General features: G+C 68.5%; 102 protein-coding genes, 7 tRNA genes, 1 other RNA gene and 1 pseudogene (2 of these 111 cut by a window edge). 71 read left to right on the top strand and 40 right to left on the bottom strand.

All coding sequences use genetic code 11. The features are described 5' to 3' along the window. From clpX to LA521A_RS12515, 7 genes are all read left to right on the top strand, one after another. Nucleotides 1-515, top strand: partial view of an ATP-dependent Clp protease ATP-binding subunit ClpX gene (gene clpX, locus LA521A_RS12545; RefSeq protein WP_281779222.1) — the 3' end only. The gene continues 775 nt to the left of window position 1, outside the view; only the last 515 of its 1290 coding nucleotides appear in the window; the start codon falls outside the window, past its left edge; it ends in the stop codon at nt 513-515. 206 nt (nt 516-721) lie between these two features. Then, entirely contained in the window at nt 722-3160 is a 2439-nt protein-coding gene (lon, locus tag LA521A_RS12540) for an endopeptidase La (RefSeq protein WP_281779221.1), read from the top strand. Nucleotides 3161-3378: 218 nt separating this feature from the next. Beyond that, nucleotides 3379-3651, top strand: coding sequence for a non-specific DNA-binding protein Hbs (locus LA521A_RS12535; RefSeq protein WP_115842926.1), 273 nt, complete (start codon nt 3379-3381; stop codon nt 3649-3651). A gap of 73 nt (nt 3652-3724) precedes the next feature. Then, nucleotides 3725-3799: transfer RNA gene (locus tag LA521A_RS12530), tRNA-Val, on the top strand. A gap of 42 nt (nt 3800-3841) precedes the next feature. Further along, nucleotides 3842-3918 (top strand) — tRNA-Asp (locus tag LA521A_RS12525). Between the two features lie 112 nt (nt 3919-4030). Next, nucleotides 4031-4107: transfer RNA gene (locus LA521A_RS12520), tRNA-Asp, on the top strand. Nucleotides 4108-4298: 191 nt separating this feature from the next. Beyond that, nucleotides 4299-6278: a peptidyl-prolyl cis-trans isomerase gene (locus LA521A_RS12515; RefSeq protein WP_281779220.1), complete on the top strand. Its 1980-nt coding sequence runs from the start codon at nt 4299-4301 to the stop codon at nt 6276-6278. Nucleotides 6279-6516: 238 nt separating this feature from the next. Here LA521A_RS12515 and LA521A_RS12510 read toward each other — a convergent pair whose 3' ends face one another. The 3 genes from LA521A_RS12510 to gloB all read right to left on the bottom strand — a co-directional run bounded on the left by LA521A_RS12510 (nt 6517) and on the right by gloB (nt 9476). Next, the gene (locus LA521A_RS12510) at nt 6517-7311 is read right to left on the bottom strand and encodes an enoyl-ACP reductase FabI (RefSeq protein ID WP_281779219.1); all 795 of its coding nucleotides are present in this window, start codon (nt 7309-7311) and stop codon (nt 6517-6519) included. Nucleotides 7312-7434: 123 nt separating this feature from the next. Further along, nucleotides 7435-8712: a lytic transglycosylase domain-containing protein gene (locus LA521A_RS12505; protein ID WP_281779218.1), complete on the bottom strand. Its 1278-nt coding sequence runs from the start codon at nt 8710-8712 to the stop codon at nt 7435-7437. Next, complete coding sequence (gene gloB, locus LA521A_RS12500; protein ID WP_281779217.1) at nt 8709-9476, bottom strand: hydroxyacylglutathione hydrolase; 768 nt, start codon at nt 9474-9476, stop codon at nt 8709-8711. Before gloB ends, LA521A_RS12505 begins: the two co-directional genes overlap by 4 nt. 125 nt (nt 9477-9601) lie before the next feature. On the opposite strand from gloB, the gene LA521A_RS12495 reads away from it, so the two are divergent. From LA521A_RS12495 to dnaQ, 3 genes are read left to right on the top strand one after another with little or no spacing between them, the layout of a single operon-like run. Then, the gene (locus tag LA521A_RS12495) at nt 9602-10273 is read left to right on the top strand and encodes a class I SAM-dependent methyltransferase (protein ID WP_281779216.1); all 672 of its coding nucleotides are present in this window, start codon (nt 9602-9604) and stop codon (nt 10271-10273) included. Next, nucleotides 10270-10758 (top strand): ribonuclease HI, encoded by a 489-nt coding sequence (gene rnhA, locus LA521A_RS12490; protein WP_281779215.1) that lies wholly within the window; start codon nt 10270-10272, stop codon nt 10756-10758. The genes LA521A_RS12495 and rnhA overlap by 4 nt, the downstream gene beginning before the upstream one ends. A 32-nt stretch (nt 10759-10790) precedes the next feature. Next, nucleotides 10791-11537 carry a DNA polymerase III subunit epsilon gene (dnaQ, locus tag LA521A_RS12485; RefSeq protein ID WP_281779214.1) on the top strand — a complete coding sequence of 249 codons (747 nt, stop codon included), beginning with the start codon at nt 10791-10793 and terminating at the stop codon, nt 11535-11537. Nucleotides 11538-11636: 99 nt separating this feature from the next. Here dnaQ and LA521A_RS12480 read toward each other — a convergent pair whose 3' ends face one another. After that, the gene (locus LA521A_RS12480) at nt 11637-12341 is read right to left on the bottom strand and encodes a PP2C family protein-serine/threonine phosphatase (RefSeq protein ID WP_281779213.1); all 705 of its coding nucleotides are present in this window, start codon (nt 12339-12341) and stop codon (nt 11637-11639) included. A 199-nt stretch (nt 12342-12540) separates the two neighbouring features. Between LA521A_RS12480 and LA521A_RS12475 the strand changes: the two genes are divergently transcribed. After that, a tRNA-Ser gene (locus tag LA521A_RS12475) sits at nt 12541-12631 on the top strand. Between the two features lie 112 nt (nt 12632-12743). After that, nucleotides 12744-13151, top strand: a complete 408-nt coding sequence (locus LA521A_RS12470) for a DUF6165 family protein (protein ID WP_281779212.1) — start codon at nt 12744-12746, stop codon at nt 13149-13151. Between the two features lie 72 nt (nt 13152-13223). Here the strand turns inward: LA521A_RS12470 and LA521A_RS12465 are convergent, their stop codons facing one another. Continuing rightward, a complete protein-coding gene (locus LA521A_RS12465) occupies nt 13224-13574 on the bottom strand; it encodes a hypothetical protein (RefSeq protein WP_281779211.1) in 351 nt (116 codons plus the stop codon). Continuing rightward, complete coding sequence (locus LA521A_RS12460; RefSeq protein WP_281779210.1) at nt 13574-14677, bottom strand: glycosyltransferase family 9 protein; 1104 nt, start codon at nt 14675-14677, stop codon at nt 13574-13576. The genes LA521A_RS12465 and LA521A_RS12460 overlap by 1 nt, the downstream gene beginning before the upstream one ends. A gap of 22 nt (nt 14678-14699) precedes the next feature. On the opposite strand from LA521A_RS12460, the gene LA521A_RS12455 reads away from it, so the two are divergent. The 7 genes from LA521A_RS12455 to LA521A_RS12425 all read left to right on the top strand — a co-directional run bounded on the left by LA521A_RS12455 (nt 14700) and on the right by LA521A_RS12425 (nt 19598). Continuing rightward, nucleotides 14700-15449, top strand: coding sequence for a 3-deoxy-D-manno-octulosonic acid kinase (locus LA521A_RS12455; RefSeq protein WP_281779209.1), 750 nt, complete (start codon nt 14700-14702; stop codon nt 15447-15449). 1 nt (nt 15450) lies between these two features. Then, entirely contained in the window at nt 15451-16209 is a 759-nt protein-coding gene (locus LA521A_RS12450) for an MBL fold metallo-hydrolase (protein ID WP_281779208.1), read from the top strand. Continuing rightward, nucleotides 16206-17240: a GTP 3',8-cyclase MoaA gene (gene moaA / locus LA521A_RS12445; RefSeq protein WP_281779207.1), complete on the top strand. Its 1035-nt coding sequence runs from the start codon at nt 16206-16208 to the stop codon at nt 17238-17240. Before LA521A_RS12450 ends, moaA begins: the two co-directional genes overlap by 4 nt. Before the next feature lie 119 nt (nt 17241-17359). After that, on the top strand, nt 17360-17848 hold the full coding sequence (gene moaC / locus LA521A_RS12440) for a cyclic pyranopterin monophosphate synthase MoaC (RefSeq protein ID WP_281779206.1): 489 nt from the start codon (nt 17360-17362) through the stop codon (nt 17846-17848). After that, on the top strand, nt 17845-18087 hold the full coding sequence (locus LA521A_RS12435) for a MoaD/ThiS family protein (RefSeq protein ID WP_281779205.1): 243 nt from the start codon (nt 17845-17847) through the stop codon (nt 18085-18087). The genes moaC and LA521A_RS12435 overlap by 4 nt, the downstream gene beginning before the upstream one ends. A gap of 62 nt (nt 18088-18149) precedes the next feature. Beyond that, the gene (locus LA521A_RS12430; protein WP_281779204.1) at nt 18150-18575 is read left to right on the top strand and encodes a molybdenum cofactor biosynthesis protein MoaE; all 426 of its coding nucleotides are present in this window, start codon (nt 18150-18152) and stop codon (nt 18573-18575) included. Nucleotides 18576-18590: 15 nt separating this feature from the next. Continuing rightward, nucleotides 18591-19598 carry a YVTN family beta-propeller repeat protein gene (locus LA521A_RS12425; protein ID WP_281779203.1) on the top strand — a complete coding sequence of 336 codons (1008 nt, stop codon included), beginning with the start codon at nt 18591-18593 and terminating at the stop codon, nt 19596-19598. A gap of 499 nt (nt 19599-20097) precedes the next feature. Here the strand turns inward: LA521A_RS12425 and ffs are convergent. Beyond that, nucleotides 20098-20194, bottom strand: an RNA gene (ffs, locus tag LA521A_RS12420) — signal recognition particle sRNA small type. 56 nt (nt 20195-20250) lie between these two features. Next, nucleotides 20251-20343: transfer RNA gene (locus tag LA521A_RS12415), tRNA-Ser, on the bottom strand. Between the two features lie 145 nt (nt 20344-20488). Here LA521A_RS12415 and dnaX point away from each other — a divergent pair. The 4 genes from dnaX (at nt 20489) to LA521A_RS12395 (ending at nt 23855) form a co-directional block, all read left to right on the top strand. Then, nucleotides 20489-22396, top strand: a complete 1908-nt coding sequence (dnaX, locus tag LA521A_RS12410; protein ID WP_281779202.1) for a DNA polymerase III subunit gamma/tau — start codon at nt 20489-20491, stop codon at nt 22394-22396. A gap of 57 nt (nt 22397-22453) precedes the next feature. Next, nucleotides 22454-22774 carry a YbaB/EbfC family nucleoid-associated protein gene (locus LA521A_RS12405; protein ID WP_281779201.1) on the top strand — a complete coding sequence of 107 codons (321 nt, stop codon included), beginning with the start codon at nt 22454-22456 and terminating at the stop codon, nt 22772-22774. Nucleotides 22775-22847: 73 nt separating this feature from the next. Beyond that, nucleotides 22848-23447 (top strand): recombination mediator RecR, encoded by a 600-nt coding sequence (recR, locus tag LA521A_RS12400; protein WP_281779200.1) that lies wholly within the window; start codon nt 22848-22850, stop codon nt 23445-23447. 57 nt (nt 23448-23504) lie between these two features. Continuing rightward, nucleotides 23505-23855 carry a histidine triad nucleotide-binding protein gene (locus LA521A_RS12395; protein WP_281779199.1) on the top strand — a complete coding sequence of 117 codons (351 nt, stop codon included), beginning with the start codon at nt 23505-23507 and terminating at the stop codon, nt 23853-23855. A gap of 87 nt (nt 23856-23942) precedes the next feature. Here the strand turns inward: LA521A_RS12395 and LA521A_RS12390 are convergent, their stop codons facing one another. Genes LA521A_RS12390 through LA521A_RS12375 form a run of 4 tightly spaced genes read right to left on the bottom strand, consistent with a single transcriptional unit; the run spans nt 23943 to nt 28325 of the window. Beyond that, the gene (locus tag LA521A_RS12390) at nt 23943-24428 is read right to left on the bottom strand and encodes a Slp family lipoprotein (RefSeq protein WP_281779198.1); all 486 of its coding nucleotides are present in this window, start codon (nt 24426-24428) and stop codon (nt 23943-23945) included. Beyond that, nucleotides 24425-26395: a transglutaminase TgpA family protein gene (locus LA521A_RS12385; RefSeq protein WP_281779197.1), complete on the bottom strand. Its 1971-nt coding sequence runs from the start codon at nt 26393-26395 to the stop codon at nt 24425-24427. Before LA521A_RS12385 ends, LA521A_RS12390 begins: the two co-directional genes overlap by 4 nt. Continuing rightward, on the bottom strand, nt 26388-27338 hold the full coding sequence (locus LA521A_RS12380) for a DUF58 domain-containing protein (RefSeq protein WP_425494599.1): 951 nt from the start codon (nt 27336-27338) through the stop codon (nt 26388-26390). Before LA521A_RS12380 ends, LA521A_RS12385 begins: the two co-directional genes overlap by 8 nt. Before the next feature lie 33 nt (nt 27339-27371). Next, a complete protein-coding gene (locus LA521A_RS12375; RefSeq protein ID WP_281779196.1) occupies nt 27372-28325 on the bottom strand; it encodes an AAA family ATPase in 954 nt (317 codons plus the stop codon). A 142-nt stretch (nt 28326-28467) separates the two neighbouring features. Here LA521A_RS12375 and LA521A_RS12370 point away from each other — a divergent pair, with 142 nt between their 5' ends. Next, nucleotides 28468-30312, top strand: a complete 1845-nt coding sequence (locus LA521A_RS12370) for an ArnT family glycosyltransferase (protein ID WP_281779195.1) — start codon at nt 28468-28470, stop codon at nt 30310-30312. A 3-nt stretch (nt 30313-30315) separates the two neighbouring features. Here LA521A_RS12370 and LA521A_RS12365 read toward each other — a convergent pair whose 3' ends face one another. Then, entirely contained in the window at nt 30316-30900 is a 585-nt protein-coding gene (locus tag LA521A_RS12365; RefSeq protein WP_281779194.1) for a Maf family protein, read from the bottom strand. After that, nucleotides 30897-31256 carry a hypothetical protein gene (locus LA521A_RS12360; protein ID WP_281779193.1) on the bottom strand — a complete coding sequence of 120 codons (360 nt, stop codon included), beginning with the start codon at nt 31254-31256 and terminating at the stop codon, nt 30897-30899. Before LA521A_RS12360 ends, LA521A_RS12365 begins: the two co-directional genes overlap by 4 nt. Before the next feature lie 149 nt (nt 31257-31405). On the opposite strand from LA521A_RS12360, the gene LA521A_RS12355 reads away from it, so the two are divergent. From LA521A_RS12355 to LA521A_RS12290, 14 genes are all read left to right on the top strand, one after another. Further along, nucleotides 31406-31924: a YceD family protein gene (locus LA521A_RS12355; RefSeq protein ID WP_281779192.1), complete on the top strand. Its 519-nt coding sequence runs from the start codon at nt 31406-31408 to the stop codon at nt 31922-31924. A gap of 18 nt (nt 31925-31942) precedes the next feature. Next, nucleotides 31943-32137, top strand: coding sequence for a 50S ribosomal protein L32 (gene rpmF / locus LA521A_RS12350; protein WP_115842959.1), 195 nt, complete (start codon nt 31943-31945; stop codon nt 32135-32137). Nucleotides 32138-32344: 207 nt separating this feature from the next. Then, nucleotides 32345-33325, top strand: coding sequence for a beta-ketoacyl-ACP synthase III (locus LA521A_RS12345; RefSeq protein WP_281779191.1), 981 nt, complete (start codon nt 32345-32347; stop codon nt 33323-33325). Between the two features lie 550 nt (nt 33326-33875). Then, nucleotides 33876-34760: an ACP S-malonyltransferase gene (gene fabD / locus LA521A_RS12340; RefSeq protein ID WP_425494598.1), complete on the top strand. Its 885-nt coding sequence runs from the start codon at nt 33876-33878 to the stop codon at nt 34758-34760. Between the two features lie 94 nt (nt 34761-34854). After that, nucleotides 34855-35598 (top strand): 3-oxoacyl-ACP reductase FabG, encoded by a 744-nt coding sequence (fabG, locus tag LA521A_RS12335; RefSeq protein WP_281779189.1) that lies wholly within the window; start codon nt 34855-34857, stop codon nt 35596-35598. Between the two features lie 130 nt (nt 35599-35728). Then, nucleotides 35729-35968 carry an acyl carrier protein gene (acpP, locus tag LA521A_RS12330; protein WP_031373652.1) on the top strand — a complete coding sequence of 80 codons (240 nt, stop codon included), beginning with the start codon at nt 35729-35731 and terminating at the stop codon, nt 35966-35968. 165 nt (nt 35969-36133) lie between these two features. Then, nucleotides 36134-37375 carry a beta-ketoacyl-ACP synthase II gene (fabF, locus tag LA521A_RS12325; RefSeq protein WP_281779188.1) on the top strand — a complete coding sequence of 414 codons (1242 nt, stop codon included), beginning with the start codon at nt 36134-36136 and terminating at the stop codon, nt 37373-37375. A gap of 327 nt (nt 37376-37702) precedes the next feature. Continuing rightward, nucleotides 37703-39070, top strand: coding sequence for an aminodeoxychorismate synthase component I (locus LA521A_RS12320; protein WP_281779187.1), 1368 nt, complete (start codon nt 37703-37705; stop codon nt 39068-39070). Further along, nucleotides 39067-39882, top strand: a complete 816-nt coding sequence (gene pabC, locus LA521A_RS12315) for an aminodeoxychorismate lyase (RefSeq protein WP_281779186.1) — start codon at nt 39067-39069, stop codon at nt 39880-39882. The genes LA521A_RS12320 and pabC overlap by 4 nt, the downstream gene beginning before the upstream one ends. Next, nucleotides 39879-40958, top strand: a complete 1080-nt coding sequence (gene mltG, locus LA521A_RS12310) for an endolytic transglycosylase MltG (RefSeq protein WP_281779185.1) — start codon at nt 39879-39881, stop codon at nt 40956-40958. Before pabC ends, mltG begins: the two co-directional genes overlap by 4 nt. Continuing rightward, the gene (tmk, locus tag LA521A_RS12305; protein ID WP_281779184.1) at nt 40955-41593 is read left to right on the top strand and encodes a dTMP kinase; all 639 of its coding nucleotides are present in this window, start codon (nt 40955-40957) and stop codon (nt 41591-41593) included. Before mltG ends, tmk begins: the two co-directional genes overlap by 4 nt. Next, nucleotides 41590-42570, top strand: a complete 981-nt coding sequence (locus tag LA521A_RS12300) for a DNA polymerase III subunit delta' (protein WP_281779183.1) — start codon at nt 41590-41592, stop codon at nt 42568-42570. Before tmk ends, LA521A_RS12300 begins: the two co-directional genes overlap by 4 nt. After that, complete coding sequence (locus tag LA521A_RS12295; RefSeq protein WP_115842968.1) at nt 42567-42932, top strand: PilZ domain-containing protein; 366 nt, start codon at nt 42567-42569, stop codon at nt 42930-42932. Before LA521A_RS12300 ends, LA521A_RS12295 begins: the two co-directional genes overlap by 4 nt. Nucleotides 42933-42934: 2 nt before the next feature. Continuing rightward, nucleotides 42935-43264 carry a low molecular weight protein tyrosine phosphatase family protein gene (locus LA521A_RS12290; RefSeq protein ID WP_281779182.1) on the top strand — a complete coding sequence of 110 codons (330 nt, stop codon included), beginning with the start codon at nt 42935-42937 and terminating at the stop codon, nt 43262-43264. 36 nt (nt 43265-43300) lie between these two features. On the opposite strand, the gene LA521A_RS12285 is transcribed toward LA521A_RS12290, so the two are convergent. After that, the gene (locus LA521A_RS12285; protein ID WP_281779181.1) at nt 43301-45385 is read right to left on the bottom strand and encodes a 3-hydroxyacyl-CoA dehydrogenase NAD-binding domain-containing protein; all 2085 of its coding nucleotides are present in this window, start codon (nt 45383-45385) and stop codon (nt 43301-43303) included. A gap of 260 nt (nt 45386-45645) precedes the next feature. Here LA521A_RS12285 and rpoE point away from each other — a divergent pair, with 260 nt between their 5' ends. The 9 genes from rpoE to recO all read left to right on the top strand — a co-directional run bounded on the left by rpoE (nt 45646) and on the right by recO (nt 54667). Further along, the gene (rpoE, locus tag LA521A_RS12280) at nt 45646-46266 is read left to right on the top strand and encodes an RNA polymerase sigma factor RpoE (protein ID WP_115842971.1); all 621 of its coding nucleotides are present in this window, start codon (nt 45646-45648) and stop codon (nt 46264-46266) included. Further along, nucleotides 46263-47201, top strand: a complete 939-nt coding sequence (locus LA521A_RS12275; RefSeq protein ID WP_281779180.1) for a sigma-E factor negative regulatory protein — start codon at nt 46263-46265, stop codon at nt 47199-47201. Before rpoE ends, LA521A_RS12275 begins: the two co-directional genes overlap by 4 nt. Nucleotides 47202-47305: 104 nt before the next feature. Continuing rightward, entirely contained in the window at nt 47306-48850 is a 1545-nt protein-coding gene (locus LA521A_RS12270) for a DegQ family serine endoprotease (protein WP_425494514.1), read from the top strand. A 135-nt stretch (nt 48851-48985) separates the two neighbouring features. Beyond that, nucleotides 48986-50776 carry a translation elongation factor 4 gene (lepA, locus tag LA521A_RS12265; RefSeq protein ID WP_281779179.1) on the top strand — a complete coding sequence of 597 codons (1791 nt, stop codon included), beginning with the start codon at nt 48986-48988 and terminating at the stop codon, nt 50774-50776. 219 nt (nt 50777-50995) lie between these two features. Continuing rightward, nucleotides 50996-51781 carry a signal peptidase I gene (gene lepB, locus LA521A_RS12260; protein WP_281779178.1) on the top strand — a complete coding sequence of 262 codons (786 nt, stop codon included), beginning with the start codon at nt 50996-50998 and terminating at the stop codon, nt 51779-51781. Nucleotides 51782-51848: 67 nt separating this feature from the next. Next, nucleotides 51849-52229 (top strand): DUF4845 domain-containing protein, encoded by a 381-nt coding sequence (locus tag LA521A_RS12255; protein WP_281779177.1) that lies wholly within the window; start codon nt 51849-51851, stop codon nt 52227-52229. Further along, entirely contained in the window at nt 52222-52881 is a 660-nt protein-coding gene (rnc, locus tag LA521A_RS12250; RefSeq protein WP_281779176.1) for a ribonuclease III, read from the top strand. Before LA521A_RS12255 ends, rnc begins: the two co-directional genes overlap by 8 nt. Before the next feature lie 49 nt (nt 52882-52930). Beyond that, a complete protein-coding gene (era, locus tag LA521A_RS12245) occupies nt 52931-53827 on the top strand; it encodes a GTPase Era (RefSeq protein ID WP_281779175.1) in 897 nt (298 codons plus the stop codon). Nucleotides 53828-53917: 90 nt separating this feature from the next. Then, nucleotides 53918-54667 carry a DNA repair protein RecO gene (gene recO, locus LA521A_RS12240; RefSeq protein ID WP_281779174.1) on the top strand — a complete coding sequence of 250 codons (750 nt, stop codon included), beginning with the start codon at nt 53918-53920 and terminating at the stop codon, nt 54665-54667. On the opposite strand, the gene LA521A_RS12235 is transcribed toward recO, so the two are convergent. Continuing rightward, nucleotides 54649-55425 (bottom strand): response regulator, encoded by a 777-nt coding sequence (locus tag LA521A_RS12235; RefSeq protein ID WP_281779173.1) that lies wholly within the window; start codon nt 55423-55425, stop codon nt 54649-54651. The genes recO and LA521A_RS12235 overlap by 19 nt on opposite strands. Nucleotides 55426-55452: 27 nt before the next feature. Here LA521A_RS12235 and LA521A_RS12230 point away from each other — a divergent pair, with 27 nt between their 5' ends. From LA521A_RS12230 to LA521A_RS12180, 11 genes are all read left to right on the top strand, one after another. Beyond that, nucleotides 55453-57489, top strand: coding sequence for a translocation/assembly module TamB domain-containing protein (locus LA521A_RS12230; RefSeq protein ID WP_281779172.1), 2037 nt, complete (start codon nt 55453-55455; stop codon nt 57487-57489). A gap of 93 nt (nt 57490-57582) precedes the next feature. Continuing rightward, the gene (locus LA521A_RS12225) at nt 57583-58203 is read left to right on the top strand and encodes a DUF1318 domain-containing protein (protein ID WP_281779171.1); all 621 of its coding nucleotides are present in this window, start codon (nt 57583-57585) and stop codon (nt 58201-58203) included. 229 nt (nt 58204-58432) lie between these two features. Next, nucleotides 58433-59779 (top strand): 23S rRNA (uracil(1939)-C(5))-methyltransferase RlmD, encoded by a 1347-nt coding sequence (rlmD, locus tag LA521A_RS12220; RefSeq protein ID WP_281779170.1) that lies wholly within the window; start codon nt 58433-58435, stop codon nt 59777-59779. A 123-nt stretch (nt 59780-59902) separates the two neighbouring features. Continuing rightward, a complete protein-coding gene (locus tag LA521A_RS12215) occupies nt 59903-60418 on the top strand; it encodes a CYTH domain-containing protein (protein WP_281779169.1) in 516 nt (171 codons plus the stop codon). A 66-nt stretch (nt 60419-60484) separates the two neighbouring features. Continuing rightward, a complete protein-coding gene (locus LA521A_RS12210) occupies nt 60485-61177 on the top strand; it encodes a DsbA family oxidoreductase (RefSeq protein WP_281782088.1) in 693 nt (230 codons plus the stop codon). 106 nt (nt 61178-61283) lie between these two features. Further along, nucleotides 61284-62279 carry a beta-N-acetylhexosaminidase gene (nagZ, locus tag LA521A_RS12205; protein ID WP_281779168.1) on the top strand — a complete coding sequence of 332 codons (996 nt, stop codon included), beginning with the start codon at nt 61284-61286 and terminating at the stop codon, nt 62277-62279. Further along, nucleotides 62279-62848 carry a hypoxanthine-guanine phosphoribosyltransferase gene (locus LA521A_RS12200; protein WP_281779167.1) on the top strand — a complete coding sequence of 190 codons (570 nt, stop codon included), beginning with the start codon at nt 62279-62281 and terminating at the stop codon, nt 62846-62848. The genes nagZ and LA521A_RS12200 overlap by 1 nt, the downstream gene beginning before the upstream one ends. 3 nt (nt 62849-62851) lie before the next feature. After that, nucleotides 62852-63619 (top strand): S-methyl-5'-thioinosine phosphorylase, encoded by a 768-nt coding sequence (locus LA521A_RS12195; RefSeq protein WP_281779166.1) that lies wholly within the window; start codon nt 62852-62854, stop codon nt 63617-63619. A gap of 96 nt (nt 63620-63715) precedes the next feature. Next, nucleotides 63716-63922 carry a cold-shock protein gene (locus LA521A_RS12190; protein ID WP_115842987.1) on the top strand — a complete coding sequence of 69 codons (207 nt, stop codon included), beginning with the start codon at nt 63716-63718 and terminating at the stop codon, nt 63920-63922. A gap of 97 nt (nt 63923-64019) precedes the next feature. Next, complete coding sequence (locus LA521A_RS12185; RefSeq protein ID WP_281779165.1) at nt 64020-65291, top strand: FAD-dependent oxidoreductase; 1272 nt, start codon at nt 64020-64022, stop codon at nt 65289-65291. Between the two features lie 70 nt (nt 65292-65361). Further along, the gene (locus LA521A_RS12180; RefSeq protein WP_281779164.1) at nt 65362-67002 is read left to right on the top strand and encodes an acyl-CoA dehydrogenase family protein; all 1641 of its coding nucleotides are present in this window, start codon (nt 65362-65364) and stop codon (nt 67000-67002) included. A 92-nt stretch (nt 67003-67094) separates the two neighbouring features. Here the strand turns inward: LA521A_RS12180 and LA521A_RS12175 are convergent, their stop codons facing one another. The 4 genes from LA521A_RS12175 to LA521A_RS12160 form a co-directional block, all read right to left on the bottom strand. After that, complete coding sequence (locus LA521A_RS12175; protein ID WP_281779163.1) at nt 67095-68855, bottom strand: ABC transporter transmembrane domain-containing protein; 1761 nt, start codon at nt 68853-68855, stop codon at nt 67095-67097. A gap of 99 nt (nt 68856-68954) precedes the next feature. Next, nucleotides 68955-69539 (bottom strand): IMPACT family protein, encoded by a 585-nt coding sequence (locus tag LA521A_RS12170; RefSeq protein ID WP_281779162.1) that lies wholly within the window; start codon nt 69537-69539, stop codon nt 68955-68957. Beyond that, nucleotides 69536-70564, bottom strand: a complete 1029-nt coding sequence (locus LA521A_RS12165; RefSeq protein ID WP_281779161.1) for a hypothetical protein — start codon at nt 70562-70564, stop codon at nt 69536-69538. Before LA521A_RS12165 ends, LA521A_RS12170 begins: the two co-directional genes overlap by 4 nt. Then, entirely contained in the window at nt 70561-71115 is a 555-nt protein-coding gene (locus LA521A_RS12160; RefSeq protein WP_281782087.1) for an RNA polymerase sigma factor, read from the bottom strand. Before LA521A_RS12160 ends, LA521A_RS12165 begins: the two co-directional genes overlap by 4 nt. 208 nt (nt 71116-71323) lie before the next feature. On the opposite strand from LA521A_RS12160, the gene LA521A_RS12155 reads away from it, so the two are divergent. Further along, a complete protein-coding gene (locus LA521A_RS12155; RefSeq protein WP_281779160.1) occupies nt 71324-74206 on the top strand; it encodes a sensor domain-containing phosphodiesterase in 2883 nt (960 codons plus the stop codon). Between the two features lie 21 nt (nt 74207-74227). Here LA521A_RS12155 and LA521A_RS12150 read toward each other — a convergent pair whose 3' ends face one another. From LA521A_RS12150 to xseA, 3 genes are all read right to left on the bottom strand, one after another. Further along, nucleotides 74228-75955: a vWA domain-containing protein gene (locus LA521A_RS12150; RefSeq protein WP_281779159.1), complete on the bottom strand. Its 1728-nt coding sequence runs from the start codon at nt 75953-75955 to the stop codon at nt 74228-74230. A gap of 76 nt (nt 75956-76031) precedes the next feature. Continuing rightward, nucleotides 76032-77504, bottom strand: a complete 1473-nt coding sequence (locus tag LA521A_RS12145) for an aldehyde dehydrogenase family protein (RefSeq protein WP_281779158.1) — start codon at nt 77502-77504, stop codon at nt 76032-76034. 60 nt (nt 77505-77564) lie between these two features. Then, a complete protein-coding gene (gene xseA / locus LA521A_RS12140; RefSeq protein ID WP_281779157.1) occupies nt 77565-78941 on the bottom strand; it encodes an exodeoxyribonuclease VII large subunit in 1377 nt (458 codons plus the stop codon). Between the two features lie 111 nt (nt 78942-79052). On the opposite strand from xseA, the gene ispG reads away from it, so the two are divergent. Then, a complete protein-coding gene (gene ispG, locus LA521A_RS12135) occupies nt 79053-80327 on the top strand; it encodes a flavodoxin-dependent (E)-4-hydroxy-3-methylbut-2-enyl-diphosphate synthase (RefSeq protein ID WP_281779156.1) in 1275 nt (424 codons plus the stop codon). Further along, entirely contained in the window at nt 80317-81036 is a 720-nt protein-coding gene (locus tag LA521A_RS12130; RefSeq protein ID WP_425494513.1) for a phosphatase PAP2 family protein, read from the top strand. Before ispG ends, LA521A_RS12130 begins: the two co-directional genes overlap by 11 nt. Nucleotides 81037-81045: 9 nt before the next feature. Here LA521A_RS12130 and LA521A_RS12125 read toward each other — a convergent pair whose 3' ends face one another. The 10 genes from LA521A_RS12125 to LA521A_RS12080 all read right to left on the bottom strand — a co-directional run bounded on the left by LA521A_RS12125 (nt 81046) and on the right by LA521A_RS12080 (nt 91640). Continuing rightward, complete coding sequence (locus tag LA521A_RS12125) at nt 81046-81915, bottom strand: DMT family transporter (RefSeq protein ID WP_281782085.1); 870 nt, start codon at nt 81913-81915, stop codon at nt 81046-81048. Nucleotides 81916-81969: 54 nt separating this feature from the next. Beyond that, nucleotides 81970-83010: a UDP-N-acetylmuramate dehydrogenase gene (murB, locus tag LA521A_RS12120; RefSeq protein ID WP_281779155.1), complete on the bottom strand. Its 1041-nt coding sequence runs from the start codon at nt 83008-83010 to the stop codon at nt 81970-81972. Nucleotides 83011-83029: 19 nt separating this feature from the next. Beyond that, the gene (locus LA521A_RS12115; protein WP_281779154.1) at nt 83030-84088 is read right to left on the bottom strand and encodes a quinone-dependent dihydroorotate dehydrogenase; all 1059 of its coding nucleotides are present in this window, start codon (nt 84086-84088) and stop codon (nt 83030-83032) included. A gap of 101 nt (nt 84089-84189) precedes the next feature. Beyond that, complete coding sequence (gene amaB / locus LA521A_RS12110) at nt 84190-85722, bottom strand: L-piperidine-6-carboxylate dehydrogenase (protein ID WP_281779153.1); 1533 nt, start codon at nt 85720-85722, stop codon at nt 84190-84192. A gap of 100 nt (nt 85723-85822) precedes the next feature. After that, a tRNA-Arg gene (locus LA521A_RS12105) sits at nt 85823-85899 on the bottom strand. A gap of 178 nt (nt 85900-86077) precedes the next feature. After that, a complete protein-coding gene (locus LA521A_RS12100) occupies nt 86078-87337 on the bottom strand; it encodes a dicarboxylate/amino acid:cation symporter (RefSeq protein WP_281779152.1) in 1260 nt (419 codons plus the stop codon). Nucleotides 87338-87416: 79 nt separating this feature from the next. Further along, nucleotides 87417-88202: a L,D-transpeptidase family protein gene (locus tag LA521A_RS12095; protein WP_281779151.1), complete on the bottom strand. Its 786-nt coding sequence runs from the start codon at nt 88200-88202 to the stop codon at nt 87417-87419. A gap of 12 nt (nt 88203-88214) precedes the next feature. After that, nucleotides 88215-89066: a MurR/RpiR family transcriptional regulator gene (locus tag LA521A_RS12090; protein WP_281779150.1), complete on the bottom strand. Its 852-nt coding sequence runs from the start codon at nt 89064-89066 to the stop codon at nt 88215-88217. Between the two features lie 21 nt (nt 89067-89087). Then, nucleotides 89088-90185, bottom strand: a complete 1098-nt coding sequence (locus tag LA521A_RS12085; protein WP_281779149.1) for a dipeptide epimerase — start codon at nt 90183-90185, stop codon at nt 89088-89090. Between the two features lie 54 nt (nt 90186-90239). After that, on the bottom strand, nt 90240-91640 hold the full coding sequence (locus LA521A_RS12080; RefSeq protein ID WP_281779148.1) for a C40 family peptidase: 1401 nt from the start codon (nt 91638-91640) through the stop codon (nt 90240-90242). Nucleotides 91641-91952: 312 nt separating this feature from the next. Here LA521A_RS12080 and LA521A_RS12075 point away from each other — a divergent pair, with 312 nt between their 5' ends. The 5 genes from LA521A_RS12075 (at nt 91953) to LA521A_RS12055 (ending at nt 99936) form a co-directional block, all read left to right on the top strand. Beyond that, nucleotides 91953-93422: a transglutaminase-like domain-containing protein gene (locus LA521A_RS12075; RefSeq protein ID WP_425494512.1), complete on the top strand. Its 1470-nt coding sequence runs from the start codon at nt 91953-91955 to the stop codon at nt 93420-93422. A gap of 36 nt (nt 93423-93458) precedes the next feature. Next, nucleotides 93459-96365 carry a TonB-dependent receptor gene (locus LA521A_RS12070; protein WP_281779147.1) on the top strand — a complete coding sequence of 969 codons (2907 nt, stop codon included), beginning with the start codon at nt 93459-93461 and terminating at the stop codon, nt 96363-96365. Between the two features lie 70 nt (nt 96366-96435). Next, on the top strand, nt 96436-97677 hold the full coding sequence (lysA, locus tag LA521A_RS12065; RefSeq protein WP_281779146.1) for a diaminopimelate decarboxylase: 1242 nt from the start codon (nt 96436-96438) through the stop codon (nt 97675-97677). Then, on the top strand, nt 97667-99226 hold the full coding sequence (locus LA521A_RS12060; RefSeq protein ID WP_281779145.1) for a serine hydrolase: 1560 nt from the start codon (nt 97667-97669) through the stop codon (nt 99224-99226). The genes lysA and LA521A_RS12060 overlap by 11 nt, the downstream gene beginning before the upstream one ends. Next, nucleotides 99226-99936 carry a M15 family metallopeptidase gene (locus LA521A_RS12055; RefSeq protein ID WP_281779144.1) on the top strand — a complete coding sequence of 237 codons (711 nt, stop codon included), beginning with the start codon at nt 99226-99228 and terminating at the stop codon, nt 99934-99936. Before LA521A_RS12060 ends, LA521A_RS12055 begins: the two co-directional genes overlap by 1 nt. A gap of 22 nt (nt 99937-99958) precedes the next feature. Here the strand turns inward: LA521A_RS12055 and LA521A_RS12050 are convergent, their stop codons facing one another. Beyond that, nucleotides 99959-101020, bottom strand: coding sequence for a serine hydrolase domain-containing protein (locus tag LA521A_RS12050; RefSeq protein ID WP_425494511.1), 1062 nt, complete (start codon nt 101018-101020; stop codon nt 99959-99961). A 130-nt stretch (nt 101021-101150) separates the two neighbouring features. Between LA521A_RS12050 and LA521A_RS12045 the strand changes: the two genes are divergently transcribed. Beyond that, nucleotides 101151-101600, top strand: a complete 450-nt coding sequence (locus tag LA521A_RS12045) for a hypothetical protein (protein ID WP_281779142.1) — start codon at nt 101151-101153, stop codon at nt 101598-101600. 88 nt (nt 101601-101688) lie between these two features. Here LA521A_RS12045 and LA521A_RS12040 read toward each other — a convergent pair. Next, a tRNA-Ala gene (locus LA521A_RS12040) sits at nt 101689-101764 on the bottom strand. Between the two features lie 171 nt (nt 101765-101935). Here LA521A_RS12040 and ppk2 point away from each other — a divergent pair. After that, a pseudogene (gene ppk2, locus LA521A_RS12035) lies at nt 101936-102654 on the top strand (polyphosphate kinase 2); the annotation flags it as partial. Between the two features lie 185 nt (nt 102655-102839). Here ppk2 and rnd read toward each other — a convergent pair. After that, nucleotides 102840-103940 carry a ribonuclease D gene (rnd, locus tag LA521A_RS12030; RefSeq protein WP_281779140.1) on the bottom strand — a complete coding sequence of 367 codons (1101 nt, stop codon included), beginning with the start codon at nt 103938-103940 and terminating at the stop codon, nt 102840-102842. Between the two features lie 165 nt (nt 103941-104105). On the opposite strand from rnd, the gene LA521A_RS12025 reads away from it, so the two are divergent. Both LA521A_RS12025 and LA521A_RS12020 read left to right on the top strand, forming a co-directional pair. After that, complete coding sequence (locus LA521A_RS12025; RefSeq protein ID WP_281779139.1) at nt 104106-105935, top strand: formylglycine-generating enzyme family protein; 1830 nt, start codon at nt 104106-104108, stop codon at nt 105933-105935. A 58-nt stretch (nt 105936-105993) separates the two neighbouring features. Beyond that, nucleotides 105994-106935: a M48 family metallopeptidase gene (locus LA521A_RS12020; protein ID WP_281779138.1), complete on the top strand. Its 942-nt coding sequence runs from the start codon at nt 105994-105996 to the stop codon at nt 106933-106935. Between the two features lie 343 nt (nt 106936-107278). Here the strand turns inward: LA521A_RS12020 and phaR are convergent, their stop codons facing one another. The 3 genes from phaR to gluQRS form a co-directional block, all read right to left on the bottom strand. Beyond that, the gene (gene phaR / locus LA521A_RS12015; RefSeq protein ID WP_281779137.1) at nt 107279-107773 is read right to left on the bottom strand and encodes a polyhydroxyalkanoate synthesis repressor PhaR; all 495 of its coding nucleotides are present in this window, start codon (nt 107771-107773) and stop codon (nt 107279-107281) included. A 174-nt stretch (nt 107774-107947) separates the two neighbouring features. Beyond that, the gene (gene phbB / locus LA521A_RS12010) at nt 107948-108688 is read right to left on the bottom strand and encodes an acetoacetyl-CoA reductase (protein ID WP_281779136.1); all 741 of its coding nucleotides are present in this window, start codon (nt 108686-108688) and stop codon (nt 107948-107950) included. Nucleotides 108689-108769: 81 nt separating this feature from the next. Then, entirely contained in the window at nt 108770-109663 is an 894-nt protein-coding gene (gene gluQRS / locus LA521A_RS12005; RefSeq protein WP_281779135.1) for a tRNA glutamyl-Q(34) synthetase GluQRS, read from the bottom strand. Between the two features lie 107 nt (nt 109664-109770). Between gluQRS and htpX the strand changes: the two genes are divergently transcribed. After that, nucleotides 109771-110667 (top strand): protease HtpX, encoded by an 897-nt coding sequence (htpX, locus tag LA521A_RS12000; RefSeq protein ID WP_281779134.1) that lies wholly within the window; start codon nt 109771-109773, stop codon nt 110665-110667. A 221-nt stretch (nt 110668-110888) separates the two neighbouring features. Here the strand turns inward: htpX and LA521A_RS11995 are convergent, their stop codons facing one another. Continuing rightward, a protein-coding gene (locus LA521A_RS11995) for an EAL domain-containing response regulator (protein WP_281779133.1) crosses the window boundary here: on the bottom strand, nt 110889-112677 show its 3' portion. The gene runs 284 nt beyond the window's last position; 1789 of the gene's 2073 nt are visible here — the last part of the coding sequence; its start codon lies beyond the right edge, outside the window; its stop codon occupies nt 110889-110891.

Here is a 112677-nt window from a genome sequence, read left to right as displayed (position 1 = left end):
AGATCATCCAGCAGCGCAGCACCGAGGCCGGCGGCATCGGCTTCGGCGCCAAGGTGAAGAGCAGCGAGCGCAAGAACGACGTCGGCAAGCTGCTGGCGGACGTGGAACCGGAAGACCTGATCAAGTTCGGCCTGATCCCCGAGTTCGTCGGCCGCCTGCCGGTCGTCGCGACGCTGGAGGAGCTGGACGAGCCGGCGCTGGTCAAGATCCTGACCGAGCCGAAGAACGCCATCACCAAGCAGTTCAAGAAGCTGTTCGAGATGGAGAACGTCGAGCTGGAATTCCGCCCCGACGCCCTGTCGGCGATCGCCCGCAAGGCGCTCAAGCGCAAGACCGGTGCCCGCGGCCTGCGGACCATCGTCGAGTCGGTCCTGCTGGACACCATGTACGAGCTGCCGTCGCTGGAGAACGTCTCCAAGGTGGTCGTGGACGAGTCGGTCATCGATCACAAGACCGAGCCGTACCTGATCTACCAGACGCCGCCGGCCGCCCCCAAGGTCGCGTCCGCCGACTGACGGCGACGTGACCGGCGTCCCGCCTCCGACATCTCGGAGGCCCGGCTAAACGCCTGATTCACAACGGATAAATGCCCCCGGCCCGCAGCATAGCCTGCGGGCCGCTTGCATCCGTTCGCGCCGGACCCCATAACCGTCGCCATGGGCGAAGCCAGCCCACGAAGTCCCCGGGCGCTCACGCCCGCACCCGCTTTCCGGAGTCCCCCATGGCCGTATCAACCGCGCACGAGACGCTCACCCTCCCGGTCCTGCCGCTGCGCGACGTCGTCGTGTTTCCGCACATGGTGATCCCGCTGTTCGTCGGCCGGGACAAGTCGATCCACGCACTCGATCTCGCGATGGAAAGCGACAAGCGCATCCTGCTGGTCGCGCAGAAGTCCGCTGAGACCGACGACCCGGGCGCCGAGGATCTCTACCAGGTCGGCACGCTCGCACAGGTCCTGCAACTGCTGAAGCTGCCCGACGGCACCATCAAGGTGCTGGTCGAGGGCGTGTCGCGCGTGAACGTCCATGACGTCACCGAGCGCGGCGGCGCCCTGAGCGGGCAGGCGGAAGTCGTGGAGCCTGAGAGCGACCGCGAGGAGCGCGAGATCGAGGCCATCGCCCGCTCGCTGATGGGCCTGTTCGAGCAGTACGTCAAGACCAACCGCAAGCTGCCGCCGGAGCTGATGCAGACGCTGTCCGGCATCGACGAGCCCGGCCGCCTGGCCGACACGATCGCCGCGCACCTGGGCGTGCGCATCGGCGACAAGCAGAAGCTGCTGGAGACGCACGGCGTTGGTACGCGCCTGGAGCTGCTGGTCGGCCTGGTCGACGGCGAGATCGACGTGCAGCAGCTGGAGAAGCGCATCCGCGGCCGCGTGAAGTCGCAGATGGAGAAGAGCCAGCGCGAGTACTACCTCAACGAGCAGATGAAGGCGATCCAGAAGGAGCTCGGCGAGATCGACGATGCGCCCAACGACATCGACGAGCTCACGCGCAAGATCGCCGAGGCCGGCATGCCCAAGCCGGTGGAAACCAAGGCCAAGGCCGAACTCAACAAGCTCAAGCAGATGTCGCCGATGTCGGCCGAGGCTGCCGTCGTGCGCAATTACCTCGACTGGCTGCTGGGCGTGCCGTGGAAGAAGCGCACCAAGGTGCGCAAGGACCTCAAGACCGCGCAGGACGTGCTCGATGCCGACCATTTCGGCCTGGAAAAGGTCAAGGAACGCATCCTCGAATACCTCGCCGTGCAGTCGCGCGTGAAGCAGATGAAGGGACCCATCCTGTGCCTGGTCGGACCGCCGGGCGTGGGCAAGACCTCGCTCGGCCAGTCGATCGCGAAGGCGACGAACCGCAAGTTCGTGCGCATGTCGCTCGGCGGCGTGCGCGACGAAGCCGAGATCCGCGGCCATCGCCGCACTTATGTCGGTTCGATGCCGGGCCGCATCGTGCAGAACCTCAACAAGGTCGGCAGCAAGAACCCGCTGTTCGTGCTCGACGAGATCGACAAGATGTCGATGGACTTCCGCGGCGATCCGTCCTCGGCGCTGCTGGAGGTGCTCGATCCCGAGCAGAACAACGCGTTCAACGATCACTATCTGGAGGTCGACCTCGACCTGTCGGAAGTGATGTTCGTCGCCACCTCCAACTCGCTCAACATCCCCGGCCCGTTGCTGGACCGCATGGAAGTGATCCGCATCCCGGGTTACACCGAGGAGGAGAAGCTCAACATCGCGATGCGCTACCTGCTGCCCAAGCAGATCAAGGGCAACGGCCTGAAGCCTGAAGAGCTCAAGGTCGCCGAGAGCGCGGTGCGCGACATCGTGCGTTTCTACACGCGCGAGTCGGGCGTGCGTTCGCTCGAACGCGAGATCGCCAAGATCTGCCGCAAGGTGGTGAAGGAGATCGCGCTGGCCGGGCCGTCGAAGAAGGGCGCGAAGAAGAACGTCGTCAACGTGACGTCCAAGAACCTCGACAAGTACCTTGGCGTGCGCCGTTACGATTTCGGCCGTGCGGAAGAGCAGAACGAGGTCGGCCTGGTCACGGGCCTGGCGTGGACGGAAGTCGGCGGCGATTTGCTGCAGATCGAATCCACGCTCGTGCCGGGCAAGGGCCAGCTGCTGCTGACCGGCCAACTGGGCGACGTGATGAAGGAATCGGCTTCGGCCGCGCTGTCGGTCGTGCGTGCGCGCACGGAGCAGCTCGGCATTGATCTGGACTTCCTGCAGAAGCACGACGTGCACGTGCACGTGCCCGAAGGCGCCACGCCGAAGGACGGTCCGAGCGCCGGCATCGCGATGGCGACCGCGCTGGTGTCGATGCTTACGCGCAATCCGGTCAAGGCTGATGTTGCGATGACGGGCGAGATCACGTTGCGCGGCCGCGTGCTGCCCATTGGCGGCTTGAAGGAAAAGCTGCTGGCCGCGCTGCGCGGTGGCATCCGCACCGTGATCATCCCGGAAGAGAACCGCAAGGATCTTGCCGATCTGCCGAAGACGGTCACGCAGGGACTGAAGATCCTCCCGGTGAAGTGGATCGACGAAGTGCTCGGCATCGCGCTGGAACGCGCGCCCACGCCGACGCCCGCCTCGGCGTCCGGCGAGGGCGAAGTCGCGGTGCGCGATGGGTCGAAGTCGATCGCGCAAACCGACGTCAAGCATTGAGGCAAACCGCCTGTCGGATGTTGTTCAAAACCGCTGGAAGCCGCGCCACGCCTAGCTTTCAGGCTTGCGACGCAAAAATGCCGCTGGTATAACGGCTGCGGACCGCGCAGGCCATTGCAACGCAATGGCTGCGCGGCGAAGAACGATCGGGGGAATCGCCTTCGATTCCATGCTTGTTTCGAACATGCGGCGCTCGTCCGCACAGGGAGTCAGAACGAATGAACAAGGCTGAGTTTGTCGGCGCCGTCGCCGAGGCTGCCGAGCTGTCCAAGACCGACGCCGCGAACGCCGTCGACGCCATGATCAACGTGGTCACCAAGGCGCTGAAGAAGGGCGACACCGTAACGCTGGTCGGTTTCGGCACGTTCCAGGTTCGCAAGCGCGCCGCACGCCAGGGCCGCAATCCGAAGACGGGCGAGACCATCAAGATCAAGGCGTCGAAGAATCCTTCGTTCAAGGCTGGCAAGGCGCTGAAGGATGCCGTAAACTAATCAACTCGCCGCCGATGTCTGAACGAATCGGTTCGCACCGCCGGGGTTTCGACCCGCAGGCAGCAGTGCAGACGGGTGCTTAGCTCAGCGGTAGAGCGTCTCCTTTACACGGAGAGGGTCGGGGGTTCGAAACCCTCAGCACCCACCATCAAGCATCCAGCGGTGGTAGTACCAAGGTTTTGAAGCATGCGGAGTGGTAGTTCAGTCGGTTAGAATGCTGGCCTGTCACGCCGGAGGTCGCGGGTTCGAGTCCCGTCCACTCCGCCAGTCTTCACAAGGGCGCCGGAAACGGCGCCTTTGTTTTATAATTAGTGAGGGGATCGAAAACGCGGTTCAACGCGCCGGTCCCGGGCTTCAAGGCCCGAAAGTTCAAAAAAGCGGAGTGGTAGTTCAGTCGGTTAGAATGCTGGCCTGTCACGCCGGAGGTCGCGGGTTCGAGTCCCGTCCACTCCGCCAGTTTTGATGCGAAAGGCGCCGGAAACGGCGCCTTTTGTTTTTCCGGCGATCGGCAGGAAAAGGTCGCCTCCGGTGCCGCATCCCGGCCTGAGGCTACTTTCGATCGGGCGCCCGATCGCCTTCGAATTTCCTGCCTCACGCCGCCATGACGGCGCTAAACTGTCCGGCTTACGACTGAACGCGTCCCGGACATGCTGCAGAAACTTCGCGACAAGACCTCGGGCTGGATCGCCACGGTGATCCTGGGCCTGTTGATCATCCCCTTCGCCTTCGTCGGCATCGAGCAGTACCTCGGGCAGCGCACGGACAATTCCGTCGCGCGCATCGACGCTCCGCCGACCTGGTGGCCGTCGGCGCCGTCGTGGTGGCCGGTGTCGGTGTTCTGGACGCACGAGAAGATCACCTCGGACGAATTCCGCGGTCGCTTCGAACAGGAGCGCATGCAGCGCCGCGCGCAGCAGGGCGAAGCGTTCGACGCGCGTGCGTTCGAAAGCGTCGAGAACAAGCGCGCGATCCTGGAAACGCTGATCGACGCCCGCGTGCAAGAGGTCGCCGCGCAGCGCAACGGCCTGGTCGTCAGCGATGCGATGGTGCAGAAGGCGATCATGGACGTGCCGGGCTTCCAGGTGGACGGCAAGTTCAACTACGACCGTTACAAGCTCGCGCTCGCCTCGCTGACGCCGCCGCAGGACGAGCGCCAGTTCGAAGCGACCGTGCGCCAGGACCTGCAGCGCTCGATGCTCGCGATGGGCGTGGGCAACAGCAACTTCGTCACCAGCGCCGAGATGGATCGACTGATCCGCCTGATGGGCGAACGCCGTGACGTGTCGCTCGTCCTGCTGCCGCCGCCTGCGCCGGACACCGCGCCGGTCAGCGCTGCCGAAATCCAGCAGTGGTACGACGCGCATGCCGCGCAGTTCCGCGCGCCGGAGACGGTCGAGATCGAGTTCGTCGAAGTCGATGCCAGCAAGTTGCCGCCGCCGCCGGCCGCCGACGAGGCGACGCTGCGCCATCGCTACGACCAGGAAAAGGCGCGCTTCGTCGAAGCCGAGCAGCGCCTGGCCTCGCACATCCTCGTCCGCGTGGACGAGAAGGCCGACGCCGCCACGCAGAAAGCGGCCGAGGACAAGGCCAAGCGTCTGGCCGAGCAGGCCAAGGCGCCCGGCGCGGACTTCGCCGCACTAGCGCGCGCCAACAGCGACGACACCGGTTCGCAGGTGGCAGGCGGCGACCTGGGTTGGGTGGCGAAGGGCATGATGGTCGGGCCGTTCGAGAACGCGTTGTTCGCGATGAAGGCGGGCGAGATCAGCGGCCCGGTGAAGAGCGAGTTCGGCTGGCACGTGATCCAGCTGCGCGAGGTGCAGACCGGTTCGCAGCAGACTTTCGAGCAGGTGCGCGACCAGTTGGCGCGTGAGCAGGCCGACGTCGATCGCGAGCGCACGGTGAGCGATTTCACCAGCCGACTGGTCGACCTGACGCTGAAGAATCCCTCGTCGCTCGCGCCCGCCGCGCGCGACATGAACCTGCCGCTGCAGAAGCTCGGTCCGTTCGCGCGCACCAACGCGCAGGGCATCGCTGCCAACCCGGCGCTGCAGCGCGTCGCGTTCTCGGAAGAGGCGATCCAGAGCGGCCAGATCAGCGATCCGATCGAACTCGCGCCGGGCCACAGCGTGCTGATCCGCGTCACCGCGCACACGCCGGAACAGGCGCAGCCGCTGGCGAAGGTGCGCGAGGCGGTCATCGCCGCGGTGCGCGCCGATCGCGCCACCAAGGCCGCGCGCAAGGAAGCCGAGGCGCTGGCCGCGCGCGTGAACAAGGGCGAGACGCTGGACGCCATCGCGGCGTCGAAGCAGCTCCCGCCGCCGCAGGTCCTGCCGGGCGTGCCGCGCGGCGCGCCGGTGCCGGAAGCGTCGGTGTCCGACGCGATCTTCGCCGTGCCGGCGCCGGTCGCAGGCAAGCAGTCGGCCGGTCATGCCGTGCTGTCGAACGGCGCGATCGCGTTGTTCGCGGTCAGCCAGGTCACGCCGGGCGATCTCGCGTCGATTCCGGCCGAGCAGCGCGAAATGCTCCAGCAGCAGATCGCGCAGGTGGGCGGTGGCGACGACGTGCGCGCGCTGGTCGATTCGCTGCGCAAGCGCGTGAAGGTGCAGGTCGTCGAGCAGAATCTCTGACGATCGCACAGCGAAGGAGCAACGCTTATGTCGCGTTGCTCCTGACGAAAAAAGCCCGGCGTGTGCCGGGCTTTTTTTTATGGCGAGAGCAGACCGGCGCGTTGGTGACTTCGGTGACGGTGGCCCCGGGTGCGCTTCGCTTACCCGGGCTACAACGGCGTGGTGTGGCGATGCACCCAGCATGAAAAAGCCCGGCGATTGCCGGGCCTTATCAACGCGCTGGACGCTTACTGGGGCGTCAGTCGCCGTGGATCCCCGTCATGCCGAGGATGTTGTAGCCGGCGTCGACGTAGGTCACTTCGCCCGTCACGCCGGCGGCGAGATCCGAACACAGGAACGCGGCGACGTTGCCCACGTCCTCGATCGTCACCGTGCGGCGCAGCGGAGCGTTCTCCTCGACGTGGCCAAGGATCTTGCGGAAGCCGGCGATGCCCGCCGCGGCCAGCGTCTTGATCGGGCCGGCAGAGATCGCGTTGACGCGCGTGCCTTCCGGGCCGAGGTTCAGCGCGAGGTAGCGTACCGAGGCTTCCAGGCTCGCCTTCGCCACGCCCATCAGGTTGTAGTTGGCGAGCGCGCGCTCGGCGCCGAGGTAGCTGAGCGTGACGATCGAACCGTTGCGGCCCTTCATCATCGGGCGCGCGGCCTTGGCGAGCGCCGACAGCGAGTAGGCCGACACATCGTGCGCGATCGCGAAGTTCTCGCGCGTCATGCCGTCCAGGAACTCACCGGCGATCGCTTCGCGCGGCGCGAAGGCGATGGCGTGCACGAGGATGTCGAAGCCGTCGTTCCAGCGCTGGCCAAGCTGTTCGAAGCATGCTGCGATCTGCGCATCGTCGCTCACGTCCAGCGGGATCACGATGTCGCTGCCGTACTCCGACGCCGCCGACTGCACGCGCGATTTCAGCTTCTCGTTCTGGTAGGTGAACGCCAGTTCCGCGCCCTCGCGGTGCATGGCCTCGGCGATGCCGCTGGCGATCGAGCGCTCGCTGGCGATGCCGGTGATCAGTGCACGCTTGCCTTGCAGAAAACCCATGAGCCGATTCCTTCTGTGATGCCGATACGGTGGGGACGACCGTCGTGCGGCCGCGCAATGACGCAGTTTAGCCGCAGGCGCCGCGTGGTGCCGCGATGCGCCGGCGTATGTAACGGCCCGTCGTCAGGGCGAGCCGGCCGCAGCCGGCAGCGCGGCGGACGAGCCGTCGAGCGCATCGATCAGCAACGATTGCCCGGGCTTGAGCACGGCTTTCAGCGCCAGTCCGTTGCGGCGCATCAGCTCGCCAACGGTGATGCGGTAACGCTGCGCGATGGTCCACGCGCTTTCGCCCTTCGCCACGGTGTGGCGGCGTGCGGCGGATGCGGGGGCGTTCGATTGCGATGCGACCGGCGAGGTTTCGGACGTCGAGACGGAGCTCGCGACATCGGCAGGGATCTGCGTGTCTTCCTGCTTCGAGGAACCATCGGCGATACGCACCTGCGCATCGTCGGCTACCGCCAGCAAGCGCGCGGTCGAACCTCCTGACGCGATACCGATGCGACCGTCCGCGTACGCCGGATTCCAGCGCTGTAACTGCGTCGCGCTCTGGCCGGTACGCGCGGCCCACTGGTCCAAGCGTTTCACGTCGTTCGGCACCGCCACCGCCTGCAGGCGGGGGACGTCGCGATCGAGCGCCGCCATCCATTCGTCGCGGTCGTCGGCCTGTTCGATCAGGCACGACAGCGCATGCAGCTTGCGCACGTAGGCGACGGTGATGTCGGGCAGGCCGACGAGTTTGTCGAGCTGCACGTCGCGCATGGTCTGGCCGCTGCGCTTGAGCGCGCCGAGCACGCGGTACTCGCCGGCGTTGTAGGCCATCACGGCCAGGCGCCAGTCGCCGCCGAACATGCCGTGCAGCGTTTTCAGATAGCGCACGGCCGCCTGCGTGGAGTCGACCGGCGACAGGCGGCCGTCGTAGCCCTTGCGGATCGGCACGCCGTGGTTGCGCGCGGTGATCGCGATCATCTGCCACAGCCCGGCCGGGCCGGCGGCGCTGCGCGCACCGGGGCGGTAGCCGCTTTCCACGAACGGAATCAGCGCGAACTCGGTCGGCACGTCGCTCTCGCGCAGCGCATCGACGACGTAGCCGAACAGCGGCAGGACATCGTCGTCCTCCGCGGCGAGCCGGCGCGGCACGTGGGCGAAATGCTGGCGCCAGCGGGCGGAGGTCGCGTCAGCATCGCATTCGGGTTCGGCGAGGCCTTCCCGGAAGCTGCGGTAGATCTCCAGCCCGTTGCGGGTGCGCGCGTCGGCCGGGGCCTTGGCTTCCTCCTGCGCGGCTTCCACGGCGACCGGGGGCTGCGGTGCGCCGGGGCCCTCCTGTGCGAACACGGGCAGGGCGGTGAGGGCGGCCAGGCAGCACAGGCCCAGCCGGCGGCGCCATCGCTTGGCGCCGGTCATGCGGTGAATCCGTCCTTCCAGCGCCGCAAGGCGGCGAATGCGTCCACGTCGTTGGCCGGGGCACGGCCGGTCTCGCGCGCCACGCTGGCGCGCACCTCGGGGCTGTCCACGCGCAGGAAGGGATTGGCGGCCCGTTCGTCGGCCAGGGTGCTGGGAAGGGTGGGTCGTCCGGTCGCGCGCATGGCCGTGGCCTCCTCGAGTCGGCGCTGGAGCGCCGGGTTGCCGGGTTCTACCACGCGGGCGAAGGCCGCGTTTGCGAGCGTGTACTCATGTCCGCAACACACCCGCGTCTCGGGGGGCAGGGCGGCCATTCGGGAGAGCGAGGCATGCATCTGCTCCGCCGTGCCCTCGAACATCCGCCCGCAGCCCAGGCTGAACAGCGTATCGCCGCAGAACAGCAACCCCTGCCCGTGGTAAGCCACGTGGCTGCGCGTGTGGCCCGGCACGGCCAACACGTCGAACCGCCAGCCGGCGACGTCGATGGCCTCGCCGTCCTGCACGCGGCGATAGCCGGCCGGAATGCGGTCGTCGTCCGGCGCGAACACCGGCAGGCCCGGCCAGCGTTCCAGCAGCGCGGGCACGCCGCCGATGTGGTCGCCATGGTGGTGGGTGAGCAGGACACCGGCCGGCTGCAGGCCGGCTTCGGCCGCCGCGAACACCGGGCCGGGCTCGCTCGGGTCGACGAAGACCGCGCGGGCGCCGTCGTCATCGGCGAGGGCCCAGATGTAGTTGTCGCTCAGGGCGGGCAGGGGAGTCAGTTGCATCGGGATATCCGGGATTGCGCCCGATCGGCCGGTCGTGCCGCACAATCGGGAGGTCGGCGCCGTGGCGCGCCGGGAGAAAAACCGGCCCGACCATGCCCGCCGCCCACCCGCCCCGTCAATCGGAGATGTCTGGATCTGCGCTCGGCTGGTTCGCCAGCGAGGCCGGCCAGGGGCTGCTCGCGGTCGAAGAGGCCGCGATGCTTCGCGTGCTCGCCGGCTGCCCGGCAGCCCCGTGGGCGTGGCTCGGCGTGGACGGCGCACCGGCCCCGGAAGTGGGCGGCCGCGGGCTGCTGCTGCGCCGCTTCGGCCTCGGGTTCCATGGCGCGGTGCGGTGCCGGCTACCGCTGCCCGTCGCGAGCGAAGCGCTCGGCGCGGTGCTGCTGCAGCACGCCCTCGACGATGAAGTGCCCATCGATCCGCTGCTCGACGAATGCGCGCGCGTGCTCGCGCCCGGCGGCACGCTGTGGCTGGCAGTACTCAATCCGTGGACGCCGTACCGCGTGCGCTGGGCGCGCACCGGACTTCGCGCGCGCGATCCCGGCGTCTGGCAGTCGGCGCTGCGGCGTGCGGGCTTCGCCGCGGACACCGTGAGCCTGCAGTGGCTCGGGCCGCATTGGCGCGTGGCGCATGGCGAAGTGGGCGTCGGCGCGTCCGATCGACTGCGCGCCGGCGTCGCGCTCACGGTCAACAAGCGCGTGCATGCGCTGATCCCGCCCAAGCCATTGCGCGGGTTGCGGTGGCAGGCCGGCACGCGATCCCACCTCGTGCGACAAGAGCCGGCGATAATGGAGCCATGAATTCGCCCGATCCCGCGTTGCCCGTTCCCGCCCCGAAACACATCGAAGCCCACACCGACGGCGCCTGCCTCGGCAATCCCGGTCCCGGCGGCTGGGCCGCGCTGCTGCGCTACCGCGGCCACGAGCGCGAGCTCGCCGGCGGCGAGGCCGACACCACCAACAACCGCATGGAATTGATGGGCGCGATCATGGCCCTGGAATCGCTGAGCGAACCGTGCAGCGTCCTGCTCCACACGGACTCGCAATACGTGCGCAAGGGCATCACCGAGTGGATCAACAACTGGGTGCGCCGCGGCTGGAAGACCGCCGCCGGCGAGCCGGTGAAGAACCGCGACCTGTGGGAACGGCTGCATGCCGCATCGTTGCGCCACCGCATCGAATGGAAGTGGGTGAAGGGCCATTCCGGCGATCCGGACAACGAACGCGTCGACGTCCTCGCCCGCACCCAGGCGCAGCGGCTGCGTTCCGCCGCCGGCGTGCGCTGATCTCCCCGGACGAACATGTGAGAATGCAGCCGATGCGGCAGATCATCCTCGACACCGAAACCACTGGCCTGAGCTGGGAACGCGGCAACCGCGTGGTCGAAATCGGCTGCGTGGAGTACATCGAGCGCCGCCCGAGCGGCCGCACGTTCCATGTCTACCTCAAGCCGGACTGCGATTTCGAGCAGGGCGCGCAGGAAGTCACCGGCCTCACGCTGGAATTCCTCGCCGACAAGCCGGAGTTCGCGCAGGTGGCCGAGGAGTTCCTCGCCTTCATCGACGACGCCGAGCTGATCATCCACAACGCGGCGTTCGACCTGGGCTTCCTCGACAACGAACTGCGCCGACTGGGCGAACAGTACGGCCGCATCACCGACCGTTGCCGCGTCGAGGACACGCTGCTGCTCGCGCGCCAGCGCTTCCCGGGCCAGCGCAACTCGCTCGACGCGCTGTGCAAGCGGCTGGGCGTGGACAACTCGCACCGCCAACTGCACGGCGCGCTGCTCGACGCGCAGATCCTCGGCGACGTGTACCTGGCGCTGACCTCGGGCCAGGAGGAGATCGGCTTCGCGGTCGAAGCGGCGGCGAGCGCGGTCGACACCTCGCAGTTCCGCATCGATCCCAATGTCGCCCGCCCGCGGGTGCAGGTCGCGGCGGAGGAACTGGCCGCGCACGAAGCGCGCCTGGAAAAGCTGCGCAAGAAGGCCGGAAAGGTCGTCTGGGACCAGTTCACCGTGGTCGAGGCGGTCGCCGAATCGGAGCCGGAGCTGGCGACGGCGTAACCGCTGACGGCGTGGCTCGCGCCGTCATCCCGGCGAAAGCCGTAACCGTGCGGATCTCGTGACGCGCTCGAACGTCAGGGTCTGAGCGCGTAGTTGCGCTCAGTGATGCCGCACCAGGATCACGGTGACGTTGTCCGAACCGCCGCCATCCAGCGCCGCGGCGACCAGCGTGTCCACGCATTCCTGCGCGCTGCAGTCCGACTGCGCCAGCACGCGCGCGATGCCGCGATCGTCCACCTCCTCCGTCAACCCGTCGCTGCACAGCAGCAGCTGCATGCCGGGCTTGAGCTCGCCGGTCATGGTTTCGACGTTGAGGTTGCGTGGGTCGGTAACGCCCAGCGCCTGCGTGACGACGTTGCGGTGCGGGTGGCTGCGCGCCTGTTCCTGCGTGATGGCGCCGTTGGCGATCAGCTCCTGCACGTAGCTGTGGTCCTGCGACAACTGCGCTAGGTTGCCTTCGCGCCACAGGTAGACGCGGCTGTCGCCCACCCAGGCCACCTCGAAGCGACTGCCGGTGATGCGGGCGGCGACCACGGTCGTCCCCATCGGCAGCGCGTCGTTGCGGCGCTTGGAGGTGCGGATGATTTCCTCGTCGGCGATGCGGATCGCCTGCGCGAGCGGCGTGCCGTCGCGGATCTCCCGCACGATCGTCTCGCGGGCCAGCGCGCTGGCGACCTCGCCATATTCGTGACCGCCCATGCCGTCGGCCACCAGCCACAGGCCGAGCTCGCCGTCACCGTAGTAGGTGTCCTCGTTGAGCTCGCGGCGCAGGCCGACGTGCGTAAGGTGTCCGAATTCGATCATGCGTCCGTTGATTCGGTCGTCGGGTCTTTCAGGCGGTAACGGAATGATCGGGGCGCGGCGGCCGGGTGGCAAGGAGCGCGGTTAAGGTTGCCGTTGCGGCGGGAATTCGCAAAGCGCCGGGGACGCGGAACGGACGCGGATGCGCGGACCGCTTGCCGGAACCGCGGCGCGCCCGTAGAATTGCCGGCTCACTGCACCCGGAGAGGTGGCAGAGTGGTTGAATGTACCTGACTCGAAATCAGGCGTACGTTTATAGCGTACCGAGGGTTCGAATCCCTCCCTCTCCGCCAGATACGAAGACGACGCCCCCGCAAGGGGGCGTTTTCTTTTGTGCGCCATGGACGAAGGCGAGCCCGGCGAGAGGGCGGCTACACTGTAGTCCCCTGAATGAACGGCCTCGTCATGTCCGAAATCCTCGTCCCGGTCTCCTTTGGCGAACTGCTCGACAAGATCGCGATCCTGCAGATCAAGTCCGAGCGCATGATCGATCCGGCCAAGCTCGAGAACGTCCGCAACGAGCTGTCCGCGCTGGAGAAGACGTGGATGGCGCACCCCGCTGCCGGCAAGGACATCGCCCGCCTGCGCGCGGACCTGAAGGCCGTCAACGAGCGGCTGTGGGTCATCGAGGACGACATCCGCATCAAGGAGAAGGCGCAGGCCTTCGACGAGGAGTTCGTCCGTCTGGCCCGCAGCGTCTACTTCGAGAACGACGAGCGCGCGCGCATCAAGAAGGACATCAACCTCGCGCTGGGCTCGGCCTACGTCGAAGAGAAGTCGTACCAGGACTACAAGACGGGCAACACGCCGTAAGACCCGCTAAGCGCGGACCTGTCGATCATCCTCGTCCCGGCCTCCGCCGGGATGACGGACACCCGGGTGCCATCACCGCGTCAGCGCATACACCGCCACGCCGAACGCCAGCACCGCCGCGGTCGCCGCAACGCCCGTCACCCACTGCATCACGTGCAGGCGCCGCTCGTGTTCGACCTGCTGGCGCCGAAGATCGACCAGCGTCGCTTCCAGCTGCGCCGATGCCGCCTTCAGCGCCGACAGCGTCTGCTCCATTTCGCCGGCCAGCGTCTTGATGGCCTGGTCGTTGTGGTCGACCGCGTCCTGCAGTTCGCGGATCTGCTGCGGAATCTGCGACGGCTCGCGGCTGCGGGTGAACATGGGGCGCGCGGCGCGGATGAGCTCCGGCAGCAGCGGCGCGACGACGGTGAACCAGGCGGCCATCACGGTGTCTCCTGCAACGAGGCGTGCGGGTGGTCGGCGCGATAGCGCTCGAACGCGGCGATCGCGTCGTCGACGGTAATCAGGTCCATCACGCCGGCATGCTCGATCTTCGTGCCCCAGCGCAGTTCGGACGCGGGTTTCCCCAGGTATTTGCGCGCGGCGTCGTCGTAACGGTCGACGCAGTAGCGGCGATCGCTGTACGGGCCGCTGCGCGCGGGATTGCTCGCCGCGTGCAGGCCGAGCACCTTCGTGCCCATTGCATTGGCGATGTGCATCGGGCCGGAGTCGGGCGTCATCACCAGCTGGCCGCGTTCCAGCAATGCCGGCAGTTGCTTGAGCGTGTCCTTGCCGATCAGGTCCAGCGCCGGATGCGTCATCGAGGCGAGGATCGCGTCGCCCGTCGCACGTTCCAATTCGCTGCGCCCGCCGCACAACACGACGCGCCAGCCGCGCCCGGCCGCGTGGTCGGCGACCGCCGCGAGCCGGTCGGCCGGCCAGTTGCGCAGTTCGTGGCTCGAACACGGCGAAACCAGCAAAGTCGGCACATCGTCCTGCGGCCACTGCGCGCGCGCCCATTCGCGGGCGTCGTCGGGCACGGGAAGATCCCACACGACGCGCTCCTGTCGTAGGCCGAGCGGTTCGCAGAAACTGCCGATGGCGTCGAGCACGTGGATGCCCGGGCGATCGGGAATGCGTTCGTTGATGAACACCCCGTGCAGGTCCTTCGAGCGTGAGCGGTCGTAACCCACGCGACGGCGTGCGGGAATGAAGGCAGACAGCAGGTTCGCGCGCGCTGCGACCTGCAGTTGCAGCAGGACGTCGAAGCGCTGCGCGGCGCCGAGGCGCAGGCGCAGTTCGCCGCGCAGTGCCCGCATGCCGGCCAGGCCGGTCTTCTTGTCGTACTCGATGAACTCAACGCCGGGCAGTCCGGCGAGAAGGCGGTGCTCGCCCTTGCCGATCACCCACGTCAGCCGGACCTGTGGCCAGGCGGACTGCAGCGTGCGCACCAGCGGCACGACATGGGTCGCATCGCCGAGGGCGGACAGGCGCAGCAGGCAGATCGAGGCGGGCGCGGAAGGCGCGCTGGAGGAGGCAGCGGACACGTGAATTGCTAGACTCCGGGCAATGACGGGGTTCGATGCTGCCGAAGAGTTGACGCCGTTCCGCGACGACAGCGGGTACGGAGCCATTCTGTTCGACCGTAACCGGGTGCGGCAAGCAAGCCCGGACTGGTTCATGCCCTCGTTCTGGCAGCAGCGCGCGCGTCCGGTCGAAAGCGGCGGACGCGGCGGCGCCTGGTTCGTCGATGCGCCGTTCGGCCCGGCCCTGCTGCGTCGCTACCTGCGCGGCGGCATGGTCGCGAAAGTGAGTCGCGACCGTTACTGGTGGCACGGCGCGGCCAGCACGCGCAGCTTCGCCGAGTTCCGACTGACCCGCGCGATGGCCGAAAAGGGCGTGCCCGTGCCGCGACCCATCGCCGCCTGCTACCGGCGCGACGGCCTGTTCTACCGTGCCGCGATCCTGCTGGAGCGCCTGGACGACGTGCGCTCGCTCGCTGACCGCGCCGCGGTCGCAGGCGACGGCGCGCCCTGGGAAGAAGCCGGCCGGCTCATCGCGCGGGCTCATCGCGCGGGGCTGGACCACGCCGACCTCAACGCCCACAACCTGTTGTTCACCACCACCGGGCGAGGCTGGATCATCGACCTCGACCGCGGTCGCGTCCGCATCCCCGCCACCGGCTGGCGCGAGCGCAACCTCGCGCGGCTCAAGCGCTCGCTGCTGAAGCTGCGCGGGAAGCGCAACGTCGAGGACGTCGAAAAGGACTATGCCCGTCTGCGCGCGGCGTACGATCGGGCCTGGGAGCGAGGCTACTGACATGGCGTGGCAACTGCGTCTGCATGGCGTCGGCAATGCGTCGGCGGTCGAACTCGGTTCGGCGATGGCGACCATCGAGCGCGATGGCGCGCCGTGGCTGACCATCGACTGCGGCGGCGAAGGCCTCACCGCCTACCAGGCGTACTACGGCGACATGCCGCGCGCGCTGTTCGTGACGCACACGCACCTGGACCACGTCGCGGGTTTCGAGCGCCTGTTCGTCTCCAGCTATTTCGACGAAGCCCGCCGCGGACGCGTGCGCCTGTACGTGCCGGCGCCGGTCGTCCCGCTGCTGCACCAGCGCGTGGGCGATTACCCCAATGCATTGGCAGAGGGCGGCGTGAACTTCTGGGATGCATTTCAGGTGATCCCGGTCGGCGGTTCGTTCTGGCACGACGGCGTACGTCTGGAAGTCTTCCCCACGCGCCATCACTGGCCCGAGACCGCCTTCGGCCTGCGCCTGCACGGCAGCATGGTCTGGACAGGCGACACGCGGCCGATCCCGGAAATGCTTGCGCGTTACGCCGATGCCGGCGAACTCGTCGCCCACGATTGCGCGCTGCACGGCAACCCGTCGCATAGCGGCATCGAGGACCTGGAACGCGAGTACTCCGGCGCGCTGCTCAAGCGCTGCCTGCTGTACCACTACGGCAATCGCGAGGAAGGCGAGATCCTCGCCGCGCGCGGTTATCGCGTGGCGCATCCCGGGCAGCTCGTCGCGCTCGATGAACCCTCGTCGGTGCGCGCGGAACCGGCATGAACGCCGCCTCCAGCCCGATGCCGTCCCTGCCCACGTTCCCGCTGGACGTGCGCGGACGGCCGCTGCGCGATCTGCGTTTGTCGGTGATCGAAGCGTGCAACTTCCGTTGCCCGTACTGCATGCCGGCCGATCGCGTGCCCGACGATTACGGCTTCGACTCGGCCACGCGCCTGTCGTTCGATGAAATCGAAACGCTGGTGCGCGGCTTCGCGCAACTGGGCGTGCACAAGCTGCGCCTCACCGGCGGCGAACCGCTGCTGCGCAAGAACCTGCCGGTGCTGATCCAGCGATTGGCGCGCATCCCCGGCCTGGACGACATCGCGCTGACGACCAACGGCTCGCTGCTCGCTGGGCAGGCGCGCGCGCTGCGCGAAGCCGGGCTGGGACGCATCACCGTCAGCCTGGACGCGATGGATCCCGTGCGTTATCGCGAGATGACCGGCGGACGGGGCGAGATCGCCGACGCGCTGGCCGGGATCGAAGCCGCAGGCGCTGCCGGTTTCGAGTCGATCAAGATCAACTGCGTCGTCGAGCGCGGCATCAACGACGACCAGGTGCTGCCGCTAGTGTCGCACTTCCGCGGCACCGGCCACGTGGTGCGTTTCATCGAATTCATGGACGTGGGCACCTGCAACGACTGGTCGCGCGACCGCGTCGTCCCGTCGGCCGAACTGCGCGATCGCATCGCCGCCCGCTGGCCGCTGCGCGCGCTGGAGGCGAATTACCGCGGCGAAGTGGCCTCGCGTTACGCGTTCGAAGACGGGCAGGGCGAAGTGGGCTTCGTCAGTTCGGTGAGCGCGCCGTTCTGCGGCGACTGCCATCGCGCGCGCGTTTCCGCCGACGGGCGTCTGTACACCTGCCTCTTCGCGGGCGACGGGCAGGACCTGCGGCCCGCGCTGTCGCAGGGCGTGGATGCGCTGCGCGAACGCGTCGCGAACGTGTGGACCCGCCGTGGGGATCGATACAGCGAAATGCGCGGTGGTGCGGGTGCTTCGCGCCGGCATGTCGAGATGTTCCTCATCGGAGGGTGAGCGAACGCCCGGCCACGCAGGGGCGGGCAGGGCGTTCCGGGGCGGGGACGCCACCCCTTCGAGGTCGTTGGTGACGGCGCCGGCGTGCATCCCGCAGCTCCGGCCGCCACAATGCCCGCATGAAGAAGTCCGCGAAAACCCTCACGCACATCGACCCCAAGGGGCGCCCCGCGATGGTCGATGTCTCCGCGAAAGCGACCACGCAGCGCGAAGCGCACGCGCAATGCCGCGTCCGCTTTCCAGCCGATGTCGCGCGCCAGTTACGCGCGAGCGGACTGAAGAGCGCGAAGGGCGGCATCGTCGAGACGGCGATCGTCGCCGGCACCATGGCGGTGAAGCGCACGCACGAGCTGATTCCGTTCTGCCATCCGCTGCCCATCGACGGCTGCCGCATCGCGATCGACTGGGACGGCGACGCGTCGCTGCGCATCGAGTGCGCGGTGAAGACGACGCATCGCACGGGCGTGGAAATGGAAGCGCTGACCGGCGCCACCGTCGCGGCGCTCACCGTCTACGACATGTGCAAGGCGTTGTCGCACCGGATCGTGCTGGGGCCGGCGAAACTGCTGGGCAAGCGCGGCGGCAAGCACGATTTCGGAGCGATGTGATGGCGACGGTGACGGTGCTGTATTTCGCAAGCCTGCGCGATGCGGCCGGCGTGGGGAGCGAGCGCGTCGAGTTCGATGGCGACCTGCGCGCGCTGTACGCCACGCTGCGCGAACGGCATGGTTTCGCGCTGCCGGTCGAACGCCTGCGCGTCGCGGTCGATGGCGCGTTCGCACGATGGAACGACACGGCGCGCGACGGAAGCGAGATCGCTTTCATCCCGCCGGTGAGTGGCGGATAACGCGCGCATTCGCGTGATCGCACGACACGCCTTTGTGCACACCCTGGTGCCAGAATCCCGACATGATCCGTTTTTCCCTTGCCCAAACCCCCATCGACACGGCGACGCTGCGCGCCGAACTGCTCGACGATCGCGTCGGCGGCTACGCCAGCTTCGAAGGCTGGGTGCGCAACCACAACGAAGGGCGCGACGTACTGGGCCTTCGGTACGAAGCGTACGAATCGCTCGCGCAGGCCGAAGGCGAGAAGGTGCTCGACGAGGCGTGCGCGAAGTTCGACATCCTCGACGTGCGCTGCGTGCATCGCGTCGGCGACCTCGTCATCGGCGAGATGGCCGTCTGGGTGGGCGTGAGCGCCGCCCATCGCGATGCCGCCTTCGCCGCCTGCCGCTACGTCATCGACGAGGTGAAGGCCCGCGTGCCGATCTGGAAGCACGAGCGTTACGCCGAAGGCGATGCCGGCTGGCTCCATCCCGATTCGAAGCCCTGAACCCCGGAGAGTCCCGTGACCCGCGATCTCGTGCTGCCATTGTCCCTCGCCGCGATGTTCGCGATGACGCCCGCACTCGCTGGCGACCTGCTGGTCGGCAACAAATCGGCCGACACCGTGTGGCGTCTGTCGACGAAGGACGGCTCGCGCGTGGGCGAATTTGCGACCGGGCGAGGGCCGCACGAGATCGTCGTGAGCCGCGACAACCGCTTCGCGCTCGTCAGCAACTACGGCGGGGCGACGCCGGGCCACAGCATCACCGTGCTGCAGTTCGACAAGCCTGATGGCACGCGCACGATCGATCTGGGCGACAACGCAAAGCCCCACGGCATGCGCCTGCTGCCCGACGGCCGACGCGCCGTGGTGACCACGGAAGCCTCGCGCAAATTGCTGCTGGTCGACGTGGCGAACGGCCGCGTGGAGCAGGCGATCAACCTCGGCGACGGCCGCGGCCACATGGTCGCGGTGTCGGGCGATGGAAAGACCGCATTCGTCACCAAGATCGACGCCGGCACCGTGAGCCGCGTCGACCTGTCCACACGCGCGAAGACGCATGAGGTCGCAGCCGGTGCGGGCGCGGAAGGCGTCGCCGTGCATCCCACGACCGGCGAGGTGTGGGTGAGCAACCGCGAGGCCGGCACGGTGACCGTGCACGATCCGAAGACGCTGGCGATCAAGCACACGATCGGCAGCGACGGCTTCCCGATCCGCGTCGTCTTCGCCGCGGATGGCCGCCATGCGCTGGTGACGAACGCGCGCGCGGCGACGCTCTCGGTGATCGACACCGCCAAACACGCAGTCGCGCACACCGTCGCGCTATCGCGTCCGGGTGTGGAGTATCGCGAAACGATGCTGGGCCGTGCGGCCTTGCCGATCGGCGTCATCGCCGATCCGACGCAGCCGCGCGTGTATGCCGCCATCAGCGGCGGCGACGAGATCGCGGTGATCGACACGACGCAGTGGAAGGTGATCGACCACTGGAAGACCGGGCGCGAACCGGACGCGCTGGGGATCGTGGAGTAGCGATTCGCGCGCTCGCCGCGTGTGTCGTCGCGCAGATCAAAGTGGGTTCCAGCTTTCGCTGGAATGACGATGTGTTTGGTGACCGCATTGGCTGAGGCGCGTACTGGCGCGAGGCGTCCTAGGCGTGATCAGCCTGGATCCCGGCCTTCGCCGGGATGACGTCTCCATGGAGTCGCCGCGCGGCCTTCTGAAGCCATAGCCCGTTGGTAAAGGGCGCGCGGCAGCGCGTCAAAGTGGGTTCCAGCTTTCGCTGGAATGACGATGAGGTGGATGACCCCTGAGGGGAGTGCCCGTGCGTGGTGGGCCTGGGTCCCGGCCTGCGCCGGGATGACGGTGCAGCTACTCGCACGCGTGCTGTGTGGGACAGCAGTTACCCGTCTGGAGCCACAGCCCCTTGGTAAGGGGCGCGCGGCAGCGCGGGATCGGGAGCACATAGCCGGGGCCCGAGATTTGCTGCGCAAATCTTGGATTGAAGATGCGAAGCATCGAAGTGGCGATGACCCCGCCGGCTGACCTCGGCACCCGCATCAGTCGATACCGTTGCTGCCTTCCGGCCCTGGCGGGGTTTTCGACCTAGCGTCGCGAGGGGCCGACGGGGCCACCATAGAGACTTGCATCAAAAGCCCCGCCGTCAGCGGGGCCTTTTCGAATCTGGCGGAGAGAGGGGGATTCGAACCCCCGAAGCGCGGTTTAGACGCTTACACACTTTCCAGGCGTGCTCCTTCAACCACTCGGACACCTCTCCGTTTTTTCCGGGAGGGGCCTGAACGCGGCGCTTGGCCAGCTCAGGGTGCACTCCAGGGCCGTGAATTCTAGCCGCCAGGCCCGGTATGGACAAGCGACGCCGTCGCGGTCGCAGCCGGCGCGATGCGGCGTGGCAGAATGAGGGCATGTCCTATCTTGTCCTCGCCCGTAAGTGGCGTCCGAAGCGCTTCGCCGAGCTGGTCGGGCAGGAGCACGTGGTCCGCGCGCTCAGCAACGCGCTCGACACGGGCCGCGTCCACCACGCCTTCCTGTTCACCGGAACGCGCGGCGTCGGCAAGACCACCATCGCCCGCATCTTCGCCAAGTCGCTCAACTGCGAGCGCGGCACCTCGGCCGAACCCTGCGGTGAATGCGCGGCCTGTCGCGACATCGACGCCGGCCGGTTCATCGACCTGCTCGAGATCGACGCCGCCAGCAACACCGGCGTGGACGACGTCCGCGAGGTCATCGACAACGCGCAGTACATGCCCAGCCGCGGTCGGGTGAAGGTCTACCTGATCGACGAAGTGCACATGCTGTCCAAGTCGGCGTTCAACGCGCTGCTGAAGACGCTGGAAGAGCCGCCGGGCCACGTGAAGTTCCTGCTGGCGACGACCGATCCGCAGAAGCTGCCCGTGACCGTGCTGTCGCGCTGCCTGCAGTTCAACCTGAAGCGGCTGGACGAGCAGCAGATCAACGGGCAGATGACGCGGATCCTCGAAGCCGAGGGCATTCCCGCCGAGCCCGGCGCGATCCGCCAGCTGGCCAAGGCCGCCGATGGCAGCCTGCGCGACGGCCTGTCGCTGCTCGACCAGGCCATCGCCTATACGGGTGCGAGCGCGGGCGCCGACGGCGGTGTGCTGGCCGACGCCGGCGTCGCGGCAATGCTCGGCACGGTCGATCGCACGCGCGTGGGCGCGCTGCTGGGCGCGCTGGCCGAAGGCGACGGCGAACGGCTGCTGGCCGAAGTCGGCACGCTGGCCGAGTTCTCGCCCGAATGGGGCGGCGTGCTGGACGCCTTCAGCGACGCGTTGCATCGCGTGCAGGTGCGCCAGCTCGTGCCGGGCGCCGAAGTCGAGGCCGATGGCGTGGACGTCGACGCGCTCGCCGCGAAGCTGCGCCCGGAAGTGGTACAGCTGTGGTACCAGATGGCGCTCAACGGCCGTCGCGACCTCGCACTGGCGCCGAGCCCGCGCGCCGGGTTCGAGATGAGCCTGCTGCGCATGCTCGCGTTCCGCCCGGCCGACGGCGACGGCGCACGCGCCGCGACGCCGCCGTCCGGCGCAAATCGCGAGCCGGTGCGCAGCGCCGCGTCCGCCGCACCCGCTGCGTCGGCCCCGACCCCGCGCATGCCGCCGCCGAATCCGTTTACCGATGCGACGCCGGCACGACCGGCGCCGCCGCGTGAGGCGCCGCCCGTGCGCGAGGCCGCGCCGCCGCCGCGTCCGACACAGGCCGCCCCGTCGATCGACGACACGCCGCCGTGGGCGATCGAAGCCCCGGCCAAGCCGGCCGAGCCCGTCCGGGCGCCTGCGCCGGCAGCCGCGCCTGTTGTCCCGGTCCAGGGCGCCGCGCCGGTTCAAAGCGCGCCCGTTCACAGCGCGCCGAGCCAGGACGCCGCGCCGGCCCCGCGCCCCGGCTTCGTCCACGACGCGGGCATCGCCGATGCGGACGCCTGGCATTCGCTGGTCGCCAATTCGACCCTGCGCGGCCCGGCGCGCGTGCTCGCCGAGCACGCCGGTTTCGTCGGCTACGCCGATGGCGTGCTGAGCCTGTCCCTCACGCCGGCCGATGATCTGCTTCGCAGCAATGCGATGACGGTGAACGCCGTTGCCGAAGCGCTCGCGCCGGCGCTCGGCGTGACGCCGCAGATCCGCTTTACGGAGAGCGCGCAGCCGGCCGAATCGCTGCGCGAACGCAACGAACGCGCGCGCGACGAACGCCAGGCCAATGCCGAAACCGCCTTCATGAACGATCCCGACGTGCAGCGGCTGATCTCGCAGTACGGCGCCAAGGTCGTGCCGGATTCGATCCGTCCGTACGACGAGAATTGACCCCGTCGCGCTCGCACGAGCGCGGCACAACGCCCCCACTGGAACACGAGAACGAACATGCGTGGAAACATCGCCCAACTGATGCAGCAGGCGCAGAAAATGCAGGAAAACGTCCAGCGCGCCCAGGAAGAACTCGGCAAGCTGGAAGTCACCGGCAATGCCGGCGGCGGCATGGTCAGCGTGACCATCACCGGTCGCATGGAATGCCGCAAGGTGCGCATCGATCCGAGCGTGATGACCGACCCCGAGATGGCCGAGGACCTGATCGCCGCCGCCTTCAACGACGCCGTCAACAAGGTCAATGCCGAATCGCAGGCGAAGATGTCCGCCGCCACCGCCGGCATGCCGATGCCGCCAGGCATGAAGATGCCGTTCTGACGACACGCGTCGCCGCCGCGCCGGCCCGCTCCGGCGTGGCCGTGCATCGCAACGCCGGCGACGCGCCAACCGCATGACCTCCTCCCTGCTTGAACAACTGATCGACGCCCTGCGCGTGCTGCCGGGCGTCGGTCAGAAATCCGCACAGCGCATGGCCTACCACCTGCTCGAACGCGAGCGCGCGGGCGGCCAGCGGCTGTCGGTCGCGCTCGCCGAAGCGGTGGAAAAGATCGGGCATTGCGCGCGCTGTCGCGACTTCAGCGAAACACCGGTGTGCGCCACCTGCGCCAGCGCATCGCGCGACGCGCACCAGCTGTGCGCGGTGGAATCCCCGGCGGACCGGCTCGCGATCGAACAGGCCACGGGTTATCGCGGCCTCTACTTCGTGCTGCAGGGGCGCCTGTCGCCGCTGGATGGCATCGGCCCGCGCGAACTCGGCCTGGATACGCTCGCCGCGCGGCTGGCTGAGGGCGAAGTGCAGGAGCTGATCATCGCCACCAATCCCACCGTGGAAGGCGAGGCGACGGCGCATTACCTCGCCCAGCTCGCGCGCCAGCACGGCGTGCGGCCGAGCCGACTCGCGCACGGCGTCCCGCTCGGCGGCGAACTGGAATACGTGGATCGCGGCACGCTGTCGCACGCGTTCGGCAGCCGCACCGAGGTGTCGGAGTAGGGCGCGTTCGCGGCGATTGCGGCATCATCGCGATTCGCCCCGCAACGAGCGCGCCCCATGTCCGAGACCATCTTCCACAAGATCATCCGCCGCGAGATCCCGGCCGACGTCGTCTACGAGGACGACCACCTCATCGCGTTCCGCGACATCGCGCCGCAAGCGCCGGTGCACGTGCTGTTCGTGCCGAAGACCGACATCGCCACGCTCAACGACCTGAAGCAAGACCAGGCGGCGATCGTCGGACGCCTTGCGCACGCGGCGGCCGAATACGCCAAGCGCGAAGGATTTGCCGAAGACGGCTACCGCATCGTCATGAACTGCAACGGCAACGGCGGGCAGACGGTGTTCCAGATCCACCTGCACCTGCTCGCGGGCGCCCAGCTGGGACGCTTCGGCACGCCGCGCTGAGTCGATGTCGATCGCGATCGACGAACATGAAAAGGCCCGCATCCGCGGGCCTTCTCATGTTCAATGCTCGAAATCACGAATCACGAATCACCACCAACCCCACCACGGCCACGGCGCCGGGTACTGCACCACGTCCACGGTTTCGCGTACGGGCCACAGGTAGACGACGTCGGCATCCACGCGCGGGAAGCGGTAGTCGTATTCGCCGATGCGACGGTTCTCGTATCCGGCAATGCGGCCGATGAAAGTCACTTCGCGGTTCTTCTCGAACACCGCCGGATCGTAGAAGCCGGTGCGGCAGGCCAGGAAGCGGCCCCCCGTGTCGTCGCTGCCCCAGTACGGGCGCGCCGACTCGTTGAGGTTGGTGGAGATCATCTCGAAGCAGGTGCGATTGGGCTGCGGCTCGACGCTGACGATGCGGCCGCCCCAGCGCACCGTTGCGCCGGTGGAGTCGGACGCCGCTGCCTCGCGCGGGGTGATCGGGTTGTACGCGCCTTGCAGCGGTTGGGGCGCCGATGCGCACGCGCTCAAGAGCGCAGCGCCGAGGGCGAGCAGGGCGAGACGGACGTTCATCGGCGTTCTCCTGGAGAAGTCGCGGGCGGGCGATGCGCGCGCAGCGCCTTGACCAAGGCGCGGGCCGAGCGTCCCCCCGTTTGGGCATCAGCGTACCGCCAATCGCTGAAACGTTGGCTGAGCATCCCCAGCTCCGCGGCCAGGTCCGGCCGGGCGGCGGCGACGCGCGACACCCAGCCCGATGCGGTTTCGCTGGGCGCGCGCTCCAGTCCGAACCGCCCATAGCGGCGCGCCAGGCGATGCCACGCGCGAAGGACCGGGTCGCGTTCGCGCTCGCTTCGACGGCTGAACCAGACCATCCACAACAGGCCGATCGCCATTGCCCCGACGAGCATCGCGATGAGGGTGCGCGGGTCCAGGCGATCCACGCCCAGCGGGCTGAGCAGGCGCTCCTGGCGCTGGGCATCGAAGGAGACGACGAAGTCGTTCCAGCCGCGGCGCACCCAGTCGGTGACATCGAACAGCGAGCGCACGCCCTGCAGGCCCGTGGCGCCGAAGTCGCCCGTCTGCAGCGTGTCGTAGATGCGCTCCGGCGCGACGGCGGCGGTCGGGTCCACGCGCACCCAGCCGCGTCCGCGCAACCACACTTCGGCCCAGGCGTGCGCGTCGGAGCGCCGCACCAGCCAATAGTCGCCGAGCGGGTTGCGGTAGCCGCCGGCGTATCCCGTCACCACGCGGGACGGAATCCCGGCCGCGCGCATCAGCACGACGAACGACGAGCTGAAGTGTTCGCAGAAACCGGCTTTCTGGTCGAACAGGAATTCGTCCACGCTGTGGCGGCCGAGCAGCGGCGTTTCGAGCGTGTAGGCGAAATCGCGGCGGATCCATTGCAGGGCGCGGTCGACGATCGCCGCGTCGTTCCTGGCACCGGCTTCCGCGCGCCACTGGCGGGCGAGGGCGACGGTGCGCGGGTTGAAACCCTCCGGCAGCCCCAGCGCATAGCGGCGCGCGGCGGGCGACAGGTCGGCTTCGTAACGCGCGGGCGGAGCCGATTGCATGCGCCATCGGCTGATCGCGGTCAGCGGCCGGAACGTCTGCAGCGCGTGGTCGGGATTGAGGTAGGTGCCGCGCGGCTCTTCCAGCGGCAGATCGAGCGCGACCAGCATGCGTGAGTCGGTCGCCTCGACCTCCATCTCGTAATCCCAGCGCACGGCGCCCGGCTCGACGAGCGTATGCGCCTGGCCCGGGCGCCAGCGCGGTTGCGTCCAGGTGCGGCCGTCGAATTCCCAGAACACCGGTCCGCGCCAGTACATCTGCGAGGTGGGCGGCGTCGCGCCGAAGAAACGCACGCGCAGCGCCGGCGTGTCGTCGGCCATCAGGTCGAGCCAGTCGCCCGGACTCATGCTGTCCGACAGTCCCGTGCGCGCCATCGCACGCTCGGGAATGCCCCACATCGGCGAGGCCACGCGCGGAAACAGCCAGAATGCGGCCAGCGCGATCGGCAGCCCGACGGCGACGAGGCGTCCCACGCCGGTCAGGCGCTTGCGCGGCCCGACGGGTTTGACGTCGCCGGATTCCAGCTCCGCCATGCGTTGCAACGTCGCCAGCACCAGCAGGACGGCGGTGAGGCCGAGCGTCAGCGACAGCGGCCCCTGGTCGAGCAGGAACGTCGCGAACGGCGCGAACAGCGCGAAGCCCATCAGGCTGCGGCCATCGCGCAGGGTGAAGGTTTCCGAGGGCTTGATCGCGAGCATCGCCGCGAGCAGCGCGCAGCCGGTGTCGCGACCGATCGCGAACCGGCTCAACACGAGCACGAGTGCGATCAGCGCGAGCGAAATCAGCAGGCGCAGCAGGCCCGGCATCGGCCGGCGCCAGGAGAGCGCGGTGACGCCGATCGCGCTGGCCGCGATGCCAGCGGCGAGCTGCGGCGGCAATTGCAGCAGCAGGGGCAGCAGGCAGGCGCCGGTGCTCCACAGCGTCCAGCGGCGGGTGCGGTCGTCAAGCTGCAACGGGGCGCGTTTAGACATGCGGCATCAGCGCGAGCGCGCGCAGGCAGGCGTGGCGGTGCAGCGGACCGCGATCGGGCCCCAGCGGCGCCTGTCCGGGAAGGCGCAATCTGAAGCGGCGGCCTTCGCGTTCGGCTTCGTCGACCCAGCGTGCAAGTCGGGCGATGCGTCCCTCGTACGGAATGCCGGCCGTGGCCTGCCAGTCGAGCACGATTTCCGACCCCAGCGGCTGTTCGAATTCGCGCACGATCAGCGCGTCGCGGCGCGCGGACGACTTCCAGGCGATGGCGCGCGGCGCATCGCCCGCGCGGTAGCCACGCAGGTGGTGCACATCGTCGCCGGCAGGATGCAGCCGCGCCTGCGCACTCTCGCCATGGCCGCCGGGCAGCGGCGGTCCGTGCGGCTCGGGCGTGGGGTACACCAGCAGCGGCGTTTCGGGCCACACGTACGCCCATGCGCGCGCGAGGCCGAGCGGGCGCGTGGTCGACAGTCGCAGCTTGGGCACGTCGAACCATCCGCGCGTCTGCGTCGGCAACAGCAGTTGCGCGTCGCCGACGCCCTTGTCGAGATTGAGCACGGACGGCTCGGCGTCGAAGGTGCCGTCATCGTCCAGGCGCAACCCGCGACGCGTGCGGCCGGGATCGGCGCGTGCGTGCAGCCGAAGTTCGAGCGGCATGCCGGCGGCGACGGGCTCGGCGTCGGCGGCGATGAGCTGCAGGTCGGACAACTGCATCTGCGCCGCGACCAGGCTCGCCAGTCCCGCGCCGCCCAGGAGCAGGCCCAGCAGCAACGCGGGATTGTTGTTGTAGTTGAGCGCGCCCAGCAGCATCGTCAGCAGCGCGAACGCGTAGAACAGGCCGAATCGCGTGGGCAGCACGTAGATGCGGCGCCGGTGAAGGCGCGCGGGCAGCGGCTCGGGATCGCGCGGACGCGTGAACACCATCGCGATGGCATGGGCGCGCAGGTACAGGCGCCGTGCAGCGGCGACCGGCATGGATCAGTCCACCGGCACCGCGTGCAGGATCGCCTTCGCAAGCGCCGCGTCCTTGCCCGCATCGACCTCGGCCACCAGTCGATGCGCCGCAACGGCGGGGAACAGCGCCTGAACGTCTTCCGGGAGCACGTGCGCGCGACCGAGCAGCAACGCGTACGCACGCGCAGCGCGCAACAGCGCGAGCCCCGCGCGCGGCGACAGGCCCACGCGTACGCCCGGGTGCCGGCGGCTGCGCGCCAGCAGCGCCTGCACGTAGGCGATCAGCGCCTCGCTCGCGTGGACGTCCAGCACCGCCTGGCGCGCGGCGAGCACGTCGGGCGCACTCAACTGCGGCGTCGCGCGTGCGATGAGGTCGCGACGATCCGTGCCGGCGAGCAGGTCGCGCTCGGCCGCCTCGCCGGGATAGCCCAGGCTCAGGCGCAGCAGGAAGCGGTCGAGCTGCGAATCGGGCAGCGGATACGTGCCCGACAGGTCCACCGGGTTCTGCGTCGCGATCACGAAGAACGGCTCCGGCAGCCGGTGCGTCGTGCCGTCGACGGTGACCTGGTATTCGGCCATCGCTTCCAGCAGCGCGCTCTGCGTGCGCGGCGGCGCGCGGTTGATCTCGTCGGCGAGCAGCACCTGCGTGAACACGGGGCCGGCGTGGAACTGGAACTGCCGCGTCTGGGGATCGAACACCGACACGCCGACGACGTCGGCCGGCAGCAGGTCGGAAGTGAACTGCACGCGCTGGAAGTCCAGGCCGAGCGTGGCGGCAAGCGCATGCGCCAGCGTCGTCTTGCCCAGGCCCGGCAGGTCCTCGATCAGCACGTGGCCGCCGGCAAGCAGCGCGACGAACGCCATGCGCACTTCCTGCTGCTTGCCCAGCACCAGGGCATTGACCTGTGTCTGCGCGCGGTCGAGGGATGCGCGAAGGCCATCGGTTAGCATGGCCGCCGTCGAAAGGGATACCGCCATCGTGCGTGTCTCCTGGAATGTTTCAGTGGTGCGCCGCGCGGGTCGGCGAATCGCCGACGGACCTCCCCCTCCGCGAGGCTGCCGGCGCGTCGATCCTGCCGGGGCCACCCATCTTTCCCGAGTGTAGCGAGGTCACGAACGGATGCGGGATGCAGTGCAGGCGCGACGTGCCTTTTGGGTGCTCTGGGTCTCGGTTCTGGCGATCAAGCTGCTCATCGCCGCGCGCCTGCCGCTGTTCGTGGACGAAGCTTTCTACTGGCAGGAAGGCCGGCATCCGGCCGCGGCCTATTCGGATCTTCCCGGCCTGACCGCCTGGCTGACGCGTCTTGGCGTTTCGCTGGGCGAGGGGATGTTCGCACTGCGTTTGCCGTTCCTGCTCATTGGCGCCGCGGTGCCGTGGCTGATGGTGCACGTGACCGCACGCGAGTTCGGCGCGAAGGCCGGCTGGCAGGCCGGCCTGCTCGCGCTGCTGCTGCCGCTCGCGGGCGGACTCGGCCTGATGGCGCTTCCCGACGCCGCGATGGCGCTGGCGACGCTGCTGTGCCTGGACGCGGGTGCGCGCCTGCTGCGGCAGGTCGATGCGCCGACCGCGCTCGAACTCGCCTTCGGCCTCGCGCTGGGTGCGCTGTGCCATTACCGCTTCATCGCGGTGATCGTCGTGGGGTTCGTCGCGTTGCTGATGCTGCCCGAAGGCCGCCGCGCGCTGCGCGACATCCGCGTGATGGTCGCCATCGCGTTCGGTGCGTCCGCATGGGCGCCGCTGGTGGCGTGGAATCTGGACAACGCCGACGCGGGATTGCGCTTCCAGCTGGTCGATCGCCACCCGTGGTCCTTCCATGTCGACGGCATCCTCTTCATCGGCATCCAGGCGTTGCTGGCCACGCCGCTGCTGTTCGCGGCGATGGCGGTCGCGGCCCGCCGCAGCCTCACGTGCGGATCGACCGTGTCGCGTTACTTCGCGCTGCTCGGTTCGGGCGTGGTGGTGGGGTTCTTCGCGCTGGGCTTCTTCGCCGACACCGAACGCGTCAGTTTCCACTGGCCCTTGCCGGGCTACCTCGCGCTGCTGCCGTTGGTGCCGGCGGTGCTCGCGACGTGGCCGCGCGCATGGCGGCTGGCGACACTGTGGCTGGCGGGCATCGGCCTGGTGGCGAACCTGGGGTACTACGTCGCCGTGTCGAACGCGAAGTGGCGCGAAGCGAGCGCGGCGGAGAAGTGGTATCCGGCCAACTTCGCCGGGTGGGGAACGCTGGCCGACGCGGTGCGCGCGCGGCTCGACGCGATGCCCGAAGGCACGCGCGTGGTCGCCGACAACTTCAAGATCGGGGCCGAACTCGGCTTCGCGCTCGGCGACCCGCGCATCCCGGTGCTCGACCACCCGATCAACCTCAAGCACGGCCGTGCGCCGCAGCTGCGTCTATGGGATCTGCAGACCGCCGGACGCAGCGAGTGGGGTAGCGCGCCGGTGCTGCTGGTCGTCGGCGCCACCGAGGTGAAGTACCGCGACCTGCTCGATCGCTATCACGTGCTGTGCGACATGGTCGGGCCGCTGCCGCCGCCGGAAGTGCTCAACATCGACCACGGGCGCCAGCGCTTCCTGCTCTTCGCACTGACGGGCGACGCGACGTCCGGTCCGTGCACGACGCCGTCGATGGCATGGGTCGACGCGCCCGTCGCCGACGCGCGCGTCGGGCGTCGATTCGACGTACGCGGCTGGGCGTTCAAGGATGGCGTCGGGCTGTCGGGCGTCGAGGTCACGCTGGACGGCAAGGTCGTCGGTCGCGCGGATTACGGCCGCGACTTCCCCGGCTTGCAGCGCGTCTGGCCCGTGTCGAGCGATCCGCAGCATCCGCGCGTGGGCTTCGATGCCCACGTGGATCTGGGCGATCGCGACATCGCACCGGGCCGGCACTGGCTGGGGCTGCGCCTGACGGGCCGGGATGGGAGCGTCGAAACCTTGGCCGAGCAGCCGATCGAACTGACGCAATGACGCTCAGGGCAGGCGGAAGCCAGCCTCGCGCAGCAGCGTCGCCGTGGCGATCAGCGGCAGGCCGACGAGCGCGGTTGGGTCGCGGTTCTCGATCGCCTCGAACAGCGCGATTCCCAGCCCTTCGGACTTGAAACTGCCCGCGCAGTCGTAGGGCTGCTCGGCGTGCAGGTAGCGGTCGATCTCCTCGTCCCCCAGCACCCGGAGCCGGACAACGGTGCGGTCCATGGCCTCGAACACCGGCCCGCCATCGCGCATCACGCACAGCCCGGTGTGGAACCGCACCGCCTGGCCGGACATCGACGCCAGCTGCGCCTTGGCGGCGTCGTGAGCGCCGGGCTTGCCGAGGGCGCGGCCACCGCATTCGGCGACCTGATCGGAGCCGATCACCCAAGCGCCCGGATGCCGCGCCGCCACGTCGGCCGCCTTCGCCCGGGCGAGGCGACGGGCCAGCGCCTCGGGCGCTTCGTCGGGAAGAGGGGTCTCGTCCGTGCCGGGGCGCTCGGTATCGAACGGCAGGCGCAGACGGCCCAGGAGCTCGCGCCGATAGATCGAAGTCGACGCCAGGATCAGCCGTTGCGGCGCGTTCATGCGGCCGGTGCGCGGGCCTGCGCGATCCGCGACAATTGCTGGTCGATCCGGCCGCGGGCGGCGTCGATGGAGCTGCGCACCTCGTCGAGCTGGGCGAGGCTGGCGTCCGGGCCGTGGTCCCGCAGCCAAAGCCGCTGGCGGAGCATCTCGCGCATCGCCTCGCCGACCGGGTCGTCGCCGTCCCCGCCGGTGACCGCTTCGATTTCGGCCCGCGCCACGCGCAGCTGGGCTTCCAGTGCGTCGGCGGCATCCAGGACGTCGCGCATCGCGCGATCGCGCCGGCTGGGTCGGGAGCGGGAATACGCCAGTACCGCGATCACCAGGGCGGACAGCAGCAGGAGCAGGGCGATGGTCACGGTCGTGCGCTGGAGTCGGAAGGCCTCCAGTGTGAAGGCCCTCCCGGCGGCCGGCAAATGCGCCGGCGCGGAACCGTGAACTGGCCCCGCTTGCCCCGTCGGGTTCAGGTTTGACACGAACCGGGGCGATCTCTAACATTCCGCAGCTTATGTCAGCGGACCTGCCCGAGATTCTTGATGCTTGGCGCATGGTGGCGGCGCGGCGCGGCGTGGAAGGCCGCGTGCCGTTGTCGGCGCTGACGCGGCTGCGGGACAGCCTGGTCGACACCCAGGGCGAGGTGCGATTCGCGCTCGATTTCGATCGCGACTCGCTGAAGGTGCCTTATGTCGAACTGCGTATCGATGCCGAGCTGCCGCTGACCTGTCAGCGCAGCCTGCAGCGATTCCTGTTGCCGGTGAACATCGTGCAGCGGCTCGGCCTCATTCGCGACGAAGCGGACGAAGCTGCGCTGCCGCCCGGATACGAGCCGCTGCTGGTGCCCGAAAACGGCCAGCTGCGGACCGTCGAACTGGTCGAGGACGAACTCATCCTCGCCGTTCCGGTCGTGCCGATCATGCCCGGCACGGAAGCGGTGGAAGGCGACTGGCCCGCACCTGAAGCAGGTCCGGAGCCGGAGCGCGCGAATCCATTCGCTGCGTTGTCGGCATTGAAGAAACATTCGAACTAGTTTTTTTGGAGCAAGACCATGGCTGTCCAGAAGTCCCGCGTTTCCCCGTCCAAGCGTGGCATGCGTCGTTCGCACGACGCGCTGTCCGCCAAGCAGCTGGCCACCGACCCGACCACGGGCGAGACCCACCTGCGTCACCACGTCACCGCCGACGGCTACTACCGCGGCAAGAAGGTGATCGACACCAAGTCCAAGGTTGCGGACGAAGAGTAATCTCTTCGCCCACCGCCGCCCGCGCCCGTCGCCTGACGTGCGCGGACGCCGCCGGGCCGCTGTCCGCCGCCGCAAGGCCCCGCGACGCAGCGTGGCCCGTGGTGGCGACCCCGATTCGAGGGTAGCGGCGGTACGCTTCCGTCGGCTCCGCCGACGGTTCCCGGCAAGTGCCCGACAGGGCCATCACGGCTGTGCAGCGGAGTGGCGATGACGCAACAGATTTATTCCCGCATCGCGGGAACCGGCAGCTACCTTCCCGAGAAGGTGCTGACCAACGACGACCTCGCGAAGATCGTCGATACCAGCGACGAATGGATCGCGGCCCGTACGGGTATCCGCGAGCGCCACATCGCCGCTGAAGGCGAGACCACGAGCGATCTGGCGTACCACGCTTCCGTCCGCGCGCTGGAAGCCGCCGGCATCGACGCGACGGAACTCGATCTGATCGTCGTCGGCACCACCACGCCTGACCTCATCTTTCCCTCGACCGCGTGCCTGCTCCAGCATCGGCTCGGCGCCAACGGCTGCCCCGCGTTCGACGTCAACGCCGCCTGCACGGGCTTCGTCTACGCGCTGACGGTGGCCGACAAGTTCATCCGTTCGGGCGCGGCCAAGACCGTGCTCGTCGTCGGCGCGGAAACGCTCACGCGCATGCTCGACTGGAGCGATCGCTCCACCTGCGTGCTGTTCGGCGACGGCGCCGGCGCGGTCGTGCTCAAGGCCGATACCGAAACCGGCATCCTCAGCACCCACATGCACGCCGATGGCGGCAAGAAGGAACTGCTGTGGAATCCGGTCGGCGTGTCGATCGGTTTCAAGCCGGAAGAACACAACGCCGGCGTGCGCGTGCTGATGACCGGCAACGAAGTCTTCAAGCATGCGGTGAAGGCGCTGGATTCGGTGGTCGAGGAAACGCTCGAGGCCAACGGCCTGGATCGTCACGACATCGACTGGCTGATCCCGCACCAGGCCAACCTGCGCATCATCGAAGCCACGGCCAAGCGCCTGGACATGCCGATGGATCGCGTCGTCGTCACCGTGGACAAGCACGGCAATACCTCGTCCGGTTCGGTGCCGCTCGCACTCGATGAAGCCGTGCGCTCCGGCAAAGTGCAGCGCGGCCAGCTCGTGCTGCTGGAGGCATTCGGCGGCGGCTTCACCTGGGGCTCGGCGCTGCTGCGCTACTGACTTTCAGCGCCGTAAAACATGACGCCTCCGCTCGACGCGGAGGCGTTTTTGTTTGTGCGATGCCTGCTGTCGCACGGCCATCGCTTCAATGCGAATCCGATACTGCGGCGCAGGTTGCCACCATGCCGCAGCGTCTGACCTTGCATCGAGCGGAAGCCCTACCGTGCATCGAGGCGTTACGCGATTCGCTGTGGCGGATCGAGCCTGCATGCTTGAGCGCATCAACAGGAACGGGCCGGCCGTCGATGAACGGGAGACGTGGAACGCGATCGGGAGGCAGCACCTTGCTTTGCTTCCGCCTCCGGGCGGACTCATTCCCGCGTCGATACGGAACACCTACCCGCATCATGCGCCGACCGCGCCATACCGCACGCCTTCACAGTTCCGCAACGCATCCGGTCTTCAATACGACCCGGTACAGACGCACTAGAGCAAAGGCTCGTATCATGCGCACTCTTTTCGCAGGGACCCCCGCCGCGTGACCGATTCCACCGCCCACGACGCATCGCTGGCCTTCGTATTTCCGGGCCAGGGTTCCCAGTCGGTTGGCATGCTCGCCGAATTGGCCGAGCTCCACCCCATCGTGCGCGAGACCTTCGCCGAAGCCAGCGACGGGGCCGATGTCGATTTGTGGGCGCTGAGCCAAGGCGGCCCGGAAGAAATGCTCAACCGCACCGAGTACACCCAGCCGGCGCTGCTCGCCGCGGGCATCGCGGTATGGCGTGCGTGGAACGCGCAGGGCGGTCGTTCGCCGGCGCTTCTGGCGGGGCACAGCCTGGGCGAGTACACGGCACTGGTCGCCGCGGGTGCGCTTTCGCTGACCGATGGCGCGCATCTGGTCCGCCTGCGTGGCCAGCTGATGCAGGATGCCGCTCCGGCCGGCATCGGCGCGATGGCCGCCGTGCTGGGCGCGGAAGACGCGCTGGTGCAGGAAGTCTGCGAAGCGGTTTCCGGTGCCGAGGTCGTCGTTCCCGCGAACTTCAATTCACCGGGCCAGATCGTCATTGGCGGTCACGCGGCCGCGGTGGACAAGGCGCTGGCGCTGCTCGGCGAACGCGGCGTGCGCAAGGCGGTGAAGCTTGCCGTCAGCGTGCCCTCGCATACGCCGCTCATGCGAGAAGCCGCGAACCGTCTTGCCGAGGCGATGGCGGGCTTGTCCTGGCGCATGCCGGATCGGCCCGTCGTGCAGAACGTCGATGCGCGCGTGCATGACAGCGTCGATGCGATCCGCGACGCGCTCGTCCGACAGCTCTACCTGCCGGTGCAGTGGACCGGTTGTGTCCAGGCGCTGGCGGGGAAGGGCACGTCGCGCATCGCCGAATGCGGCCCCGGCAAGGTGCTGGCCGGGCTGATCAAGCGCATCGACAAGGGCATCGACGCACGCGCGATCGGCGCCGTCGGCGATTTCGAAGCCGCGCTCGGCGACTGGACATGATCATCGGTTTGCGGGCGCGCGGATCCGCGTGATTCGCCGCCTGGATGCGAGCCGTGCCGGCTGCATCCCGTGAGCCCTTACTTTGGAGACATCAATGACCCAGCTCCTGAAAGGTGAAATCGCCCTGGTGACCGGCGCCAGTCGCGGCATCGGCGCGGCGATCGCCGACGAACTGGCTGCGCAGGGCGCCACCGTGATCGGCACGGCGACGTCCGAGGGCGGCGCGAGCGCGATCGGCGAGCGACTCGCCGCGCACGGCGGCCATGGCCGCGTGCTCGACGTGAGCGATGCATCATCGGTGGAAGCGCTGATCGAAGGCATCGGCAAGGAGATCGGCCCGATCTCCATCCTCGTCAACAATGCCGGCATCACGCGTGACAATCTGCTGATGCGCATGAAGGACGAGGACTGGCAGGCGATCCTCGACACCAACCTCACCAGCGTCTACCGCACCAGCAAGGCGGTGATGCGTTCGATGATGAAGGCGCGCAAGGGCCGCATCATCAACATCGCCTCGGTGATCGGCGTGACCGGAAACGCCGGCCAGGCCAACTACGCGGCGGCGAAGGCCGGCATCATCGCCTTCAGCAAGTCGCTTGCAAAGGAAATCGGCAGCCGCAACATCACCGTCAACGTGGTGGCGCCGGGCTTCATCGACACCGACATGACCAAGGCGCTGCCCGAGGATGCCAAGAACGCGATGCTGGGGCAGATCGCGCTGGGCCGCTTCGGTGAGCCGGCGGACATCGCCCGCGCGGTCGCCTTCCTGGCGGGGCCGTCCGCTGCGTACATCACCGGCGAGACCCTGCACGTCAATGGCGGCATGTACATGCCGTGAGCGGCCTCGGCCGGTCACTGTTTCAGCTGTAACCGCTTGAACCCAAAGGGCTTTCGCGTATGCTCGCGATCGTCCTTTATTCAATTAGACTATTCCGTCGAATATCCCGTCCCGGGAGGAGTGAGAACCCATGAGCAGCATCGAAGAACGCGTCAAGAAGATCGTGGTCGAACAGCTTGGCGTTAAGGAAGAAGAAGTCACCAACAACGCTTCGTTCGTCGACGACCTCGGCGCGGACTCGCTCGACACCGTCGAGCTGGTGATGGCGCTCGAAGAAGAGTTCGAGTGCGAGATCCCGGACGAAGAGGCCGAGAAGATCACCTCGGTGCAGCAGGCGATCGACTACGTGAAGGCTCACGTCAAGAGCTGAGCGGCCATTCGCTTGGCGGGCGCCGGCCAATGGGCCGACGCCTGCAAAACCAACGCCGAGCTTCGGCGCCTGGTACGTCAGGAAAATCAGACCGGGGCCGCATATAGCGGCCCCGTGTCTTATCAGCCGGTCTATACGCCGGCGTAGTGTCAGACGGAGTGTTTCATGTCCAACAACCGACGCGTAGTCGTGACCGGCCTGGGCGCTGTGTCGCCGCTGGGCAACGACGTCGCCAGCACCTGGGACGGCATCGTCAACGGTCGCTCCGGCATCGGCCCGATCACCCATTTCGACGCCTCCAACTTCACCACGCGCATCGCGGGCGAAGTGCGCAACTTCGACATCACCCAGTGGGTGAACCCGAAGGACGCCAAGAAGATGGAGGAGTTCATCCACTACGGCGTCGCCGCCTCGCTCATGGCGATGAAGGACGCCGACCTCACGGTCGACGAGTCCAATGCCGAGCGCATCGGCGCGCTGATCGGCTCCGGCATCGGCGGCCTGCTCGGCATCGAAGAACAGACCGTGAAGTACCACGACGGCGGCCCGCGCAAGGTGTCGCCGTTCTACGTGCCCAGCACGATCATCAACATGCTGCCCGGCCAGGTGTCGCTGCTCACCGGCATCAAGGGCCCGAACTTCTCCGCCGTTTCGGCCTGCGCCACCGCCAACCATTCCATCGGCATGGCGATGCGCATGATCCAGTACGGCGATGCGGACGTGATGGTCGCCGGCGGTGCGGAGCGCGGTTCCTCGCCGACCTCGGTCGCGGGTTTCTGCTCGATGAAGGCGATGTCCACGCGCAACGACGATCCGACGCATGCGTCGCGTCCGTGGGACAAGGACCGTGACGGCTTCGTGCTCGGCGACGGCGCCGGCATCCTGGTGCTGGAAGAGTACGAACGCGCGAAGGCCCGCGGCGCCCGCATCTATTGCGAGCTCGCCGGTTTCGGCGCCAGCTCCGACGCCTTCCACATGACGGCACCGAGCGAGAACGGCGAAGGCCCTGCACGCTGCATGGCCGCGGCCATGAAGGACGCGGGGATCAACCCGGACCAGGTCGAGTACCTCAACGCGCACGGCACCTCGACGCCGCTGGGCGACCTCGCCGAAACGCTCGCCATCAAGCGCGCGCTGGGCGACCACGCGTACAAGACGATGGTGTCGTCGACCAAGTCGATGACCGGCCACCTGCTCGGCGCGGCCGGCGGCGTGGAGGCCATCTTCTCCGTGCTCGCGCTGCACCACGGCATCATCCCGCCGACGATCAACCTGTTCGAAGCAGGCGAGGGCTGCGATCTGGACTACGTGCCGAACGTGGCGCGCGAGAAGAATATCGATGTCGCGATGTCGAACGGTTTCGGTTTCGGCGGTACGAACGGCACGCTGGTGTTCAAGCGCGTCTGATCGGAACCGCGTTCAGTGCGTCATGAAGATCCCCGCTTCGGCGGGGATTTTCGTTTTCGGATTCCAGCGAAGGGAGATTCGCCGACCGCCGGTCACTGGCCGTCATCTTCGCGAAAGCCGGGGCACAGGCTCGTCGCCTATCAGGAGCACGAACGCGCCCGCAGTGCGTACCCCCGAAGAGCTGCGGTTACTCCAGAAGACGTGACAGCCTGGGTCCCGGCCTTCGCCGGGATGACGAGGCAGGAGCCACGGCGACCCGATCACCAAGCCAGTTCCACGAGCCGCCGCAAACCCACGAATCCGCCCCCGATAGCGGACAATGTCGCCATGCTCCTGACCCATCCACTGCCCGGTTCCTTCGATCTCCTCGCGCTGCAGCGCCTGGCGTCCGCGCGCTACCCGCTGCTGCTCGAATCCAGTGCGCACGGCACCGCGCAGGGCCGATGGGATCTGTTGCTGGTCGCGAGCGGCGATCGCCTTCGTCTCGACGCCGACGCCACCGTGCGCGACGAACGCGGCGCCGGAATCGGCAGCGACTTCTTCGCCGCCCTCGACGCGCGCTGGCAGGCCGAACGCGTTCCGCGGGACGAACCGCGCTGGCCGTTCCGCGGCGGCTGGGCGTTGCTGTTCGGCTACGAGGCCGCGGCGCAGGTCGAACCGATCCTGCAGCTTCCGCGCGCGGACGGCCGGCTGCCCGTCGCGCTCGCGTTGCGTTGTCCGGCCGCGGTGCTGCGCGATCACACCAGCGGAGAGTGCGTGCTCGTGGTCGAAGCGGGATATGAAGCCCTGCGCGACGGCGTGCTCGACGACATCGCCCGACTCGCCACGCTGCCGCCCTTGCCGAAGTGGGATGCGCCCCGCGCGCTCGAGGAAGACGAACCCGAGCGTTTCACCGACGGCGTGCGCCGCGTGCTCGATTACCTTGCAGCCGGCGATGTCTTCCAGGCCAATCTGTCGCGCGGGTGGCGCGCCCGTTTTGATCGGAACGTCGAAGCCGCCGAACTGTTCCAGCGTCTACGTGAGAACAACCCGGCGCCGTTCGCGGGCGTGTTCGCCGGCGACGACTGGGCGGTGGTCAGCGCGTCCCCCGAACGCCTGGTGTCCGTGCGCGGCGACGTCGTCGAGACGCGGCCCATCGCCGGCACGCGTCCGCGATTCGCCGGTGACGACGATGCGGCGCGCATCCAGGAACTGGTCGGCCATCCGAAGGAACGCGCCGAACACGTGATGCTCATCGACCTGGAACGCAACGATCTTGGCCGTGTGTGCACGCCGGGCAGCGTGGAAGTCGACGAGCTGATGACGGTCGAAAGCTATGCACACGTGCACCACATCGTCAGCAACGTGCGCGGTCGCCTGCGTGGCGACGCGACGCCGGGGCAGGTGATCCGCGCGGTGTTTCCCGGCGGCACCATCACCGGCTGCCCGAAGGTGCGCTGCATGCAGATCATCGCCGAGCTCGAAGGCGTCGGCCGCGGCGCGTACACCGGCGCCATGGGCTGGCTCAATCGCGACGGCGACATGGACCTGAACATCCTCATCCGCAGCGCCGAACTCGAAGCTGCGCCGGAAGGCGCGACCCTGCGCTTCCGCACCGGCGCGGGCATCGTCGCCGACTCCGATCCGCGCAAGGAACTCGACGAAACCCGCGCCAAGGCGCGCGGCATGCTGCGCGCGCTGGGAGTAGGCGGGTGAGCGTGCGCCATTTCGTCGGCGATACTGCCGTGGCGAACACGCCCGACCATGATCGCGGTCTGGCTTACGGCGACGGCCTGTTCGAAACGATGCGGGCGCACGAAGGCGACGTGCACTGGTGGCCCGCGCATTGGCGCCGGCTGGAGCGCGGCGCGCGGGCGCTCGCGTTCGACCTTCCCGATCAGGCGTGCGTCCGACGCGAAGTCGCGAGCCTGCTCGACGACGCCAACGGCGTGCTCAAACTCGTCGTGACGCGCGGTCCGGGCGGTCGCGGCTACGCGCCGCCGGCATCGCCGACGCCACACTGGATCCTCTCGCTGCACGATGCGCCGGTCGTCGCGCCGGCCGGGGGACTGACGCTGCGCTGGTGCGACACGCGCCTCGCGCTGCAGCCGGCGCTGGCCGGGCTCAAGCACTGCAACCGCCTCGAACAGGTCCTGGCGCGTGCCGAATGGCGCGATCCGGAAACGCACGAGGGCCTGATGCGCAGCACGGAGGGCGACGTCGTCAGCGCCACCTCGGCCAACCTGTTCGTCCTATACGACGACCGGTGGACGACCCCGCGCGTGGACCGCTGCGGCATCGCCGGCGTCTGCCGGGAATGGGCGATGGGCGCGCTCGGAGCGCGGGAAGCGCGCCTGGCTGTGACCGAAGTCGAAGCGGCGGACGCGGTTTTCCTGTGCAATGCCGCCCGCGGTATCCTGCCCGTGGCGCGGCTCGGCGCTCGCTCATGGCGACCGCACCCGCAGGTGGCGCAACTTCGCCGCCGCCTGGCCGCCGAGCATCCCGCATTCGCCACGGAGGTTGCGTGAGTCGCAAATCTGGACGCCGCCTGGGCGGCTTCTTGTTCGTGTTGCTGTTGATCGCCGCCGGCGTCGGCGCTTACCTTTGGCAGCGATATACGAGCTTCGCCGACGCCCCGCTGGCGGGCGTGGAGGCCGGCGAGAGCCTGGTCGTCGAACGCGGCGATTCGCTTCCCGCGATCGTGCGCAAGCTGCGCGAGGCCGGCGTGCACCAGGGCGATCTGGTCGAATGGCGCGCGCTGGCGCGGCAGCTTGGCGCCGCCGGCAAGCTGCAGGTCGGCGAATACGCACTCGAGCCCGGCACCTCGCCGCGCGATTTGCTGACCGCCATGCGCGACGGCAAGGTCGTGCGTCGCCGCTTCACCATCGTCGAAGGCTGGAACATCCGCGAACTGCGTGCGGCGCTGGCGCGGGCGAAGGAGCTTGGTCAGGAAACCGCCGCGCTCGACGACGCCGCGCTGATGAAGGCACTGGGCCACCCGGGCCAGCACCCGGAAGGCCGCTTCCTGCCGGAAACCTATCTGTTCACCCGCGGCGACAGCGACCTGGACGTGCTCAGGCGCGCGCACGAGGCGATGGACAAGGCGCTGGCCGCCGCGTGGGAACGCCGCGTCCCGGACAGCGTGCTGAAGACGCCGGACGAAATGCTGGTGCTCGCCTCCATCGTCGAGAAGGAAACCGGTATCGCGCAGGAGCGTCCGCGCATCGCCGGCCTGTTCGAACGCCGGCTGCAGATCGGCATGCGCCTGCAGACCGATCCGACGGTCATCTACGGCCTCGGCACGAACTACGCCGGCAACATCCGCAAGGTCGACCTCACCACGGACACGCCGTACAACACCTACACGCGTGCGGGCCTGCCGCCGACGCCGATCGCCATGCCCGGCGCCGACGCGCTGCAGGCCGTCGCGCGTCCGCAGCGCGGCGAGGAGCTGTACTTCGTCGCCGTCGGCGATGGCAGCGGGCGTCACCTGTTCGCGCGCACACTGGCCGAGCACGAGGCCAACGTGCAGCGCTACCTGCAGAAATACCGCCAGGCGCGCGCGGCCGAAGCCGCCGGCTCCAGGACGCAGGAACGGCAATGACCCTGCGTTCGTACCCGCGGTTCATCACACTGGAAGGCAGCGAAGGCGCCGGCAAGTCGACGGTGCTCGCCGCGCTGCGCGAAGTGCTGGCGAACGAGGGGCGCGATCTCGTAGTCACGCGCGAACCGGGCGGCACGCCGCTTGCCGAACAGATCCGCGGCCTGCTGCTCGACACGCACCACGAACCGCCGACCACCGAGGCCGAGCTGCTGCTGGTGTTCGCCGCGCGTGCGCAGCACGTGCGCGAGACGATCGTGCCGGCGCTGGAGCGCGGCGCGTGGGTGATCAGCGACCGCTTCACCGACGCCAGCTACGCCTACCAGGGTGCGGCGCGCGGCGGCGATCTGGACTTCATCGGCGAACTCGAACGTCGCGTCGTCGGCATCGCGCCGGGCATGACGCTGCTGCTCGACGTGCCCGTCGCCATCGGCCTGCAGCGCGCACGCGGTCGTGGCGCCGCCGACCGCATCGAAGCCGAACGCGAGGACTTCTTCGAACGCGTGCGCGACGGCTACCTCGCGCGTGCGAAGGGCGATGCCGCGCGGTTCCGCGTGATCGATGCGTCGCAACCGGCCGACGCCGTCGCGGCACAGGCGGTCGCGCACCTGCGCGACTGGATCGGAGGGCACGCATGAGCACCCACGTCGCGAATTTCGCACCGTGGCAGCAGCGCGTGTACGACCAGGCCGTCGCGGCACTCGATGCGGGTCGGCTCGCGCACGGATTGCTGTTCTGCGGACCGGCGAAACTGGGCAAGCGCGCGGTCGCGGAGCGTCTGGCGCGGCGCGTGCTGTGCCAGCAGCCCGCGGCCGGCGGCGAACCCTGCGGCGCGTGCCGCGGCTGCCATCTCATCGACGCCGGCACGCATCCGGACTACCACGTCGTCTCCTTCGTCCCGAACAAGGAAGGCACGCGGCTGCGCACGGAGATCGTGATCGAGCAGATCCGCGAATTGTCCGAGCAGCTTTCGCTCACGCCGCAGTACGGCGGCGCGCAGGTGGCGATCCTCGATCCGGCCGAGGCGATCAACAACGCCGCCGGCAACGCATTGCTCAAGACGCTGGAAGAGCCCGTGCCCGGGCGCTACCTGTGGCTGGTGAGCGCGCATCCGGCGCGGCTGTCCGCGACGATCCGCAGCCGCTGCCAACGCTACGAATTCCGGCTGCCGCCGCTCGACGAAGCGCTGGCCTGGCTGCGTGCGAACGGCCACACCGACGCCGTCACGCGCGAGGCGCTCGACGCCGCGCGCGGGCATCCCGGCCTGGCGCAGGAGTGGCTGGAAAACGATGGCCTCAAGCTGCGTCGCGACGTGGCCGCCGACCTGGCGAAACTCGGTCGCGGCGATGCGGGTGCGGTCGAGATCGCGCAGCGATGGGTCGCAGATGAACAGGCCGCGCTCCGGCTGCGGCACGCGGCGGACCTCGCGCTGGCCGAGGCTTCCGGCTTGACCGACCCGATGCGAACGCGCAGTCTGGCCGCGTGGTTCGATCAGGCGAACCGGACCCGGGATCTGCTGCGCACCACCGTGCGGGCCGATCTCGCGGTCACCGAACTGTTGCTGGCCTGGCGTGGCGCGAACGGCGCCCAGGCGTCTGGGGGAAGTAGAAGATGAGCGGTATGAACGCAGCGGGCGGCGCGCGCCAGGGCATCCTGTCGTGTGCGATCAAGGACAAGGCGCAGCTCTATAGCGCCTACATGCCGTTCCTGAAGAGCGGCGGGATCTTCGTGCCCACGCCCAAGCGCTATTTCCTCGGCGACGAGGTCTTCCTGCTGCTGACGTTGCCCGAATCCAACGAGCGCCTGCCGGTGGCCGGCAAGGTCGTGTGGGTGACGCCGGTCGGCGCGCAGGGCAATCGCCCGGCGGGCATCGGCGTGCAGTTCGCCGACAGCGCGGAAGGCGAAACCGTGAAGGGCAAGATCGAAGCGCTGCTCGCCGGCACGCTCGCCGCCGAGCGCCCCACGCACACGATGTAGGCGTGAAGCGCGTCCTGTTCGTCTGCAGCCAGAACCGGCTGCGCAGCCCGACGGCCGAACAGGTCTTCGCCGACTGGCCAGGGATCGAAACCTCGTCGGCCGGCCTCAACCACGACGCCGAGAATCCCGTCACGCCTGAGCTGCTGGCGTGGGCCGACATCGTCTTCGTCATGGAGCGCGCGCACCGCTCGAAGCTCTCGTCGCGCTACAGGGCGCACATCGGCCATGCACGCGTGGTCTGCCTGGATATCCCCGACGACTTCGACTACATGGACGAAGCGCTGGTGCGACTGCTGAAAACGAAAGTGCCGCGTCACCTGACGCGGCACTGACATCGCCAAACGCCCGCGAAGGGCGCAGGGGTTGGATCAGGCGGCCTTCGTGGCCGGCGCCGACTCCGGGCGCAGCGCGGGGTTGTCCCAGCCCGGACGCGGCTTGAAGCGGTCCCCGTAACGCTGCTGCAGCACCGCCAGGCGCGCCAGCAGGTTGTCCACGCCGGTTTCGCGCACGTACTGGATCGGGCCGCCGCGGAACGGCGCGAAGCCGGTACCGAAGATGACGCCGGCGTCGAGCAGTTCCGCATCGTCGACCACGCCTTCGTGCAGGCACGCCACCGCTTCGTTGATCAGCGGCATGATCAGGCGGTCTTCCAGGTCCGACGGGATCTGGTAGTCCTTCGGCAGCGCGGGCTTCACCGCCTTGCCGTTCTCCCATTTGTACAGGCCCTGGTTGTCCTTCTTGCCGCGCTTGCCGGCTTCCGGCGGCGTGGAGAGGGAAGGCGGAATCGGCAGGCCGAGGAACGGCGCGAGTTCCGCGCCGACGCCGGCCGCGACGTCCAGGCCCACCGTGTCGATCAGCTCGATCGGGCCCATCGGCATGCCGAACTTCACCGCCGCCTTGTCGATCGCCGCACCGGGAATGCCGTCGGCGTACGCGGTCGCCGCTTCGAGCATGTACGGGAACAGCACGCGGTTGACGAGGAAGCCCGGCGTGCCCGCCACCGGCACCGGCAGCTTGTCGATCGCCTTGCAGAACGCGGCCAGGCGCTGCTCGGTCTGCGGCGCGACGCGGTCGTGGTGGATGATTTCCACCAGCGGCATCAGCGCGACCGGGTTGAAGTAGTGCAACCCGGCGAAATGCACCGGCCGCGCGATGTGCTCGCGCAGTTCGGTCAGCGGGATCGACGAGGTGTTCGTGGTCAGCAGTGCATCGAACTTCATGCGCGGCTCCAGCGACGCATACAGCTCACGCTTGGCTTCGGCGTTCTCGATGATGGCCTCGATGACCAGGTCCGCATCGGCCACGCCATCGCCCGACACATCGCCCTTCAGGCGCTGCGCCACCGTGATGCGCTTGGCTTCGTCCTTCACCTTCTTCTCGAACAGCGTCTGCGCGCGAACCAGCGCGGCATCGATGAAGCGCTGCTCGCGATCCTGCAGCGTGACGTTGAAGCCCTTGCACGCCGACCACGCCGCGATGTCGCCGCCCATCACGCCCGCACCAACGACGTGCACGTGGCGGATGCCGTGGTCCTTCCCGCCCAGGCCCTTGAGGCGTTCCTGCAGGAAGAACACGCGGATGAGGTTGCGCGCGGTGGGCGTCGAGGCGAGCTTCACCACCGCCTTGCGCTCGGCCGACAACTGCTGCTGGATGCCGCCGCCGGCATTCGCCCAGCTGTTGATCAGCGCGTATGGCGCCGGGTAATGCTCCTTGCGCGCCTTGCGGGCGACCTGCTTGGTGAGCATCGGCGCGAGCAGCTTGCGCGCGGGCAGGGTGTTGGTCGCCCAGCCGAGCAGGCGCTGCTTGAACGGCCGCTGCGCGGCGCCCTTCAGCGCGAACGCCGCCGCCACTTCGATCAGCGAGGACGGATCGGTGACCTTGTCGACCAGGCCGTTCGCGCGCGCGGCGGACGCCGAAAGCGTGCGCCCGGTCAGCATCATGTCGAACGCCGCCGGTGCGCCGATCAGGCGCGGCAGGCGCACGCTGCCGCCCCAGCCCGGGAAGATGCCGAGCTTCACTTCCGGCAGGCCGATGCGCGTGGACGGATCGTTGCTGGCGACGCGGTAACGGCACGCCAGCGAGATCTCGGTGCCGCCGCCCATGCAGAAGCCGTGGATCGCCGCGACGGTCGGGCAGGGGAGTTCGGCCAGGCGCTGGAAGGTCTGCTGGCCGCGGCGGATCGCGTCGCCGACCGTGCCCTTCTCGTCGAAGGCCTGGAATTCCCTGATGTCGGCGCCGGCGATGAAGCCGGAGGTCTTCGCCGAGCGCAGCACCACGCCCTTGGGCGGGTCGAGGGCGAGGCGTTCGATCAGCGTGTCCAGCTCGATCAGCACGTCCTGCGAGAACGTGTTGACCGGGGTGTCGGCCTTGTCGAAGGAGAGCAGCAGGACGCCGTCGGGGCGAAGCTCGGTCTGCCAGTGCTGGAAGCGGAGACCGTCGAGGCCAGCCATCATCTGCGCACCATCCGTTCAGGTATGGAGAGACCGCTATCATCCCGACGATGCTTCGCCGGCGTCAATCGCTGCCGGTCACGCACCCGCAGGCGGACCCCTGACGGCCGGCGCTTGCGGGCGTGCGGCCCATCCCCATTAATGAACGTGATCCAGCCCTTGCCCCGTTGAACGTCGACCGTCGAAGGACGCGTTGAACTTTCGTGCCACGGGGCTGTCCATTCGTTCGGCCATGGCCGAGCTGACAGGAGCGCCGGCGCGGTATGGCCGAAATGACGTTGCCAAAAGATGTCGAGTTGGACCAGGAGCTGGTCGCGCGCGTGCAGCGAGGCGACAGTGCGGCCTTCGATGCGCTGGTGCGCAAATACCAGCATCGGATCACCGCGCTGATCGGCCGCTACATCGCCGACTGGAGCGAATGCCAGGACGTGGCCCAGGAAACCTTCATCCGCGCCTACCGGGCGCTGCCGAACTTCCGGGGCGACGCGCAGTTCTATACATGGTTGCACCGTATCGCCGTGAATACCGCCAAGAACCACCTGGTCGCACAGAACCGCCGCCCGCCGACGGACGACGTCGATGCCGGCGAGGCGGAACTGTTCGACACCGGCACGCGCCTGCGCGACACCGACACGCCGGAACATGAACTGTTGCGGCAGGAAATCGAACGCACGGTGATGCGTGTGGTCGAAGGACTGCCGGAGGAATTGAGGGCCGCGATCACCCTGCGCGAGGTGGACGGCCTGAGTTACGAGGACATCGCGCAGAAGATGGGGTGCCCCATCGGAACGGTCCGCTCGCGCATCTTCCGCGCGCGCGAAGCGATCGACACCGAGCTTCGGCCCCTGCTGGACCACGACACTGCCAAAGCCGCCAAGCGATGACCTCCAACCGACGACCCATCGACGACAGACCGGATCAGCTCCATGAGCGCGAGACCCTGTGCGCGCTGTTCGACGGCGAACTGCAGGGCGATGAAGCGCGCTTCGCGTTGAAGCGCCTCGGCCACGACGTGCAGTGGCGCGACACCGTCGGCCGCTGGCAGCTGTATGGCGACGCATTGCGCGGACAGGCGCAGGGCGTGGCCGCGGGCGGCTTCGCCGACCGCGTGGCGCTCGCGCTGCGCGAGGAACAGGCCCAGGTCGTCGCGATCCCGGCCCGGGCGTCGGGCGGGCGTCGCGCCTGGATGGGCGGCGCGCTTGCCGCTTCGGTCGCGGTGGCGGCGTTGTTCGTGACGCGTCCGTTCTCCAGCGACGCGCCGCCCAGCAACAACCGTGTATCGCCGGATGTCGCGAGCGTGCCGGCGGCCGCTCCGCGCGTCGCGGCTGCCGTGGCCTCGCGCGCGCCGGCCGCTGCTGCTTCCGGCGCATCCGTGCTGTCGGGCTCGACGAACAATCCCTCGCCGGGTAGCGCGCTCGGTGCGAGCGCGGCTGCCGCCGCCGTAGCGGCCGTCGAAGTGCCGCGTCGTGCGGGCGAACGCCGCGCCGCGCGCAACCAGAATCCGCGTTCGATCGATCGCGCCGGACGCTCCACCGAACAGTCCGCCGTCGCGGCGGCAGCCATCGCGCAGACCGCCATCGCCGACGCTTCGCTGCCGGGCCCGGCAGCGACGCCGCACAAACCCTTCCAGCCCGAACACGTCGAACCGGCCTCGCGCCCGTGGCCGCGCGCGGTGTTGCCGCAGTACTCGGGCAACGGCGCGCTGACGGCGAGCTTCGGCACGAGTTCGGCGAACTCGCCGTCGTTCTATCCGTTCGAACCGCAGGCCGCGATGCCCGTCGTGGAAGAAACGCCGGCGCAGCGCGATACGCAGAACTGACCACGGACGGGTTCGCCCGGACTCCAACCCAGCCCTCTTCCTCGCGCCGTGAAAACGGCGTACCGCCCACACTCACCCCAACGTTTTCCCGAGGCCCCAAGCCGATGAACCGCACGCCCCGTTCCCCGCTGCGCAGCATGTTCCTGGTCGCCGCGATCGCCGCAGCGCTCCCGGTCGCCTGCACGGCCCAGCCGCCCGCCAACCCCATCGCCCAGCCGCCCGCCGCCACGCCGGCGCCGCCGCTGGTTTCCGGACTTCCGGACTTCACCAACCTCGTGCAGCGCGTCGGTCCGGCGGTGGTCAACATCCGCGCCGAAGTCACGCCGCGGCGCACAGCGCGCGGCCAGCAGCAGATGCCCGACGAGGAACAGATCCCGGAAATCTTCCGCCGCTTCTTCGGCGACGAGATGCCGTTCCCGGGCGGTCCGGGTGGTCCGGGTCCGCGCGGTCCGCGCGGCGGCGGCACCTCGCTCGGCAGCGGCTTCCTGATGTCCGCCGACGGTTACGTGATGACCAACCACCACGTCGTCGAAGGCGCGGACAACGTGACGGTCACGCTGTCGGATCGCCGCGAATTCCCTGCGAAGGTCGTCGGCAGCGATGAGCAGTCCGACGTCGCGCTGCTGAAGATCGACGCGAAGGGCCTGCCGTTCCTGCGCATGGCGCCGTCCAATTCGGCCAAGGCGGGCCAGTGGGTGATCGCGATCGGCTCGCCGTTCGGCCTGGACCACTCGGTCACCGCGGGCATCGTCAGCGCGGTGGGCCGCGCCAATCCGTACGCGAACCAGCGCTACGTGCCGTTCATCCAGACCGACGTCGCCATCAACCAGGGCAACTCGGGCGGCCCGCTGCTCAACACCAGCGGCGAAGTGGTCGGCATCAACTCGCAGATCTTCAGCAACTCCGGCGGCTACATGGGCGTGAGCTTCGCCATCCCGATCGACGTGGCGATGAGCGCGGCCGAACAGCTGCGCGCGACCGGCAAGGTCAGCCGCGGCCAGCTTGGCGTGCAGGTGCAGGCGCTGACGAGCGAATCGGCCAAGGCGCTTGGCTTGCCCGACAGCAGCGGCGCGCTGATCGCCGACGTGCTGCCGGGCAGCCCGGCGGAGAAGGCGGGCATCGAGCGCGGCGACGTCATCCGTGCCGTCGACGGCCGCGCCATCAACGATTCCGCGGACTTGCCGCCGATCATCGGCAACATGGCGCCGGGGACGAAGGCGAAGGTGACGCTGGTTCGCGACGGCCGCACCGTCGACAAAACGGTGACCGTCAACGAGCTGGACGAACTGGCGGGCACGCCGGGTGCGAGGCCGCGTCCGGCGGCCGATGGCGGCTCCGCGAAGCCGTCCACCGGGAACGCGCTCGGTCTGATTGGCCAGGACCTGTCGGCTGGTGAACGCCAGCGCCTGGGCCTGCGCTCTGGTGAGGGCGTGCTGATCCGCAACCCGGGCGATTCGGGTGCCGAAGCGGGCCTGCGTCCGGGCGACGTCGTACTGCAGGTCGGCCGCAACGCCGTCGGCAGCGCCTCCGCGCTCGACCGCGAGCTGGGATCGGTGAAGTCCGGCGACACCGTGATGCTGCTGGTGCGCCGCCAGGGCTCCACGCAGTTCATCGCCGTCACCGCGCAGGACGACGCCCAGACCGGCTGATGCATCCCCGCGACCCGGCGCCCACGCGGCGCCGGGCCAGCGGCGCCGAACCTGCAACGGCCGGCCGGCGCCGCCGGGGCCTGTGCGATAATCGCGCGTTGATTTCAAGGAACGGCCAGCCTCGCGCGCCCCCGCATGCAGCAGATCAGAAACTTCTCCATCATCGCCCACGTCGACCACGGCAAGTCGACGCTTGCGGACCGCATCATCCAGCTCTGCGGCGGCCTCGAAGCCCGCGAGATGGAGGCGCAGGTACTCGACTCCAACCCGATCGAGCGCGAACGCGGCATCACCATCAAGGCGCAGTCCGTGTCGCTGCCGTACAGGGCGCGCGATGGGCAGACCTACTTCCTCAACTTCATCGACACGCCCGGCCACGTCGACTTCAGCTACGAAGTCAGCCGCTCGCTGGCCGCGTGCGAAGGCGCGCTGCTGGTCGTCGACGCCGCGCAGGGCGTGGAAGCGCAGTCGGTCGCCAACTGCTACACCGCGGTGGAGCAGGGGCTGGAAGTCGTCCCGGTGCTCAACAAGATCGACCTGCCGACGGCCGACATCGAGCGCGCGAAGGCGGAGATCGAAGCGGTCATCGGCATCGACGCCGAGGACGCTGTCGCCATCAGCGCCAAGACCGGCCTGAACGTGGTCGACGTGCTGGAAGCGATCGTGCATCGCATCCCGCCGCCCAAGCCGCGCGACACCGACAAGCTGCAGGCGCTGATCATCGACTCGTGGTTCGACAACTACCTGGGCGTGGTCTCGCTGGTGCGCGTCATGCAGGGCGAGATCAAGCCCGGCGACAAGGTGCTGGTGATGTCGACCGGCCGCACGCACCAGGTCGACAAGGTCGGCGTGTTCACGCCCAAGCGCAAGGACCTTCCGCGGCTCGGCGCGGGCGAGGTCGGCTGGATTCATGCGTCGATCAAGGACGTGCATGGCGCGCCGGTCGGCGACACGCTGACGCTCGCCGGCGATCCCGCGCCCAAGCCGCTGCCGGGCTTCCAGGAAATGCAGCCGCGCGTGTTCGCCGGCCTGTTTCCGGTCGACGCCGAGGACTACCCCGACCTGCGCGAAGCCCTCGACAAGCTGCGCCTGAACGACGCCGCGCTGCGGTTCGAGCCGGAAAGCTCCGAAGCGATGGGCTTCGGCTTCCGCTGCGGCTTCCTGGGCATGCTGCACATGGAGATCGTGCAGGAGCGCCTGGAGCGCGAGTACAACCTCAACCTGATCACCACCGCGCCCACGGTGATCTACGAGGTGCTGCGCACCGACGGCGAGATCCTGCCGATGGACAACCCGGCCAAGCTGCCGCCGGTGAACATGGTCCAGGAGATCCGCGAGCCGATCATCCGCGCGAACATCCTCACGCCCGAGGCCTACATCGGCAACATCATCAAGCTGTGCGAGGAAAAACGCGGCGTGCAGATCGGCATCCAGTACCTGGCCAGCCAGGTGCAGATCAGCTACGAGCTGCCGATGGCCGAGGTGGTGCTGGACTTCTTCGACAAGCTCAAGTCGGTCAGCCGCGGCTACGCCTCGCTGGACTATCACTTCCTGCGCTTCGACGCCGGCCCGTTCGTGCGCGTGGACACGCTCATCAACGGCGACAAGGTCGATGCGCTGTCCATCATCTGCCACCGCAGCCATGCCGACCGCCGCGGTCGCGACCTGTGCGAGAAGATGAAGGAACTGATCCCGCGCCAGATGTTCGACGTGGCGATCCAGGCGGCGATCGGTTCGCAGGTCATCGCCCGCACGACCGTCAAGGCGCTGCGCAAGAACGTGCTGGCCAAGTGCTACGGCGGCGACATCAGCCGAAAGAAGAAGCTCCTCGAGAAACAGAAAGAGGGCAAGAAGCGCATGAAGCAGGTCGGCCGCGTCGAGATCCCGCAGGAGGCGTTCCTCGCCGTCCTGCAGGTGGACAAGTAAGCCCGGGCATGCCGCGGCGTTTTCTTACCGTCGGACGCGGAGTTCCCGCCAACTTCGGGAAGGGTTCGCCCATGACGGACGGCACGCCCGCCGCTATCCTCGCCATGGCAGGTTGCCGGGGAGCGACCCGCGCACCGGGTCGGTCGTCCGGCCGCCCGGCGCTGCCGTCCCCGTCCGTTTTCCGGTTCTCCCCGTTTTCCGCTCTGCAAAGGAGCATGCATGCGCTGGTTTGAAATCGCCCTGGTCGTCCTGACGCTGTTCACCGGCCTGGTCTGGCTGCTCGACAAGCTGGTACTGGCCAAACGACGCGAAGCACGCCAGGGCCTGCTGGACGACGGCAAGGAGCCGATCGTCGTCGACTATTCCAAGGCGTTCTTCCCGGTGCTGGCGGTGGTGCTGATCCTGCGCAGCTTCGTGGCCGAGCCGTTCCGGATTCCCTCCAACTCGATGATGCCGACGCTGCTGACCGGCGACTTCATCCTCGTCAACAAGTTCACCTACGGCCTGCGCCTGCCGATCAACAACCACAAGGTGATCGGCATCGGCGAGCCGCAGCGCGGCGACGTCGTGGTGTTCCGCCCGCCGCACCATCCCGACCAGGACTGGATCAAGCGCGTGGTGGGCCTGCCCGGCGATCGCGTGGGCTACCACGACAACCAGGTCAGCGTGAACGGCAAGGTCCTGTCGTACGCACCGATCGGCGTCTACCAGGGCAAGGGCAACGGCACCGAGATGACCGGCGCCGAGGAACTGCAGGAAGATCTGCTCGGCCGCCAGCATCACGTGCTCGAGCGCACCAACCTGCCGTTCATCGACCAGGGCGAGGGCGACTGGATCGTGCCGCCGGGTCACTATTTCGTGATGGGCGACAACCGCGACAACAGCGAGGACAGCCGATACTGGGGCTTCCTGCCGGAGCAGAACCTGCGCGGCAAGGCGTTCCTGATCTGGATGAACTTCGACGGTGGCGTCGACACGTCGCGCATCGGCAGCAGGATCCAGTAACCATCACCCGTCGGCGAGGGGAAGGCGCCGGCGGGGCGCAAGCAATGCACACAAGGGGGATTGGTAAATGAAGCGTACTCAGAGCGGCATGACCCTGATCGGGTTCATCATCGTGCTGGCAGTGGTCGGTGTGTTCATCTACATGGGCATGAAGGTGATTCCGATGTATTCGGAATACTTCGCCGTGAAGCAGGCGCTGAAGCAGATGTCGCAGGAAGCGGGCATCAGCCAGCAGGATCCCAAGCGGATCAAGGACAACTTCTTCGCCCGCCTGTACGTCAGCTACGCGGACAACGTGAAGCCGTCCGACGTGAAGCTCGCGCGCAAGGAAGCCGGCTACGTGATGACCGTGGACTACGAAGTCCGTCGCCCGCTGATCGCCAACTTCGACATCGTCGGCCACTTCAACGCCGAGCAGGTGCTCTCGCGCACGGCCGGGGATGACTGATCTCATCGGCCACCGTTTCGCGCGCCCGGAACTGCTGCAGCAGGCCCTGACGCACCGCAGTGCGGGTGCCCCGCACAACGAACGGCTGGAGTTCCTCGGCGACGCGCTGGTCAACCTGATCGTCGCCGAGGCGCTGTACACCTACTGGCCGAAGGCCGACGAGGGCGCGCTCACCCGCGCCCGCGCCGAACTCGTGCGCGAATCGGCGCTGGCGCCGATCGCGCGGACGCTCGACCTCGGACCACGGCTCACCCTCGGGCCCGGCGAGATGAAATCCGGCGGACACCGCCGCGACTCCATCCTGGCCGACGCGCTGGAGGCGGTGATCGCCGCCATCTACCTCGACTCGGATTTTCCGACCTGCCGTGCCGCGGTCATGCCCTGGTTCGAGTCGGCCATCGCCGCGCTGCCCCCGCCGAACAAGGTCGGGAAGGACGCCAAGACGCGGCTTCAGGAGTGGCTGCAGGCCCGCCAGAAGCCGCTTCCGATCTACGCGCTGCTGGGCGAAACGGGCGAGGACCACGCCAAGAGCTTCCAGGTCAGCTGCACGCTGAACCAGCCGCCGCTGGTCGCCGAGGGCGTGGGCAGTTCGCGGCGAGCCGCCGAGCAGGCCGCCGCCGAGGCCGCGCTGAACCAGCTGCTGGAACGCTGAGCGCCGCATCTGCCGCACGCGCCGACCCCGGCGCCTTACAATCCGCAGGATGAATACCCCCGCTCATCGCGCCGGCCACGTGGCCGTCATCGGCCGTCCGAACGTCGGCAAATCCACCCTGGTCAACGCCCTCGTCGGCGCGAAGGTCAGCATCACCTCCGACCGCCCGCAGACCACGCGGCATCAGTTGCTCGGCATTGCGACCTTTCCCGAAGGCCAATTGCTGCTCGTCGACACCCCCGGCATCCATCGCGAGCAGAAGCGCGCGATGAACCGCTGGATGAACCGCGCCGCGCGTGGCGCGCTGGAGGGCGTGGAGGCCGCGATCCTCGTCGTGCGCGCCGGCCAGTGGGACGACGAGGATTCCCTCGCGTTCGAAGCCCTGAAGAAGGGCGGCGTACCGGTGGTGCTGGTCGCCAACCAGGTCGACCGCATCAAGGACAAGACCACGCTGCTGCCGTTCCTCGCCAAGGTGAGCGACGGGCGCGACTTCGCCGCCGTGCATCCGATCTCGGCGCTGCGCCGCAAGGGGCTGGAAGCGCTGGTGAAGGACGTGCTGGCGCTCATGCCCGAGCAGCCCGCGCTGTACGGCGAGGACGAGATCACCGACAAGAGCCAGCGTTTCCTCGCCGGCGAGATGGTGCGCGAGCAGCTCATGCGCCAGCTCGGCGAAGAGCTTCCGTATGCGACGACGGTGGAGATCGAGAAGTTCGAAGTCGACGGCAACCTGCTGCGCATCGGTGCCGTCATCTGGGTCGAGCGCGATGGCCAGAAGGCCATCGTCATCGGCAAGGGCGGCGAGCGGCTGCGCGAGATCGGCGCCAAGGCCCGCCAGCAGATGGAACGCCTGTTCGGCAGCAAGGTGTTCCTGGAAACGTGGGTTCGCGTACGCGAAGGCTGGTCGGACGACGAGGCGGCGCTGCGGGCCTTCGGGTACCACGATTGAGGCAGGGACGAATGGAAAGGAACGCGGAATGGGTCTGGCGCGTCCGCCGGAACCTTCGTTTCCCGCGCCTCGTCATTCGTTCCGAGCGGCATGCGCCTTAGCGCCGAACCCGCCTTCGTCCTGCACTCGCGGCCCTGGCGCGAGACCAGCCTGCTGGTCGAGGTGCTGAGCGAACATCACGGCCGGCTCGGCCTGGTCGCCCGCGGCGTGCAGGGTCCGAAGAAGCAGGCGCTGCGTGCGGCGCTGCAGCCGCTGCAGTGGATCCGGTTCGATGCGGTGCAGGTGGGCGAACTCGCCCGACTCAACACCGCCGAAGCGCTCGACGTGGCACCGCGCCTGTCGGGTGAGGCGATGCTATCGGGCTTCTACCTCAACGAACTCACGCTGCGCCTGGCGCCACGCCAGGACCCCGCGCCCGAACTCTATGAAGCCTACGGACGCGCCCGCGTCCGGCTGGGCGCGGGCGAGCCGTTGGCCTGGACGCTGCGGCGGTTCGAACGCGACCTGCTCGACGCGCTCGGGTTCGGATTCGACTGGGCCAACGACGGCGACGGAACGCCCATCGATTCGGCCGCGCGATACCAGCTCGATCCCGAGTACGGCCCGCGCCGCGTGTTGAGCGATCGCGGCCACGGCGACCGCAGTCGCGCCGCGACGGGGCGAGGCCTGCTTGCGCTGGCCGCCGATCGCGCGCCCGAAGTGGACGACCTTCCCGGGCTGCGCCGTGCGATGCGCGACGTGCTCGCGCATTACCTCGGGCCGCGCGGGCTCAAGTCGTGGGACATGCTGGCCGAGTTGAATCGCGTGTCGCGACCGCCGAATCAGAACGCGGCCGACTGAACGTCCGGAAGGCGGGACGAATGCGGCACCACGCGCGCGTTCGCGAGCGTGTCCTGCGCGATGTGCTCGAGCGCGCCCAACCGCGACGTCGAGGCCGGATCCTCCTGCAACGCCTGCACTGCGGCCGCGAGCCGTTGTGCTCCGACGAAGCCGCAGCTTGCGCGCAGCCGGTGCAGGTCGCCACGCACCGAGTCCAGGTCCCCGCGCTCGGCCGCGGTGGAAATCGCATACACCGACTTCGCCAGTTCCTGCACGAACAGATCGCGGAGCGTGTCCACGTGCGTGCGGTTGCCGTTGAGCGCGAGCGCGGCCGCGTCGTCGTCCCAGAGCGGCAACCGCTCGTCGATGACGATGCCGGACGCGGGGGCTTCCGTCGTCGCGAACCCTAGCACGCGACGCACCGCCGCCTGCAGCGTCGCCGCCGGCATCGGCTTGACCAGTGCCTCGGCAAACCCCGCGTCGTGCAGTGCGTCGAGCACGGTCGATTCGAACGCCGCCGTGTGCGCGATGGCCGGCGTGTGCGCGTCGCGTTCGCGAAGTCGCGCGAGCAGTTCCTCGCCGCTGCCGTCGGGCAGGCGCGCGTCGATCATCCAGGCCGAATAGCTTCGCGACGATGCGAACGTCAGTGCGGTGGCCAGCGAGTCGACGCTGTCGACCTCGGCCGGCATCGCCTCGAGCGCAGCAGTGAGGAAGGCCCGGCTGGTCGGATCGTCCTCGACCAGCAGGATGCGTGGAACTGTGTCGGGCATCATCGGCATTTCGCGTCCTGTCGGTATGCTGATCGGATGTCGTGTTCGATCTTACGCCTGCTGCTGGCTGCATCGGCCATCGCCTTGTGCGCATGGTCCGATATCGCGTCGGCGGCGACCGCGAAAGCGAAGATCGCCAAGGTAAGCACAGCCGTTGCGACGCTGGAAGGCGTGCGCATCCAGCTCGACTGGCCCGATGCCGCGCCGCAGGGCACGTTGCGCCTGCAGGCCGCACGCATCGATGCACCGGGGCTGGGCTATCGCTTTCGCGACGTCGCCTGGCAGTGCCCACTCTCGCATGCAGGAAACCGCTGGCGGTGTGAAGGCCCCGTGCGCGAAGGACGCGGCACCGCGCTGACGCTGGGGATCGACATCGACGACCTCCGCACCGGTGCGACGCTGTCACGCGGCTCCAGCCGCATCGCGCTCGACCGCCGGAGCCGGACGCCTGAACTGACCCGCATCGATCTGGCCCAGGTGCCGGTCGCGTGGGCGCAGGCGCTGGTGGCGGAGGCGTGGGAGGCCGGCCGCTTCGGCAAGGGCACGCTCGACGGCCAGATCGCCGTGCACGCCCCGTCCAACGCGCCGTTGCGCGTCAGCGGCCCGCTGCGCCTGACCAGCGTCGCGTTCGATACCGCCGACGGCCTCACCGCCGGCGAAAACGTCTCGGCGCAGGTCGCCCTTGATGCGACCTTCGGCACGAACACCTCCTTCGCGATCGACGGCGCGCTGCTCGGCGGCGACCTGCTGTTCGGCAACGCCTACCTCGCGTTGCAGCGGCGGCGCATCCCGATCGAACTGCATGCGATGCAGCAGGGCAGCGACGGCTGGCGCCTGTCGGGGCTTCGCTGGGACGACGCCGGCATCCTCGTCGCCCACGGCAGCGCGACACTCGGTGCCGACGGCACGCTGCGCGCGCTCGACGTGCGCGCCCGCAGCGACGACCTGGCGCCGATGCGCGATGCCTACCTCACCGGCTTCCTCGGCCTCGCGGGCCTGGCGGACCTCCAACTGCGCGGTGCCGCCGACGTGCAGCTGCGCATGGACGAAGGCACCGTGCACGACGCCGCCTTCGTGCCGCACGGCGTGGCGATCGACGACCCGCGCGGGCGTTTCGACTTCGCCGGGCTCGAAGGCGACGTGCGCTTCTCGCGCGCGCAGCGACTGGACAGCGAACTGCGCTGGAGCGGCGGTCGCCTGCACGGGCTCGCGTTCGGTGCGGCGCGCCTGCCGTTCGTGAGCGACGCGGGCGAGCTGCGGCTGCGCGAGGCGTCGGACATGGCGATGCTCGGCGGCAACGTCGCCATCAACCATCTGCACCTGCGGCCTCCGGCGGACCGGGAGGGGCTGGAAATCCGCTTCGGTCTGGACCTGGATCGCCTGGACATCGCGCAGTTGTCGCAGGCGCTGGGCTGGCCGGCGTTCACCGGCGAGCTCACCGGCCACATTCCCGAGGCGCGGTACGCGCAGGACCGGCTCGATTTCGAAGGCGGGCTGTCGGTGCAGCTGTTCGGCGGCACCGTGCAGGTGTCGTCGCTGGCGATGGAGCGGCCGTTCGGCGTCGCGCCGACGCTGTCGTCGGACATCGCGTTCGAGGACATCGACCTGCAATCGCTCACCGGCGTGCTCGGATTCGGCGAGATCACCGGCAAACTCGACGGCCGCTTCGACCGGCTGCGGCTGGTCGACTGGCAGCCGGTGTCGTTCGAGGCCGCCATCGCCACCGACGCGGACGCCGCGCGCCGCGCGCGCGTGCGCCAGCGCATCAGCCAGCGCGCGGTGCAGGACCTGTCGAGCGTGTCCGATGCCTCGTTCGTCAGTTCACTGCAGTCGCAGCTGATCGGCCTGTTCGACGATTTCGGCTACCGGCGCATCGGCCTGTCGTGCTATCTCGACAACGAGGTCTGCCGGATGAGCGGGCTCGGTTCAGCCGGCAACGGCTTCACTATCGTCGAAGGGTCGGGCTTGCCGCGACTGGCGGTGGTGGGGTTCAACCGGGACGTGGACTGGCCGACGCTGCTGGACCGGTTGAAGGCCGCCAGCTCCGGCGACGTGAAGCCGGTCTTCGAGTAACGCACTGCCAGTCGCCGGCTTCGGGTAAGTTTCGCTGCATTGCGCCGTTCGGCCGAACGCGCCGACGGCATGGATTCAACAGGAGAAATCGTCATGCGTCGTTGGATGGGCATTCCACTGGCAGCCGTTGCGCTGACCGCCTGCGTCACGATCAACGTGTACTTCCCCGCGGCCGAGGCCAAGGAAGCGGCGCGCGAATTCGTCGAGAAGGTGATCGGCGACGACGCACAGCCTGCGCCGAAGTCGCAGGACAAGCCGGGCGGGCAGAGCGCGTACGTGCCGCCGGCGCAGCGTTCGCTCGCGTCGCGCATCGACTGGTTGTCGCTGGTCGGCATCGGCAGCGCGCACGCGCAGGGCCAGCCGGACATCACGATCAAGACGCCGGCGATCCAGGCGATCCAGGGCCGCATGGCGCAGCGTTTCGATGGCCAGCTGAAGGCGCATTTCGAATCCGGCGCGCTGGGCATCGCCAACGACGGCACCATCGACGTGCGCGACGCAGCCAAGGTTCCGCTGCCGCAGCGCGTGGCCGTGAACCAGGCCGTCGCCGAACAGAACCGCGACGCGCGCGCGGTGTATCGCGAGATCGCCGTCGCCAACGACCACCCCGAATGGGAGCAGCAGATCCGCGCGGTGTTCGCGCGCCAATGGGTCGACAGCGCGCGCCCGGGCTGGTGGGTGCAGGACGCCGGCGGCGGCTGGCGGCAGAAGTGATCGGGTAGCGTTCGCCTCCCTCCCCTGAGGCAGGGGAGGGTTGGGGAGCGCTGACGCACCCCGCAGCGTCGAGGCACACCGTGCCCCGATGCCTTTACCGGCCATCTCGAAGTTGCGGGCCTGGGTCCCGGCTTTCGACCGGGATGGCGGACGGGCCAGGACGAATCCCGGCCGCCCGGCCACGATCTGCGACAATACGCGGCCCTGTTGAGCAGTACCGCCAGCCGCTGTGGCCCGCATCGATCAAACCCCCTTTGAAGTCCTCATCACCGACCTGACCCATGACGGCCGCGGCGTGGCCCGCCGCCCCGACGGCAAGGCCGTGTTCGTCGCCGGCGCACTGCCGGGCGAACGCGTCATGGCCTCCCAGACCGGTCGCCACCGCAGTTTCGACGAAGCCAGGACCGTCGAAGTCCTGGACGCCGCGCCCGAACGCGTCGCGCCGCGCTGCGCGCACTTCGGCGTGTGCAGCGGCTGCGCCATGCAGCATTACGACGAAGCCCGCCAGATCCTCGCCAAGCAGCGCGTGCTGATGGAGAACTTCGAGCGCATCGGACACGTCGAGCCCGAACGCATCCTGCCGCCGCTGGTCGACACCTCGTGGGGCTATCGCCGCAAGGGCCGCTTCTCGGTGCGCCGCGTCGAGAAGAAGGACAAGACGCTGGTCGGTTTCCGCGAAACCGATCCGCGGTTCGTCGCCGACATCCGCGAATGCCACACCGTGATGCCGCAGATCGCCTCGAAGCTGCCCGAACTGGCGGCACTCATCGACGGCATGCAGGCGCGTCGCGAGATCCCGCAGATCGAGTTCATCGCCGGCGACGCGCAGGACGGATCGCATGGCGATGCCTTCAGCGGCGTCGCGCTGACGATCCGCCATCTGGTGCCGCTCACCGACAGCGATCGCGATGCGCTGGTCGCGTTCGGCAAGGCGCACGGTTTCGCCATCTACCTGCAACCCGGCGGCCTCGACACCGTGCACGCCATCTGGCCGGAATCGCCGAAGCTCGCGTTCTCGCTGCCGCAGTGGAACCTCGAATTCCTGTTCCGTCCGCTGGACTTCATCCAGGTCAACGCGGGCCTCAACGGCAAGATGATCCAGCTCGCGCTCGATCTGCTCGATCCGAAGCCCGAAGACCGCGTGCTCGACCTGTTCGCCGGCCTGGGCAATTTCACCCTGCCGCTGGCGCGCCAGGTGCGCGAGGTCGTGGGCGTGGAAGGCGAGGCGGGCCTGGTCCGTCGCGCACGCGAGAACGCCGCGCACAATGGCATCGCCAATGCCGAGTTCCATGCGGCCGATCTCGCGAAGGACCTGTCGAACGAGCACTGGATGAAGCAGCCGTTCGACAAGCTGCTGCTCGACCCGCCGCGCTCCGGCGCCGACGTCGTGCTCGCGCAGCTGCCGCTGAAACAGTTCGACCGTATCGTCTACGTCAGCTGCCATCCGGCGTCGCTGGCGCGCGATGCGGGCTTCCTGGTGAAGGAGCGCGGCTGGAAGCTCAAGGCCGCCGGCGTGATGGACATGTTCCCGCACACGGCGCACGTGGAATCGATCGCGTTGTTCGAGAAAGCGTGATTCGTGAATCGGGAATGGTGATTCGCAAAACGGTACACCAGGCCGGATCGGTAAGCTCCTCGCGAATCACGAATCACGAATCACGAATCACGAATCACGAATCACGAATCACGAGACACACCCATGGCCCTCGAAATCGAACGCAAGTTCCTGGTCACCGGCGATGGCTGGCGCGCGGCCGCGCGCGAGGTCGTGCCGATGGCGCAGGGGTACATCAACGACCAGAAGGCGATGGACGAGGGCGCGATGAAGGCGTCGGTGCGCGTGCGCATCGCCGGCGAGGAGGCCTTCCTCAACCTCAAGTCGCGCGAACTCGGCCACACGCGGCAGGAGTTCGACTACGCGATTCCCGTCAGCGACGCGCGCGCGCTGCTCGCGCTTTGCGTCGGCGGACTCGTCGACAAGCGCCGTCATTACGTTCAGCACGAAGGCCACCTGTGGGAAGTCGATGAATTCCTGGGCGACAACGCCGGCCTGGTGGTGGCTGAGATCGAACTGGCCAGCGCCGACGAGACGTTCACTCGGCCCGAATGGATCGGCGCGGAAGTCACCGACTCCTCTCGCTACTACAACCTGGCGCTCGCCACGCGCCCGTACGGGCAGTGGACCGCCGACGAGCGGGCCGGCCTGGTCGCCTGACGCCGGTTGCGCCGCGGTTGCCTCGCGCCGCCGCGGCCCCATTTCCGTTTGATGGACAACACTCCCTTGCGCATCGACATCTGGTCCGACGTGGTCTGCCCCTGGTGCTGGATCGGCAAGCACCGTTTGCGCGAAGCGCTCGCGCAGTTGGGCGAGACGGGCCGCACGGCCGACATCCACTGGCACGCCTACCAGCTCGATCCCGAGTCCGGCGACACGCCCGTGCCGCTGCGCGAGGCCTACGCGAAGAAGTTCGGCGGCGCCGAGCGCACCGAACAGATCCTGTCGCAGACGCAGGCCACCGGTCGCGCCGAAGGGCTGCCGTTCGATTTCGATCGCGGGCAGGTGCGCGTGAGCACGCTCAAGGCGCACCGGCTGATCTGGCTTGCCGGCCGCGAAGGCGACGCGGACAAGGTCGGTGAAGCGCTGTTCCGCGCGCATTTCGCGGAAGGCCGCAACCTCGCCGACGTGCAGACGCTGATCGACGCCGGCGCCGAAGGCGGACTGTCCGAAGCGCGCGTGCGGGCGATGCTCGATTCCGACGAAGGCATCGCGCAGGTGCGCGCGCAACTCGCGCAGGCGCACGCGCTGGGCATCCAGGCCGTGCCGACGTTCGTGTTCGACGGACGCCTGGCGGTGCAGGGCGCGCAGACGCCGGCGGTGTTCGCGCAGGTGTTCGAACGCCTAGGCGTCGAAGGACGGCCGACCGACGAACGTGTGGCGGGCGATGCCTGCGGGCCGGACGGTTGCGCGGTCTGACCACGCCTTCACGCAGGGCGAACAGGCGCGGATGCCGCCTTCCGGCATCTGCGCGACAATGCGGGCCCGCGCGCTCGGCGCGGCCCGTCCAACCGGAGTCTTCCGCATGCTCGTGATCGGCGTCGCCGGCACCGAACTCACCGCGCAGGAGCGCGACTGGCTGCAGCACGACGCCTGCGCCGGCGTGATCCTGTTCAGCCGCAACTTCGCGTCGAAGGCGCAGGTCGCCGAACTGTCGGCCGCGATCCGCGACGCCGCGCCGCGTCCGCAGCTGGTCTGCGTGGACCAGGAAGGCGGTCGCGTGCAGCGTTTCCGCGAGGGCTACAGCGCGCTGCCGCCGCTGGAGGGTTTCGGTCGGCGTTATGCCGCCGACCCGGACGCCGCGCTCAAGCTCGCCGAGGAACACGCCTGGCTGATGGCGAAGGAAGTCCTCGCCAGTGGCGTGGACCTGAGCTTCGCGCCGGTGGTCGACCTGGGGCGCGGCAATCTGGCGATCGGCAATCGCGCGTTCTCCGAAGACCCGAACGTCGTCGCCGAATTCACCCGCGCCTACATCCGTGGCATGCACGCCGCCGGCATGCCGGCGACGCTGAAGCACTTCCCGGGACACGGTTCGGTGCAGGCCGATACGCACCACAACGAGGCCGTCGATCCACGCCCGCTCGACGAGTTGCGCGCGAACGATCTGATCCCGTTCGCCGCCGGCGTCGAAGCCAAGGCCGACGCGGTGATGATGGCGCACGTGAAGTACCCGGCCGTCGCGCCGGAACCGGCGGGGTATTCCAAGCGCTGGATCGAGGAGATCCTGCGCGGCGAGCTGCATTTCCGCGGCGTCGTCTTCAGCGACGACATCGGCATGAAGGCGGGCGAGCACGCGGGCGGCGTGAAGGGGCGCATCGACGCGCATTACGACGCCGGCTGTGACGCGATCCTCGTCTGCCACCCGCAGCTGGTAGAGGAATCGCTGGCGGCCGTCGAAGGCCGCAAGCTCAACACGATGGCGCTGGCTGGCCTGATCGGCCGCGGCGCTTTGGGATGGGACGGGCTGCTGGCCGACGCACGCTACGGCGCCGCCCGCAACCGGCAGGAAGGACTGGCTTGATGGAACCCCTCGCGAACACGCACGACCTGGCCGCAGCGCTGGCCAATTCCGACCTTCTCCTCGACCGCCCCACGCTGGAGCAGGCCATCGCCCGCATGGCGCGCGAGATCGACGCGGACTACACCGCCGACGACGTGCCGGTGTACCTGACGGTCATGCACGGCGGCCTGCCGTTCGCCGCGCAACTGGCGATGGAGCTGGGCGCGCTGGGCCAGGACCTGGAGTTCGATTACCTGCACGCGACGCGATACCGCGGCGAGACCTCCGGCGGCGAACTCGTCTGGAAACACCGGCCGGCCACGCCGCTGAAAGGCCGTCGCGTGCTGCTCGCCGACGACATCCTCGACGAAGGCCACACGCTGGCCGCAATCCGCGACTGGTGCCTGGAGCAGGGCGCGCGCGACGTGCGCATCGCCGCGCTGGCGGTGAAGAAGCACGACCGCTGCGTCGAAGGCATCTGCGCGGACTACGTCGGCGTCGACGTGCCGGATCGCTACGTGTTCGGCTACGGCATGGACTACCACGAGCAGGGCCGCAACCTGCCGGCGATCTACGCGCTGAAGGACTGAACGATGAGCGAGGCGATCGAACTGGCCGTCATCGGCGGCACCGGCCTGTACAAGCTGGCCGACCTGCGGGACGTGCGCACCGTCCAGCCGGACACGCGTTTCGGCGCGCCGTCGGGCCCGATCCGCATCGGCACGCTGGGCGGGCGGACGGTCGCCTTCCTCGCGCGCCACGGCGAGGGGCATTCGCTGCCGCCGCACAAGATCAACTACCGCGCGAACCTCGCCGCGTTGCAGGACCTTGGCGCCACGCGCGTGCTCGCGCTCAACACGGTCGGCGGCATCACCGAACGCTTCGGCCCGCGCGTGCTGGCCTGTCCGGACCAGCTGATCGACTACACCTGGGGCCGCGTCTCGACGATCTGCGAGGAACCCGGCACCGAGGTGCTGCACGTGGACTTCGGCGAGCCGTACACGCGTACGCTGCGCGAGGCGGTGATCGAGGCGGCGACGCGGGCCGGCGTCGCGCTGGTCGCGGACGGCTGCTACGGCGCCACCCAGGGGCCGCGCCTGGAGACCCGCGCGGAGATCGTCCGCATGCGTCGCGACGGCTGCGACCTGGTCGGCATGACGGGCATGCCCGAGGCCGGTCTCGCGCGCGAACTGGGCCTGGACTACGCCTGCCTGGCGATCGTCGCCAACTGGGCGGCGGGCGCCGGCCCGGACCCGGACGAGGTCATCACCCTGCAGGACGTCCTGGACAACGTGGCCGCCGCCTCGTCGGGCCTGCCGCGCCTCCTGTCGGCCCTGTTGGAGACCCGTGCCACAAGATGATTGTCAAGCCGGCATTCAGTTTGCATACTCGCCGAGCGCTCCGGATCGCATCCGCGTCGGTGCGCGACTCGCATCCAGCATGAGGTTGACAAGGACATGCAGTACGGCACCGTGAAGTGGTTCAACGACGCCAAGGGCTTCGGGTTCATTTCTCCCGAAGATGGCAGCGCAGATGTGTTCGCGCACTTCTCCGCGATCAACGCCAAGGGCTTCCGCAGCCTGCAGGAAGGGCAGCGTGTGAGCTACGAGCTGACGCAGGGCCCGAAGGGCGCCCAGGCGTCCAACATCAACGTGGTCGCGTGATCCCTCGGGAATCACGCCACATCGCGTTCGAAGGCCCCGCACTGCGGGGCCTTTTTTTCGCCCGTACCGCACCGGGGAGCGTTGCTGAAGGGATCGCATGACGCGTCAGGGATCGACATTGCGCATCGGGATCGTCGGATACGGGACCGCCGGACAGGCGGCGGCGTTGCTGCTCACGCGCGAGGGCCATCAGGTCGAGGTCTTCGAGCGCGCGCCGGTGCTCGGCCCGGTCGGCGCGGGTTTCCTGCTCCAGCCCACGGGGCTTGCGGTCCTGTGGGAGCTGGGGCTGCTGGACGACGCGCTCGCGCACGGCGCGCGCATCGGCCGGCTGTTCGGCGAGAGCATCGCCGGGCGCGCGGTCATGGACATGCGGTATCGCGAGCTGGACCCGGGGCTCTTCGGCCTGGGCATGCAGCGCGGCGCGCTTTTCGGACTGCTCGACGTGGCATGGCGCGACGGCCGGCGGGTGCACTGCGGTCGCCGGATCGTCGAGGTGGACACCGCGCGCGGCGTGCTGCGCGATGAGCAGGGCGAGGAGCATGGCGCCTTCGACGTCGTCGTCGTCGCCGACGGCGCGGCATCGATCCTGCGCTCCCGCGTCGCCGCGCCGACGCTGGACCGGCCGTATCCATGGGGCGCGCAATGGTGCCTGGTCGCACAAGACGCGTGGGAATTCCCCGACGAACTGCGCCAGCGCTATGTCGGCGCGCGGCGCATGGCCGGCATGCTGCCGGTCGGTACGCGGCCGGGCGACCCTGTTCCGCGCCTGAGCTTTTTCTGGAGCCTGCCCGCGGTCGAACTGCCTCACGCGGGTGCGGATGAGGCCGCCTGGCGGCGCGACGTCGCCGCGGTCTGGCCCGAAGCCGCTGAACGCCTGCGCGGCACGGCCGTGCCCGCCGGCCTCGCGCAGGCGCGCTACCGGGACACCGTGCATCGTCAGTGGCACTGCGGGCGTGCGGTGCTGATGGGCGACGCCGCGCACGCGATGAGCCCGCAACTCGGGCAGGGCGTCAACATGGCGCTGGCGGACGCGATCGCACTGCGCGACGCGCTGCGCGTGCACGCGCGTGTGTCCGACGCGTTCGCCGACTACCAGCGCCGTCGTTGCGACCACCTGGGCATCTACCACTTCTGGAGCCGGTGGCTCACGCCGCTCTTCCAGTCCGAACGCGACCGCCTCGCGGCGCTGCGCGACCGCATTTTCCATCCGATGTCGCGCCTGCCCGGCGGGCGCGGGCAGATGCTGCGCGTGCTGACCGGCACGCGACGCGGGTGGCTGGGGACGTACCCGCTCGATGCCGCCTTCCTCGCGGCGCTGGCCGAACGCACGCCAAACGCGCCCGGCCGACTGGCCGGCGAAAACGCGTAGGCCACGGTACGTTCCCTAGAATCGATCCATCCCGCGCCTCGCCGCGCCGCCCTTCCTGCCGGAGCCGCAGATGGACCCGCTGCCGCCGTTCGCCACGCATCGCGTCGAGAACCAGCCGCCCGAGTTCGCGCCGCGCGACCTGTGGCAGGACGATGCCGCGTTGCGCAAAGCGGTGGTCCGCGAAGGCGGCGGCGACTTCGCCGAAACCCTGGCGACGTACGGCGCGCTCGCCGGCGACGAGTTGTACCGGCTGAGCTTCGACGCGCATCGCGATCGCCCGCGCCTGCGCACGCACGACCGCTTCGGCCAGCGCATCGACCTGGTGGAGTTCCACCCCAACTACCACCGCATCATGCAGGCGGCGATCGAGCATGGGGTCGCGGGCCTGTCGTGGACGCAACCGCGTCCCGGCGCGCACGTCGCACGCGCGGCGTTGAGCTACCTGCACCATCAGGTGGAGCCGGGCACGAGCTGCCCGCTGACGATGACGCACGCGGCGGTGCCCGTGCTGCGACACGCGCCGGACCTCACCGGTTGGGAGGGCAAGGCGACCTCGCCGTTCTACGACCCGCGCGACATCGTGTGCGACCAGAAGCTCGGCATCACGATCGGCATGGGCATGACCGAGAAACAGGGCGGCAGCGACGTGCGCGCGAACCGCACGGTCGCCACGGCGCTATCGGGCGGAAACGAGTACCGGCTCGTTGGCCACAAGTGGTTCTTTTCGGCCCCGATGTCGGACGCCTTCCTCGTGCTGGCGCAGGCGACTGGCGGCCTCACGTGTTTCCTGCTGCCGCGCTGGACACCGGACGGACAGAAGAACGCCTTCGCACTGATGCGCCTGAAGGACAAGTTGGGCGACTGGTCGAATGCGTCGTCCGAAGTGGAGTTCATGGACGCGTGGGCGTACCGGATCGGCGAGGAGGGCCGCGGCGTGGCGACGATCATCGAGATGGTGATGCTCACGCGGCTGGACTGCATGCTCGGCGCCGCCGCCGAGATGCGCATGGCGCTGGCGCAAGCGATGCATCACGCGCATCACCGCGTCACGTTCGGCGCGCGACTGGCCGACCACGCGCTGATGCGTAACGTGCTGGCGGATCTGGCGATCGAAGCCGAAGCGGCGATCGTGCTGGCGATGCGCGTGGCGCGCGCCGTGGATCGCGCACCGTACGATGCGCAGGAAGCCGCGTTCGCGCGCATCGCCACCGCGGTGGGCAAGTACTGGGTGTGCCGCCGCGCGCCGGGTTTCGTCAACGAAGCGCAGGAATGCCTGGGCGGAGCGGGGTACATTGAGGAATCCATGCTGCCGCGCTTGTACCGGCAGGCGCCGCTCAACTCCATCTGGGAAGGCAGCGGCAACATCCAGTGCCTGGACGTGCTGCGCGCATTGCAGCGCGAACCGCAGACCGGTCGCGCGCTGCTGGCCGAGCTGGAGGGCGCGTTGCAACTGGACCCGGACCTGGACGCGGAGATCGCCGAACTGCGTCCCGTGCTGGAAGGCCACCGAGTGCCGGGTGAAGTCGAAGCACGCCGATGGGTCGAGGCGCTCGCACTTGCGTTGCAGGCAAGCCTGCTGCTGCGTAATAACAGCCCGATGGCCGCTGCGTTCTGCGCGACGCGCATAGCCGGCGATCACGGCAATGCCTACGGAACGCTGCCACGGGATTTCGAGCTGGGCGCGCTGATCGCGCGGGCGTGGAGCGGTTAGCCGCGCCGATTCAACCGTCGGCCCACGACCGATAACCGGATTGGCCGCGTGTCTTGACGAAAGGACGCTGCGCAGGCGTAGCCCGGTTTCGTTCAGTCCAGGAACTGCAGCTTCGCCAGTTCCGCATACAGCCCGCCTTGCGCGAGCAATTGCTCGTGCGTGCCCTCGGCGATGATGCGGCCGCGATCCATCACGACGATGCGGTCCGCCTTGAGCACGGTGGCGAGGCGGTGCGCGATGACCAGCGTGGTGCGTCCTTCCATCAGCGTTTCCAGCGCCTGCTGCACGGCGCGCTCGCTCTGCGCGTCCAGCGCGCTGGTGGCTTCGTCGAGCAGCAGGATGGGGGCGTCCTTCAGCAACGCGCGTGCGATGGCGATGCGCTGCTGCTGGCCGCCCGACAGGCGCGCGCCGCGCTCGCCCAGGTCGGTGTCGAGGCGCTCGGGCAGGGCGGCGATGAAATCCGATGCGTGCGCCGCCTTCACCGCCTGCTCGACGTCGGCGTCGCTCGCCTCCAGTCGGCCGTAACGGATGTTGTCGCGCGCGCTGGCCGCGAAGATGGTCGGCTGCTGCGGAACCAGCGCGATCGCTTCGCGCAGTACGCCCAGATCGAGCTGGCGGACATCGGTTCCGTCCACGCGCACGCTGCCGGACTGCGGATCGTGGAAGCGCAGCAGCATCGAGAACACCGTGCTTTTGCCGGCGCCCGACGGGCCGACGAGCGCGACGGTCTCGCCGGGACGCACGCGCAGGTCGAACGCCTCCAGCGCGGGCGCATCGGGGCGCAAGGGATAGTGGAAGCTCACGCGCTCGAACGACAGTTCGCCGCGTATCGGCTTAGGCAGCGCGACCGGGTGCGCCGGCGAGTCCACGGTCGCGGTTTCCACGAGCAGCTCGCTGATGCGGCCCATGCCGCCGGCGGCGCGCTGGAGTTCGTTCCAGACTTCCGCCAATGCGCCGACCGAGCCGCCGCCGATCAGTGCGTACAGGATGAACTGGCCCAGCGTGCCGGCGCTCATGCGGTTGGCGACGACGTCGTGCGCGCCCGACCAGAGCACCAGCGTGATCGCGCCGAAGATCAGCACGATGGCGATGGCGGTGACCCACGCCTGGGCCTGGATGCGTCGCCGTGCGGTATTGACGGATTCGAGCAGTGCGACGCCGAAGCGATCGCGCTCGTACGGCTCGCGCGCGTGCGCCTGGACGGTGCGGATCGCGCCCAGCGTTTCGCTGGCGAGCGTGTTGGCGTCGGCGACGCGGTCCTGGCTGGCGCGCGCGATTTTCTTCAGCCGGCGCCCGCCGACGACGATCGGCAACACCGCCAGCGGGATGCCGACGAGCGCGAACGCGGCCAGCCGCGGTGCGGTCACGAACATCATGCCGAGGCTGCCCACGACGGTGACGAGGCTGCGCAGCGCGACCGACATGCTCGAGCCGACCACGCTGCGCAGCAGTTCGGCGTCGGCCGTGAGTCTGGAGACGAGTTCCCCGCTGCGGTTGCGGTCGTGGAAACCGGCATCGAGCGCGAGCAGGTGCGAGTAGAGGCGTTCGCGCAGGTCGGCGACCACGCGTTCGCCGAGGAGCGACACGAAGAAGAAGCGGGCCGCCGTCGCCAAGGCCAGCGCCACGGCGACGGCGAACAGCAGCAGGAACGCACGATCGATCGCCGCGCCGCCGCCTTGCGCGAAACCCTGGTCGATCATCGTGCGGAACGCGACCGGAAGGCTGAGCGTCGCCGTGCTCGACGCGGCCAGCGCCACGAGCCAGGCGGCGAACAACGCGCGATGGCGACGCACGAACGGCCACAGGGTTCGCAGGCTGCCGATCGGGGCTTTGGCGGAGGAAGCGTCGGTCATCGGGAGCCAGTATGGGTGTGACGGCGGAAAGGCGGAATGCGGAACGGACCGCACGCGGATGTCGGAAGTTTCCGCGATCGGACTGCGGCGGCTGGCGCCTCAGGGCTCGGAGAAACGCACCCGATCACGGGTGGCGTCGCGCAGGCGGGCTTTCAAGGCGTCCACGCGATCGGCCGGAAGCCGCACATGCAGCCGCGCGCCATCGGCGTCGAAACGTTCGTCGAGTTTTTCCACATCGAACTGCGCGATCAGCGCGTGTACCGGGCCGGTCTCGGCGAAGGGATACGCAAGCGAGACCTCGGCGAACACCACCAGTTCGCGGCGTGGCGCGACGCGCAGGCACTCTGCCGCGCTGCCGCCGTAGGCACGCACCAGCCCGCCCGCGCCGAGCTTGATGCCGCCGAACCAGCGCGTCACCACGGCGACCACCTGGTCCAGCCCCTGGCCGTCGATGGCCGCGAGGATCGGCCGCCCGGCGGTGCCAGCCGGCTCGCCGTCGTCGTTGAAACGGTACTCGCCGCCGATGCGGTAGGCCCAGCAGTTGTGCGTCGCCGCCGGATCGCCGACCCGCGCGATGAACTGCAAGGCATCTTCCGGCGCCTCGACCGGCGCGGCATTGACCAGGAAACGGCTGTGCTTGACCTCGAGCAGGTACGAGGTCGGGCCGGCCAGCGTGCTGCTCATCGCGTCGTGGGAGAGCGGGCGAGCGCGCGCAGGTCGTCCGGCAGGCGCACCCGCGGATGCGTCCTGCGGAACAGCGCCAGGCTTTCGCGTGCGCCGTCCGCATCGCCCGCATCGCGGCGTTCGCGGATGCGTTCGAGCCAGGCGGCGGGTTCCAGGCGCGCGTCCTCCGCGATCGGCGTGGCGGCCAGCAGCTCGGCGGGCGTGATGCGGCTTCCGGTCACTTCGATGCGATCGAGCGTCGGCTGCGGTTCGGCGCTGGCTGGCGCGGCGGACACAGCGGATGCGGCGACAGGCGCGGGTTGCGCCATCAGGCGCTTCGCCGAAACCGCCTGCTCGTCGCTGCGTTGTTGGCGCGCGCGGGCCAGTTCGAACGCCTCGCTTTTCTCGGCGTCCGAATACGACTGCATCGCGGCCGGGGCCGCCGGCGCGGCCGCCGGGGCGGTGAAGGGATCGTCGCTGCGCGCGTCGGCCACCGTCTCGTGGAAGACGATGGGCTGTTCGTCCGGGCCGACCGTTGCCACGCGTGCCATCGCGTCGCCGGAGGCTTCCTCGGGCACCGGCGCAGCCGCGGCAGGTGCCACCGGAGCCGCCTTGCGCTGGGCGAGGATCGGGGCGCTCGCGGCAGGCGCGTTGAGGGCTTTGGCGCGCGTCGACGCATCCGGCGGTGGAGGTGCCGGCGCGATGACCTTCCGTTCGCGCTCGATGATCTGCGCGCTGACGTACGCACCGTCGCCCTCGCTGCGCACGGGTGCCGGCGCGGGATCGGCCGGGCGCAACTGCCACACGGTTCCGATGACCAGCACCAGCGCGGCGGCCATGCCGGCGCCGGTGATCAGGCTCCCGGGAACGGCGGCGAGGCCGAGCCAGCGGCGACGCCGCTGCGGGGGCGCCACGGCGGCGTGGGCGGCGGCCAGGATCTTCGCGTCGAGCGACGGCGGCGGCCCGTCGTGCGGGCCCAGACGCGCCAGGCGGTCGGCCAGCGCGCGTTCTTCCGGGCTCAGCGGTTCGTCGTCGAAGCGGTTCATTCGTTCAATCTCGCGCGCAGCTTGTCCATCGCATAGCGAAGCCGCGATTTGACGGTCTCCCGGCCGGCGCCGGTGATCGCGCCGATCTCCTCCAGACTAAGTTCCTGCTCCAGACGCAGCAGCACGACCTCGCGCTGCTCGTCGGGAAGCTCCTCGATCGCCAGTTGCAGGCGACGGCGCTGCTCGAATTCGGACAATTCGCGCTCCGGACTGCTCGGGTCCGGGACGCGCGCGGCGCGCTCGTCGGCGTCGTCGGGCGCCGCGGGCCGGTGCTTCAGGCCACGCCAGTAATCGTTGAGGCGATTGTGGGCGATGCGGAACAGCCAGGTCCTGAACGCGGCCTCGGGTTTCCAGCCCTGCCGGGCGGCGATCACCCGCTGCCACACGTCCTGGAAAAACTCGTCCGCGAGCGCCGGATCGCGCAGTTGCCGCAGCAGGAAGCGGTACAGCGAACCGCGATGCCGGGCGTAGAGCAGTTCGAACGACGCGGCATCGCCGGCCGCCCAGGCCAGCATCAGCACGTCGTCGTCGGTATCCGCGCCCGCATTCATGCGCGGCAGGGTACGGGGTGAGGGCGCCGGCGGGAAGCCGTAAGGGTCGTGGGCGGGTCCGCCAGCGGCCCGGATCGCGAGGTTCATATTCAGACGAACGGGTCGCAGTTCCGGAAGGGGTTGAGCACGCGGGCGAATTGCCGCGTTATCCTGCCCCGTCCGCCCAGGGGTTCCCGTCGCTGTGTCCACTCGTCCCAGGCCAAAGGCCGTGAGAATCGTCGACGCCCGCAGCGGGCGGGACGCGCTCGCGGACACGCTGCAGGAAGCCCTGCCGGCCGGGTCGGAAGTCGCCGTGCTGTGGCGCGACGGCTATGGCGGCGTGGCCGGCTCGGCCTCGCTCGGCGCCAGCTCCTCGCTCGCGCACCGCGCCGAATCGCTGCTCACCCGCGACCCGCTGACGCTGCATTCCCAGCGCATCGAGGCCAGCTGGACCACCTCCGAAGGCGTACGCGTCGGCCTCGCGGCGCAGCTGCCGGCGGCACTGTCGTCCGACACGCGCGAGATGTGGCTCTCGCTGGCGCGCATCGTCATCGGCGCGCACCTGGTCGCGCTGCGCACGCTGGCGCGCGCCGAGTCGCTGGAGAAATCCGAACGCCTGCAGCAGGCGCTGTTCGAGATCGCCGACCTCGCCGGCTCGGACCTGGAGCTGGCCGACATGCTGCGCCGGATCCACACTGTCGTCGCCGGCCTGATGTACGCGGCGAACCTGTACATCGTGCTGTACGACGACGTGCGCGATTCGATGCGCTTCCTGTATTTCGCCGACCAGCGCGACACCTACGTCGCCGAGCCGGAGCGCGACATCCCCGTCGACGAGATGCCCAACTCGGTGACCGTTGCGCTGTTGCGCCACGGCGAGCCGTTGCAGGGTCCGTCGGCGGCGATCCGCGAACGCCTCGGAGTGCCGCGCGATATCCAGCACGGTCCGGACAGCGAGGACTGGCTCGGCGTGCCGATGCGTCGCGACGACCGCATCTGCGGCGCGATCGTGGTGCAGAGCTACGACCGACCCGACGTCTACGGCGAGGAAGAGCGTGCGCTGCTCGCGTTCGTCGCGCAGCACATCCTCACCGCGCTGGACCGCTTCCACGCGCGCGAGGAGCTCGAACGGCGCGTCGAGGAACGCACGCAGGCGCTGCAGCTGAGCAACCGCGACCTGCAGGCGGAGATCATCGAGCGCCAGCGTGCCGAGCGCCTGCAACGTGCGCTGTTCCGCATCGCCGAACTGTCGATCACCTCCGAGACGCTGGAGCGTTTCTACACGCAGGTGCACGACGTCGTCAGCGACCTGCTGTACGCGCGCAACTTCTACATCGCGCTGCTCACCGAGGACGGCGAGCGGCTGGAATTCCCATACTCCATCGACGAACGCGATGCCGCGCGCGAAAGCCGCAAGCTCGCCTCGGGCCTGACCGAATACGTCATCGCGCGCGGGCGCCCGCTGCTGGCCGATCGCAAGCGCATCCAGGCGCTGGAATCGCAGGGGCTGGTACGCAGCCGCGGTTCGCTCGCGCATTGCTGGCTCGGCGTGCCGCTGTTCCGCAATGAAGCGGTGGTCGGCGTGATCACGGTGCAGAGCTATTCGCCGGCGATCAACTTCAGCGTGCGCGACCAGGAACTGCTGACGTTCGTCGCGCACCACATTTCCATCGGCCTGGCGCGCAAGCAGTCGCAGGATCGCCTGGTCGCCGCGCACGCGGAACTCGAACAACGCGTGGAATCGCGCACGCGCGAACTCGCGCAGGCCAACGCGGAACTGCTGTCGCAGATCGGCGAGCGCCTGCGTGTCGAGCAGCAGCTCACGCACCAGGCAACGCACGATGCGCTCACCGGCCTGCCCAACCGCAGCCAGTTGCTGGACCGCCTCGCGCACGCGATCGCCCGCGCGCAGAGCGATTCGCAGCGCACGTTCGCGGTGCTGTTCCTCGACCTGGACCGTTTCAAGCTGGTCAACGATTCGGTCGGCCATTCGGCCGGCGACGAACTGCTGATCGAAACCGGCCGTCGCATCGTCGACGCCGTGCGCACCGGCGACACCGTTGCGCGCCTGGGTGGCGACGAATACGCGATCCTGATCGAGGACATCGACGGCCCGCCGGTCGCCGAGGAACTCGCGCAGCGCGTGCTGCGCGCGCTGGGCGAACCGTGCTGGATCGCCGGCCGCGAGGTCTTCCCGTCGGCGAGCCTGGGCATCGCGTTGTGGCATCCGCGCTATCGCACCGGCGCCGAGCTGCTGCGCGATGCGGACGCGGCGATGTACCGCGCCAAGTCGTCCGGCCGCGACCGTTGCGCCGTGTTCGACGAGGCGATGCGCGAGGAAGCGGTGCGCATCCTCGACCTGGAAGCCGACCTGCGCCGCGCGATCAATGGCGACGGCTTCGTCGCGTTCTACCAGCCCATCGTGCGCCTGGACGACCAGCGCGTGATCGGCCATGAAGCCCTGCTGCGCTGGCGCCACGAACGCCGCGGCCTGCTGACGCCGAGCGAGTTCATCGGCGTGGGCGAGGACAGCGGGCTGATCGAGGAAGTCGACTGGATCCTGTATCGCCAGGTGATGGACGAACTTGCGCGCGGTGGCGAGGGCTACATTTCGGTCAACGTGTCGCCGCGCCATTTCCGTTCGTCGGACTTCGCCGACCGCTTGCTGCGCATGATCGACCAGGCCGGTGCCGATCCGCATCGCCTGCGCATCGAGATCACCGAGGTCGCGCTGCTCGACGACGTGCCGCGCGCGCTGCGCATGCTGCGCACGCTGCGCAGCCACGGCGTGCTCGCGCAGCTGGACGACTTCGGCACCGGCTTCTCGGCGCTGTCGTACCTGCATCGTTTCCCGATCGAATGCCTGAAGATCGACCAGAGCTTCGTCTCGGGCCTGGTCGGCGACACGCAGCCGGAAAGCGTGGCCGTCGTGCGCGCGATCCAGGCGCTGGCTGGCACGCTCGGCATCCACACCATCGGCGAAGGCGTGGAAAACGAAGCCCAGCGCGCGACGTTGCGCGAGCTGGGCTGCACCTACGGCCAGGGCTATCTGTTCGGCTATCCGGCCGAACGCCTGCGCGAGGCGCCGCTGAAGCTGGCCGTTACCGGCTGACTACTGCGGCGCTCGCGTCGCTCAGCGTCCGATTCCCACGCGTTCATCCGCACCGGCCTGCTGCCGCGCGGCGTCCATCAGCTGGATGAGCTCCGCGCGTTCGCCGCGCGGATCGTCGCCGCGCGCGCCGCGTGCCGTGGACAACATCGCGTCCCATCCCCAGCCGTCCATGCGTTCGCCACCACGCAGCGCATCGGCGAAGCCCGCGACGGCGCTCGCGAAACGCAGCGATTCGCCCGGATTGCGCGTGAGCTGCGAGGCGAGGATCGGCGTTTCGATCAGCGTGCTCGTGTCCTGCCCCGGCAGCTTGTAGCGAAGGCGCAGGTGCGCGAGTTCCTTGCCGACCGCGAGGTCCGGCTTCACGACAGTCGCGTCGCCGTAGCGCAGCGGCGCCACGCGCTGCGCGGACGAACCCGCCGGCGTGATCTCGTACAGTGCCGTCACCTGGTGGCCCGCGCCGATGTCGCCCGCGTCGACCTTGTCGTTGGCGAAATCCTCGCGCTGCAGGAGGCGGTTTTCGTAGCCGATCAAACGGTATTCGGCGACCTGCGCCGGATTGAACTCGACCTGGATCTTCACGTCGCGCGCGATGGTCAGCAGCGTGCCGCCCATCTGCTGCACGAGCACCTTGCGCGCCTCGCGCACGCTGTCGATGTAGGCGTGGTTGCCGTCGCCGACGTCGGCCAGCCGCTCCGACAGTTCGTCGTTGTAGTTCCCGGTGCCGAAGCCCAGCGTCGTCAGCGCGATGCCGCTCTTGCGCTGGTCGGCGACCAGAGTTTCCAGCGCGTTCTGGTCGACCGTGCCCACGTTGAAGTCGCCGTCGGTGGCGAGGATCACGCGGTTGGCGCCGCCCTGGATGTACGCCTGCTTCGCCATCGCGTAGGCCAGCGCGATGCCTTCGCCGCCGTTGGTGCTGCCGCCGGCCTCGAGGCGATCGAGCGCGGCGAGGATCTCGCCATGCCGGTCGCCCGGCGTGGGCGGCAGCACGAGGCCGGCACTGCCGGCGTACACGACCATTGAGACGCGATCCTGAGCCCGCAGTTGCGGCACCAGCTGGCGCAGCGCCTGCTTCACCAGCGGGAGCTTGTCGGGCTCGCCCATCGAACCGGACGTGTCGATGAGGAACACGAGGTTCGCCGGGGCGAGGTTTGCCTTGGGTACGTCATAGCCCTTGATGCCGATCATCAGCACTTGCCGCTGCGGATTCCACGGTGCGGTCGCCAGTTCGGTCGTCACGCGGAACGGCGTCTCGCGCGAGGCCGGGGCGGGGTGGCCATAGTCGAAATAGTTGATGAATTCCTCGGCGCGCACGGCGTCGCTGGGTGGCCGGGCGCCCTCGTTCAACATGCGCCGCACGTTGGCGTAGCTGCCGGTATCCACGTCGATGGAGAACGTCGACACCGGCTGCTCCGCCGCGCGCTGCACGGGGTTGTCGGTGCGCTCGGCGTATTTCTCGGTATTGGCCGGCTGCATGGGCGCCATGCGCATCAACGCCATCGGCGCGGGCGGCGGCGCAGGCGCCACCGCAGGCGAATAGGCCTCCTTGAGGCGCGCGCCGGTGACTTCGATGCGGTCGAGCGACGCCGATGCGCCGGCATCGGATGCGGCCTTCGCCTGCGCGAGGCTTTCGCGTTCGGCGCGGGCGCGGGCGTCGGCCTGCCCGGCGGGCTCGGACGTGCTGCGGCAACCGGCGAGCGCGGCGATCACCGCGGCGCACAGCAGCGTGGGAACAAGGGCGGTGCGGTTCATCGGCGAACTCCATGGTTGGGTCGCCGTGGCAAACGCACGTGCATCGCGAACGGGGTTGAGGCGTTCGCGATCCGCGTCAGCCGACCGGGTCGCGGATCACCAGCAGCCGCTGCTCGGTCATGTCGTCCATGGCGTAGCGGACGCCCTCGCGGCCGAGGCCGGACTGCTTCACGCCGCCGTAGGGCATGTTGTCGACGCGGAAGCTCGGCACGTCGCCGACGATCACGCCGCCGACCTCCAGCCGGTCCCACGCGCGCATCGCATGTTCGAGCCGGCCGGTGAACACGCCAGCCTGCAGGCCGAAGTCGCTGTCGTTGACAAGGTCCAGCGCCTGTTCGAAATCGTCGAAGGGCTGCATCAACGCGACCGGCGCGAAGGCTTCCTTGCGGTACAGATCGGCCTCGTGCGGCACGTGTTCGAGCAACGTCGCCGGCACCATGTTGCCGCTGCGCTCGCCGCCGGCGAGACGCTTCGCGCCGCCCTTGCGCGCGGCGGCGATCCACGATTCCACGCGCTGCGCCGCCTTCTCGTCGATCATCGGACCGATGAAGGTGGACTCGTCCCGCGGATCGCCCATGCGCAGCTTCGCCACCGCGGCCTTGAGTTTCTTGCGCAGCTTGTCGTACACCGCCGCGTGCGCGTAGATGCGCTGCACGCTGATGCAGCTCTGGCCGCTCTGGTAATACGCACCGAAGACGAGGCGTTCGACGATGTGATCGAGCGATGCGCCCGGCTCGTCGTCGACGATGCACGCGGCATTGCCGCCGAGTTCCAGTGTCACCTTCTTGCGTCCGGCGCGCGCCTTCAGGTCCCATCCGACGAGTCCGCCGGTAAAGCTCAGCAGCGCGACGCGTTCGTCCTCGACCAGTTGCGCGGCGTCGTCGTTGCTGCAGGCGAGGATCGAGAACGCGCCCTTCGGCAGCTCGGTTTCGGCGAGGATTTCGCCGATGATCAGCGCGCCGATCGGCGTTTTTTCCGACGGCTTCAGCACGAACGGGCAGCCGGCGGCGATCGCCGGCGCGACCTTGTGCGCCACCAGGTTCAGCGGGAAATTGAACGGCGTGATGAAGCCGCACAGGCCGACCGGCACGCGCTTGGTCATCCCGCGATAACCGCGCGTGCGCGGCGAGATCTGCATCTCGATCACCTCGCCGCCGAGGCGCGTGGCTTCTCCGGCGGCGATGCGGAACGTGTCGATCAGGCGCGTGACTTCGCCGCGTGCGTCGCGGATCGGCTTGCCGGCTTCGATGCACAGTGCGAGGGCGAGTTCGTCGAAGCGTTGCGTGAAACGCTGCACGCAATGCTCGAGCACGTCGCGGCGTGCATCGGGCGGGAACGCCGCCATCGCCTCGCGCGCCTGGTAGCCGGCGACGATCGCCTTGCGCACCGCCGCGCCGTCCGCCAGCGCGACGCGCGTCGCGCGCTGGCCGCTGTACTTGTCGAGCACGTCGAGATCGGTGTTGGCAGCGACCGGCGCATTGGCGAGGTAATAGGGATAGCTCGACTTCAGCCCCTTGCCGGCGCGGGTCTTCTTCTTGTCCTTGGGCATGATCTGCTCCCGGGAAAGTCCCCAGAGTAGGGCAGCCGGCGTTAGGGCGCGATCAGCCGGTCACGCCTGCCCGTCGTGCGATTCCACGCGAAGGGCCAGTTCCCCATCCGACAGCCGCGCCGACAGGCGATCGCCCGGCGCGGCATCCAGCACGCTGCGGACGATGCGTCCGTCCTCGTGGCGCAGGATCGAATAGCCGCGCGCGACCGTGGCCAGCGGGCTCACCGCTTCGAGCGAGCGCGCCAGGCCGCGCAGGTGCAGCGCTTCTTTCGACAGCCTGCGCACGATGGCCGACTGCGGTCGCAGAGACATCGCGGCGAGCCGTTCGCGCAGGCGGTTGATGCGGCGCTGCGGATGCGCGGCGCGCAGTACGGCGTCGGCGTGGCGGAGGTGCGCGCGCTCGCGTTCGATGCGACGTTTCCATGCGGCGTCGAGACGGCGCAGCGCGTCGGCCTGGCGACGGCAGAGCATGTCCAGCCGCGCGCGCGGACGCAGCGCGTTGAGGCGCAGCGCGGCGCGGTCGGCGCGCTGCATGGCCTGGCGCAGGCGTTGCAGTTGCAGGTTGCGCAGGCGCGCGTCGAGCACGCGCAGCCGGTGCAGCAGGTCCTCGCGATTGGGCACCAGCAATTCGGCGGCGACGGAGGGCGTCGGCGCGCGCACGTCGGCGGCGAAATCGCTGAGGCTGAAGTCGGTTTCATGCCCGACGGCGGAGACGATCGGCACCGGCGAGTCGGCGATCGTGCGGGCGAGGCGCTCGTCGTTGAACGCCCACAGGTCTTCCAGCGAACCGCCGCCGCGCGCCAGCACGATCACGTCATAGCGCTGCGCAGCGATGGCCTTGAGCAGCATCGTGGTGATCTGCGCCGCCGCGCCGTCGCCCTGCACGGGCACGGGCAGCACGTCGGCCTGCGCCAGCGGGAACCGGCGCGACAACACGCTGAGCACGTCGCGCACCGCGGCGCCGCTGGGCGAGGTGATCACGCCGATGCGGCGCGCGAAACGCGGCAACGCACGCTTGCGCCCGGCATCGAACAGGCCCTCGGCGGCCAGCTTGGCCTTGAGTTCGTCGAACGCACGGCGCAGCGCGCCTTCGCCGGCTTCCTCCAGGTGGTCGAACACCATCTGGTACTCGCCGCGCGCCTCGTACAGCGTGAGGCGGCCGCGGCCGAGCACGCGCAGGCCTTCGCGCGGGGTGAAGCGCAGCCAGCTGCTCTTGGGACGGAACATCGCGCAACGCACCTGGGCGCGCGCGTCCTTGATCGTGAAATACAGGTGCCCCGACGCAGGACGCGAGACGTTGCCCAGCTCGCCCTCGACCCAGATCGACGGGAAGGCGCCTTCCAGCAGGTCCCGCGCCAGCGTGTTCAGCTGGCTGGGCGTCAGCACGGTGTCGGGGCGGCTGTCGCCGGGTCTGTCGTCGTAGGGGAAGTCGCGCATGGCGGGGGCAGTGCGATGGCCGGCCACGGTACCGCACGCGGGGGCGCGGGTCACGTGATCGGCCACGTGAAGGCGGGCGGCCGTGCAGGCCGCGTGGCCTACAATAGGCGCATGAATTCGCATGCCCAGGCGCCTTGCGCGCATCCCGGTTTCGGACCCCTGCCACGCCGCCTGACCACCGCGGTGCGCATCGGCGGCGTCGACGTCGGCGGCGGCCATCCGGTCGTCGTGCAGTCGATGACCAACACCGACACGGCCGACGTGGCCTCCACCACCAAACAGGTCGCCGAACTCTGGCGCGCGGGCTCGGAAATGGTCCGTGTCACCGTCAACACGCTCGAAGCGGCGGCCGCCGTCCCGCGCATCGTCGACAAGCTGGCGATGATGGGCGTGAGCGTGCCGATCATCGGCGACTTCCACTACAACGGGCATCAGCTGCTTACCGCCGAGCCGGCCTGTGCGCAGGCGCTGGCGAAGTACCGCATCAACCCGGGCAACGTCGGGTTCGGCAAGAAGAAGGACAGCCAGTTCGCGACGCTGATCGAGCTGGCGATCCGCTACGGCAAGCCGGTGCGCATCGGTGCGAACTGGGGCTCGCTCGACCAGGCGCTGGCCGCCCAGCTGATGGACGAGAACCACACGCTCGCCGAGCCGCGCGAAGCGGGCGAAGTGCTGCGCGAGGCGTTGATCCGCTCGGCGCTGGATTCGGCTGCGCGTGCCGAGGAGCTGGGCCTGCCGGCCGACCGCATCGTGCTCAGCGCGAAGGTCAGCGGCGTGCAGGAGTTGATCGCCGTGTATCGCGAACTCGCCCGTCGCGGCCATTACGCGCTGCACCTGGGCCTTACCGAAGCCGGCATCGGCAGCAAGGGCATCGTCGCCTCCAGCGCCGCGCTGGGCGTGCTGCTGCAGGAAGGCATCGGCGACACGATCCGCATCTCGCTCACGCCCGAGCCGGGCCAGTCGCGCACCAACGAAGTGATCGTCGCGCAGGAGCTGCTGCAGACGATGGGCCTTCGCGCGTTCACGCCGATGGTTACCGCGTGCCCGGGTTGCGGCCGCACCACCAGCACGTTCTTCCAGGAACTGGCCAAGACCGTGCAGGAACACGTGCGCGCGAAGATGCCGGAATGGAAGATCACGCATCCGGGCGCGGAGAACCTAACGCTCGCGGTGATGGGCTGCGTCGTCAATGGTCCGGGCGAATCGCGCCACGCGAACATCGGCATTTCGCTGCCGGGCACGGGCGAGGCGCCGTCCGCGCCGGTGTTCGAGGACGGCGAGAAGACCGTGACGCTGCGCGGCGAGAACATCGCGAACGAGTTCGTGGGCTTGATCGACCAGTACGTCGAACGCAAGTTCGGAGTCGATGCCGCGCGTGGCGGCTGAAGCCGGCGGCAGCGCGGCCTGGAACGTCCTGCGCTACGGCGCGGGACTGCTGCGCCGCCACGGAGTGCTACTCGGGTTGGTGTTCGCCGGCCTGCTGCTGCCGCTGTGGGTCTTCGGCGAACTGGCCGACGAGATCCACGAGCAGGAAGCCATCGCGTTCGACGAACCCATCCTCCAGTTTGCGCACACCATGGCGCGCGAGGGATTCAACGAGTTCTTCGTGTTCGTCTCGAAGATCGGCTACGCGTGGGGCGTGGTGCCGTTCGACATCGCCTTCGTGCTGGTGCTGGCCGTGCTTCGACGCTATCGCGAGGCGGTCTTCGCCGCGATCGCGCTGGGCGGATCGGGCCTGCTCAACGTCGGCGCGAAGCTGTTCTTCGCCCGCGATCGCCCGGCGCTGTGGGAATCGATCGCGCCGGAGACCACGTACAGTTTTCCCAGCGGACACGCGATGGGCTCGATGACGCTCGCCTGCGTGCTGGTGCTGCTGGCCTGGCACTCGCGCTGGCGCTGGCCGGTGCTCGCGCTGATGGTGCCGTTCGTGGTGCTGGTCGGCCTGTCGCGCGTGTACCTGGGCGTGCATTACCCGTCGGACATCCTCGCCGGCTGGTCGGTCGCGATCGCGTGGGTCGCGGCGGCATACCTCGCGGTGTATCGCGTGCACGGGAGGCCGTGGCGGCGGCCGGGGATCGCGGCCGACGCCGACTGACGCCGTCGTCTACTCGCCCGGCTTGGCCGCTTCGACCGGTGCGGTCGTAGCGTGCCTGCGCAGCAGCACCGCCTCGCGGTGCGCGATGTAGGCGTTGGCGGCGAGGATGATGCCGGCGCCGATCCACGTGTACACGTCGACCGATTCGTTGAACCAGAGCCAGCCCACCAGCGCCACGAGCGGCAACTGGATGAAGCTGATGGGCGTCAACGCGGAGACTTCGCCCAGCTTGAGCGCGTGCGTCCACAGCACCTGGCCGCCCGTCCCGAACAGCCCCGCGCCGATCACCCACAGCCAGACGATGCCCTGCGGCCACTCCCACACGAACAGCGCCGGCACCAGCGAGATCGGCACCCAGAACAGGTACGTGTAGAGCACGATGGTGTTGGCCGCATCCACGCGCGCCAGCTGCTTGATCTGGATCGCGACCACCGCGCTCAGTACTGCGGCGAGCAGGGCGATGAGCGTGCCGCCGGTGAATTCATGCGAGAACGGCCGCACGATCACGAGGACGCCGACGAAGCCCGCCGCGACCGCGGCCCAGCGTCGGCCGCGCACGGTTTCGCCCAGCATGACCGCGGCGAGGATCGTCACGAACACGGGCGAGGAATACGACAGCGAGATCGCCTGCGCCAGCGGCAGGTGGCCGATGGCCCAGAAGCCGCACAGCATCGAGAAGATGCCGATGACGCAGCGGACGAAATAGCGCGGAAGCTGCTTGGTGCGCAGGGAGGCCGGGTCCATGCGCATCACCAGCGGCAGCACGGTCATCAGGCCGAAGAAGTTGCGGAAGAACGCGATTTCCACCGTATTCAAGGACTGCGAGGCAAGGCGGATCGCGATCGCCATCACGCCGAAGCACAAGGTGCTGGCGAGCATGAATCCCGCGGCGCGAAGCGGATGGGGCAGGGCTTCGCTCACCGTGGAACTCCTTTACCAGCTCGCGCCGACGATGCGCGGTTCGGGTTCGATGGATACCGCAAAGCGCGTGCGTACCGAGTCGGCGATGCGTCGAGCCAGCGTGAGCAGCTCCACGCCGCTCGCAGCGCCGTGGTTCACCAGCACCAGCGCGTGGCTGGGGGCCACGCCGGCATCGCCATCGCGATGGCCCTTCCAGCCGGCGGCGTCGATGAACCATGCGGCCGAGAGCTTGCGCGATTCGGGCCCGTTTCCGCGGAACACCGGCATGCCCGGATGTTCGGCCTGCAGCGCTTGCGCCTGCGCGAGCGGCACGATGGGGTTCTTGAAGAAGCTACCCGCATTGCCGAGCACGGCAGGGTCCGGCAGCTTGCGGCGGCGGATCGCGATGACCGCCTGCGCCACCTCGCGCGCCGAGGGCGCGGCGATGCCCATGGCGATGAGTTCGTCGCCGATGCCTGCGTAGTCGAGCTTGAGGGCTGGCGTGCGCGGCAGGGCGAACTCCACGGCGGTGACGATGTAGCGGTCCGGCTCGTGCTTGAACACGCTGTCGCGGTAGGCGAACGCACACTGCGCCGCGTCGAAGCGGTGGATCCGGCCGGTGGCGGGCTCGAAGCTCTCGACGGCGTGGATGAACTCGCGCACTTCGACGCCATAGGCGCCGATGTTCTGGATCGGTGCGGCGCCCACAGTGCCGGGAATCAGCGCGAGGTTTTCCAGGCCGGCGAAGCCTTCGTCGAGCATGCGCATCACGAACCCGTGCCATGGGACGCCGGCGTCGGCGCGCACGATGGCGATGTCGCCCTCGTCGCGAACCACCCGCACGTCCTGCCCGGTCAAAGCGAGCAGCGGGACGTCGGGATTCCCCGCGAACAGCAGGTTGCTGCCGCCGCCGAGCACGAGCGGCGCGCGCGCGGCGAAGTCCTGGCGCGTGAACAGATCGGGGAGGGCGCTTGCGTCGGCGACTTCCGCCAGCACCGGCGCGATCGCGGCGACACCGAACGTGTTGCGGGATTTCAGCGGCGCGTCGTGCAGGACGCGGATGGAGTCGGTCATGGGAACGTGCGCTTGCGACTCAGACGATCGGCGGCATGTTGCCGCGACTCGGGGCTTCCTTGCGGCGACGCATGGCTTCCACGCATTCCTTGATCAGCGCCGGACCGCGATAGACCAGGCCGGTGTAGCACTGCACCAGCGTCGCGCCGGCCGCCATCTTCGCCGCGGCGTCCGCGCCGGAGAGGATGCCGCCCACGCCGATCATCGGGATCGATTCGGGCAGGCGCGTGCGCATCATGCGCAGCACGGCGGTGGCCTGGCCCAGCAACGGCTTGCCCGACAGGCCGCCGGCTTCGTTCGCGAACGGCGAGCCTTCGATGCCCACGCGCGAGATCGTGGTGTTGGTGGCGATGACGCCATCCACGTGCAGGTCGCCGAGCACGCGCGCGGCCGCCTCGACATCGTTGTCGGTCAGGTCCGGCGCGATCTTCACCAGCATCGGGACCCGCCGTCCGTGCACGCCCGCCAGTCGCTCCTGCGCATCGCGCAACGTGCCGACGAGCCTGCGCAGCGCCTGTTCTTCCTGCAGTTCGCGCAGGCCCGCGGTGTTGGGCGAGGAGATGTTGACCGTCACGTAGTCGGCCAGCGCGTACACGCGCTCCAGGCAGAAGAGGTAGTCGTTCTCCGCGGAGTCGTTCGGCGTGTCCTTGTTCTTGCCGATGTTGATGCCGAGCAGGCCGTGGCGGCGCCTGGCCCGCTCGACGTTGCGCACCAGCGCGTCGACGCCGCCGTTGTTGAAGCCCAGGCGGTTGATCACCGCGTTGTGCTCCGGCAGGCGGAACATGCGCGGCTTCGGATTGCCTTCCTGCGCGCGTGGCGTGACGGTGCCGATCTCCACGAACCCGAAGCCCAGCGCCATCAGGGCATCGATGTGCGCGCCGTTCTTGTCCAGGCCCGCGGCCAGCCCGACCGGATTAGGGAAGGTCAGGCCGAACGCACGCGTCGGCAGCGGCGTCGGGCGCCGCGAGAGCAGCGCGCCCGCGCCGGTGCGATACGCCACTTCCAGCGCATTGAGCGCGGCGCCGTGTGCGGCTTCGGCGTCCAGGCCAAACAGGAAGGGGCGGGCGAGTCCGTACATGGGTCAGTGCGGGAAACGAGTGGAGGGGAACGGGAAACGAGTGTCCGGACGACGGATCCGCATCGCGGCGTTTTTCCCGTTCCTCATCGCTCGTTCCTCGCTCAAAGGTCGAACTTGATGCCCTGCGCCAGCGGCAACGCGTCGGAGTAGTTGATCGTGTTGGTCTGGCGGCGCATGTAGGCGCGCCACGCGTCCGAACCCGATTCGCGGCCGCCGCCGGTTTCCTTCTCGCCGCCGAATGCACCACCAATCTCGGCGCCGCTGGTGCCGATGTTGACGTTCGCGATGCCGCAGTCCGAACCCGCCGCCGACAGGAACGCCTCGGCCGCCTTCAGGTTCTGCGTGAAAATCGCCGACGACAGGCCCTGCGGCACGTCGTTCTGCATGTGGATCGCATCGGCCAGGTCGCGGTACTTCATGACGTACAGGATCGGCGCGAACGTCTCGTGCTGGACGATGTCCGCATCGTTCGACAGACCCGTCACGATGGTCGGCAGCACGAAGTTGCCGGCGCGCTCGATGGCCGCGCCGCCGGTTTCGACCTTGCCGCCGGCCGCCTTGGCCTGCTCGATCGCGTCCAGGTACGCCTGCACCGCGTCGCGGCTGTTGAGCGGGCCCATGAGGTTCGCGGGATCCGTCGGGTCGCCGATCTTCTTTTCCACCTGCTTGTAGGCGGTGACCAGCTTGGCGAGGACGTCGTCGTAGATGGACTCGTGCACGAACAGGCGGCGCGTGGTGGTGCAGCGCTGGCCGGCGGTGCCCACGGCGCCGAAGGCGATGGCGGGGATCGCGAGCTTCAGGTCGGCCGTAGGGTCGACGATGATCGCGTTGTTGCCGCCCAGTTCGAGCAGCGAGCGGCCCATGCGGCGCGCGACGCGCTCGCCGACGATGCGGCCGACCTTGGTCGAACCGGTGAAGCTGATCAGCGGGATGCGCTTGTCGTCGACGAAGCTGGAGGCGAGCTCGGTGCCCGCATCGTTGAACAGGAAGAAGATGTCCGGGAACCCGCCGGCCTTCAGCGCGTCGTTGCAGATCTTCATCGAGGCGATGGCCGACAACGGCGTCTTCGGCGACGGCTTCCAGATGGTGATGTCGCCGCAGATCGCCGCGATGAACGAGTTCCACGCCCACACCGCGACCGGGAAGTTGAATGCCGAGATCACGCCGACCAGGCCGAGCGGATGCCACTGCTCGTACATGCGGTGGCCCGGACGCTCCGAGTGCATCGTCAGGCCGTACAGCTGGCGCGACAGACCGACGGCGAAGTCGCCGATGTCGATCATCTCCTGGACTTCGCCATCGCCTTCGGGCTTGGACTTGCCCATTTCCAGCGCGACCAGCGAACCCAGCGCGTCCTTGTGCGTGCGCAGCGCGTCGGCGCACAGGCGGATCGCCTCGCCGCGGCGCGGCGCCGGCGTCGTGCGCCACACCTTGAAGGCCGCCTGCGCGCGCTCGACGATGGTCTCGTAGTCGGACTGCGAGGACGCGTGGACCTTCGCCAGCACCTCACCGTTGGTCGGGTTCACCGACTCGAGCACGCCCGCGTCGCGGGTGCCGGACCACTCGCCATTGCCGAGGTAGGTGCCGGATTCGGCATCGTTCAGGCCGAGGGCGGTGAGGACGGGGTGGGTCATGGCAGCTCCGTTATTGCGGGAAACGAGGGAGAGGACGACGAACGCGGTCGTGGACGGGGAAGCTTCCGCTTCCCGATCCGCGGCGCGCGGCCCTGCTTCATGGCGGCCCCGACACGATTCGAACGTGCGACCTGTCCCTTAGGAGGGGACCGCTCTATCCAGCTGAGCTACGGGGCCATGAGGTCGGCATTTTCGCATGAACGCGTGCGGATCGGGCCGGGAAGGCGGCCGATCCCGCGTCGGAAAACCCGGCGAATCGGTGTAGGCGACCACAAATTGCCCGCCGGCAGCGCGCCACGCGCAATGGGGCACGCGAATGGGGCGCACCAAACGGGACTCGACGTGAACCGGGGCTTCAGCCGCCTTCGCCCAGATCCGGATTGACCGGATCGTGTTGCCCCTTCGCCACGACGGTGGTCGCGGTGAGATCGCCGGTGACGTTGCCGAGCGTCGCGAAGACGTCGGGAATCGTGTCCAGCGCCAGCAGCAGGCCGAGCGGCTCCACCGGCAAGCCGAGGGCCTGGGTCACCGGCATGTTGGTCGCCATGAAACTGACCTGGCCGGGCAGGCCGACCGATCCCATGCTGATCACCACCGCCAGTGCGGCAGCGGCGGCCCACTGCGCCACGCTGAGGTCCACGCCGTAGGCCCAGGCGATGAATGCCGCGACGCCCAGGTACTGGATCGGGCTGGTGATGCGGAACAGCGACACCGCCATCGGGAGCACCAGCGAGGTCACGCTGAGCGGATGGCCGAGGCGCTGGCGCGAGGATTCGATCATCGCCGGGAGCGAGGCCAGCGACGACTGCGTGCTGGCGGCCACCACCTGCGCGGGTGCGATCGCCGCCGCGAAACGACGCAGGCGCTCGCCGCCGGCGAGGATCGCGATGGGGTACATCAGCGCGGTCGCCAGCAGGTACATCGTGCACAGGATGGCGATGTACCAGCCGAACGCGCCGATCATGCCGTGGCCTACGCGCGCGCACACGGCGAGCACCAGCGCGAACACGCCGATCGGTGCGACCCACAGCACCCAGTGCACGATGACGATCATCACGTCGGCGATGCCCTGGATCAGCTCGAGCACGCGCGCACGGCGGCCCGCCTCGATCTTCGTCAGGCCGAAACCGAAGAACAGTGCGAACACCACCAGCGGCAGCATCGCGCTGGACGCGGCAGCCGCCAACGCGTTGGCGGGAATGATCCCGGCGAACCACTCGGCGAGCGAGCTGGGCAACGACAACTGCGCCGCGCCCGCGGTGGCGGCGCGCAGCGATTCGGCCAGGCCTTCCTGGCGCGGGACGAACGAGAAGAGGATCGGCGCGACCGTCGCGGCGAACGCGGCGCACACCGCCAGAATCACCACGAAGGTGATGATCGCCTTGCGCGCGGTGCGCCCGGAGGCGGCCGCGTCGGTGGCGTTGTTCACGCCGATCACCACCAGCGCCGCGACCAGCGGCACCACCGTCATCTGCAGCGCGTTGAGCCAGAGACGTCCGATCGGCTGGACGAAGTCGGCGACCCGGCCGGCCAGCACGGGATCGAGCCACGCAAGCGCGAGGCCGATGATGGCGCCGAGGAAGAGTCCAAGGAGTACGCGGGCGGTGTTCGACATCGGGGATCGGGTGTCCGGGTCGGTGCGATGAAGCCATCCTCGCGCAGCCGCGCGGAGGATGGCAGGGGGCGCGACATTTTCAGCGGGCGCGCGCTGGTGCGGGAAGGTCCCACGCCGCGTGCAGTCGTTCCAGTTCGTTATCGGGCAATAACGCGAACACCGGCTTGCGGCGCGGGTCCAGCCAGGCCAGCAGCTCGCGCATCGCCGGTTCCGGCATCGCGGTGCAGCCGGCGGTCGGCTCGCCCGGCGCGCGCCACAGGTGCGCGAAGATGCAGCTGCCCGCTGCGCTGCGGTTGCCCGGATTGTGTTCGATCACGAAACCCAGCTTGTAGCGGACGTCGCCATTCGCGTGCAGGTCGCGGCGCATCGGTTCTGTCGAACCTTCGACGGCGGCATCGCCCACCGTTTTCGCATCGACGATGCGGTTGTAGAGCGGGGACGCCGGCACGTCGATGCACCAGTCCGATGCGCTCATGCCCTGGTAAGGCCATCCGGTCGCCGCGATGTCCGCATAGCCGAACGCGGTGCCGATGCGGAACACGCCGGCGGGCGCGCGGCCGTCGCCTTCCTGCTTCTGCAGACCGTCCGGTTGCGCCGGATGGAGCCCGATACCCCAAGCCGAGCCGCTGCGGCCGACGGTGATCGGCGTCGGCGAGCCCGCTTCGCGCCACGCACTCCCCTCGCGCTCATAGCGGCGCAGCGTGCCGGTCGTGGCGTTCCAGTCGGAGGTCGTAACCAGGACGAGCTGGCGCGCGTCGTTCCACGGCGTCTTCGCGGCGGATTTCGACGCGACGCCCGTGCAACCGGCGAGCGTCACGATCGATGCAACGATGAGCCCGTGGACGAGGGCAACGAATGGACGCATGGAAACCCCGGGTCAGTGGTCGAGCAGGTCCTGCATGCGCTCGAAGTTGAAGTCGAGCTGCAGCCGGCGTTCCTCGCTGGCGTCGCACAACAGGATGAAGATCAGGTCGAGCAGGTGCTGCAGCGCCGACTGGTACAGCAGCGGCTCGATGTGCCGGCGTTCGTCGTGCGCGGACACGAGCAGCGCCGCATCGGCATGCGCACGCAGCGGATTCGGCGTGTGGCGCGTGACGGTGACCACGCGGCCGACGCGCTCCCGGAAGAGGTGGCTGATCTGGCACAGGGTCGGCTGGCGGCCGTGCTCGGAAAACACCATCAGCACGTCGCCCGGCGCCGCGCTGGAAACGCCGGCCTGCATCAGGATCGCGTCGACGTAGTGGACGGTCAGGATGCCGAGCATCGACAGCCGCGTGGCGAATGCGCGCGCCGGGATGCCGTCCTCGCCCAGCCCGATGATGAACACCTTCCCGGCTTGCGCGATGGCGTGCGCGATGGCGTCGATGTTCTCGGGCGGATTGATCAGGCGCGTTTCGGCTTCGGCCAGCGCCTTCAGGTGCCAGAGGTCCTCGGCGAGCGCGGCGTGCGGATCGTCGGTGCGCGCCTCGCGTCCGTTGCCGCCATCGTCCGCGCCGTCGCCGCGTGCGATGGCCTGGCCGATGGAGTACTTCAGGTCCGGATAGCCCTTGTAGCCGAGCTTCTGGCTGAACTTCACCACGCTCGACTGGCTGATTCCCAATGCGTTCGCCAGCTGCTGCGAGGAGTAGTCGCGCAGCAGGTGGGCGTTTTCGAGCAGGAAGTCGCCGATGCGGCGCTCGATCGCCGACATCTGGTCGCGCTCGGCGCGGATCTTCAGCAACGGCGACATGCGGACTCCCGGTTCGTCGCGTCAGTCTGGCAGAAGTTCCAGCCCGCGGATCTCGCGGATGCCCAGTCCCGGCGCATCGGTCACGGAGATCTCCGACTCGTTGAAGAGTACGCCGCCGTCGACCGGATTGAACGCGGAGAGCGACGGGCCGTCCAGGTCCACCTTGGTGATCGCGTTGGACTTCGCGACGGCCAGGTGCACGGCCGCGGCGACGCTGATGCTGCTTTCGAGCATGCAGCCGATCATGCATTCCACCTCGTACAGCGCGGCGATGTCGGCGATGCGGATCGCGTTGGACAACCCGCCGGTCTTCATCAGCTTGATGTTGATGATGTCGGCCGCGCGCATGCGGATCAGGTCGATCACTTCCTTCGGCCCGAACACGCTTTCGTCGGCCATGATCGGCGTGTGCACGCGCTCGGTGACGTACTTCATGCCGTCCAGGTCCTGCGCCTTCACCGGCTGTTCGACCAGTTCGAGGCGCACCCCGGCGTCTTCCAGCATGTTGATCGCATGCACCGCCTGTTTCGCGGTCCAGCCCTGGTTGGCGTCCAGGCGAAGCAGGGCGCGGCCTTCGACGGCGGCGTAGATCGCCTTGACCCGTTCGATGTCGACGCCGATGTCCTTGCCGACCTTGATCTTCAGCGATTCGAAGCCGCGATCCACGGCGCTGAGCGAGTCGGCAACCATCTTCTCGATGTAATCCACGCTGATGGTGATGTCGGTGGTGATCACCGGATCGCCACCGCCGAGCATCTTGTACAGCGGCACGCCGTACAGCTGGCCGAAGAGGTCGTACACGGCGATTTCCACCGCGGCCTTTGCGCTGGTGTTCTTCTCCAGCGCGGTCTGGATGAGCTGCGTGATCCGGTTGAGGTTCGCGATGTCCTGGCCGATCAGGCGCGGCGCGATGAACTTGCTGATCGCTTCCACGATCGAGCCGTGCGTGTCGCCCGTGATCACCGCCGTCGCGGGCGCTTCGCCGTAACCGACGTGGCCGGTATCGGTGTGCACGCAGACGATGATGTCCTCGATCGCCTCGACCGTGCGCAGCGCGGTCTTGAACGGCGTCTTCAACGGGACGCGCAACATGCCGAACCGGATCTGCGTGATCTTCATTCTTGTCGTTCTGGGATGTGGGGAGGAGATGCGGCGAACGCTGGCGAACCGGCCTTACGGCCGGATGCGCTGGATGTTGGTGATGCGATCGACGAAGGTCTGCTTGCCGTTGAACAGTAGCGGCGTGAGCGGCGACACGGTGACGCCGTTGGTCTTGGCGCGAATGGTCTTGCCGTCGGGGCCGGCGAAACTCAGCCCGGTCGTGTCGTGGATGACGTACGGCTCGCCGTCCACATTGCCGATCACCATCATCACGTGGCCGGGGATGTAGACCAGGTCGCCGACCTGCATTTCGCGAACCACGGCCATGCGCCTGGCGCGGTTGTCCTTCTCGCTGAAGGCGATGCGGTTCAGCGCGGGGCTGACCGCCTGGTCGCTGGTGTTGCGCGGCAGCTGCACGCCCATGCTGCGGTAGATCTCGGACACGAAGCCGCTGCAATCGCGCGCGTTGTAACTGTGTCCCCAGCCATAGCGCTCGCCGAGGAACTTGAAACCCTGCTGGATGAGATTGCGCGGCGTCAGCGGCAGCGGCGCATCGGCCGTCGGCTCGCGACGCGGCAGCAGCGCGGGCGCGAAGCGCAGCGTGCCGTCTTCGTTGCGTACCGGTAGTTCGATCACGTGCGAGGTGTAGCCGTGCTGACCATTGACGGCCTTCTCGACGGGCCAGTCGGCGATGACCGGAACGCGCACGCCCATGTCGAGTTGCACGTCGGAAACGCCGGGCTCCTCGGGCGTGTACACGGTCGTCGCGCGCGCGCCGGTGACGATGCGGAACGGCGTGCGCTTGCCGTAGCCGAGCACGTCGCCGCGGCTACCTTCGGCAACGTGGCGCTTCTCGATCCACGCCGCGTAACGCGTGTTGACGACGAACAGCCATTGCCCGTCGCGGCTTTCGTGCACGATCGCGACCGGATCGCCCGGGAACAGCCCGCTTTCCTGGAAGCGGTCGATGTCGTGATCGTCGTTGGAACTGAACACCCGCGTGCGCGTGGGGAACGCACGAAGATCGGCGCGACGCACCACCAGGCCGAACCGCGTGGCCTGCGAGGCGGGCACCGCGTCGAGGTTGACGTTGGCCACGATCGCATCGAGATCGGCGGCGGCAACCGCCTGGCCGCGCTCGTCGTACAGCGCGCGCGTCGGGCGCTTGGAAAGTCCGTCGATCCACGCCGCGACGCGGGCGCGGTCCAGCGTCGCCTGCAATGCATCGAGATCGAACAGGCTGTCGTCCAGCTGCATCAGCTTTGCGTTCTGCGCCGCGATGGCCTGCGAATCGAGGATCACGCGATCGGGCTGTGACTGCCGGGCGACCCACCACGCCGGATCGAGCTGCGCCCGCTCGATGCCGACAACGCCCGTTTCGGGCGGAACAACCCACGTGCGTTCGTAGGCGCCGGCCGTGGCGAACAGGCCGAGCGAAAGCAGGCAGGCGAGGAAAGAGGTGCGCAGGCGCATGGAGCCGTATCCGTGGGAGAGGGAACGGACGTCCGGAAACGCGTCGTCGCGATGCGCGCAGGTTTCGCGCGGCGCTGGGTCCGCTTGCAGGCGGCCGAAGGCCCGGGCGTGCTCGATCATCGCGTCCCCCTCGTAGGCCGCCGCGAAAGGCGTCGGCGGGATGGGGAGAATAGATACTTCTTTCTTCCGGATAGTCAAGAATAAATTATTGACCGGGTACTCCAGCCATGTTACACAGCCATGAACGGCCCGATAACGGCCGCCTCGTGAGTGGCTTGCGTGGACGATCTCCGGTTACCGCTTCGATCGCCAATGCCCCGGACGCGCCGCCGGCACGTCCTGCTCGCCGCCGTCCTTGCCGTCGGCATGGTGGCCGGCGTCGGGGCCGCGAGCGTCGACGGGCCGCTGCCGGGCGTGATCGCCCAAATCGACGCGGGCAACTTCCGCGACGCGACGGCGCAGATCGATGCCGCACTCGCCCAGCCCGGTCTGGATGCGAACACGCGCCGCGAACTCGAATTCCAGCGCGAACGCATGCGGCGAATTCGCCTGGATTTCACGCTCTCCGCGGACCAGGCGCGCGCGAAGCTGCGCGAATCCATTCCCGATCTGCGCGAAGACGAGTTCCAGCGCTGGACGAAGGCCGACCTGCTCGAACACATGGTGATCGACGGGACGCCCTGGTACTTCAACCGTTCCGTCTCGAACCTGTTCCGCGTGAGCCCAGAGGCGATGGCGCGCCGTGCGACGCCGTTCCAGCGCAACGACGGCCCGATGGAGAACGCCAACGCGTATCACGACGCCGCCGTGGCGGAGGCCAAACGCTCCGGAAAGACCAGCGTCGCGCCGCGTCGCATCCACGTGACGCAATCGATCACCGTGAACGCCGACGCGGTACCGGCGGGCGAAACGGTGCGCGCATGGATCCCGTATCCGCGTGCGTTGCCGGGGCGGCAGGAGGACATCCGCTTCCTGTCGAGCGCGCCGGCGAAGCACCAGATCGCGCCGGAATCGACGATGCAGCGCACTGTCTATCTCGAAAAGCCCGCGGTGAAGGGGCAGCCGACGACGTTCTCGATCGACTACGAACTCACCATCTTCGGCGAGCACCACGTCATCGACCCGGACAAGGTCACGCCGCTGGGCGATCGTCCGGACCTCGCGCCATACCTTGCGCAGCGCCCACCGCATATCGTGTTCACCGACGAAATGCGCGCGTTCTCGAAGAAGGTCGTCGGCGACGAGACGAATCCGTACCGCATCGCGCGCAAGCTCTTCCAGGCCGTCGACGACATTCCCTGGGGCGGCGCACGCGAATATTCCACCATCACCAACATCAGCGACTACGCGCTGCGCGGCAACCATGCCGACTGCGGCCAGCAGACGCTGTTGCTGATGACGCTGCTGCGCCTGAACGGCATCCCGTCGCGCTGGCAGTCGGGCATGGTCTATTCCGATGGCAGCTACGACAACCTGCACGACTGGGGTGCGCTGTACCTGGCGCCGTACGGCTGGGTGCCGATGGACGTGACGACCGGTCAGTTCAAGGGCGCGCGCGATCCGGAAGTCGAATGGTTCTACCTCGGCGGCCTGGATGCGTACCGCATCGCCTTCAACGACGACATCAGCACGGATTTCGTGCCCGCCAAGCAGCACATGCGGTCGGAGACCGTGGATTCGCAACGCGGCGAAGTGGAGTGGGCAGGGGGCAACCTCTACTTCGACCAGTGGGATTACAGCTTTACCGCAAAGGTATTGCCCGCCGGCACGGCATCGCGTTAGCGACGTCGCGCATCACTTTCACCGTGGAGAGGGGACATGAAGAGCATGGGGTTTCGTAGGACCGCATTGTGCGTGGCGCTGGGCGTCTGCCTGACGTCGGCGCTGTCGTTGCACCAGGCGCATGCCGCCAATACCGACGGTTCGCTCGTCGGTCGCACCACGCCGAACGCCGAAGTGACGGTGCGCAATCCCGCGACCGGCTTCGTCCGCACGGTGCGCTCGGACGAGCAGGGCAACTACCGCTTCCCGTTCCTTCCGGTGGGCAACTACCAGGTCGAAGTCGTCGCGGACGGGCAGGCGCTTTCCGAGCCGGCGCAGACCACGATCAGCCTGGGCAATGCGACGACGCTGAACATCGCCGCCGGCGGATCGGCGACGGACCTTGCCGCCGTGCAGGTCGTCGGCTCGCGCGTGATTTCCCCCGTCGACGTGACCTCGACCGAGATCGCGACCAACATCAGCCGCGAGGAAGTGGCGCGCCTGCCCGTGCAGCGCGACATCATCGACGTGGCAACGCTGGCCCCGGGCGTGAACCGCGGTGAATTCGGCGGCATTTCCTTCGGCGGCTCGTCCGTCGCCGAGAACACCGTCTACATCAACGGCCTCAACGTCACCGACTTCTACAACCGCGTCGGCTTCTCGTCGCTGCCGTTCTCGTTCCTGGAAGAGTTCCAGATCAAGACCGGCGGTTACTCCGTCGAATACGGCCGCAGCACCGGTGGCGTGATCAACGCGGTGACGCGCCGCGGCACCAATGAGTTCCATGCCGGTGCCGACATCGTCATCGACGGCCTGTGGCAGGGCAATGGCAAGAACTATGCGCCGACGCTCTACACGCAGTGGGACGATTCGGACGAGAACAACTATTCGGTCTGGGGCTCGGGCGCGCTGATCAAGGATCGCCTGTTCTTCTTCGGCATCTACGAGAAGCGCGACCTGGACTCGCAGAACACCGACGATGGCGGCGGAAACTTCTTCGAGAACCAGGGCGACAACGACTTCTGGGGTGCGAAGGTCGACTGGCAGATCAACGACGCCAACCTGCTGGAGGTCTTCGGCTTCTCCGACAAGAACGACACCACGCAGGACGTGTTCGGCTTCGACCCGGACACCGGGACGCGCGCGGAATTCCGCAACCGGATCATCAACAAGACCGGCGGCGACAACTGGGCGGCCACCTACACGGGTTACTTCACCGACACTTTCTCGATGAAGGCCATGTACGGCGAGAACGAGCGTACGGCGTCGGCCATTGGCGTCAATGACGACCGTTGCAGCCTGGTGCAGGACCAGCGCGTGAACACCTCGTTCATCGGCTGCACCAGCAACACCGCGGTGATCGATCGCACCGATACGCGCGAGGCAATGCGACTGGACTTCGAGTGGAGCCTGGGCGACCACCTGCTGCGTTTCGGCGCCGACCACGAGAACAACACGTCCGAATACAGCAGCCGCTACCCGGGCGATGGCCTGCGTTACGAAGTGAACAATGCCGGCGCGCGCGTCAACGGCGTCACGGTACCGGCCGGCACCGTATACGTGCGCACGCGACAGGTCGCCAACCAGGGCACCTTCGAAACCGAGAACGAGGCGTACTACATCGAGGACAACTGGAACGTCACGCCGAACATCCTGCTGAACCTCGGCATGCGCCTGGAGAGCTTCGACAACAAGGACGCGGCGGGCAACAGCTACATCAAGCTCAACGACATGATCGCCCCGCGTTTCGGCTTCTCGTGGGATCTCAACGGCGACGGTCGCTCGAAGGTGTTCGGTAACGCCGGTCGTTACTTCCTGCCGGTCGCGAACGTCATCAACATCAAGCAGGCCGGCCCGTTCCTCGATGCGCGCCGCTTCTATTTCTGGGACGGCACCTTCGCCGACGGCGACAACCCGATTCCGGGCCTTGGCGCGGAGATCGGCACTGTCGACGACTCGCAGGGCGACGGCAGCGTCGCCGACTTCCGCGGTGAGGTCGACAAGGACATGGACCCGGTCTACCAGGACGAGTTCATCCTCGGCTTCCAGCAGATGCTGGGCGAGAAGTGGTCGTGGGGCGTCAGCGGCACGTACCGCAAGATGCGCAACGCCATCGACGACATGGAAGTGGTCAACAGCTGCGGCGACAGCGGCTTCGTCATGGCCAACCCCGGCAAGAACCTGACCTACTACACCGATACCGATTGCGATGGAGAAAGCGACGGCTTCGTCACCATCGACACGGGCACGACGGGTTGGGAGCTGCGCGACGGCACGATGATCGGCTGGGAAAACCCGAAGCGCACGTATCGCGCCATCGAACTCCAGCTGGATCGCGCGTGGGACGACAAGTGGGCCTTCAACGCCACCTACGTCTGGTCGGCCAGCAAGGGCAATTACGAAGGTCCGGTGAACTCGGATACCGACTTCTCCGATTCGGGTCGCACCGAAGCGTTCGATAACCCGTTCGTGGAAATCGGCGGCTACGGCTTCCTGCCCAACGACCACCGCCACCAGATCAAGCTGCGCGGCAACTACGCCATCACCGACAACTGGACCGTCGGCGCGACGCTGGATGCGCGCTCGGGCCGTCCGATGAGCGAATACGGCGCGGGCAATCCGTACGACGACAACGAGTTCCTCACGCATTACATCTGCGAAAGCGATCCGAGCCTGTGCTACACGGACGAAGGCCAGTGGCGCCTGTCGCGTCGCGGTGCATACGACACGCTGCCGTGGACGTACAACCTCGGCCTGAGCGTGGCGTACAACACCAACCTCGGCCCGGTGAAGCTCAATGCGAAGTTCGCCGTCTACAACGTCTTCAACCAGCAGACCGTCATCGAACGCAACGAGACGCTGCAGGAAGAGGAGGGCGTGGGCCTGATGAATCCGTTCTTCGGCAACCCGACCGCGTTCCAGGCGCCGCGCAACGCGCAGTTCATCCTTTCGCTGAGCTACTAAGCTCCCCCGAGCGGCGGGCGGCTTCGTGCCGTCCGCCGTCTTTTTGTCCGCATTCCACGAAGGTCGCCGCTTGTCGAACTTTCCACCGGCCGAACTGGACGCGATCGCGCGTCAAATCCAGACGCCTTACTACGCCTACTCGGTGCAGGCGATCCGCGCCCGCATCGCCAGCCTCCAGAACGCCTTCCGCGGCTTGGATGTACGCATCTGCTATGCGGTCAAGGCCAACTCGAACCTCGCCATCCTGCAGCTGATGGCGCTGCATGGCGTCGGTGCGGACATCGTCTCGCTGGGCGAGATGCAGCGCAGCCTCAAGGCCGGCATTCCGGCCGAACGGATCGTCTTTTCGGGTGTGGGCAAGATCGCCGAAGAGATCGATGCGGCGCTCGCGGCGGGCGTGTGGCGGTTCAACGTCGAATCCGCCGACGAACTGCAGCTGCTGCAACGCGTCGCGTGCTCGCGCGGCGTGTGCGCGCGTGCCGCTGTTCGCATCAATCCCGATGTCGATGCGCGCACGCACGCGAAGATCTCCACCGGCAAGGCCGAGAACAAGTTCGGCGTCTCGATCGACGAGGCGCGGCGCTGGTTCGCCGATGCGGCGTCGCTGGACCACGTGCAGCTCGACGGGCTGCACGCGCACATCGGTTCGCAGATTCTCGATCTGGAGCCCTTCCGCCTTGCACTGCAACGCGTGGAGGCCTTCCGGCGCGAACTCGTCGAAGCCGGACATGCGATCGCCAGCGTCGATATCGGCGGCGGTCTGGGCGTCGTCTATCGTCCCGGTATCGACACGCCCATCGAGATCGCCGATTACGCCGCGCTGGTGCGCGACACGTTTGCGGAGTTCAAGGGCACGCTCGCGCTGGAACCGGGCCGCTGGCTGGTCGCGGAAGCGGGCGTGCTGGTCACGCGCGCGATCCGCGTGAAGCACGGAACGGATCGCCAGTTCCTCGTCGTCGATGCGGCAATGAATGACCTGCTGCGTCCGTCGCTCTACGACGCATGGCACCAGATCGTGCCGCTGCACGGGCGCGACGAGCCAGACGTCGCCTACGACGTGGTCGGCCCCGTGTGCGAAACCGGCGACACCTTCGCGCAGGGCCGCGCGATGCCGCGCTGCGAAGCCGGCGACCTGTTGATGATCGGCGGAGCGGGCGCGTACGGTGCGTCCATGGGATCCACTTACAACTCCCGGCCGCTTCCCGCCGAAGTGCTGCTCGATGACGGCCGCTACGCCGTCATCCGGCGGCGCCAGACGATCGCGGAGATGATGGCGGGCGAACAATTTCCGCAGGCATGGCATGAAACCTGACCGTTTCGGCGCGATCGTCCTCACGTTGTGGCTGGCCTGCGCGCCGGCGGCGGGCGCCGCCGCTGAAGCCCCGGCGGATCGCAAGGCGCTCGACGCGATCTTCGACGAGGTATTTGCGCGCTACCGCTTGCCGGGGCTGGCGCTCGGCGTGGTCGAGGACGGCCGCGTGGTGTATTCGCGCACGGCAGGCGAACTCGTCGAGGGCGAGGGCGCGAAGATCGATTCGCGGACGCTGTTCAAGGTGGCGTCAAACACCAAGTCGATGACCACGGCGACGCTCGCGCGGCTGGTCGATGCCGGCAAGCTGCGCTGGGACGATCCGGTGACGAAGTGGATCCCGGACTTCCGCATGCACGATGCGTGGGTGGGACAGCAGATGCAGGTGCGCGACCTGCTGATCCACAACAGCGGCCTGCGCGCGGGCGCGGGCGATCTGATGCTGTGGCCTGAGCCGAACGCGTTCACGCGTGCCGACATCATCCACGGCCTGGGTTATCTCAAGCCGTATCGCAGTTTCCGTTCGGGTTACGACTACGACAACCTGATGTACATCGTCGCTGGCGAAGTCGCCGCCGCGGCGGGCGGTGCGCCGTATGAGGCGCTGGTGCGACGCGAAGTGTTCGAACCGCTGGGCATGTCGCGCTGCCAGGTCGGGCAGTGGAACCGTGTAGAGGTCGGCAATGTGGCACAGCCGCACCGCCGCGAGGGCGATCGCAACGTACCCGTGCGCAGCGATGGCGACATCGTGCCCACCACGACGATGGACCCCGCCGGCGGCGTGCGCTGCAGCCTCGATGACATGCTGCGATGGACCGCGAACTGGCTGAAGCCCCAACCGCGGAACGTCGCCTGGCTTTCGCAGGAACAACGCCAGGCGCTGTGGGCACCGCAGATGCCGATGCCGGTGAGCAAACGCATGCGCGAATGGGACCGCAGCCACTTCTCCGCCTACGGCTACGGTTGGCGTCTGGCCGATGTCGACGGCGTGTTCAAGGTCGCGCACACCGGAACGCTGATGGGCATGTACTCGGCGGTGACGATGTTGCCCGACAAGGGCGCGGGATTCGTCATCCTCATCAATGGCGAGGGCGATGAAGCCCGCACCGTGCTGACGCAGGTGCTCGTGAAGCGCTACACCGCAGGCGATCCGGCGCTGTCGGTCGCCCATTACGCGTCGCTGATCGACCGCGAGGACGCCGCGCGTCCGGCCACCGAGAAAGCGCCGGACACCACGCGTCGCCGACGCGCCACGGCAAAGGAACTGGCGCCGTCGCTCGGCGTGTATCGCGATCCGTGGTTCGGCGAGGCAACGCTTTGCCGCGATGGCGACAACGTGCGGTTTCGCGCGCGCAAATCGCCGCTGCTCGATGGCGTGGTGCAGCGCGTGGGCGATCGCTGGCTGATCGATTGGGACGATCCGAGCGTGGATGCCGAAGCCTGGCTCGATGTCGACGCGAGCGGCATGCGGCTGGCCAAGGTCGATCCGCAGGCGGATTTCAGTTACGACTACGAAGACCTTGCGTTCGAACGCGTCGGCGGTTGTCCGTGATGCACGGTGCCGTGCGGCTCGCGTTCGCCACGTTCGCGCTCGCGGCGGTCGGTTGTGCATCGTCGCCGCGGATGGACATCGCACCGGCGACGACGCCCGCCGAAGCCGGCCTCGTGGACGTGCGCACGCTCGTGCCGGACATCGACCTCGACATGCGCTATGCCGGAACCAACAACTTCACCGGCGCGGTCGTGGACGGCTACGGGGCGCCACGCTGCTACCTGCTGGAGCCGGCCGCGAAGGCGCTTCAGCGCGCCGAAACCGCGCTGCGTGCGCGGGGCTACCGGCTTCGCCTGTTCGACTGCTATCGGCCCGCACGCGCCGTGCGTTCGTTCGTTGCGTGGGCGGGCAATGCCGATGAGAGCACCAGGGCACGCTTCTATCCCGCGCTCGAGAAGCGCGACCTGCTCGGCGGCTACATCTCGCCGACGTCCGGCCACAGCCGCGGCGCCACGGTCGACCTGACGCTGTTGCGTTGCGAGGGATCCGCAGCCTGCGTGCCGCTCGACATGGGCACGCAATTCGACTTCTTCGATCCGCTCGCCAATACCGATTCGCCGCGCATCACGCCGGCGCAGCGCGCCAATCGCGAGCGCCTTCGCGACGCGATGCGGCTCGCGGGGCTGAAGAATTACCCGATGGAATGGTGGCACTTCACGCTCGATCCGGAGCCCGCGCCAAAGCGCTTCTTCGACGTTCCGATCGAGTGAGTCGCCCGCTTGAGGGCGCACGTCAATCCGTGGCTGCGTCGTCCATCGCCAGTGCACCGATCTTCTTCGCCATTTCGTAAGGCTCCGGATCGTCCCGGTTGGTCAGCACCACCACGGTGAGGTGGCGCTGCGGCCAGCGCACGATGACATTGCGGAACCCGATGGTTTCGCCCGAATGCCACAAGGTCTCGCCGGTGATGCGCCAGCCGAAGCCGTATTCGACCTGCGGATCGTCCGTCGGCGTCGCCGGCGTGAATGCCTCGCGCAGCGCGTTTGCCGGCAGCAGGCGCTCGTCGTAGAGCGCGGCGTCCCACTTCGCCAGGTCGTTGATCGACGAATAGATGCCGCCGTCGCCGAGCACCGCGCTCGTCGTGCTCTGGTCGGTGCGCGTCCAGGCGCCGTCATTGAAGCTGTAACCGAAGGCGCGGTGCGCGACATCGGAGATGCCGGCCTCGTAGGCAACCGTGTCGCTCATGCCGAGCGGCTGGAAGATGCGGTCGTGCAGGAAGCGTGCGTAGCGCTGGCCGGAAGTGCGTTCGACGATCAGCGCCAGCAGCGCGTAGCCGCTGTTGCTGTAGCGGTAGCCCGTGCCCGGCGCGAAGTAGGTGCGGTCCTGCGCCTGCAGCAGCGTGAGGACGTCGGCGTCGTGCACCTGCCGCGTGTCGGCAGGATCCATCACGTCTTCGTAGTCGATCAGCCCGGATGTATGCGTGAGCAGGTGGCGGATCGTGATGCCGTCCGCGGCGGCGGGCAGGCCGGGCAGGTAGCGCTTCACCGGATCGTCGAGCTTCAGCCGGCCGTCCTCGACCAGCAACAGCACGCAGGCCGCGGTGAACTGCTTGCTAACTGAGGCCAGGCGGTAGTTCGTCCGGGGCGCCGCCGCGATGCGTTTTTCCAGGTCCGCCATGCCGTAGGAGCGGCGCACGACCGGCTGGCCGTCGCGCACGACGAGCACGCTGGCACCCGGAACATCGCCCTGGTAATCGCGCATGAGCGCGTCGATGTCGTGCTGCATTCGCGTCCCTCCGCTCGCGCAACCGGCGAGGAGCAGGACGGCGCCCGTGAGCCAGTGATGGATGCGCATCGACCGATGGTAGCGGGCGTGGGGCGTGGTGTGCGAGGCTTCCATCACGAAGGAAGCGGCCGCGCGCCGCACACGGAAGGGATGCGGCCGTCGACGACGCCGCACATCACGGGGGATACGAATGAACGCAATGAAGGTATGCGCCGGCGCGCTGTTGCTGCTGGCGGGCGTCGGCGTGTGGAAGACCTACATCGCCAGCGGCCGCGTGGACCCGCAGGCATGGATCGCCGAACGTACCGGCGGCGCGGTCGCTGGCGGCGACAGCGCGCAGGGCTTCACGTCGATCCCGATGCCAGACGGCGTGCCGTCGCGCGGGGTGATCGTATTCGCGCCGGAACATTGCACGTCCGACGCCGCGCGCCGCACCGAGGCACTGGTCCGTCATCTGTCCAGCCAGCGCATTGCCTATGTCCGCACCGACCAGGCGAGCTACAACAGCCTGAGTTCGCAGGACGAAGCCAATCGCGTGATGGCCGTGATGAACGGCCCGGTGCCGATCGTGTACGTCAACGGCAAGGCGAAGGCGAACCCGACCCCGGCCGAGGTCGTGGCCGAGGTGCGCGGGAAGAAGGCGGGCTGAGGTTCCGCTGGCACGCAGCGCTGCCGGCGCCCCATAGCAAAACAGCGCGTAACGCCTGAGGCGTAACGCGCTGTCTGGCTGGATGAGTTGGTGGAGCGGAGGAGGATCGAACTCCCGACCTTCGCATTGCGAACGCGACGCTCTCCCAGCTGAGCTACCGCCCCACGAAGGGCAAATTCTAGCGGGCGAGGCGGCGGCACGCTAGCCCCCGGACGGACGAGGCATGCGGGGCGCCTGGGAGTTCGGAACATGCGCGGCCGGCGGGCGATTGATCGGGCTCAAGCGCGGCGGCGCGGAGCGGCGGGACAGTGCGGCTTTCCCATCGAGGAGTCGCCATGTCCATGCAGGAAGATTACGGGATTGCCGGGTCGCAGGACCCCCACGTCCGGGCCGCCGAAGAAGAGGCCCACGAACCCGATGCCGCGCCGGGTGCGCGCATGTCCCGGGCGCGATACGAACGCGAGAAGCGCGGGCTGCAGATCGAGCTGCTGAAGTGGCAGGCGTGGGTGAAGGAGTTCGGGCAGCGCGTGGTCATCCTGTTCGAAGGACGCGACGCGGCGGGCAAGGGCGGGGCGATCAAGCGCTTCATGGAACACCTGAACCCGCGCGGCGCGCGCGTGGTCGCGCTGGAAAAGCCCAGCGATACCGAGCGCTCGCAGTGGTACTTCCAGCGTTACGTGGAGCACCTGCCGGCCGCGGGCGAGATCGTCCTGTTCGACCGCTCCTGGTACAACCGCGCCGGCGTCGAGCGCGTGATGGGGTTCTGTTCGACCGACGAGTACCTGGAGTTCATCCACCAGTGCCCGAACTTCGAGCGCATGCTCGTGCGCAGCGGCGTGCGGTTGTTCAAGTTCTGGTTCTCGGTGAGCCGCGCCGAGCAGCATCGCCGTTTCGCGCAGCGCAAGCGCGATCCGCTCAAGCAGTGGAAACTTTCGCCGTGGACCTCGCCTCGCTCGACAAATGGGACGAATACACGCGCGCGAAGGAAGCGATGTTCGTGTCCACCGATACGCCCGACGCACCGTGGACGGTCATCCGGTCGGACGACAAGAAGCGTGCGCGCGTGAATGCCATGCGCGTCGTGCTGGGCGGCTTCGATTACGCGGCGAAGGATCGCGGCGCGATCGGCGAGCCGGATCCGTTCATCGTCGGACCGGCTTCGCGTGTGTACGAGGACGGTGAAGGCCTCTGGCGAGCGAGCGCTCGCGACGCTTCGCGCAACTGGCGGCGGTGTAGCGGTCAGGACGCCTGCAGCAGCGGTGCCAGCCTGGGCTCCAGCGCCCGGCGGCGCCAGCCGGCGAGGGCGTCGGGCCATTCGCCCTGGTCCATCAGCACTTCGAGCCAGCGGCGCGAGGCGAGCACGCCATCGGGCAGGCCGAGTTCGGCGCTGCGCGCGGCCACCGCGTCCTGCAGTTTGCGAAGGCGCTGCTTGTCGCGCTGTTCGGATTGCACGGCGTCGGGCGCGTCGTTTTCGTCCGGCAGCGGGGTGTTCAGCGCGGCCCAGATCGCATCGCTCAGGCGGCGCGGCGACTTCGGGACCGCATCCAGCGTGCGCTGCAGGCCGGCGTGGTCGATCGGCGGCGTGCGCGCGAGCGTGACGGCCAGTTCGTTGTCGAGGATCCAGCTGCGCGGGCGATCGTTGTCGCGCGCGTACACGTCGCGCCAGCGCAGCAGTCGCAGCAGGCGAAGTTGCGCGTCGCGATCGAGGAACTGCGCGCTGCGCATCGACGCGTGCGGCCAGCGTTCCGGCGCTTCGTTTTCGGCGTTCTGCACGATGCGCGCGGCGTCTTCGGCGAGCCATTCACGGCGATCGAGTTCGCCCAGCTTGCGGTCCAGCTGGTCGTGCATCTCGAACAGGTGGCGCACGTCGTCGGCCGCATATTCCAGCTGCGACGGCGAGAGCGGGCGGCGCAGCCAGTCCGAGCGCGTCTCGCCCTTCGGCAGGACGACGCCGGTGAGCTGTTCGACCAGCTTCTGGTAGCCGAGCCCGCCGCCGACGCCGGCCAGGGCCGCCGCGAGCTGCGTGTCGAACAGCGGCTTGGGCACGACGTTGCACGCATGCTTGAATGCGACCAGGTCCTCGCTCGGGCTGTGCATGACCTTGACGATGGATTCGTCGGCAAGGATCGGCGTCAATGCGTCGAGCATGCCCGGAACGAGCGGGTCGACCAGCAGGATGTCCGGCTCGCCCTGCGCATCGCCGATCGCGATCTGCACCAGCGCCAGCTGCGGCCAGTACGTGCGTTCGCGGATGAATTCGGTATCCAGGCCGATGCGCGCGGGCGGTGACGCGAAGCGGGCCCGCAACTGCGCGGGGTCGGTGATCCAGGCGACGGGCATGTCAGGAATGCGTGGCGAGTGGTCGGCGGTTGCCGGGGCGGGCGACAATAGCCTACTTTCGGGGCTCCCGGCATCGCGGGCCGTGAAGGCCCCGCCCACGACCTGACCCGCCGATCGGCCCATGGCTCCGTTCGGCACGATCTGCCCCGCAGGCGAGGAGGATTTTTGCGCGTACCGCTGTTGGCAGGCATCGTCGTGATCGCATTGGCGGCAGGATGCTCACGCGATGCGTCCTCGCCCAAGGGCGACGCCGCGGCGGCGCACACCCCCATCGTCACGATCAGCGCCGACCAGGCGGTCTCGCCCGTACCCGCGTGGCGTGTGCCGGCCGTGCAGGTCACCGACGAGAACGTCGCCGAACTCAAGGAACAGGCCGCGCAGGCGCTGTCGCGCGGGCGGCTGTTCGGCGGAACCGACGACGCCATCCCGCTGTATTACGCGCTGCGCCGGTTCGACCCGGAGGACGCCGCAGCGAACGCGGGCTTCGACCGTTCGCTGAAGAAGCTCATCGCCAGCGGCGACGACGCGCTGAAGCAGCTCGACCGCGATCCGCTGTCGCTGCGGCGCGCGCACGAGATCGCCGCCGTCGCACGCGCGGTCGCGCCGGCGAACGTCGACATCGTCGACTACCTCGCGCGACTCGATCGCGCCGACGAAGCGCAGGAAGCCAACCGCCTGGGCGAGGAAGCGCTGAACGCCGGCCGTCTGGGCGTGGATGGCGAAACCGGTCACGCGCTCACGCATTTCCGCGAAGCATTGCAGTTGCGTCCGGACGACATGCGCGCGAACCAGGGCATCGCCGCGGTCGAAAGCGCATTGATCCGTCGCGCCGAACAGGCGTCCGATCGCGACGATTACGCCGCCGCCGAGCGCGAACTGGACATCGCCGCGAAGGTGCGTCCGAAGGCTTCCAGCGTGGAAGATGCGCGCGGTCGGCTTGCGATGCAGCGCATCGTGCGCATCAATGCGCTGCGCGACGCGGGACTGACCGCGCTGATGCGGCAGGGCGGGATCGATGAAGCGCGCCGTCACCTGGCGGTGATGCTGCGCATCGCGCCGACCGGCGATCCGGCCACGCGCGAGCTGCGCGAGCGCATCGACCTGGCCACGCACTACGGTTTGTTCCGTCCCGCGCAGGTGTTCACCGACGCCATGCAGGGCGGCGGGCGCGGGCCGCAGATGGTGGTGATCCCGCACGGCGCGTTCCGCATGGGCTCGGAGGACAACGAGGGCCAGGAATCGGAGCGCCCCGCGCGCAACATCCGGTTCGATCGCGGCTTCGCGATGTCGCGCACGGAGATCACCGTCGGGGAATTCCGCCGCTTCATGCAGGCCACCAAGCATCGCGCACGCGCCAGCCGCCGCGGGTATTCGACGGCCTACGACGAGCGCAGCGGCAACCTGGTGCGGCGCGGCAACGTCGACTGGCAGTCGGACTACGTCGGGCAGCCGGCGCGCGACGACATGCCGGTCATCCACGTCAGCGCCAAGGACGCGATGGCGTACGCGGAGTGGCTGTCGGCGCAGACCGGCCAGCGGTACCGGCTGCCGAGCGAGGCGGAATTCGAATACGCGCTGCGGGCCGGCAGTCGCGGACGTTACCCGTGGGGCGAGGGCGCACCGCCGGCGCGTACGGGGAACTTCACCGGCGGGGCCGACGTGTCGCCGAGCGGGCGGCGCTGGCGCAACGCGTTCCCGGGCTACGGCGACGGCGCATGGGGTCCGGCGCCGGTCGCGACCTATCGGCCCAACGTCTGGGGGCTGCACGACATGGCCGGCAACGTCAGCGAATGGGTCGCCGACTGCTGGCACGACACCTTCCGTCGCGCCCCGCGCGGCGGCGAGGCCTGGATCAATCCCGGTTGCCGTTCACGGGTGGTACGGGGCGGTTCGTGGGCCAGCGCACCGGAGGAGCTGCGTTCGGCCTGGCGTCAGGGCAGTGACGCCAACAACACGACCGCGCGGATAGGGTTCCGGGTGGTGCGAGACATCTGAGCATCGATCCGGCCGCGCTGCGGCGACACACTTGCCAGGGATGGAGCATGGAGGGCAGATGAGGACCGATCCTTTTGGCGGTGCGCGGCAGCAGGGCCGGCCGCGACGTGGCTTTGGCGGGATCCGCTGGTGGATCCTGATCCTGTTCGCCGGTTACGCGGCGTGGCAGTGGTTCGGCAATGCGCGCGTGGACCCCTATACGGGCGAGAAGGCGCATTACGGCACCACGGCCGACGAGGAAGTGCAGCTGGGCGCGCAGGCGTTCCAGCAGGTGCTGGGCGACGCGAACGCGCAGGGCGCGCTGCTTCCGGCCGATGCCCAGGCGAGCGTGCAGATCCGGCAGATCGCCCAGCGGCTGATCCAGCGCGTGCCCGAGGTGACCGCGCAGCTGGCCGCGCAGAACCAGCAGCAGACGCCGACCGAACACCAGCAGTTCCAGTGGGACGTCGCGGTGATCCAGTCCGACCAGGCCAACGCGTTCTGCCTGCCGGGCGGGAAGATGGCGGTCTACACCGGGCTGATCCCGATCGCGCAGAACGCCGATGCGATGGCGGTGGTGATGGGGCACGAGATCGCCCACGCGCTGCTGCGCCACGGCAGCCAGCGCATGGCCCAGCAGAAGCTGGTGCAGATGGGGCAGATGGCCGCCGGCATGGCCATCGGCGGCATGGACCCGCAACAGCAGCAGGCCGTGATGGCGGCGCTGGGTGCGGGCGCGCAATACGGCTTCATCCTGCCGTACGGGCGCAACCACGAGACGCAGGCGGACAAGGTCGGGCTGATGCTTGCGGCGGCCGCGTGCTACGACCCGAACGCGGCGATCCCGCTGTGGGAGCGCATGTCCGAACTCGGTGGCGGTGAACGCCCGCCGGAATTCGCGTCCACGCATCCCGATCCGGCTAACCGCATCCAGGTGCTGCAGTCGCTGATGCCGCAGGCGGAGCAGTTCCGCGCGCAGTACTGCGGGGCGGGTGCGAAGGCGACCGCGGCGGCGCGTTGAGGCGGGCGGGCGCAGTGCCTCCTGAGGTCATCGGCACTGCGTAGTCATATCGCCGCCTTTGGCGCGATTCCAACCCTCTGCGTCATCCCGGCGAAAGCCGGGACCCAGGCTCTCAACGCCGCGCATGCCGCGAGATTTCCTGCGAACCCAGGAATCCAGATGCCTTCGTGCGCCTGTTGGGGTGCAGCGGGCAAGACGATCAAGGTGGGTTCCAGCATTCGCTGGAATGACGGGGCATGCATGCCTCGAAGCGGGCTTGCGAACATGCAAGCGCTGCGGGCCTGGGTCCCGGCTTTCGCCGGGACGACGGACTCAAGGGCTCGTGCGAACCCCGGATACTGAATCAGCGCTTCTGCTCGCCGCCCTTGGCCTTGTTCGGCGGCGGGGTGGTGCTCTGGCCGACGCTGCCGGACAGGTTGCGCTGGAACTCGTTCCACATCTGCAGGTTGCGCTCGGTGAGCTGGTTCATCAGCGCCCAAGGGGTCTGGCCGAGGATGCCGCCCATCTGGTTGCGGAACTGCTGCTGCTGGTCGAGGAAGACCTGCATCGAACGCTCCAGGTAGCTGCCCATGAAACCCTGCAGCGAATCGCCATAGAAGCGGATGATCTGGCTCAGCAGCTGGGTCGAGAGGACCGGTTCGCCGTCCTGCTCGTGCTCGGCGATGATCTGGAGCAGGACCTGGCGGGTGAGGTCTTCGCCGCTGCGGGCGTCGCGCACCTCGAATTCCTCGCCGTCGACGATGAGCTGTCGAACGTCCTCGATGGTGATGTAACTCGAAATCTCGGTGTCGTAGAGCCGTCGGTTCGGATACTTCTTGATGACGCGCATCGAGGCCATGGAGCTTCGGCTCTAAATCGTGATGCTTCGCAGCATGGCGCAGCGGGCCGGGGCTTGCAACTGCCGCCGGGCCCGGTCGGCGCGGGCGGGCGGGGTGAATGGGGAAGACGCCGTCGCGATCGGCAACGTCCGCTGAAACAGGCAGATCGCGCAAGCCCGTCGGGGCGCGCGTTCCTACCAGCCCATGTGGTGGCCGCCGTTGATGTCGAGGTTCGAGCCGGTGATCCAGGCCGCTTCCTCGGCGACGAGGAAGGACACCGCGTAAGCGATTTCGTCGGGCGTGCCCAGGCGGCCGGTGGGGATCTCCGCCACGATCTTCGCGCGCACGTCCTCCGGCACCGCCATCACCATGTCGGTGGCGACATAGCCCGGCGACACGGTGTTGACCGTGATGCCAAAGCGCGCGTTCTCGCGCGCCAGCGAAATGGTGAAGCCGTGCATGCCGGCCTTGGCGGCGGCGTAGTTCGCCTGGCCGTACTGGCCCTTCAGGCCGTTGATGGAGCTGATCTGCACGATGCGGCCCCACTTGCGCTCGCGCATGCCTTCGATCACCGGGCGGGTCACGTTGAAGCACGAGTTGAGGTTGGTGCCAATCACCTCGTTCCACTGCATCGGCGTCATGCGGTGGAACGTGGAATCGCGCGTGATGCCGGCGTTGTTCACCAGCACCTCGATCGGGCCCAGGTCGCGTTCGACATCGGCGACCAGCGCCTGCGCTTCCTCCGGCGAGGACACGTCGCCGCGTGCGAGCACCACGTCCACGCCGCGCTCGCGCATCTTCGATTGCCAGGCCAGGGCGCGTCCTTCGTCGCGGTAATTCGTGGCGACGCGATGCCCCATCGCCGCGAGGCGCTGGACGATCGAACTGCCGATACCGCCGGTTCCGCCGGTGACGAGGGCGACGCGAGACTGCATGGGGGATCTCCTGGGCAGGCCCGCACGGCGCGCGGCCTGCATCGATTCTAGAGGCAAGCAGGCGGCCATCGTGGCGGCCGCTCATGACATTTCGTGCGGTCCGCCGTCGTGCCGCGGAATGCGCGCGGGATCGAACGCCGCCGTCGCGCGGGCGAGCAGGTCGGGCACGTCGCGCGCCTCGGCCAGCGCCGCCGGCGCCTGCCCGAGCCGGCGCCATGCTGCGCGCAGCGTCGTCAGCGGATCGGTGGGATCCACCGGCTGCGCCGCATCGGACTTGGACAGCTTGCGACCATCGGGCCCGAGCACCAAAGGCAGGTGCGCGTAGCGCGGCGTCGGCAGCCCGAGTGCACGCTGGAGCAGGATCTGCCGCGGCGTGGAATCGAGCAGATCCGCGCCGCGCACGACATCGGTGATGCCCTGGTCGGCATCGTCGACGACGACGGCAAGCTGATATGCCCAGAAACCATCCGCGCGGCGCAGTACGAAATCGCCGACCTCGCGCGAGACATCCTGTTCGATACGACCGCGGATCGCGTCGTCGAACGCCACCACGCTGCCGTCGTCCACGCGCAGGCGCACCGCGGGATCGGGACGTATCTGTCGCGCGACGCACGCCCGATGGATGCCTGACACCGTGGCAAGGTCGCTGCGGCTGCAATGGCAATAAAACGCACGGCCTTCGTTCAGCAATTTTTCGACCGCCGACTCGTACAGCGCCGAACGCCCGCTTTGCCAGACGATGTCCCCGTCCGCTTCCAGTCCGAACGCGTGCAGCGCGGCGAGCTGCCGACGGGCGGCGCCATCGACTTCACGCGGGGGATCAAGATCCTCCACGCGCACCCGCCATTGACCGCCGGCGTGGCGTGCGAGCAGCCAGCTGCCGAACGCGGCGAGCAGGGAACCGAAATGGAGATCGCCGGTCGGAGAAGGTGCGAAGCGGCCGCGGTAGCCCGATGGCGCGGGAGGTGGGATCACAAGGGCTCGTCAGGCAAAGGACCGAGGGCGGATTTCACTTGAATTCAACGCAAGCGTGCCACATTTTTCCAGCATGTCGCGCCCGTCGGGCGCTAAAGGTTCCCATCATGTTCAAGCGTGTATTCCTTTTTCTGGCCACCAACTTCGCGGTGCTGATCCTGCTGAGCATCGTGATGTCGATCCTCGGCATCGACCCGCGCACGTTCTCGGGCCTGCTGGTGATGGCGACCGTGTTCGGTTTCGGCGGTTCGCTGATTTCGCTCATGACGTCCAAGTGGATCGCCAAGCGCTCCACCGGCGCGCACGTGATCGAACAGCCGCGCAACGAATCCGAGCAGTGGCTGGTCAGTACCGTGCGTCGCCAGGCCGAAGCGGCGGGCATCAAGATGCCGGAAGTCGCCGTCTACGACGCGCCGGAAATCAACGCGTTCGCCACCGGCCCGAGCCGCAACAACTCGCTGGTCGCCGTGTCCACCGGCCTGTTGCGCGCGATGAATCGCGACGAAGCCGAAGCCGTGCTGGGCCACGAAGTCAGCCACGTCGCCAACGGCGACATGGTCACGATGGCGCTGATCCAGGGCGTGCTCAACACGTTCGTGATCGTGCTGGCGCGCGTGGTCGGCCGCGTGATCGACAGCTACCTCAGCGGCAATCGCGAAGGCGGCCCGGGCCTGGGGTATTTCGCCATCGTGTTCGTGCTCGACATGGTGTTCGGCCTGTTCGCCAGCATGATCGCGATGTGGTTCTCGCGCCATCGCGAGTTCCGCGCCGACGCCGGCGGTGCGCGCCTTGCCGGTCGCGACAAGATGATCGCCGCGCTGCAGCGCCTGTCGATGACCTACGGCGAGAGCACGCTGCCCAAGACGGTGCAGGCGTTCGGCATCAGCGGCGCCGTGGGCCACGGCCTGCGCCGCCTCTTCCTGAGCCATCCGCCGCTGGAAGAGCGCATCGTCGCGCTGCAGAACGCGCCGTTGGAGCAGGTCCGCGGGACGGTGGTGAGCTGATCCTTCGTTACGTGATCGGTAATGCAAAGGCCCGCCGAAAGGCGGGCTTTTTGTTTGTCGGGCAGTTGGATTCCCGCCTTCGCGGGCATGACGGGTCTACCGTTCGCTGCTTTGGGAGTGCCCGCACGCTGCGGGCCTGGGTCCCGGCTTTCGCCGGGATGACGGATCACACACGCTCTTCCCGATTCCCGATTCCCGATTCCCGATTCCCGACCGCGAGATCAGAACTCGTAATCCATCGCCGGGCCCGGCGGTGCGAGGAAGTTGCCCTGCGCGTAGTCGATGCCGGCGCCGAACAGCGCGCTCATGCTCGCCGCGTCCTGCACGAATTCGGCGATGGTCGTCTTGCCCTGTTCGCGCGCCTTCTCGGCGATCTCGCGCAGGCGGGCCTGATGGTCCGGATTGCTGCCCAGGTCTTCCATGAAGCTGCGGTCGATCTTCAGCAGCGCCGCGTTGAAGTGGGTCAGCAACTGGAACGAATTCAGGCCCACGCCGAACTGTTCCAGTCCCACGCGTACGCCGTACTGCGCGACCTGCGCCTGGAATTCCTGCGCCGCGCGCAGGTGCGTGAAGACCTTCGATTCGGGCAGCTGCAGCACCAGCAGGTTGCCGTCCGCGGCGTGCTTGGCCAGCTTTTCCTGGATGAACTGCGCGAGCGTGTTGTCCTGCAGCGAGGCCTGCGTGATCTTCACCAGCACCGTCGTCGGACGACCGGCACGCGAGCGCTCGCCGATGGTCGAGATCGCCTTGCCGACGACCCAGCGGTCGATTTCCCACAACAGCCCGTGTTCTTCGGCGATCTGCAGGAACGCCAGCGGCGGCACGAGTTCGCCGTGTTCGCCCTGCAGGCGGAGGTAGGCCTCGTACATCTCCAGCGGCTCGCCGTGCATGGCGATGAGCGGCTGGTACTCCATGACGAAACGGTCGGCGTCGAGCGCGTCGCGGATGCGCTGCACCCAGGCTTCCACGCGCTCTTCCTCGGCGCGGTCGGCCGCGCCGGGGTCGAACAGTTCGGTGCGGTTGCCGCCCACGCCACTGGCCGATTGCAGGCACTGGCTGGCCTTGCCGAGCACCGCGGTGATGCTCGCGATCTTCTCGCCGATGAGCACGCCGCCGATGCTGACGGTAGTGCTGACCGAGCGATCGGCCGTTTCCAGCACGGAGTCGGCGAACGCCGTGCGGAGTTTTTCCGCCAGGCCGGTGACCAGGCGGTGGTCGGCGTTGGGCACGAGCACGGCGAACTGGTGTTCGCCGAATCGCGCCGCGACGTGGTCCGCGCCCAGCACGGTACGCAGGCGGTCGCCCATCGCCGACACCAGCGCGTCGGCGGCGTCCAGGCCGATGTCCTGCAGCAGGCGGTTGAAGTGGTCCGGCTCGATCAGCAGCAGGCCGTGGTGCGACGCGCTCTGCGCGGCGTCGGCCACGGTGTCTTCCAGCGAGCGCAGGAACGTCGCGCGGTTGAGCAGGCCGGTGACCTGGTCGCGCTGGCGCAGTTCCTCGACTTCGCGCGCGAGCTCGGGGTCGACTTCCTGCCGGCGCAGGATCACCTGCAGGCAGTGCTCGCCTTCGTAGGTCGCGGTGGTGAATTCCATCACCGCCGGGAAACCGCTGCCGTCGAGCGCGCGCGCTTCGGTCTCGTGCCGCGGCGGGGCCTCGCCCTTGCTGATCTGCTTGAGCAGCTGCTTGAATCCTTCGACCTTGGACGGGGCGATCAGGTCGAGCAGCGACATGCCTTCGATGTCCTCGAAGGACTCGAAGCCGAAGATTTCCAGGTACGCCGGGTTGGCGCGGATGTGCATGCCTTCGTGGATGTAGGCGATGGGCTCGCGCGAGGAGTCGATGAGCGCGTCGCAACGGCGCTCGGTCTCGCGGATCTGCGCTTCCAGGCGGCGCTGCGAACGACGCGCCTCCAGGTCGGCCCATTCCTGGCGGACGCGGACCTGCACGTGCTCGCCGCTGCGGCGCAGCAGGATGCCGCGCGCGCCGAGCGTGATCATCTCCATCAGGCGC

The organism is Lysobacter auxotrophicus (genome assembly GCF_027924565.1).
Lineage (GTDB): Bacteria > Pseudomonadota > Gammaproteobacteria > Xanthomonadales > Xanthomonadaceae > Lysobacter_J > Lysobacter_J auxotrophicus.
This window is presented reverse-complemented; position numbering and strand designations above follow the sequence as displayed.

What these genes read in the sequence shown, in the direction of transcription:
- LA521A_RS12390 (WP_281779198.1), bottom strand. Translation starts at nt 24,428, where the DNA reads ATGAACGTCCGTCTCGCCCTGCTCGCCCTCGGCGCTGCGCTCTTGAGC.
- rnd (WP_281779140.1), bottom strand. Translation starts at nt 103,940, where the DNA reads ATGCCCGTCGCCTGGATCACCGACCCCGCGCAGTTGCGGGCCCGCTTC.
- LA521A_RS12175 (WP_281779163.1), bottom strand. Translation starts at nt 68,855, where the DNA reads ATGACCGACGCTTCCTCCGCCAAAGCCCCGATCGGCAGCCTGCGAACC.
- phaR (WP_281779137.1), bottom strand. Translation starts at nt 107,773, where the DNA reads ATGGCCTCGATGCGCGTCATCAAGAAGTATCCGAACCGACGGCTCTAC.
- rnc (WP_281779176.1), top strand. Translation starts at nt 52,222, where the DNA reads ATGACTGATCTCATCGGCCACCGTTTCGCGCGCCCGGAACTGCTGCAG.
- nagZ (WP_281779168.1), top strand. Translation starts at nt 61,284, where the DNA reads ATGCTCGTGATCGGCGTCGCCGGCACCGAACTCACCGCGCAGGAGCGC.
- LA521A_RS12075 (WP_425494512.1), top strand. Translation starts at nt 91,953, where the DNA reads ATGCCCCGGACGCGCCGCCGGCACGTCCTGCTCGCCGCCGTCCTTGCC.
- moaC (WP_281779206.1), top strand. Translation starts at nt 17,360, where the DNA reads ATGAAGAAGTCCGCGAAAACCCTCACGCACATCGACCCCAAGGGGCGC.
- LA521A_RS12055 (WP_281779144.1), top strand. Translation starts at nt 99,226, where the DNA reads ATGCACGGTGCCGTGCGGCTCGCGTTCGCCACGTTCGCGCTCGCGGCG.
- xseA (WP_281779157.1), bottom strand. Translation starts at nt 78,941, where the DNA reads ATGCGCGACTTCCCCTACGACGACAGACCCGGCGACAGCCGCCCCGAC.
- LA521A_RS12385 (WP_281779197.1), bottom strand. Translation starts at nt 26,395, where the DNA reads ATGTCTAAACGCGCCCCGTTGCAGCTTGACGACCGCACCCGCCGCTGG.
- tmk (WP_281779184.1), top strand. Translation starts at nt 40,955, where the DNA reads ATGACCCTGCGTTCGTACCCGCGGTTCATCACACTGGAAGGCAGCGAA.
- LA521A_RS12370 (WP_281779195.1), top strand. Translation starts at nt 28,468, where the DNA reads ATGCGGGATGCAGTGCAGGCGCGACGTGCCTTTTGGGTGCTCTGGGTC.
- LA521A_RS12300 (WP_281779183.1), top strand. Translation starts at nt 41,590, where the DNA reads ATGAGCACCCACGTCGCGAATTTCGCACCGTGGCAGCAGCGCGTGTAC.
- LA521A_RS12375 (WP_281779196.1), bottom strand. Translation starts at nt 28,325, where the DNA reads ATGGCGGTATCCCTTTCGACGGCGGCCATGCTAACCGATGGCCTTCGC.
- LA521A_RS12395 (WP_281779199.1), top strand. Translation starts at nt 23,505, where the DNA reads ATGTCCGAGACCATCTTCCACAAGATCATCCGCCGCGAGATCCCGGCC.
- phbB (WP_281779136.1), bottom strand. Translation starts at nt 108,688, where the DNA reads ATGCAGTCTCGCGTCGCCCTCGTCACCGGCGGAACCGGCGGTATCGGC.
- LA521A_RS12095 (WP_281779151.1), bottom strand. Translation starts at nt 88,202, where the DNA reads ATGCGTCCATTCGTTGCCCTCGTCCACGGGCTCATCGTTGCATCGATC.
- lepA (WP_281779179.1), top strand. Translation starts at nt 48,986, where the DNA reads ATGCAGCAGATCAGAAACTTCTCCATCATCGCCCACGTCGACCACGGC.
- dnaQ (WP_281779214.1), top strand. Translation starts at nt 10,791, where the DNA reads ATGCGGCAGATCATCCTCGACACCGAAACCACTGGCCTGAGCTGGGAA.
- LA521A_RS12510 (WP_281779219.1), bottom strand. Translation starts at nt 7,311, where the DNA reads ATGGGTTTTCTGCAAGGCAAGCGTGCACTGATCACCGGCATCGCCAGC.
- LA521A_RS12515 (WP_281779220.1), top strand. Translation starts at nt 4,299, where the DNA reads ATGCTGCAGAAACTTCGCGACAAGACCTCGGGCTGGATCGCCACGGTG.
- LA521A_RS12090 (WP_281779150.1), bottom strand. Translation starts at nt 89,066, where the DNA reads ATGTCGCCGTTGCTGAAGATCCGCGCCGAGCGCGACCAGATGTCGGCG.
- LA521A_RS12060 (WP_281779145.1), top strand. Translation starts at nt 97,667, where the DNA reads ATGAAACCTGACCGTTTCGGCGCGATCGTCCTCACGTTGTGGCTGGCC.
- LA521A_RS12465 (WP_281779211.1), bottom strand. Translation starts at nt 13,574, where the DNA reads ATGGCCGCCTGGTTCACCGTCGTCGCGCCGCTGCTGCCGGAGCTCATC.
- LA521A_RS12145 (WP_281779158.1), bottom strand. Translation starts at nt 77,504, where the DNA reads ATGCCCAAGGACAAGAAGAAGACCCGCGCCGGCAAGGGGCTGAAGTCG.
- LA521A_RS12455 (WP_281779209.1), top strand. Translation starts at nt 14,700, where the DNA reads ATGACGGGGTTCGATGCTGCCGAAGAGTTGACGCCGTTCCGCGACGAC.
- LA521A_RS12225 (WP_281779171.1), top strand. Translation starts at nt 57,583, where the DNA reads ATGCGTCGTTGGATGGGCATTCCACTGGCAGCCGTTGCGCTGACCGCC.
- LA521A_RS12165 (WP_281779161.1), bottom strand. Translation starts at nt 70,564, where the DNA reads ATGAACCGCTTCGACGACGAACCGCTGAGCCCGGAAGAACGCGCGCTG.
- rpoE (WP_115842971.1), top strand. Translation starts at nt 45,646, where the DNA reads ATGGCCGAAATGACGTTGCCAAAAGATGTCGAGTTGGACCAGGAGCTG.
- murB (WP_281779155.1), bottom strand. Translation starts at nt 83,010, where the DNA reads ATGACCGACTCCATCCGCGTCCTGCACGACGCGCCGCTGAAATCCCGC.
- LA521A_RS12270 (WP_425494514.1), top strand. Translation starts at nt 47,306, where the DNA reads ATGAACCGCACGCCCCGTTCCCCGCTGCGCAGCATGTTCCTGGTCGCC.
- LA521A_RS12450 (WP_281779208.1), top strand. Translation starts at nt 15,451, where the DNA reads ATGGCGTGGCAACTGCGTCTGCATGGCGTCGGCAATGCGTCGGCGGTC.
- LA521A_RS12470 (WP_281779212.1), top strand. Translation starts at nt 12,744, where the DNA reads ATGTCCGAAATCCTCGTCCCGGTCTCCTTTGGCGAACTGCTCGACAAG.
- LA521A_RS12255 (WP_281779177.1), top strand. Translation starts at nt 51,849, where the DNA reads ATGAAGCGTACTCAGAGCGGCATGACCCTGATCGGGTTCATCATCGTG.
- LA521A_RS12080 (WP_281779148.1), bottom strand. Translation starts at nt 91,640, where the DNA reads ATGCGCCTGCGCACCTCTTTCCTCGCCTGCCTGCTTTCGCTCGGCCTG.
- lon (WP_281779221.1), top strand. Translation starts at nt 722, where the DNA reads ATGGCCGTATCAACCGCGCACGAGACGCTCACCCTCCCGGTCCTGCCG.
- LA521A_RS12430 (WP_281779204.1), top strand. Translation starts at nt 18,150, where the DNA reads ATGATCCGTTTTTCCCTTGCCCAAACCCCCATCGACACGGCGACGCTG.
- LA521A_RS12505 (WP_281779218.1), bottom strand. Translation starts at nt 8,712, where the DNA reads ATGACCGGCGCCAAGCGATGGCGCCGCCGGCTGGGCCTGTGCTGCCTG.
- LA521A_RS12190 (WP_115842987.1), top strand. Translation starts at nt 63,716, where the DNA reads ATGCAGTACGGCACCGTGAAGTGGTTCAACGACGCCAAGGGCTTCGGG.
- LA521A_RS12160 (WP_281782087.1), bottom strand. Translation starts at nt 71,115, where the DNA reads ATGAATGCGGGCGCGGATACCGACGACGACGTGCTGATGCTGGCCTGG.
- LA521A_RS12285 (WP_281779181.1), bottom strand. Translation starts at nt 45,385, where the DNA reads ATGATGGCTGGCCTCGACGGTCTCCGCTTCCAGCACTGGCAGACCGAG.
- LA521A_RS12480 (WP_281779213.1), bottom strand. Translation starts at nt 12,341, where the DNA reads ATGATCGAATTCGGACACCTTACGCACGTCGGCCTGCGCCGCGAGCTC.
- fabG (WP_281779189.1), top strand. Translation starts at nt 34,855, where the DNA reads ATGACCCAGCTCCTGAAAGGTGAAATCGCCCTGGTGACCGGCGCCAGT.
- fabD (WP_425494598.1), top strand. Translation starts at nt 33,876, where the DNA reads ATGCTCGCCGAATTGGCCGAGCTCCACCCCATCGTGCGCGAGACCTTC.
- LA521A_RS12020 (WP_281779138.1), top strand. Translation starts at nt 105,994, where the DNA reads ATGAGGACCGATCCTTTTGGCGGTGCGCGGCAGCAGGGCCGGCCGCGA.
- LA521A_RS12345 (WP_281779191.1), top strand. Translation starts at nt 32,345, where the DNA reads ATGACGCAACAGATTTATTCCCGCATCGCGGGAACCGGCAGCTACCTT.
- LA521A_RS12200 (WP_281779167.1), top strand. Translation starts at nt 62,279, where the DNA reads ATGGAACCCCTCGCGAACACGCACGACCTGGCCGCAGCGCTGGCCAAT.
- htpX (WP_281779134.1), top strand. Translation starts at nt 109,771, where the DNA reads ATGTTCAAGCGTGTATTCCTTTTTCTGGCCACCAACTTCGCGGTGCTG.
- amaB (WP_281779153.1), bottom strand. Translation starts at nt 85,722, where the DNA reads ATGACCCACCCCGTCCTCACCGCCCTCGGCCTGAACGATGCCGAATCC.
- LA521A_RS12180 (WP_281779164.1), top strand. Translation starts at nt 65,362, where the DNA reads ATGGACCCGCTGCCGCCGTTCGCCACGCATCGCGTCGAGAACCAGCCG.
- LA521A_RS12235 (WP_281779173.1), bottom strand. Translation starts at nt 55,425, where the DNA reads ATGCCGATGATGCCCGACACAGTTCCACGCATCCTGCTGGTCGAGGAC.
- LA521A_RS12215 (WP_281779169.1), top strand. Translation starts at nt 59,903, where the DNA reads ATGGCCCTCGAAATCGAACGCAAGTTCCTGGTCACCGGCGATGGCTGG.
- LA521A_RS12185 (WP_281779165.1), top strand. Translation starts at nt 64,020, where the DNA reads ATGACGCGTCAGGGATCGACATTGCGCATCGGGATCGTCGGATACGGG.
- dnaX (WP_281779202.1), top strand. Translation starts at nt 20,489, where the DNA reads ATGTCCTATCTTGTCCTCGCCCGTAAGTGGCGTCCGAAGCGCTTCGCC.
- era (WP_281779175.1), top strand. Translation starts at nt 52,931, where the DNA reads ATGAATACCCCCGCTCATCGCGCCGGCCACGTGGCCGTCATCGGCCGT.
- LA521A_RS12150 (WP_281779159.1), bottom strand. Translation starts at nt 75,955, where the DNA reads ATGAACCGCACCGCCCTTGTTCCCACGCTGCTGTGCGCCGCGGTGATC.
- LA521A_RS12320 (WP_281779187.1), top strand. Translation starts at nt 37,703, where the DNA reads ATGCTCCTGACCCATCCACTGCCCGGTTCCTTCGATCTCCTCGCGCTG.
- LA521A_RS12085 (WP_281779149.1), bottom strand. Translation starts at nt 90,185, where the DNA reads ATGAAGATCACGCAGATCCGGTTCGGCATGTTGCGCGTCCCGTTGAAG.
- rnhA (WP_281779215.1), top strand. Translation starts at nt 10,270, where the DNA reads ATGAATTCGCCCGATCCCGCGTTGCCCGTTCCCGCCCCGAAACACATC.
- LA521A_RS12230 (WP_281779172.1), top strand. Translation starts at nt 55,453, where the DNA reads ATGTCGTGTTCGATCTTACGCCTGCTGCTGGCTGCATCGGCCATCGCC.
- LA521A_RS12115 (WP_281779154.1), bottom strand. Translation starts at nt 84,088, where the DNA reads ATGTACGGACTCGCCCGCCCCTTCCTGTTTGGCCTGGACGCCGAAGCC.
- gloB (WP_281779217.1), bottom strand. Translation starts at nt 9,476, where the DNA reads ATGCAACTGACTCCCCTGCCCGCCCTGAGCGACAACTACATCTGGGCC.
- lepB (WP_281779178.1), top strand. Translation starts at nt 50,996, where the DNA reads ATGCGCTGGTTTGAAATCGCCCTGGTCGTCCTGACGCTGTTCACCGGC.
- LA521A_RS12070 (WP_281779147.1), top strand. Translation starts at nt 93,459, where the DNA reads ATGAAGAGCATGGGGTTTCGTAGGACCGCATTGTGCGTGGCGCTGGGC.
- LA521A_RS12050 (WP_425494511.1), bottom strand. Translation starts at nt 101,020, where the DNA reads ATGCGCATCCATCACTGGCTCACGGGCGCCGTCCTGCTCCTCGCCGGT.
- LA521A_RS12045 (WP_281779142.1), top strand. Translation starts at nt 101,151, where the DNA reads ATGAAGGTATGCGCCGGCGCGCTGTTGCTGCTGGCGGGCGTCGGCGTG.
- LA521A_RS12535 (WP_115842926.1), top strand. Translation starts at nt 3,379, where the DNA reads ATGAACAAGGCTGAGTTTGTCGGCGCCGTCGCCGAGGCTGCCGAGCTG.
- fabF (WP_281779188.1), top strand. Translation starts at nt 36,134, where the DNA reads ATGTCCAACAACCGACGCGTAGTCGTGACCGGCCTGGGCGCTGTGTCG.
- LA521A_RS12195 (WP_281779166.1), top strand. Translation starts at nt 62,852, where the DNA reads ATGAGCGAGGCGATCGAACTGGCCGTCATCGGCGGCACCGGCCTGTAC.
- acpP (WP_031373652.1), top strand. Translation starts at nt 35,729, where the DNA reads ATGAGCAGCATCGAAGAACGCGTCAAGAAGATCGTGGTCGAACAGCTT.
- LA521A_RS12125 (WP_281782085.1), bottom strand. Translation starts at nt 81,915, where the DNA reads ATGCTCGCCAGCACCTTGTGCTTCGGCGTGATGGCGATCGCGATCCGC.
- recO (WP_281779174.1), top strand. Translation starts at nt 53,918, where the DNA reads ATGCGCCTTAGCGCCGAACCCGCCTTCGTCCTGCACTCGCGGCCCTGG.
- LA521A_RS12100 (WP_281779152.1), bottom strand. Translation starts at nt 87,337, where the DNA reads ATGTCGAACACCGCCCGCGTACTCCTTGGACTCTTCCTCGGCGCCATC.
- ispG (WP_281779156.1), top strand. Translation starts at nt 79,053, where the DNA reads ATGAATTCGCATGCCCAGGCGCCTTGCGCGCATCCCGGTTTCGGACCC.
- LA521A_RS12365 (WP_281779194.1), bottom strand. Translation starts at nt 30,900, where the DNA reads ATGAACGCGCCGCAACGGCTGATCCTGGCGTCGACTTCGATCTATCGG.
- LA521A_RS12355 (WP_281779192.1), top strand. Translation starts at nt 31,406, where the DNA reads ATGTCAGCGGACCTGCCCGAGATTCTTGATGCTTGGCGCATGGTGGCG.
- LA521A_RS12405 (WP_281779201.1), top strand. Translation starts at nt 22,454, where the DNA reads ATGCGTGGAAACATCGCCCAACTGATGCAGCAGGCGCAGAAAATGCAG.
- LA521A_RS12275 (WP_281779180.1), top strand. Translation starts at nt 46,263, where the DNA reads ATGACCTCCAACCGACGACCCATCGACGACAGACCGGATCAGCTCCAT.
- rpmF (WP_115842959.1), top strand. Translation starts at nt 31,943, where the DNA reads ATGGCTGTCCAGAAGTCCCGCGTTTCCCCGTCCAAGCGTGGCATGCGT.
- LA521A_RS12295 (WP_115842968.1), top strand. Translation starts at nt 42,567, where the DNA reads ATGAGCGGTATGAACGCAGCGGGCGGCGCGCGCCAGGGCATCCTGTCG.
- LA521A_RS12170 (WP_281779162.1), bottom strand. Translation starts at nt 69,539, where the DNA reads ATGAGCAGCACGCTGGCCGGCCCGACCTCGTACCTGCTCGAGGTCAAG.
- moaA (WP_281779207.1), top strand. Translation starts at nt 16,206, where the DNA reads ATGAACGCCGCCTCCAGCCCGATGCCGTCCCTGCCCACGTTCCCGCTG.
- LA521A_RS12495 (WP_281779216.1), top strand. Translation starts at nt 9,602, where the DNA reads ATGTCTGGATCTGCGCTCGGCTGGTTCGCCAGCGAGGCCGGCCAGGGG.
- recR (WP_281779200.1), top strand. Translation starts at nt 22,848, where the DNA reads ATGACCTCCTCCCTGCTTGAACAACTGATCGACGCCCTGCGCGTGCTG.